This window comes from Legionella beliardensis, from assembly GCF_900452395.1.
GTDB lineage: Bacteria > Pseudomonadota > Gammaproteobacteria > Legionellales > Legionellaceae > Legionella_C > Legionella_C beliardensis.
Map to the genome: position 1 here is coordinate 57,672 of NZ_UGNV01000001.1, position 115,343 is coordinate 173,014.

Here is a 115,343-nt window from a genome sequence, read left to right on the forward strand (position 1 = left end):
AGCAAAGACTAAAAACGAGCCTATAAATTCTCGTGACATAGTCCATAATTGCAGACCAAAATCATAAAGATGTCGGGTATCTGGAACAAAGAAGACCTCAAAGAAAGAAAATTTTAATGCGGTTAAGATTCTCGGTTTACTCATAAAAATACCGACGTGATCTTGTACCGTATACATTAAGTTAAACCGCATAAATAAATAAGAAATAAGCACGGAACAAAGAATGGGAATAAGTAGGCGAAAATAACGAAATTGGGCCATGCTTATTAAGGCGTTATAATCATAGTTTTTAAAGAAATTAAAACTTAATACAAAGCCGCTTAATAAAAAAAACAAGATAACGGCGCTCGGGCCATCAGTAAATAACTTAAGAGGAGTATGATAAAATAACTGACTAAGAGGAGAGTCACTTGGTGGATATAACCAGCATGGGTAAAGGTGACCAATAAGAACAACAAAAGCTGCCCATCCTCTAAGGCCATCTAAAAATTCGATACGCTGATTAGCATTACTCATCTTAATTATTGTTTCCTTTCCATGAAATAGATTTAAGAAATGCATAGTTTATATAAAAATTAGCAATTATTCTATTGTATCTAGTAAGCCAGTTAAATACCTCGTTAGGGCCGTTTAAATTTATTTTAAACACTTATTAAAATTTCAATGCTGATGCCTGTGTTGGTCTAGATTCTGCTTCTATTTCTACGACATCAATAGCTAAGGGGCTTATTATTTCATTTATGGGTTTAGATTTTGATTCTACCATGCTACTTGCTGCTTGCTGTTTCTGCACAATGCTTAACAAGCTGGCAAATGATTGCTCAAATAATTGACGTTGGAATTCTATGGAACCGCCTTTATCTATAATCGCTGCGGTAATTCCATAGGCCATGTGCTCAATTGCACTATTAAATAAAGTTTGGGGGGAAATTGTTGCTGACTCTTGCCGTTCTTGAGTGCCGCCATGGCTAAAAAATTTGTATCGGTTTTCCCCAAGGCTTAATTCCTCAAATTTTTTTAATGTAGCTTCAACTTCGCTTATAACGAGCCGATTACTAATTTCTTCAAGACTTTTATTAGTTGCTATGTCTTTTTGTCGGTTATTATCAGTAGTAGTTAGTTTAGGCGGCTCAATAGCCTTTCTGCAAAAAGAGACTTGTAGCCAGTTGGCAACCAAGTTAAGATCAAGGTCTTCTGGGAAGCTACAGCGAGGATCTTCTCTGTTTTTATCAAAATAAGCTTTGGCCACTTCAAACGGCTTGCGTATTTGTCCTGGGTAAACAATAAAGTTGTAATTTAGAGCTGCCGCTAACCACATGATGGCTGGTGTTTCTTCTTCTAAGTAGCCTTTAGAGCGTGCTTTCCATAATCCCTCCTTGTCGCCCTCTTGTTGATGTCGGCCGGCAAAAATATCTGCTTCTGCTGCTATACTTGCCTTAAGCTCTGGTTCTGATTGGCATAATGAGTTTAAGCCTGGCTCTCTTTCTTGATACTGAGGGTGAGCTACCCATTGGCTCCAGGTTACAACTTCAAAACCTAAGGACATATCTTTTGCCAATTGATTTAAGACTGAAATTTTTTCTAATGTATTTAAGTCAGGGTAATTGTTCTTAAATTTCTCAACAGATAGCCCCAATGGCTTTAAAAAATAGTGTAAATGCTCCTCAAAATAGGCTGCACCTAATTGTCGCGCTTCTTTTTTTAAAGTAGCCTTATGATCATCAGTAAGATATTCTTCAGATTTTAAGTTATGCCAGTGAAGTTCGTCAGCAATAAGAAAAGTCACTAATTGATGTGGCTCGGTAACTGCTTGTTCAATAATAGCCCCTAAAAAATCACCTCTACAATACTCCTGGCCAACTATACTAAGCAGGACTAAGCTTTTTGTTGTTGCTAAAGATAGGCTGTCTGAATTTTTAAATAGGCTTTTTGCTTTACCATTAAAATTTGCTTGCAGTTTGCCATCTTTTGGGCCTTTAATTTTCATTTTTTCCTCAGCTAGTATAATTTGACCTTCAATTCCCCCTAAAACTAGCTCGAACATATTTCTCACAATCCATGTAATTTATTGATCATTGTGATAAAATAATGAATTTTTATCATTGATTATCTAGAGCTAGCTAATTAGCCATATTAGTTAAGGCTAGAAATTGGTGACTATAATATGATATTATTGTACAATTATCAATACTTTTGTTCAAATTGCTGCATTTAAGAGCAGAAATTACTTTTTAGTAAAGTTTTTTAAATTTTAATATCTAAATGTAAATGTTGCTAATCAAATAGGTTTAATAATGGATGCTGATACTGTAACCGATTTTAAAAAATGGCTTGAAGAAAAAGAATTAGAAATTAAAAAGCTACAGTCTTACTTGGAATCAGAGCGTAAACGATTCCAAGATAATCTTAAAGAAGCTCAAGAGTATTATGAAAGCATTTTAGCATTGATGCCTGGGCATGTTTATTGGCTGGATAGAGATAATGTTTTTTTAGGTTGTAATGATTTGCAAGCTAAGAGTGCGCGTCTCGCGTCACGAAAAGAAATAGTAGGTAAAACCAATTATGATATGCCTTGGAAAGATCAAGCTGATGAATTAAATCGGCTAAATAATCTAGTCATGGAAAGCGGTGTACCTCACACAGCCGAGGAATATGCTGTTATGGCCGATGGCATGAGCATTCATTTATCAAATAAAACCCCGCTACGTGATAAACATGATCAAATTATAGGTGTGTTAGGTGTATCTATTGATATAACAGAACGTAAGAAGTTAGAAGTTACTTTAAAGCGTGCAAAGGAAAAGGCAGAACTTGCTAATCGCGCGAAAACAGAGCTTATAACCAATATAAGTCATGATATTTGTGCCTCATTAAATGGCATTAACGGACTATCGACACATTTAGAAGCTCAGTTAGTACAATTAGAAGAGAAACAACAAGCGCGTTTAATAAAAGAAAGCAGTACCCAATTACTACAGATAATTAAAGAGATATCGGATAGCTTAACTCATTGTCCGTTGACTGATAATGAGATAGTCCAAGAACCTACTGACTTAAATAAAGTCATTGCCGATATTACTCAATTGTACTACCCAGCCATTAAAATGAAAAACCTTGAGTTTAATGTTGATGTGGCGAATTCTATACCGCCTATTTTAATGGATAAGGTAAAATTACACCGGGTTTTGATGAATCTCATCACAAACTCCCTTTACTATACAGAATCAGGCTCTATTACCATTAAAGTAGAGAAGGTTGCTACTGATAATATCTATCTACAATTGCGATTTAGTATTATTGATACAGGTAGAGAGATTCCTCATGACTTACAAGATCAATTAGCCCATCCTGATTTTTCCTCAGATGATGAAAGCCATTACCTTAGTCAAGACTTACATATTGCGCAAAAATATGTTGGACTGCTTGGAGGTGAGCTTAAATTAATATCGGAGCCTAATTGTGGTTCCAAAGTATATTTTGTCCTTTCATTGAAAATATTAACTGACTAACTTTCTACGTGCCGCGGCTTGTGTATAGTTAAGATACGTAGGTAGTAAGTAAAATATCAACAGACCCTAGTTATTAATTAAACCTGGAACAGAGAAGCATTGCTTATCTTGTAGGCGAAGGGCGGTAAGGCGCCCGCCCCATAGGCAACCGGTGTCTAAGGCGTAAATACGGGGATGAGGGCATTTTCCTTGTAAGGCAGCCCAATGGCCAAAAATAATATCAGCGTCAATTTCCTTGCGCTTTGGCACAGAAAACCAAGGGATAAAATCGGGTGGTGCCTGTTTAATTGTGCCTTTATAATCTAACAATAACTCACCTTGATTGCCGCAAAAACGCATACGAGTCAAATAATTAGTAATAATTCGCCATCTGGCAAAGCCAGTCAGTTCAAGAGACCATTGATTGGGTAAATTTCCATACATATTACTTAAGTATTCTTGATAATTCTCACCATGTAACACGGCTTCAAGCTCTTTTGCGCAGGCTTTAGCAGTCTCTAAATCCCATACTGGTGCTATGCCAGCATGGGTCATCACGATATTAAAGTTGCTGTCATAGTAAAGAAAGCGTTGTTTACGTAACCAATGACCTAATTCATCGCGATCGTCGGCTAGCAAAATAGGTTGTAAGGTATCGTCTTTATTTTTCCGCTCAGCTTGGCCAAAGAGCCTATTTAATAAATGCAAATCATGATTACCAAGAGTAATATAAGGTTCAATAGGTAAATTTTTAACAAAGCGTAGCACTTCTAAAGATTGTGGGCCTCGATTAACTAAATCGCCTACCAGCCAAAGCCTATCTTCCCGCTCATTAAAATGTAGACTATCTAATAAGCGTAATAAGGGTTCATAACAGCCTTGTATATCGCCAACGACATAATCAGCCATTATTAGTCATACCAGGGTTTAAATTAGGATTTAGGTTTGGGTCTTTCTTTTGCCATTGACCGGTAGCATTTAATACTTCAAGCGAATTTGTTGTCGTTTTTTGGTGGGGTGGCGTTAAATGGCTAGAAAAATGAGCTAAGTGGATAAGTTCTATATCTGATATTGTATCTGACTTGCCAGTTTTAGGATTATGCAATTGGACGGTAGTAGGCAGGGCTATTGCATAGTTACCAAATACGACACCACTATGCATTTGTTGAGTATTGCTTTGCTCAAAGCGCGAAATCACATTACCATCTGAGCCTACTTGATGTAACTTTAAAGACAAAAAGCCATTTTGTACTGCTTGCCAATTTTTATATTCAGGGTGTTCGCGGACAAACCATTTAAAAATTTCAGGCGACATCAATAAACCGCCTGGAACCGTAAATAAAGGCGCTTTATTGATCATAATAATGCGTGATTCTAATGATTTAGTAAGCCACTGAATAAACTGAATGCCCATTTGCTGTTCTATATCGTTAACGGATTCTGGCACGGTGCCTGTAAACGTGCTTGCTCGCCCATAGCGATTTGTCTTTGTGTTAGCAAATTTTAAGTTTAATTGATTAAGGTAGCGCTGAATGGCAATGGCATCGGCACGAATTAATATAGCGCCTAATGTTCCTGCGGTATGTGGATCTTCATTAAGTAAGGCAAGCCAAACAGCTAAAACTTGCGCATCGGAGACAATCCATGTAAAGCCACTCGTAGGCATTAAAGAACGCGCTAAGAGAATATTTAAACGCCGCCGTAGATCAATATCTGTTTCTTTTTGAAAACTATAACTATAATGGCTGCCTACTGATACGAGGCTTTCTAATAAAGGATTCCATAATTTTAAAAACTGGCCATTATTGTCATAAAGCTCAACTAAATAATCAATTTGTAATTTACCAATACCTTGTAATAGAGCAGCTGAAAACAAGGCATATTGCCAAAGTCTTTGTTCTTCTGAGTAATCTGAGTTTTCTTCGAGCAAAACAAATTTTTTAAATAAATTTAAAGCCGTTTCTGTACGATTGAGGGCATAATCCAGTAAACCACCAGCTTGTGAATAATAACTATTTGAGGTTTCAGGTAAGGTTTGTACATGATTAATGAGATTATGAATAATACTTAAACATAGACTATCAAAGCGTGCTTTTTCTAGAGAGCATGCTATACGTAGTTCCTGCAGAAGGACGGCTCTTTTTTCTTCAGCCAGAATATCCTCAGCAGGCAAGATTCGTGTTAAATCCTTTAACGGCTTTGATTGTCCTTTGCCTTTTTTACTATATCTATGAAACAAGTTAATCTCCAAAAAGCTAGCCATAATTTATATTAATACCTTTATTAGTTTAATTTTATTCCATTTGATAAGAAATTGGCTATTTTAATATAGTCTATTAGTTTAATTTGCTCTGGGCGGTGAGCCGCATTAATCGCCAAATCAGCTAACTCTTGGGCGCTAATAAGTGGCTTTAAATTATTAGCAAGTGTTTTACGGCGCATTGAAAATGCTAATGCAACTAAATCTTGTAGTAGTTTAAGATTAACAGGCGGATAAGGAGAAACAGCATAAGGCGTTAACCTTACGACAGCCGAGTCAACCTTAGGCTTAGGATAAAAAGCATCCGGTGGAACATTAAATAAATGGGTTACTTCACAATGATATTGAATCATTATACTTAAGCGGCCATAATCCTTGCTTCCCGGTTGTGCAGCTAAACGCTCAACCACTTCCTTCTGCAGCATAAAATGCATGTCTTTAATACTATTAACAAATGATAGTAGATGAAGGATTAGTGGTGTGGAAATATTGTAGGGTAAATTCCCCACTACACGTAAATTATTTCCCCAATTATGGTAGTTAATTGTGAGCGCATCAGCACCTATAATTTGTAGCCGGGAAGATGAGTTAAATGCATTTGCCAAAAATGCCTGTAAATCTCTATCGATTTCAATTACAGTTAGTTTATTTAAATACGTTAAAAGTAAGCGGGTTAGAGCTCCTTTTCCTGGCCCAATTTCTACTACATTATCTTCAGGAGCTAAGCAAAGCGCATCAATGATGTGCCCAATAACACCTTGATCTTGAAGAAAATTCTGACCGAAACGTTTACGTGGTTTATGATTCAATTCTCACCTCAAAAACACGGGGGGATTATATAGAAAAATTAAATAGTCTGCATTAAAAGTTTAATAAGCATACTGTATTATGGCTATACATTTTAACATTTTTTATAATAATTTTTATCAAAAACGTATTAATTTTTGTAAGACAGGCTTAATAAATACCTAAAAAGAGTGCTACTTTTTATAAAGATAAGGAATACTCATACCCTCTAAATGATTAGTTTTTTTACGCCCTGATTTTTAAAGCTAAGTTAGTTTAAAAACTGAGTAATAGCTAAGCCTATGACGCGGAATTTAAACGGTAGCAAGTTTAAAAAGCGATAGCAACAATCTAGTTCTTTCAGTAGCGAGAGGTATATGTTAATTTAAAAGTTTAATTTACCGGCCCTTGTATGTTACGTCACCTAATAGAATTAAGGCAACGTGCCTTGCTAGTGATGATGGTATTTTTAAGCTTTTTTTTATTATTTTTCTACTTTGCTAAACCATTATTTTATTGGTTAGTAAAGCCATTATTATCCATTTTACCGCCTGATAATTTTATTATTGTGACTCATATTACAGCACCTGTCTTAGCGCCCATTAATTTAGCGGCTAATGCGGCTTTACTTTGTACCTCGCCCATAGCGCTTTATCATATTTGGCGTTTTGTTATGCCAGGGCTTTATCGTAGTGAGCGTCAGAAATTAGGTCATACTATTTTATTAAGTTTATTCCTGTTTGTACTAGGCGTGCTCTTTTGCTTTTGCATTGTGTTGCCGTTTATGTTTCAATTTTTTACTCAGGCTGTGCCTGATCACGTTAAAATGCTGCCCGATATGGCAAGCACCTTAGATTTTATTACACGGATGTTATTGTTATTTGGTTTTTGTTTTCAGGTACCTTTGGTCTGTTTAACGCTTGTTCGCTTAAACCTACTAAGCATTGCTACTTTACGGCAAATTAGACCTTATGTGATTGTCGGTGCTTTCATTGTAGGGATGTTATTAACGCCGCCTGATGTTTTATCGCAGGTTATGCTTGCTGTCCCTTTATGCTTTCTCTATGAGTTAGGTATTATTTTAGCTTGCTGTAGTAATGGCGTGCTTGTAAAAAAAGCCTAAACTCAGTTTCCTTTTGCGAGATCCTTGGGTGAAAACAGTGAATTTTGAGCAAACTATTTTTAATCTTGTATAAATTCTTGGCATTTTACTGAGTAACGCTCATGTAAGTCGAATTCACGTTAAGTTCTTATTTAACCAACCGATAAAACAATTGTTCTACCTTTAAATTAAAGGAGGATAATATGCATAAAGTAGCTAAATTTAATATTGGTGACTGCGTTATACATCAACGTCATGGTTATCGTGCTGTAATTATTGATATTGATCCTCTTTTTCAAGCGTCTGGGCGCCCTAATCCACAAGCGAGTAAGCGAGATTTCGCAACTCGTAATCCTTGGTATCGTTTATTGGTTGATAATAGTAGTCAAATGACTTATGTAGAAGAATGCCATTTGTCGTTAGATCATTTTGATAATAAAATTGATAATCCTAATCTTTGCTTTTATCTTAAAGAGCAAAAAGGCCGTTATTATAGTCAAGTTAGTAAACACTAAGCGTCTTTTAAGGCTTAGCGCATGGCGCAAGAAATCGGTTAAGTATTTCTGACCATCAAGATTAATAAACCCACAAATGCAATTAAGATAAGCGCTAAAATACCCATTGTGGAAAAACTTTTACTTAAATTTTCTCGACTAAATAGATCCGGTCGATTCTTAATACTACGATACATAAACCAAATAATAAGGCCTGCACCAATAAGCCCTAGGATTTGATAAAAAGTTTCCATTATAGTTACTCCTTTTTTTCTTCAAAGCTAAATGCATCAGAATACATATTATTGGCAGATATTCCCTTGCTAACTAGTGCATCGCGCGTTTCATACACCATATCAAATGGGCCGCCAATGACAATTTCATAATGATTTAAATCGTGTGTGTGTTGATTAAATACATAATCTGCAATTTTATCCTTTAAATTAGCATCAGATAACAAAGGAAAATAGCGAAAATGATTAACATGCGCTTGCCATTGCTTAACTTTATCGTCCATATACAAATCACTTTGGGAGCGCGCACTCCAGTAAAGCTCAAATGGTCTCGGATCACCTGTTGCTAGTAATTGCTCAATCATGGCTTTAATAGGCGCAAAACCAGTGCCACCTGCAATAAATAGAATAGGCGCGCCTGATTTTAATCTATTTAAATGACAATCACCAAATGGCAGGCTAATATTAACCGCGCCGCGTTGTCTTATTTCAGCAAATAATTTTTGATTATAAGGATTTTGCTGAACATGCCGAATATGAAGCTCATATTTATGTGCCCCTAATGGGGCATTGGCAATGGAGTAGCTTAAAGAGTCATCTGCTGAAAGGATTTGTAAGTATTGTCCTGCTTGATAGTCAATATAATTACTCGGCGCCAGTATTATTTTGAGAATTCTATCTGTTAGTGGAAAGATATGCTCAACTTGAGCACTAATTACGGCGCTAGTCACAATGTTAACCCTAATTGCTGCCAATAAGCATTGACTGTTTGTAAAATATCATCATCCATCGTTATTGGTTTTCCCCATTCACGTTGTGTTTCGCCTGGCCATTTGTTGGTTGCATCTAAGCCCATTTTTGAACCTAATCCGGAAACGGGAGATGCGAAATCTAAGTAATCAATCGGCGTATTATCAATCATAACTGTATCACGTAATGGATCCATACGCGTAGTCATTGCCCAAATGACATCTTGCCAATTACGCGCATCAATATCATCATCACAAACAATAACAAATTTGGTATACATAAATTGTCTTAAAAAAGACCAAACAGCCATCATAATTCGTTTAGCATGGCCTGGGTATTGTTTTTTAATCGTAACCACAGCCAATCGATAAGAACAGCCCTCTGGAGGTAAGTAAAAATCGATAATTTCAGGAAATTGCTTTTGTAAAAGCGGTATAAATACTTCATTTAAAGCAACCCCAAGAATGGCAGGTTCATCCGGTGGGCGGCCGGTGTAAGTACTATGATAAATGGGCTCAGGACGATGGGTTATGCGCTCGACTGTAAACACAGGAAAAAGTTGTACTTCATTATAATAGCCAGTATGGTCACCGTAAGGTCCCTCTGGTGCTTCAACACCAGGTTCTAGATAACCTTCCAACACTATTTCAGCTGTTGCCGGTACATGCAAGTCATTGCCGATGCACCGAGTTAATTGGGTTCGTTGCCCTCGCAAAAGGCCTGCAAAAGCGTACTCAGATAAGGTATCCGGTATGGGTGTCACTGCGGCTAGAATAGTCGCAGGATCAGCCCCTAAAGTGACAGCAATTGGAAAACGCTCACCTGGGTATGCTTTTTGCCAAGCTTGAAAATCTAAAGCACCCCCTCGATGCGAGAGCCAGCGCATGATAAGCTTATTTTTACTTACTAATTGCTGTCGATAAATGCCCATATTTTCACGTGTCTGATCTGGGCCTTTGGTTGTCACTAGTCCCCAAGTAATTAAAGGAGCTGCATCATCTGGCCAACAAGTTTGTATTGGTAAACGCGTTAAATCAACTTCCTCTTTTTCCCAAACATGCGTTTGACATTCGGCACGATTTACATATTTGGGGGCCATAGTTAAAGCGTGCTTTAAAAGAGGTAATTTATTAAATGCATCCTTAAAGCCCTTTGGTGGCTCTGGTTCTTTGAGCGCTGCTAATAATTTACCCACTTCACGTAAGGCAGTTATGGTTTCTTCTCCCATGCCTAAGGCTACCCGTTCTACAGTGCCAAAAAGATTAGTCAACACGGGCATAGAAGCTTGTTTAGGTTGGGTAAAAAGAAGGGCAGGCCCCTTTGCACGCAGCACTCTATCGCTTACCACAGTCATTTCTAGATAGGGAGAAACGGGATAATCAATACGCTTTAATAAATTACGTGCTTCAAGTTGCTCAATAAAGTCCCGTAAGTCAGAATACTTCATATAGCTATATCAAAAAATCATTAAGCCATAAATTATGTCATAGTTGCTCTCATAAAAAATAGTTTTTATTTTATTTAACAAACTAGTCAGTTTTTGCAACTTGCCACAACGATTAAAAATGGTATAGTGCGGCAAGATATGTTTTAATTTTAACCACGAGCTTTTTGAGTTTTAAATTTTGATGCTTTTTTTAAACCATAGGTTAATTCGCTTAGTCCTGTATGGGGCTATTATGATAGGTTGGGGGTTGCCTGCTTTAGATGCTGCGACACCTACTGTGACGGGTGCACGCCACTCATTATATGGACAAGAAAGTGCAGCGCAAGAAAGCTTAGGTAGCCAAGCAAGTCAACGGCTAGCAGCAGCCATTGCTAATCCTGAATACATGCTTAATCACTGGGTTGAATTACCCACAGCGCCGAAAGTAGGAAATAAAAAAATACAGCGGTTAAGTTTAAGAGAAGCAATCTTGCTTGCGCTGCGTTATAACCCAAACATTCAAAATGCTGAGCTTGACAGAATTATTCAGCGTTACCAACTACGTCTGGCCAATAATGAGTTTGAAATGCAGTATGCGCTAGCGGGTACAGCAGCAGCTACCAATAGCCGGTTTAGCGGCATAGGTCACAGTTTTAATAAATCGTTTTTAGCCACACCTGAGGTTTCATTAAGAAATAAACTAGGTACTCAATTAAATTTAGGGATAGATAATAATGTTTCTAATTACAATACCTATATGCCAGTGCTGAACCTCTCTTTTACGCAGCCGCTACTACGTGGCTTTGGCCGCGCTGCTAATGAGGCAGGGCTACTTGATGCTCAAGATGCCGAATTTTTAAATAAAATTAATTTAAAACAATCGGTTATGGATCAAATTACCGAAGTGATTACCGCTTATCGTAATTTAATTTTAAGTGGAAATAATTTAGAGAATCAACGCCGCCAATTAAAAGAGGCGCGTTTAACTTTTGAAATTAATGAAAAGAAAATTGCTGCCGGCCAATTAGAGCCTACCGGGAATATTCAACAATCATATCAAATTGAGTCTTTAAACTTGATGGTTGAGCAAGCAGAAAATGATTTTAAAACAGCTGCCCAAGATTTATTACAGACCATAGGACTTGATCCTGAAATGCGTTTGGCTGTGCCCAATGATGTGACACTAGATAAAATTAAAATACCTAAACTGCAACAATCAATTGATATTGCTCTTGAGCATAATAGTCAATATTTAGCGCAAAAAATGATGTTAAGGGCTGATGAGAGAGCTTATGCGGTAGCTAAAAATCAGCAGTTATGGCAACTTGATTTAAGTGGGGGCATTCAATCTGGGGCTGTATCGGATGTAACAGGTTTAAGCAATGGCTTGCGTAGTATTTATAATGGCCACAATTTAAGTGAAACAGCGCAATTAAGACTTACTATCCCTATTAATGACATTAATCGACGCAGCCAATTAGTGAGTGCGAAAGTAAAACTTGAAAAAGATAAGCTAAATTTAATTGCCTTAAGACGTTCGTTAATCACTACAATCACTAACACAATTAATGCCATTCAAAGTCTGGCCAAACGTTATCAATTAGCAGAAAAACAAGTACAGTTAGCCAGGCAATCTTATGAATTAGAAAAGAAAAAGCTACAAGCAGGCATTGCGACAGCATTAGATGTTAGCAATACTCAAAACCAACTTATTCAAGCTCAAGCAGGCCTAATTGGTGCTAAAATAGCTTACCTTAATCAGCTCTCAGCTCTGCAGCGCTTATTAGGTACAACGTTAGATGAATGGCAGATTAATCTTAGGTATGGACAATGAAAATTAGTTTGACAATAGCGATGGTACTATTAACATGTTTGCTCACCAGTTGTGGTAGCTCACCTGAGTCTGCGGCAAGTAAACAGCAAACCTATGTTGTTAAGTCAGAGCCAGTCCACAAAAGTTTATACTTCACAGGCACTATTGGGCCGCTGCATGAAAGTGCAATTACTTGTCCCATGGACGCTGTTATTGAGAAGATGAATTATAACTATGGGCAGGCTGTTAAAGAAAATGAAGTTGTAATTACTTTAAACTCTACTGAATTACAAAAACAATATAATGATATTTTAACTGACTACCTAAAAGCTAAGGATAATTTCACAGTTGCTAAGGCTAAATTTACCGGCACTGAAGATCTATGGAAAGCAGGTTTAATTGCAAAAAATAATTATTTAAGTGAAAAATCAAGCTTAGATACGGCGCGTATTGCCCTGATGCAATCAACCCGTAAGCTCACAGAAATGCTAGATAAAGTTGATGATAACGAAGTGCAACATTTATCTGAATTAAATATTGCAGAATTTGATAAAGTGAAGCAAGCACTGACTAAAAATCATAACCTTATTCATTTAAAAGCGCCGGCTCAAGGCATCTTACTATCTCCCCCTAAATCTAATGAAGACAAGGCAGATCATTTAAAAGTAGGTTCATCAGTCAAAGCAGGCCAGGTGATTGCTTTAATTGGGGATTTAAGGGGTATAAGTGTTCAAATTGATGTGCCTGAAATTGATATTGATAAAATTAAACCAGGTATGAAAGCTATGATAACTGGGGTTGCATTAGGCAAAGAAGTTTTGCAGGGTGAATTAGTCGCTGTGAATGCGCAGGCATCAAATGCCGGCAATAATGGCTTACCTTCCTTTAATGCGACAGTTTCAGTTAGAAAATTAACACCGAAACAACAAGCCTTAGTTAAAGTAGGCATGAGTGCTGCGATTGAATTGTCACTTAACGAGAACCAGCAGCTGGTTATTCCTATTGCCGCAATAAAGCAGGAAAAAGGTGCAAGTGTCGTGCATGTCCTAAATAAGGGTAAAGTAACAACACGACAAATTGCTACAGGCCCAGCCCTTGCTGATAAAGTAATCATTGAATCAGGTTTACAAATGGGCGATACGGTGGTGTATGATGGGTAAACCGCTGATACAAATTAGGGAATTAATTAAAAATTACTCGATAGCAGGTAGCAGTAACCAAGTATTAAAAAAAATTTCTTTAACAGTTGCTGCAGGGGAATTACTAGCTATCGTTGGCGCATCTGGCTCAGGTAAATCAACGTTAATGAATATTATTGGTTTACTGGATAAAGGTGATAGCGGGGATTATTTTCTAAATCAACGGTCTGTTGCATCCCTTAATCAAGATGAGTTAGCCATTTTACGTAATCAACAAATTGGCTTTGTCTTTCAACAATTTAATTTATTATCACGATTCAATGCCAAGCAAAATGTCGCGTTACCACTTATTTATCGCAATAACATCAGTCCTGTTGAAATAGAGGAGCGTGTTATGCAAGCGCTAGCGCGCGTAGGTATGGAATCATTTGCTCATCATCGTCCGACGCAGTTATCAGGGGGGCAGCAACAGCGGGTTGCTATTGCCAGAGCTTTGGTAGGAGAACCACAAGTTATTCTTGCTGACGAGCCTACTGGTGCGCTTGATTCTAAGACAGGAACAGATGTTTTAAATTTATTTCTAACCCTTCATGCTGAAGGGCGAACGATCATCATGGTTACTCATGATAACCAGGTTGCTGCGCGTTGTAATCGACGTATTACCTTGGTCGATGGTCAGGTTGTTGCTGAGAGTAGTCAATGAATTTATTAAGCCATTGTCAACAAGCCTTTATTAATTTAAATGCTGCGAAATTGCGATCATTTTTAGCTGTATTGGGTATCTTAGTTGGTACTGCTGCCGTCGTTGCTTTAATTAGTTGTGGTCAATTAGCCACAGAAAAAGCCTTGGCTCAATTTAAAGCGTTAGGAACTGATTTATTAGCTGTTTCTTTGTTTCAACAAGAGCAAAAACAAGCATCCCAAAGTGGCGGCAGTGAGGTGTCGCTTGCTGTGTGGCGGAAAATGCCTGACCGGATTGCAGCAATAAAAGCAATAGCACCTTATGCGACAGCTTATCAAACCATTAGCTTTCAAGGATTTCCTCTAAAAGGTGCAATTGTTGGTGCTGATGATGCCTTGGCACGTATTATCCATATTGATATGGCGCAAGGTCATTTTGTTTCTTTTGTTGAATCCTTTGAGCACTATTGCGTTATTGGCAGCGGGCTTGCACAGCAATTGCAGCAAATTACGTTGGATAATCCTATTGGTAAGCAGTTACGTATCGGGCAAGCCATGTATACCATCATTGGTATTGCAAAGCCTTGGCAAGAGAGTGGTTTTTTTAATGAGGATATTAATCAATCGGTGATTATCCCTATTGCTGGAATGGCATTAATCAGTAAAGATAGCAAAATCAATAATGCAATTATGCTTTTAAAGCCAACAAGCCCCATTGATGATGTAATTGCTGAACTTAAGCATTATATTAGTACTTACGCCCCTAAGCTTACAGTTTTCCCACGCAGTGCGAAGCAAATTATTGCCAGTATGGAAAGCCAGGGGCGGATTTTTACGCTACTTTTAGCGGTAATTGGTAGTATTTCTTTGCTAGTAGGTGGCATTGGTGTGATGAATGTCATGTTAGTTTCTGTGAGTGAACGTAAAAAGGAAATTGGTATTCGCAAAGCAGTCGGCGCTCGTAATCGAGAAATTCAAGCCTTATTTCTAGTAGAGTCGGTTATTTTATCGCTGCTAGGTGGCATTTTAGGTGTTATTTTAGGTTTGTTATTTACAGCCGGTGTTGCCTATTTTAGTGGCTGGGCATTTATGATTTATTTGCTACCCCCTATCGCAGGATTTGCTGTATCTGTTGCCACAGGGATCTTCTTTGGCTTTTACCCCGCAAAGCGAGCAGCTAAGCTTGAGCCCATCGTGTCATTGCGCAGCGAATAGCGCAATTGTTAGAAAATTTCTCATTAAATTTTAAATCTAGACCTTGAATTTTACTAATTAATTACTATTTATTAGTCATATAATTATTAACCACGGAGGAATTAGTGATGAGTAATTTAAAACGTGATTTTCCATTATTGTATAGAGATTTTGGTTCATTATGGGATAACTTCCTACGGGGCCAACAAGAAGATTCATCCTTTGTAACTACCAGTACCTGGGCGCCATCTGTTGATATAAAAGAAGAAAAGCATCAGTTTGTAGTCATTGCAGATATACCTGGTGTTAATAAAGAAGATATTCATATTTCACTTGAAAATAATTTATTAACTATTCAAGGGGAAAGGCATTTTGACAGAACGGAAGAAAAGAATGGCTATACCCGTGTAGAACGCGCACAAGGGCAATTCTATCGCCGATTTAGCCTACCTCAAACTGCGGATGATGGTAAAATAAGTGCTAAATATAGACAAGGTGTGCTTGAAGTTATAATTCCCAAAAAGAAAGCAGCCCTTGAAAAGAAAATTGATATTAAAGTTGAAGAGTAAAAATAGTAAATGTAGCCTGGGTGCAGGTCCATAGGACCGGAACCCAGGTTTCCCTTTGTTTCACCCAGACTACTTGTTAAGAACTATTTTACACTGAAACAGCTGGTGTTTGGTGAGCCTGATTTTCTTCATTATTGGTAGTAAATGTAGCCTGGGTGCAGGCCCAAAGGGCCGGAACCCGGGTTTCAATTCGTTTCGCTCAGGCTACTTGTTAAGAACTATTTCACATTGAAACGGCCGGTGTTTGGTGAGCTTGATTCTCTTCATTATCGGTAGTTCTATCCTGATTAACTGGCGTTGTAGTAGGTTGCGAGTTTCTTTGCATAGTCCTCTGGAGATATGTCGTAATTTCGCTTCTTCCCCAGCCTAGCGATAAAATCGTAATGTAAGATATTTCTAAGAGAAAGGCGGTACGGCAAATTGGATTGGAATCATTTTCCTCGCAAATCAGATCTTCAAAAAGCATATCAACAGCTAAGCCTAATTGGGCACCAGCAATTAAGGCCAGTAGGGCATGTTGTAATCGTTCACTGCCTTCAACATCTGCTCGGCATGCTGTATAAAAACCAATAATTGTTTGGGCGAGTTTCTGGGGAATTTGTGCGGCAGGTGTTAGATTATCTGCAAGATTTGAAACAAGATTACCAATTATTTGAGTAAAAGCAGCTGATTTTTGAGCATTAACGCCTGGCTCTGTAGGGATATAAGGTTGTATTCCAAAACGATTAAAAAAATCTGATAAAAATTTTGGCATGTAAGTCTGTCCTATTTGATTATTCCTTAAAGCACTGAACTATACCATACGCATTAAGTCTTGAGTAAATAGTTAACATAGTAGATTACCTTGTTAGTTAAGCGTGGCTGCTATCGCCATGCATCCTTTACCTGCGTGTAAACCAATAGCTATAGAAACAGGTTCAATAAATAAAGGTTCTTTTTTAAATGCTTCTGTCGTCATTAAGGCGAATTCTTGCGCTTTTTGGGGCACACCCGCATGAATAATACAATAGTTATCTAATCCGGCATCATTTATGAGTGCACTAACATTGGTGACTAGTTTGCTTAATGCTTTTACCTCATTAAACGCTTTATCGACAACAATTAATTGACCTTTTCTATCTAAAGAAATAATAGGCTTTAAGCCCGTGTACTGTGCAAGTTTTCCTTTAAGCCTACTCACTCGGCCTGAACGAATTAAGTAATCAAAGTGATTAACCATAATAAACAGGTAAGTTTTAGCAATCTTTTCTAATAAGGCTTCTTTAATTTCTAAAATCGAGTAATTTTTATTGATTAACTGAGCTGCATAATTAAGTAATAAGCCTTGGCTGCCTGAGACATGGCATGAATCAATAACGTGTACATTGGAGTAATGCTTTGCCGCATTTAACATCGCGTTATATGTTCCACTAAGTGCCTGCGCAACACTGATAATTAGAACATGGTCATAGTGCTTTGCTAGAAAACTAATTTTTTCATTAATTAAAGCAAGTGTCGGTGAGGACGTAGTAGGATATGTTTTTAGCGAATCTAAGATAGTGAAGATACGATGATTATCAAAGCAATATTTATCTAATAAATGATGACCATCTAATTCAACATTAAAAGGGATTAAGTGAGCCTGGTGCTCATCAAATAACTGTTGCGGAATGTTAATACTCGAATCAGTGACCAAAGCAATTGAGTGTTTTTTTTCATGAATGACTTGGTATTGGCGCAACATATCATCGACTTTAGAGTATTGTATTTTGCCTATATTAAACAACGTTGTAAAAACATCAGGTGGCCTATTGCTATGAATATGAACCCGACATAAGTTTTGGTTTGCAGTAATAACCATGCTATTGCCTAGCGGTTGTAGCGCGTTAGTTACACTTAATTTGTTAAGCGCATCGTTAGATAATAAAGCTTCTGTACAATAGCGGGTTGTGGGCAAGGTAGTATGACTGGGAAATTCGTGAGCATCTTGCTCAAAAATAAATTCAGAATTAATTCTTTCTTGAGTTGGGTGCTCTAAAAATTCACGAAACCCTTTAATAAAAAAACTAAAACCTAAAGCGCCAGCATCTACTACCTGAGACTCTTTAAGTAACTTAAGGGTATTCATGGTGGATGTGAGCGCTATATCGACAGCATCAGTCGTGCTGGATAAAAGTAAATTAAAACAAGTAATTTGAGGTGCTTTTTCTGCCAAGCTATTAGCCCAAGCATCCATGACCGTTATTATAGTCCCCTCAACAGGATTAATAATTGCTGCTCGTACACTTTCACAGGCTGTTTTAATGAGCTTGGCAAAATCAATGGTATTGAAGGTTTCCGGCAGAGATATTTCTAAAAAGCCATTAAAAAACTGTGAAAAAATCATGCCTGAATTACCACGAGCGCCTAGAATTCCAGCATTAGCTAAAGATTGACATGTTTCAGTAAGCGTAGATTTAAGTGCTGCATGATTAATGATGGCTTGTGCTGTGGCTGCCATGTTGTTACCCGTATCACCGTCTGCAACTGGAAATACATTAATCGCATTTAATGCGTCACGTTGTTCAATAACACAATGGCAGGCATTGATGATAGCAGAATAAAATAATCCGACATCAAGTTGCAGTAATGCCATAGTTAACTTTGATTAATTAGGGTAAATTTAATAATAGACTGAGTTTGCAAGCTCTGCAGCTTAATTTTCTTCATTAGGTTACATTCTTTAATATATCTACTTTGCATATTGGGTTTTCATAATTTTATAATTAATTAAAATACTTGCTAACGTAGTAATTACGGGGACGATAATAACCAATAACCAGGGTATATGAAAAGTTAAACCAAGAATTACGGTATTAAGGTAATAATTAATAAATAAAGCTAAAATAATAGCAAGTAATCCTGCATAAAAACCAATAATAAAAGACTCACTGCTTCTAATCCAAAAGAGTGATTTTTTCTGCATGCCTAATAGCTTGAGTACATACGTTTCTTTCTGCTTGATATCATCAAATGACAGCATGGATAAAATAGCAATAATAATTCCTATTAGTAAACTAAACAGGGTAATAAGCGTAATTGCTTTACTGACATTGCTTAGAATGTCTTGCACTTTTTTTATCGTGCGTGCAATGTCAATAATAGTGATATTAGGAAATTGTCTTGCTAAGTCTAGTAATTTATTTTGCTCAGTTTCGGGCAGATAAAAGCTAGTTAGATAAGTTTGGGGTAAATTAGCTAATAGCGTGGGGTTAAATAAAATAAAAAAATTAGGTTTGAAATTTGTCCAATTGACCTGGCGAATACTTGTAATGGGCGCCGTAATAATTTGCTCACCGATACGGAAACCTAATTCATCACCAATGGTCACCCCTAGCTGCCTGGCAAGCCCGTCTTCGATAGAAATCCATGTTGGTTTAGGAGTAAGCCAGCTGCCTGCTATTATTTTATTTTCTTCGGGTAACTGTGTTGACCAAGAAAAATTTAATTCCCGTTGCAGCGCATTAATTTCTTTCGCTTTATCGCCTAATTTCTTAGTAGCAGATAAGCTGTTTATAGTAGTTAAACGACCTCTTACTATTGGATATAACGTTGGTTTTTTTACCTGATTCTTATGTAAGAAATTAATGAGCTCGCTTGTTTGCGAAGGTTGAATATTAATGACAAAGAAATTAGGTGCATCTGCAGGCAATTGCTCTTGCCAATGCTCAACTAAATTCATTTTAAACAAATTTAAAGTTAAAAATGCGGCTAATGCTAAACCTATTCCTATTAATTGCAGTAAGCTATTTGTTAAGTTACGCTCAATGTGAGTAAAGCCAAAGCGCCAGATAAAAGAAATTTTATATTTAATAAGGTTAATTACAAGAATACTCAGCATGAGCATTCCTAAAGCAAGTATTACAAAATAAATTAATCCAATAAAGACAACAGAAATGAGCTGCCAAGAGTGCGTATATAAGTAAGCGAGCCCTAATAATAATAAAAAAGACAGGGTATAGCTTAAAAGATTGTTGCTATTTAAATTCTGTTGTTGTTTAAAGAGAGTAATGGCTGTAATTTGCCGCAAGGTTAAAAGATGAGTGAGAGTAAAGGCGACTAGCACCAAGACGCCGGTAATAAAGCTTAAAAGCGCTGGTTTAAAATTAAATACATTATTAAAGTGAGGTAATAATCCTCTTAACCAATAAACAAGAAAAGGCTGAAAAAGATAGCCAAGCAATACGCCAATTAAAGAGGCCAAACAGCCTAGTAGCAAAATATTACCTAAATAGACAATCAGAATGTCTCGTTCTGATGCGCCAAAACACCGCAAAATTGCTACATGCTGTTGGTGTCTTTGGCTGTAGCGGTGAGTCGCCATGCTAATAGCAATTCCTGCTAACGTTAAACTCATGAGGGTACCTAAGTTTAAATAAGTAATGGTACGTTCAATCGCTTTAACAAGGGCAGGATTCGTTGTTCTATCTACCCACCGTTGCTGTTCAGTAAGGGGCGGGGTTAATGATTTTTTTAACTGTTCTAATTGTCTATCTGGCCCTACTAATAACCATTGATAACTCACCCGGCTACCAGGTTGTATGACCTGTGTTTTAGCAAGATCAGCTTGATTCATGAGAATGCGGGGTGAGATATTAAACCAATCGCCAGTTTGTCCTGGTTCTTCAATGATGAGGCCATTGATTATAAATGATGCAGCGCCAATCGTAATTGGATCGCCAACGTTAACTGCTAGAAGTGGTAATAGCCTTGCTTCAACCCAAACTTGCCCTAAAGCGGGCGCTTGATTGACTGATGTAGGCGAGCTAGAAGTATGTGAGGCAATTTTTGTATAACCTTTTAAAGGGTATGGGGTGGCAATAGCACTTATTTGGGCGAGCTGTAAGTTATCATTAGAAGCTGTCACCATACTAAGAAAGGAAATTGTTTTTCCTTGAGATAAAGTAAGCGCTTTTGCTTTATCTTCCCAGTTTGTGGGAATAGGCGCGTTACTGGTAACAATGACATCAGCGCCCAACATCTGTGTGGCTTGTTGATTTAATAAGCTATTTACCAAAAAAGAAAAATTATTTAAGGCACTAATACAGGTAACGGCCACAATCAATGCCAGTGCTAATAACGTTAACTCTCCGTTTTGCCAGTCACGCCTAAAAGCGCGTAAGATTAAAGGAAAATTTAGCATTGCAACGTCCCATTAAGAAGAGGCCATTGTAATTGGCAGTGCTCTGCTAAGGCATCATCATGCGTGACAATGACTAGTGTGGATTTATGTTCTTCATTTAATGCAAATAGCAAATCAATGATGGCGTGTCCTGTTTTTTTATCTAAGTTACCCGTAGGTTCATCAGCAAATAGGACAGCTGGCGTTAAAGCAAATGCGCGAGCTATAGCAACTCGCTGTTGTTCACCGCCTGACAATTGAGTTGGGTAGTGTTTTGCTCGTTTACTTAGCCCTACTTGCTCAATCCAATGGCGAGCCTTAGTGTGAGCATCTTTATACTGATTAATTTCTAAAGGTAACATGACATTTTCAAGCGCGGTAAGATTGGGTAGCAAATGAAAAAATTGAAAAATAAAGCCAATGCGTTTTGCGCGCAGCTTAGCGCGCTTATCTTCATCAAGGTGGCTGATTTCTTGTGAACCATAATAAATCTGGCCCGAAGTAGGCTTTTCTAAACCAGCCATGATATTAAGTAATGTTGTTTTACCCGAGCCAGAAACACCGGTAATGGCAATGGTTGCCCCTGCTGGAATGCTTAAGTTAATCGCTTTAAGGATAGGTAAATACTCATTATCAGCTCTGATGCTATAATTAACATCGATTAGTTTAATTACATCAGAGTTCATCATGATTCGAAAATTCCTCTATATTTTAAGTTTTATTTTTATGATAACACCCCTGCAAGCAAAGACCATCCTTGTTTTAGGTGATAGTTTAAGTGCAGCTTATGGTATAGAAGAAAATCAAGGCTGGGTCAGTTTATTAAAAGAGCGACTAAAAGAAGAATCATTGCCTTATCAAGTCGTTAATTATAGTACCAGTGGTGATACAACCCGTAACGGACTTGCTAAATTACCAGAAGCTTTATCTAAACATAAACCGGATATTGTGATTATTGAGCTTGGTGCGAATGACGGTTTACGTGGGTTATCTATTCCTGAATTAAAACGTAATTTGGAAAAACTAATCGTTCAATCGCAAGATAGATCAGCAAAAGTACTGCTGTTAGCAACGCTACTGCCGCCAAATTATGGCGCTAGCTATCTGGCTAAGTACAAGCAAGTTTATGTTGATTTATCACAGCAATATCAAACACTTTTAATTCCCATGTTCCTAGAAGGTGTTGCTGGTAATCCAACCTGGATGCAATCAGACGGTTTACACCCTAATCAAAAAGCACAAGTAAAAATACTAAATAATATATGGCCTGTTTTAAAGCAAATGCTTTAGAGCTGGTAAGAAATTGTACTATAATGGGCTTCGTTAAATTCGCTTGGGTAAGCATCGCACAGCAATGATGATTTTCTTAAGGCTTAAGTGACTCAAAAATTGTGTATGCAAATTTAAAAAATTAAGGCATAAATCCTGCATAGCTGTTTTGTGACATGATAAAAGTGTTGTCTTATAGCCATAGACCATTTGTTTAAATAAAAATTGTGTTTTTTTAAAATGTTAAAGCAATAATGGCTAATCTGAACAAGAATGATTGGTTTAAGTCTGCGCTAAGTTTAAGAAGGTATATAAGTTTACCCAATTAATTGAAGAGGGAAAAAAATGAAAAAGTTGAAATTTAACTTATTGCCATGGTTGCTGCTTTGCTTTTCACCATTTGCAATGGCGAGTCAAAATTGGAATCAATGGGTCGCTGGTGTAAGACAAGAAGCAATTAAACAGGGGATCTCAGCTGAATTATTTGATGAGGCATTTGCTGACATTCGTGAACCAAGCCGACAAGTAAAAAGTTTAGCCCGCTCACAGCCTGAGCACCGCCTAACTTACAGCAAATATTTACATACTCGCGCTGATAGTTACCGAATTGCTATGGGGCGCAAGCATTATGCTAATAACAAAGCCCTGCTTGAGGAAGTAGGACAGCACTTTGGTGTGGATCCTTGTTTTATTGTTTCTTTCTGGGGAATGGAAACAAGCTATGGTTCTTATATGGGAAATTTTCCTGTAATAAAATCATTAGCAACTTTAGCTTATGAATCATCAAGGCCTGATTTTTTCCGTAAAGAGTTATTTATTGCCCTACGTATCGTTAATGACGGCCATGTTACGTTAGATCGGTTTAAAGGCGAATGGGCAGGTGCATCTGGCCAACCTCAGTTTCTACCTTCTAGCTGGGTTCAATTTGCAGTAGATTATGATGGTGACGGCCGTAAAGACATATGGCAGAGTAAGCCTGACGTCTTTGCTTCAATTGCTAATTATATGAAGAAAAACGGCTGGCAAACTGGCCAACCTTGGGCTATTCACGTTAAGCTGCCTAAAAATTTTGATACTAACCTAGAAGGGAAAGCTATCGTTAAAAAAGTCAGCGAATGGAATGCCTTGGGCGTGCGCACCTTAGAAGGCCAACCATTACCTAATTCAGAGTTAGAGGCGAGCATTGTGCAACCTAATGGTGGCCCTGTTTTCTTAGCTTATCCTAACTATAAAATGATTTTACGCTATAATAATTCTATCTATTATGCTGGGGCTATTGGCTACATGGCTGATAAAATTTGTAATCGTGTTAAATAACGTGAGTTCGCCATAATAGCTATGCAATAGCTTTTATGGCGCTAAACGAACGTTATCCTGTAAAATGCAGAGCATTTATACGGGATCCAGTTTAAACAATTCGCTAATCGCTAGATAGCGATTAGCTTATAAATATTTGTGCGAGGTGTAAGATGAGTAGTATGTATTTAGATAAAACAGCAAGTCTTACACCTCTAGCAAAACGTATCATTTGCGATAAAGCAACAGAATATCCTCATACCGGCATTTATAATCACCTAGCAGGCAAAGGAACTTACCTTTGTCGGCGCTGCGGTTTGGCTTTGTTTAGAGGGGAGAGCCAGTTTCATTCCGGTTGTGGTTGGCCAAGCTTTGATGAAAATATCATTCAAGCCGTTAAACAAGTACCTGATAAAGACGGAATAAGAACAGAAATCCTTTGCCAACGTTGTAACGCCCATTTAGGCCATATTTTTGTTGGTGAGCACTTAACGAAGAACAATGCACGCCACTGTGTTAATTCAGCTGCAATTGATTTTGTTGTGGATTCAACAGTATTAGATACTGAAGAGGCAATTGTTGCCGGTGGCTGCTTTTGGGGGGTGGAACATTTTTTAAAACTTATTCCTGGCGTGTTAAAAGTAGACGTAGGCTATCTAGGCGGCCATTTACAAGATCCTAGTTATGAACAAGTATGCAGTGGTACCACAGGTCACTATGAAGCTGCACGCGTCGTGTTTGACTGCTCTAAAGTAGATTATTATTCGATAATAAAACGCTTTTTTGAGATTCATGACCCTACTCAACGCTCAGGACAGGGCCCGGATATAGGCCAGCAATATCAAAGTGCTATTTTTTGTTATAATGACGAGCAATTTAATGATGCCAATGAACTTATTCAACGTTTACAAGAACGTGGCTACCAGGTTGTGACTAAATTATTGGAAGTCACCCCGTTTTGGCCAGCCGAAGAGTATCATCAAGCCTATTATAGTAAGCACCAAAAAGCGCCTTATTGCCATCGGCCTGAATTGCGTTTTGGTTCTTAAAGATTATTTAAGACAAGCTAATAGAAATTCTTTAGCTCTCTGTTGAATAGCAGGCGCATTATTGTTTAACCAAAACGAAAAATGAGAACCTCCCTCTATCCATAAGTGTTCAGCATGAGGAATCTTTGCGGCACTATATACACTGTCATAAAATAAAACGACTGCATCTGCTGTGGCATGGATAATTAAAGCAGGGCAGATTATTTGCTCTAAATGTAAAGGGTTAAGGTAGTGACCTTGTTCAATATCATTTTCAACTCCAGTTTTGCGGCTATTATCATAATTTAAAATTGACCTGCAAAGACGGATGATATACTTAAATTTATCTGTTGTTGCTGTGATCTGCGCTGCTTCTGCTTGTATTTGTTCTTTATTTAGCAGGCTATTTGTACGTAACAGCAAAGACGTTGCAGTTTTTGGTGCTAATTTTAATAAATTATTCAATACCCAAGTAAATGGTTCGCTAAAGACAATTTGACTAATAATTGGTGCTGATTTTCTTAATTGGTATTTCATTGAAATGCAATTAATGGCAATAAGTGCTTTCACGCGGCTAGGGTGTCTTATTGCAAGCTGGTAAAGAGAAGGGCCTGCAGCACTTAAACCTATAACAACAACAGCGTCTAAAGCTAAAACATCAAGTAAAGCGGCTATTAAATCAGCCTGTTGTTCTGCCGTTTTATTTTCTAGTAAAGGCGTATTGCCATAGCCAGGACGAGAAATAGCCAGCAAATTACAACCTAGGCCAAAAAAAGGTTCAAAGAGCATGACTGCTTGATCTTGTCCGCCCATTCCGCCATGAATCATTAAAAGAGTAGGTGCTCTGCTTTTTGCCTGTATGTTAGAAATAGGAACTTTATTGCTGTCGCGGTAATTAATCTCAATAGGGCCAAGTTGTGTCTGAATTAATTGGCTGCCAGCAACGAGCTTATCAATTTCTCTTTCTTCTTGCTCGATGAATTCTTTTAGTGGAAGATTTACTGCAGCCATTTATTACCCTAAGTAATCAGTTATAACTCTAAAGAAATTAAGCCTTAGTTAACTTTATCCTTATAGAGCGAGTCTGCTTTTTCAGCTTTTTGTTGATTTTCACGTAATTGTTGTTCATTAAGTTGTGTTTGCCAAAATTGAGTTGCTTGGGCTCTTAAATGATTTAGTTGGCGAATAAGTTTACCTAAATGTTCGGCAAGCATAGGAAGCTTATTGGGGCCAAAAGCAACAATAGCGACCATAATAATGATTAATAACTCACTACTGTTCATGATTTTTTCTCATCATTGTCTTCATTTAAAGCCTTGCGGAAGCTTTTAATCGCACTGCCTAAGTCTGAGCCTAGATTTTTTAATTTGTTAGTACCAAATAACGCAATAACAATTAATAAAATCAGTAATAATGACAACGGGCTAATGCCACTTAATCCCATATCAACTCCTGTTATTGTTTATACCTTTCGCTATGTCTAAGGCTAGATTTTACTACTGCTTTTACGTTTATAAAATTCAGCCCTCAGGAGCGAGGGGTATAATTATTTAAATAAAATAAACCACCAATTAATGCGACAGTTAAGGCAGTAAAGGTTAATGTATCTGAATTTATTAAGTTTAGATAGCTCAATAAACTTGTAGCTAACATGGTTATAAAAATACCAAAACCTAAGCCTTTAAACCAATTGTTGCGCGCTAAGTTTGACGATTGCTGATTGGCCAGAGCATTTAATGATTGTATTTTTTCTTCTTTACTAAGAACAAGTACTTCTTGTAACAGCCGTGGCATATGGGGTAATTGCTCTACAAAAAAAGGAACATTTTCCCGTAATCGCTTAATAAAGGCTTTGGGCCCTAGCTGCTCTTTTAACCAATTTTGTAAAAAGGGTTTCGCCGTTGCCCATAAATCGAGCTCTGGATAGAGTTGACGACCTAGCCCCTCAATTGCTAATAATGTTTTTTGCAAGAGGATTAGCTGTGGTTGAACCTCCATATTAAAGCGTCTTGCTACCTGAAAGAGCCTCAATACGACTTGAGCAAAGGAAATGTCTTTTAATGGTTTTTCGAAAATAGGTTCACATACTGTACGGATAGCGCTTTCAAATTCTTCAATGCGGGTATTTCGGGCAACCCATCCAGATTCCACATGCAATTCTGCTACGCGCCGATAATCGCGATTAAAAAAAGCATAGAAATTCTCAGCTAAGTAGCGTTTATCATTGTCATTTAATGTACCAATAATGCCAAAATCAATACAAATATATTGTGGCTCTTCTGGATGCTCATAAGAAACAAAAATATTGCCTGGGTGCATATCAGCATGGAAAAAACAGTGTTTAAAAACTTGTGTAAAAAAGATTTCTACACCGCGTTCAGCTAATTTTCTAATATTAATACCATGGGTTTTTAACGCTGCAATATCACTAATAGGGATGCCATGAATTCGTTCCATAACCATCACATTTTCACGGGTATAATCCCAAAAAACTTCCGGTATGTATAATAAAGGTGATTGGTTAAAATTGCGTCGTAATTGGCCTGCGTTACCTGCCTCTCGTTGTAAGTCTAATTCGTCTATTAGATTATGCTCAAACTCTTGCACAATTTCTCGAGGCTTAAGACGCTTACTTTCACGCCAGTAGCGCTCAGCGAGAGTTGCGATTGTATACATAATACTAATATCTTGTTCGATAATGTTGCGCATATTAGGCCGCAAAATTTTCACCACGACGTCTTCGCCAGTTTTTAATTTAGCTGCATGTACTTGCGCCATAGATGCTGAGGCTAATGGTTCTGGGTCAAATTGGGCAAACACATCAAACGCAGAGCGCCCGAAAGCCGCTTCAATAATCGCTAACGCCTGTTCACTTGGGAAAGGGGGAACATTATCTTGTAGCTTACATAGCTCAAGTGCTATGTCTGCAGGCATGATGTCTGGACGTGTTGAAAGGGCTTGTCCAAATTTAACAAAAATAGGGCCTAAGTCTTCGAGCGTTTTGCGCAGCGCCTCACCGCGAGTTAACTGAACTTTACGAAACCAGTTCCATGGATTTAAATAAACTATAAAGCGTAGGGGCGCAAAAAGCCGAATGGAGACAATCACTTGATCGAGGCCATTGCGCGCTAAAATAGTATTAATGTGGATTAAACGTATTAATTGTTTAACAGATTTCATTGTTTATCCAATAGATTAACTAGGGCATGTAAGCGTTCAACATCTAGCACTAATTGATCAACATCTGAGAAAAAATTTTCTATTTCTTCCCGACTAGGGAATAAGCGAAGCTCATCTTGAATGTAATCCGTCATATTAGTTTGCAGCGACATGCTAAGTTGACGCTTAAAGTCTAAGCCGCGCCTAACCATAGAGCCTAACTGATGGGCAACGACATCACCGGTAAAATAGGCTAAGTGGCCTTCCCAATCAATATCCATTTCATCAAATAACTTCTTTACAGCAAGGCCTAACTCAATATCGCCTGATAGACGCATTTTATCATTAAATAATGAGCGTGCTTTAGATGCCGGCAGGAAGCTTAGACGAATTAGCCCAAGAGGATTGCTATGAATAACTGTATCAGGGGTGTCTGAGAAGCAATCTAATAACTTCAGTTGACTCTCATTAAAAGTAATAAAAAAATTAACATTGAGGGGCGTAATGATAATTTCAATCACTTTACCATGTAGCGCTTTAATCTTTGTAGGCATACTTTCATCTAATAAAAGTGCTTGATTAATGGCTGTTTGCAATGCTTTTAAAGAATATTTTTTAATCATATCGGTCTCAATATTTATAGGCGATATGTAAAGCGACAATACCACCACTTAAATTTAAATACTGACAATCTTCAAACCCCGCTTGCTCAATCATTTTTTTTAAATTTTCTTGATTTGGATGCATACGAATTGATTCAGCAAGGTATTTATAGCTGTCAGCATCATGAGCAATAAATTTGCCTAGTTTAGGTAAAATATTAAAAGAATACCAATCATAAATTGACTTTAATCCTGGGACATTAGGCATAGAAAATTCTAAAATTAGTAACTTGCCTCCCGGTTTACAAACTCGAAACATAGCGCGTAATGCTTCTTCTTTGTTTGTAACATTGCGCAGACCAAAGCCCATGGTAATACAATGAAAACTATTGGCAGCAAAGGGCAATGATTCAGCATTGGCTTGAGCATAGGTAACATTATTAATGATGCCTTCATTAATTAATCTATCTCGGCCAACGTTTAGCATGGCAGCATTAATATCGGCAAGAATCACTTGGCCTTTATCACCTACCTTATGACTGAGCATTCGTGTTAAATCACCGCTACCACCCGCTAAGTCAAGAACCACTTGTCCAGGTCTAACTTGGCTTAATTCAATAGTAAATCGCTTCCAAAGTCTGTGGATGCCTAAAGACATCAAATCATTCATTATGTCATAATTTTTCGCAACGGACTGAAAAACAGCACGAACTTTTTCCTCTTTTTCATTCCAGGCGACTGAGGTAAAGCCAAAGTGGGTGGTTTTTTCTTGCTTACTCATAGATTTAAATTTCTAAATTTTAGTCCTATCTTACCTGATTCTGGCTAAACAATAGTAGTTATAAATTCAAGGTGCCTAGAATTTAAGAAAATAGGGGATGATTAAGCAGCAGATTTTATATAAATGCCATCTAATTTTAAGCAAATGACGCGTATTTTAATTGCTTGGGTTAGTCATTATTGCCTCAGTTGTATCATTGCCCATATCTAAGGTGCCGTCGCCTCCTTCATCTTCATCTAAAATACCATCATTGTCGGTATCGATTGACGTTGTATTGGTTGCGTCATTTGCTGTGCCACTGTCGTTATTTAATGTTGCTGGTGTAGGGGTCGTGGGGGTGTTATTAAAATTAGTATTGATATCAGTTTCATCATCACTAGGTGAATTGTAAGTATCTTCAAGAGGCTTAGATGTGGTAGCGTCACTTGGCGTAGAATTTAAGTTAGTATTAATATCTGTATCGCTCGTTGTACTTCCGCTGCCATCCGTTGTATTGGGGACTGTTATGTCACTATTAGTTGTATCAGGCGTAGTCACGCTCGATGTTAATTGCGAAGGCGCAGATGTATTAGGCTGTATATGGATAGTTTGATCAGGATCTTCGGTAATAATGGGTGTAACTGCTTGAGATTCAAGGCCACTTAACGTCATAGTAGGCAGGCTATTGATATTAGCGAATGTCGACGTTGAAAATAAAATTGATATAATAGTAATTATTTTATTCATAGTCGTCTCTCCATTAAACCTCTTTTCAAAAAGAGGTTAGCCTTGGCTTAAATCATATTGTGGTAGCTGTAGGTTTCACCTTTCCTTTTTGAAAAATTTCAATCAATTAGTAGCGCCTTATGCTATTTAGTTAAGATAAAATAATTAATCACTACTTTCTGTAACTATAGCCTTTTATTTAAAAAATTAACAATAAGCATGATACCCATATACCTATAACCTATTAAATACTGTGGTAAGGGAGCAGGAAGGTATGGTTGGTTTACCTCATAAATGTGACAATGCCGTGAGGTATGCTGCCTCATCGGGAAGAATTTGATTGCGCTGTGCATGCCAAAGACATTCAGCCAAACAATCCATCATCTTATGTTCAACTGTTAGGGGATCACCATAGCGATTTAGCAAATCTTGAAAACATTTTTTTATGCCAAAAGGCCTATTAGTTGCAACTTGTTCTCGAATCGCTAAATGTAGGCCCAAATGCAGAAAGGGATTGGTTTGGCCTAACTCAGGAAAGTACTCCTGCTTGAGATAAAAATCTTCTTGCTCTAGGAGAGCATGATATTCAGGGTGGGCAGTAATCACCTCAACAAGCTGTTGCTCTAGCGGACTTAATGCTTCTTTCAGGCGATATTTTCGCCAACTGGAAAAAAAAAGCGCCCTGGTATCTTGTACATTATCACCAAAAAACATACTTACCTCGGATACCAATAGTCATAAAATTATAATAATTTTAGCGTATTGAATTGCTCAAAGTATATAAATTTACCTTTATTTTGCCTTGTTTATTGGTTAATTGGGATGATTGTTGACAAATTCTTAGCGATTATGCGATATTATTAATGCGAGGTTGGACTTGCTATGTGTCATTCCACTGGGTCAATTGGCGACACACTGATTGGCCCTTTCTATTTCTCTTCTAATTATTATTTAATCTCTTCAAAACAATTTTTTACAAATTGCAAAAAAAATTAAATTATGTTAAACCACCAAAGAGAGTCAATGGATGGAGTAGTTAATTATGTTTGGAATGCTTTTTCAAAATCCCGCAGAGCCTGTTCAATTAAATTTACCTAGAGAAACTTTTAATTATAAGAATCCGGCACATTTAGAATTAATTGAGAAGCAAATTAATCGTTTTAATGAAGCAGCAGGGGCATTAAAATCGCTTGATTATAATATTTTTCTTGGCGCCGCTATTGGTAGTGCATGTTACTTTGGTTCCTATATACTTCCTTTAGTGACTATATCTATAGTTGGTTTTAGCTTAGCTGCTCATGCTCATGCAAAACGCCCCCCTGTTTATGAACGATATCGAAAAGCGCTAGAAGATTTAATCAGTGTTTATAATTGGTCTATGGGTAAAGATACTGGTGATCATTGGTATAAGCTTGGAAAAAAGACCGTGCAGGATTTAATTTTAACCTTAGGACCTTGTGTGGCGCCTGAAGTGATTCACACTTGGAGGGCAGAAGATTTAAGGCCTAATACCCTAAATCCAAGAAATTTCTTTAGCACGCGACGTGATGATATTCCAGAAGAATTTGAGAAACAATTAGCAAAATTTGCCGCCGGTATCCAAGTCTCAGAATTAACTTATCGCATTTATGGCCAACATGGCCTTGATGATTTATGGCAAACCTTAAAAGCAACTGTTGCAAACCAAGTGAGTGATACAGCAGTTAAACTTTTTAATTACCAACCAAGAAATTAATTTAATAGCTTGTTCGCCTTAAGCCAATTAGTAGGAGTTTAAGTGCTAGAAATTATCTTTCTAAGCTGCTTGGCTAGGCGAACCATTCATAGAACATCTTCTTTAAATTAATAAAAAAAATGGGTAAGTGCTAATTTTAAGCCTAAAATCATCATCAAAACACCACTCGCAAACTCAAGGCGCCGCCAAATAGTTTGCTGAGTTAATAGGTTAGAAAAAAACTGAGTGAGCAGGGTTAATAAGGTAAACCATAAAAAACTTGAGGTAATCACCCCCATTAAAAAGGCGTGTTGATGGCCAGGGAACTGGCTGCTATTACCGCCAATAATAATTAATGTGTCAATAATAGCATGGGGGTTAAGTAAGCTGAAACCTAAAGATAGCAAGATGATTTGTAAGCGATTAGACGTGCCATTTAATTGTATAGATTCATTTGGTAATTGTTTAATCGCTCTTCTTAAAGCTAAAAAACCATAATAAAATAAAAAAAGCGCGCCTGCGCAAGTTATCCACGTTTTTAATGTTGGATGCACGGTTAAGAGTTGGTGTAAACCGGTTACACTGGCTGAGACTAATATAATGTCACACACAAAACAAACAGCTGCTGATAAAACGGCATATTGGCGTAGAGCGCCTTGGCGAATTAAGAAAACATTTTGCGGGCCCAGGGCTGTAACTAGTGATAAGCCTAATGCTAAGCCACTAAAATAAACAAACATTGTCTAGCCCTCCCTTAAAAAAATGAGGTTCAATTATCGCTTACTTTTATTTATAATTAAAATTAATAATTTTGATAATTGATAAATTTTATTTATGAAAATAGATTATCGTGCTCTGTATGCCTTAGATGCAGTTATTCAAAATCAAAGTTTTGCCCTTGCAGCCAAGCAACTATTTGTAACGCAGCCGGCTGTAAGTCAGCGCATAAAACAGCTTGAAAATTACGTTGGTCAACCTCTACTAATTCGTACCTTACCTTATGCAGCGACACCTCTAGGTGAGAAATTATTAAGCTTATTGCGGCGTACCAGGTTAATTGAAGAGCATTTCTTGCAAGAATTAGAACATGACGTACCTAGTCGATTATCGATTGCTTTAAATCGTGATAGCCTAGAAACATGGTTTATTAAAGCATTATCTAAGCTAACGAGTTTAGAAGTGTCCAATATTGATATCATTACAGACGATCAAGAATTAACAATTGATTATTTTCGTAAAGGTGCTGTTTCTGCTTGCATTACCAGTTATGCAAAGCCACTACCGGGCTGCGAATGTCAACTATTAGGCAATATGGATTATCTATTAGTAGCTTCACCAGAATTTATCGAGCGTTACTTTGAGAAGCATCTTTCTTTAAAAGAGAATATGATGGCAGCGCCTATTTTATTATTTGATAGTCGTGATAGATTACATGAATATTATTTTCAATATTTTTTTGGCAGTTCCTTTTACCCTAAACGATATCATATGGTTCCGTCTGTGGGGGGATTTAAGCAGTTTGCTTTGCAAGGCTATGGTTTTGGTTTAATTCCTAGATTAGATATTCATGATGAATTAAAGCAAGGTGCCTTAATAGAAATTAATCAGGGTAAGCGCTGGCTTATGCCACTCTATTGGCATTACTGGCAGTTACCTGCACGACAGTATCAGCAATTTATTCAACAAGTAGCCAGCGAAGCCAAACAATACCTACTTTAATAACGCACGTTCAACAGACATTTTTAAGCGCGATTTTAATAATTATCAGTCAACCATACATTTAAAATAAATGAGATCAACTCAATTTATTTAATAATCATTCAACAGAAATCAAATAAAATAAAATTCCAATGCTAACTAGATTGCAAGTTATAGCTTGAGGAGTATAAAATGCCTGATTATTTTTGGCATTTTTAAAGCCTGTAGTATGTTGATTAAGGAGGGAGCGTGCGCTCTTCGTTGAAAAATAAGGCAATATTGCTTTTTTTGTTTAGTATAACCCATGTGTTTAATGGATATGCTGTTACAGCTAATAAGGAAACTAAAGCGGATACAGCCAACACAGTTAACGTAAATAATACAGCTAATACGCCTAATACTACTAATGCAAATAATGCAAATAATGCAAATAATGCAAATAATGCAAATAATGCAAATAATGCAAATAATGCAAATAATGCAAATAATGCAAATGCCGCGGATCCAAAAAACGTATCTGCACCTAATATGGCTAATACGAGCAATGCTGCTACTAATACAACGAATGCTAATGGCCAAGCTACGCAAGCCATTCCTAAGAAGCCTGAACCGTATCTTATGGACGTTTACCCAACTTATCCGCCAACTAAGGCTGCAACAGGTGAGCAAGCAGTTTTAATTAAGCGAGGTGAGTATTTATCTAAAATGGGTGACTGTATTTCTTGCCACACGGATGTTAAAGGTGGAACACCAGCTTATGCAGGTGGCTTACCTATCAATACCCCTTTTGGTACTTTTTATAGCCCTAATATTACCCCCGATAAAGAAACAGGTATTGGTAACTGGACAGAAGCTGATTTTATTCGCGCATTAAAAGAGGGACGCAATCCACAAGGTAAAAATCTGTTTCCTGTGTTTCCTTATGTTTATTTTTCCAAAATTACTGATGATGATGCACGTGCGCTATATGCTTATTTCATGAATATTCCTCCTGTTAAGCAGAAAAATAAAGCGCTACCCTTTCCTTTTAATGTGCCAGGTGCACGATTTGCGCTGTGGGGATGGAATTTATTATTCTTCTTCCCAGAAGAAAATGAATTTGTCTATGAGGAAGACAAGTCGGCTGCTTGGAATCGAGGCAAGTACATTGTAGATACGCTTGGCCATTGCAGTATGTGTCATACACCCCTTAATGTATTTGGCGCACCTAAAGATCGCTACTATTTAACTGGCGGCTTTGTAGATGGCTACTGGGCGCCTAATATCACTCAAGCGGGTTTACATTCAGCAAGCCACTATGAAGTAGCAGATGTTTTCAAGAAAGGCCAGTTAATTAATCAGGCAGGGACGGTTGCAGGGCCGATGGCTGAGGTAAATCATAATAGTCTGATGAATTTAACAGAAGAAGATAGGCTTGCGATTGCGACTTACCTAAAGACTGTAGTAAGTGAAGAGCGATTAGGCGTTACAGCTTCAGAGAAACAACCTACCTTAAAACGTGGTAAACAAGTTTATATTAATGCTTGTATTATTTGCCACCAGGACGGTAAGATGGGCGCGCCTTTAATTGGAGCTGGCGGAAATTGGTATAGTCGCTTAAAGAGCAGTGGCTTAACCGGGCTTTACCGTCACGCTATCTATGGGTATAACAGCATGCCAGTTAAAGGAGCATGTGTAACTTGTTCTGATAACGACATCATGGCTGCAACAGACTACCTTTTAAATGCCTCTCTTTCTCGCTCACAGTGGCATGATATAGAAACCAGTGGTGCAAAAAAATACCCTTCCAATGGTAAGCTTGTTTACAATGAAAACTGTAGCATGTGTCATGATAAAGGCAAACAAGGCGGCGCTCCTAAAATTGGTGATAAGGCGATATGGGCGCCTATTATTGCTAAAAATATGGATGTTTTAATAACCAATACGATTCGAGGCGAATACCATCCTAAGAATGGCGGCTGCAAAGTTTGTACAACGGATGAAATTATTGAAGCCATTAAGTACATGGTGAGTCAATCTAAAACGGAAGGTAATTATACCTTGTGGTAAAAAATAAGCTTAAAGACTATCAATTTGATTTAAACGATTAGCTATAGTCAGTGATTAAACTATAGCTCTAAATGAGGTGAGGATGAGGACGGGGATGCTAAGTAGGTTTAAAGTAAGTCAAGTACTTACTATTTTGGCTGGATTAATAATCGGCTCAAAAGCAATCGCTAGAGATGAATGGCAAATGAATATGCATAGAGGCGTCACGCCTTTAAGTAAGGATATGTTTTTTTTGCATACTACTGCCATGGTTGTTTGCGCGGTGATTGGGCTCATAGTGTTTGGTGTCATGATTTATTCACTTATTTATCATCGCAAATCACGAGGCCATGCTCCAGCAACCTTTATCCATAATAATCGTTTAGAAATTTTTTGGTCTATTATTCCTTTTCTTATTTTAGTAGGGCTAGCTGTGCCTGCAACGAGCGTTCTTTTACGTTTGGAAAGTACAGAAGACGCTGACGTTACAATAAAAATAGTAGGTTATCAGTGGAAATGGCAGTATCAATATTTAGATCAGGGTATTAGTTATTTTAGTAATCTTGCAACGCCATTTAATCAAATTGAAAATAAAGATAAAAAAGGGCAATGGTATTTATTAGAGGTCGATAAGCCACTGGTTTTACCTGTTAATAAAAAAATTCGTTTTTTAGTCACCTCTAATGATGTCATTCACTCATGGTGGGTGCCTAAGTTAGGTGTTAAGCGCGATGCTATGCCTGGATTTATGTATGAGGCTTGGGCGCGCATCGAAAAGCCCGGCGTTTATCGTGGGCAGTGTGCTGAGCTATGTGGTGTAGGGCATGCCTATATGCCAATTGTAGTAGAAGCCGTTAATGATGATCAATTTGCGAAATGGGTGAATCAGCAACCTAAAGTCACTGATCAATATTCCGGTGCAGCAGTTAATACGCAACCTCAAAAAACAATGAATCAAGATGAGCTCATGACACTTGGTAAAAATAAATATGAACAAGTATGTGTGGCTTGTCATAAAGCTGATGGAACTGGTATGCCACCCGTATTCCCACCGCTAAAAGGCAGCTCTGTTGCGGTAGGCCATCCTATCTCAAGGCATATAGAAATTGTTCTAAATGGCGTTCCTGGTACGGCCATGCAAGCCTTTAAAGATCAGCTAACGGATGAAGAAATTGCAGCAATTGTGACATACGAGCGTAATGCATGGGAAAATAATACAGGTGATGTGATTCAACCTGCTGATGTTTTAAAAGTGCGGCAGGGTGAAAGTCAAGAACCAAAAATGGTGAATAAAGCTCAAGCTGGAGGTTTTCGATGAGTGAAGTAATAACCCACGATGTTGACGATCATCATGATCATGGGCCTGAGCAGGGCAAAGGTATTTTAGGTTTTGCAAAGCGGTGGTTATTTACAACTAACCATAAAGATATTGGCACACTTTATTTATGGCTAGCTTTACTAAGTTTTTTTGTTGCTGGTGCCATGGCACTAGTTATCCGAGCTGAGTTGTTTCAACCAGGGCATCGTTTTGTTGATCCTAATTTCTTCAATCAAATGGTAACGCTGCATGGCTTAATTATGCTTTTTGGTGTCGTTATGCCTGCGTTCACCGGAATGGCTAACTGGCAAATTCCTATGATGATTGGTGCACCAGATATGGCTTTGCCGCGTTTAAATAACTGGAGCTTCTGGTTACTGCCTTTTGCGTTTGCTTTATTAGGTTCCACATTATTTCACAGTGGTGGAGGTCCTAATTTTGGCTGGACTATGTATGCACCATTATCAACAAAATTTGCGCCACCCAGCACCGATTTTATGATTTTTGCCGTACATATGATGGGTCTATCATCTATTATGGGCTCTATCAACATTATTGCTACTATTTTAAACATGCGTGCCCCAGGTCTTACCTTAATGAAAATGCCTATGTTTGTATGGACTTGGTTAATCACAGCATTTCTTCTCATTGCCATTATGCCGGTACTAGCAGGCGCGGTAACCATGATGCTTGCAGATAGACATTTTGGTACGAGTTTTTTTGAAGCCGCAGGTGGGGGCGATCCTATTCTCTTCCAGCATATATTCTGGTTCTTTGGCCATCCTGAAGTGTATGTTTTGGTGCTGCCTGCTTTTGGGGTGATATCAGAAGTAATACCTACTTTTAGTCGTAAGCCTTTATTTGGCTATCATTTTATGGTTTATGCAACAATAAGTATCGCTGGCTTGTCATTTATTGTATGGGCACACCATATGTTTACTACCGGCATTACCTTAGGCGCTGAGCTATTTTTTATGTACGCAACCATGTTAATTTCGGTGCCTACAGGGGTTAAGGTGTTTAACTGGGTTAGCACCATGTTTAAAGGGGCAATGACCTTTGAAACACCGATGCTCTTTGCCATAGCCTTCGTATTCTTATTTACGATAGGGGGGTTTACAGGCTTAATGTTGTCATTAGTGCCAGCCGACTATCAGTACCAGGATACTTATTTTGTTGTTGGCCATTTTCACTACGTTCTAGTTCCGGGTGTCATTTTTGCACTCTTATCTGCTACTTATTACTGGCTCCCAAAATGGACAGGCCATATGTATAATGAGCGCTTAGGAAAATGGCATTTTTGGTTATCGGTAATTTCAGTGAATATCGCCTTCTTTCCTATGCATTTTCTGGGTCTGGCAGGCATGCCGCGACGTATCCCTGATTATGCGTTGCAATTTACAAACTTCAATATGATTTCAACGATAGGGGCCTTTATTTTTGGTTTCTCTCAGTTACTATTTCTTTATAATGTCATTAGGACAGTGCGTCGCGGGCCACAGGTGAGTGCGCAAGTTTGGGAAGGGGCTCAAGGCTTGGAGTGGACTTTATCTTCTCCACCGCCTTACCACAGTTTTACGATCCCACCCGAGATCCATTAACTTTTTAAAAGTCTATCCATTAGCTGCTTGTACATCCTACTCTTTACAAGTAGCTAACTAGAGGAAAAATGAGTGGTAAAAAATCATACACGATTAATTGTTATTTTAAGTTTAATTACGCTCGGTATGTTCGCGTTTGGATTTGCCTTAGTACCTATTTACAATCGCTTATGCCAAACATTAGGAATTAATGGCAAGACGAATAGTGAGGCGATAGCTTATGAAGCTAGTGATAAAAATATTGATAGAAATAGAGAGATAACCGTTGAATTTGTTGCTACAAATAATGGCAGTATACAGTGGTCTTTTTATCCAAAAACCAAAAAGATTAAAGTACATCCAGGTGAAATTGCTAAATTATCTTTTTATGCCGAAAATAAAAGTAATTTTCGCATGACTGTGCAGGCTATACCGAGTGTCACGCCAGGCATAGCAGCAAAATATTTGAAAAAAACAGAATGCTTTTGTTTTACGCAACAAACATTAAATGGGCATGAAGCAATGGATATGCCTTTGTTATTTCATTTAGATACAGATTTGCCAGAAAAAGTAAAAACGATAACCTTATCTTACACTTTATTTGATGTCACAAACCGAGTGATTAATTAGTAAAGGTTGATTAAAAGAGTTAACAGGAGAATTATTTTATGGGAGCACATGGCACCTATTACATTCCCAAACCAAGCCATTGGCCTTTAGTAGGTTCTATTGGTTTGACAACAACCTTAGTTGGTGCTGCCTCTTGGTTACATCACGATTGGTATGGCCCTTATATTTTCACGCTAGGTTTTCTAATATTAATCACGATGATGGTCGGGTGGTTTGGCCAGGTGATTTATGAAAATGAGAAAGGATTATATGATGATCAGGTTGATCATTCCTTTCGTTGGGGAATGATTTGGTTTATCTTTTCAGAGGTTTGCTTTTTCGGTGCTTTTTTTGGCGCTCTATTTTATACGCGTTTCTGGGTAGTTCCTTTGCTGGGTGGTGAGGTACATTCTATTACTCATTATACGTTGTGGGCAGATTTTAAAGCGACCTGGCCTTTACTTATCAACCCTAATAATGAAATTTTTGCCGGTGCTGAGAGAGGGATGGAGGCTTGGGGCTTAGCGGCTATCAATACCTTAATCCTTTTAACCTCAGGCGCTACGATTACCTGGGCGCATTGGGCATTAAAATTAAACAAAAGAAAACAATTAGTTGTTGGAATGGCACTGACTATTGCCTTAGGTATTTTATTCTTAGCATTACAATCTTATGAATACCATGAAGCCTATACGGAAATGAGGCTAACTTTAGACGCGGGTATCTACGGCACTACCTTTTTTATGTTGACTGGTTTTCACGGTTTGCACGTGACGATTGGTACTATCATGCTAATAGTTATTCTTATTCGCTGTATAAAAGGCCACTTTACACCAGAACGCCATTTCGCCTTTGAAGCAGTTGCTTGGTATTGGCACTTTGTAGACGTAGTCTGGTTATTTTTGTTTGTGTTTGTTTACTGGCTATAAAGATTAGCTAATTTTAATCGAGGTAGCTAAGGTAGGTGAGCTAAGCACAGCGCAGCCCAACGGATTATTTGTTAGGATGCACTTCGTTTAGCCTAACCTACCACATCATATAGGCTGCGCCACCTACCGACTTTTAATTTTTTACATGAGCTACCTTTTGGCTGACATTTTTTTGTATACACTGAATAATCACTTCAATATCATTATCTAGTGGTAAAACATGAGCTGAATTAGCTAGCCAATGAATGTTTATATTGGCGTGATTGCTAAAACGCTTAGCGACTTGCTTGCTATCTACTACTTTATCATGTATCCCAAGAAATACATCCGTTGGGCAAGTTGGTATATTAAATTGAAATTGCCTAATAAGGTTTAAGATTTCTAGAATAGCTGTAAATGGAATTTGACGATAAGCGATTTCACCGCCTTTAAAATCTACTAAACTAAAGCCTGTTTTTAATGGTATCTTGCGATAGGCTGCTTGTTGCTCGGGCGTATAATAAATATTTCCAGCAGTACTACGTACTTTGTTAAAGCCAACTGCACTTAAGACTTGAATTATTTTCGCTATTTTGGTCATGTTTAAGGTCAGATCTAGCGCTGGCGCTAATAAGTATAAATGGCGTAATTTGAATTTACTGCTTAAATAACAAGCAAGAAGCCCGCCTAAGGACAATCCTAGTACATCAACATTTTTATATTGCTCAGTTAAAGATGTACAAGCTTGCTCGGCAAAGTTAAGCAGGGTTAGCGTATTTATTCGACTAAATGCTTCTATACTTTCTGCATGGCCCGGTAACGCTGGAATGATAAGGTTATCGTAGTAATCAATAATATGTGGTAATAAAAAACGAAAAACGCCCGGCGTTGAAGAAAAGCCGTGCAAAAGTAAAAGAGCATTGCCTTTTTTACCATTAGTTAATTGCACAGGCTCTATGATTGAGGCATCATGCGCGCTTAAGGTAGCGAGTTGCGTCCCCATATTAATGCAACGAAAATCTTCACGCTTCATCACAAGTCCCTTAATTGATAAAAAATTGTAAAAAAGTAACCAAACTGGTTTATAATTAACTTAGTTGCCGTAAAATCTATATAAATAGATAAGTAAGATTAAATCTTAAGTTAAAATTTATATTATTTATCGGTATTTTAATAAATATCTAATTTGTGTATTCATAAAATCTGAGCAATACTCAGACTTATTAACCGTCTCAGGTTTTATCTTACATAGAATAAGATTGTTTAATTATGGTTTATATTAAGGGTGATTGCTATGGCCGATGCATTAAATCCCAATTATACAAACGATAGTGATTTGTATAATAATTATGATAGTAGCGCTTATGATGATGACGATGATGACACTTTGCAAAATGGTGAGCCTTTAAGTGCTGACTCTGCTGAAATGACCGCATTACAGCCATTTATGTTAGACGATAGTGATGAGGATGAGGATTCTGATAAGAAGAAATCTAAATCTCAAAGTAATCCATTAGATCAGTATGATATGGATTTAGGTAGTCAAAACATGGAAATGGATCCATCACAAATCGGAGAAGTTGTGGCAGAAAATCCTGAGCTGTTGATGGCGCTCTAATTTCTTCATAAATCTCATAAGAATTGCCCTAACGTATTTAGGGCAACTCTTTTAGCTCAAATATCTTACATTAAATTTCCATAAGTTTGTGCGGTAAGCTTTCTAAGCGCCCAGCTTGAGTAACTAATACATAATTGAGTTTGCGTTGCAATTCTGAAATGGTATTAGAACCAGCATAGGTTAAACCTGAGCGCAAGCCGCCTACAATATCAGCAATAATTGCTTCTTGATTATTACGATAAGTAACTTCCGCTGCTACCCCTTCAGCTGTTTTCCATTCGTGCATTTGACCTAAAAACTCCTCTTGTGCTTCGCGCGAGGCCATACCGCGATAACGTTTAATTTGTGCACCATTTGGCTTGGTAATTACTTCTCCTGGTGTTGGCTCTGTACCAGCCAGCATGCCGCCAATCATGACAAAATCAGCTCCGAACGCTAGTGCTTTAACAATATCGCCTGAAGTGCGAATACCACCATCAGCAACGATGGAGCGGTCAGTACGAGCGCAATCTTGAATGCAGGTGAGCATAGGAATACCAAAGCCAGTTTTAATACGTGTACTACATACCGAGCCACCGCCAATACCGGCTTTAATGATATCAGCGCCACAAGAAGCTAAATAATCGGCACCAGCATAGGTTGCGACATTGCCAGCCATAATACAACGGGTGCCCAGTAATTGACGTAAATTTTTTAACGTTTTCCCAACATACTTAGCATGTGCATGGGCAACATCAACGCAAAAATAATCAGCGCCTGCATCCCGTAGCGCTTCAGCTCGTTGTAATTCCGATTCGCTACAGCCAACAGAAACAAACACGGGCCCTTTAGAGCGCTTAAATTCGGCAATATTGTCTTCAATGCTTAAAAAGCGGTGCAATGCACCAATACCGCCTTTAGCGTGCATGAAATTAGCCATCTTACTTTCGGTAATTGTATCCATATTAGAGCTAATTACGGGTAATTGTAAGCTGAGCTTGCCTAAGCGATCAGTCATGCTAATATCCACAACTCGTCTAGACTCATGATGATTATAGGCAGGAATTAATAATACATCATCAAAGGTGATGGCATGATTGTTCATTTGTTATCCTCTTATAAAGCGCGTACTATAAATGTTCAGCTGCGTAATAGGCAAGTCTTGATCGTTCGCCGCGTAATAAAGTCATGTGTGCACTATGCTCCCAATGCTTAAATCGGTCGACGGCAAAAGTAAGACCTGAGGTCGTTTCAGTTAAATAAGGTGTATCTATCTGTTTAATATCGCCTAAACACACTACTTTTGTGCCAGGGCCTGCTCGAGTTACTAGTGTTTTAATTTGTTTAGGCGTCAGGTTTTGTGCCTCGTCAATAATAATGAAGCGATTTAAAAACGTCCGGCCCCGCATGTAATTTAAAGAACGAATTTTAATTTTATTTTGTAAAAGATCTTGTGTCGCATTACGGCCAAAGCTGCCTCCCTCTTGCGAGCTATGTAAAACTTCCAAATTATCCATTAAAGCGCCCATCCAAGGCGTCATTTTTTCTTCTTCTGTGCCAGGTAGAAAACCAATGTCTTCGCCAACAGGAATAGTGACCCGAGTCATTATAATTTCGGCATAACGATTTTGATCTAATACTTGCGTTAAGCCTGCGGCAATCGTAAGCAAGGTTTTTCCTGTACCAGCAGAGCCTTGTAATGTGACAAAGTCAATTTCTGGATCAAGTAATAAATTTAGAGAAAAATTTTGTTCTCTATTACGAGCATTAATGCCCCAGACGGTATGCTTTGGTTGTGTATAATCGCGAGCAATTTGAATAATAGCTTGTTCAGCTTCAGTTTTTTTTACAATAGCCTGAAATTGGTTATCTTCGGTGCTTATGCAATCATTAGCATTCCAATGATTAATTAAGGAGCCACTAATTTTATAGAATGTTCTCCCGTTTTCTTGCCAAGCATTCATGTCTTTAACATGGGTATCCCAAAAATTATTATCTAAAATATGCAAGCCATTATGTAATAAGGTGACGTCATCTAGAACCTGATCATTATAGTAATCTTCAGCTCGAATACCTAGAATACCGGCCTTAATACGTAAATTGATGTCTTTAGAAATAATAATGATTTGCCTTTCAGGATATTTTATCTGTAATCCTAAGGCAGTTGCTAGTAAGGTATTATCAGCTTTATGTCCGGGCAGTGAACTTGTTCTAATTTGCTCAAAGTCATCTGTTTGAAAAAATAAACGCCCCGTATTTTTATTATTATCGTGATGGGCAAAACTTGGAATGGGCAGTCCCTCAACAATTTGTTTATGAGTGGCGCCGCTCATCAATTCAACTAACATTCGGTTTGTTTGGCGAACGTTACGAGCCACGTCAGAAAGCCCTGTTTTATGGCTATCAAGCTCCTCTAACACCACCATTGGCAAGTAAATATCATGCTCATCAAAGCGATAAATTGCTGTTGGATCACTCATCATGATGTTTGTATCGAGCACAAACAGTTTATTGCTATTTCCTTTGTTATCCATAAACCACCCCATCAGCCAAATCATCCATTGTGATAACCTGTTTTATCGTCGTCAAGGACTATTTAATCTGTTTTTAGCAGTCTTATGCAATTAAAAACCTAATGTGTATTTTCTCCGAGATGACTTGTGTCATTTTTCTGTAGTTTTTTTAATGTAGCTAATACATCATCAACATGATTAGGGACACTTACTTTACGCCATTGGTGCACTAATTTTCCTTGCGGATTAATGATAAACGTACTACGCTCTATACCACGTACTTGTTTACCATACATAGTTTTCATTTTAATAACCTCAAATAACTCACATAAATTTTCGCTGCTATCGCTAATAAGCTCAAATGGGAAAGTTTGTTTGCATTTAAAATTTTCATGAGACTTAATGCTGTCTCGCGAAATGCCAAATACACTAGCATTTAGTTCTTGAAATTTTAAATAAGAATCACGGAAGTCTTGGCCTTGTGTGGTACAGCCTGGTGTTGCATCTTTAGGATAAAAATAAAGGATAATCCATTGGCCGTGATAGTCAGCTAGATTAGCGTTAATACCGTTAGTCGCTGTGAATTGAAAGTTAGGCACTACATCACCAAGTTTCATTATTTCTCCTTAAGAAAAAGCATGTATTTTTTCATTTTATATTTTTAAATTACGATCAACAAATTAAATTAAACTTAACTATATGGCTTAATAAGTCCGTCTCGGCGAAGGCTTCTCTTCATAGGTTTTATTGCTTCTCCAATTTTAAAAGCAGGTGTTATACTTGGCTTTTTATAAATCTTTGTTAGGCAATAAATGAGTAGTAAAAATCACGATTCCTCAATAGCTTTAAATAAAAAAGCACGCTTTGATTATTTTATTGAGGATGAATATGAAGCAGGTTTAGTACTTGAAGGCTGGGAAGTAAAAAGCCTACGCGCTGGTAAGATAAATTTATCAGATGCGCATGTGATTATTAAACATAATGAGGCCTTTCTCTTAGGTGCACAGATACAGCCATTACCTACTGCTGCCAAGCATCTATTCCCTGATCCTATTCGTACGCGTAAGCTTTTATTAAATAGACAAGAGCTCAATAAACTAATTGGCAGTGTAGAAAGGCAAGGCTATACGTTAATCCCTTTATCGTTATACTGGCGAAAAAATCGAGTCAAGATGAAATTAGCGCTGGCAAAAGGTAAAAAGACGCATGATAAGCGTGACTCTATTAAAGAACGAGATTGGAACCGTGACAGGGCTCGCTTATTGAAGAAAAATAATTGATTTTACAGACAGGCAACAATTTATTGTATTGGGTAAAAATAAGCATTTGATTTACATGCTCAATTTATTTCAGGTTGTTTTAATTAAAAATAAAATAAAAAAAGCCAAGTGACAAACAGATTGACAATAAAGAGACATCAGTCTTTAATCTAAAAGTATCTCTACTATCAACAATGAGCATTATACACACTTTAAAGTGATCAAGTGTCATGCTATTTGAGTAAAAAGTAAATAGAAAAGGATTTTCTAAACCTAAGGAGGGGATTATGTCATATTGCACAAAGTTGTGCAGATTGTTAGGGGTAGTAGCATTGTTTTTACCCATGATGGTAAGGGCAGAAGTGCCTGTTAAATCCATGGTCATATTTGGCGATAGCCTATCTGACACAGGAAACACAACCCATCTTCTAAGAAGTCTAAGAAAAGAAGAAAGCCCTGCTTACCTTGTTTATCCCGTAAAAGTATTTGTGATTAATAAAATGACTGAGTTTGCGGAAGAATATTATGTACCACAAATTCTTTTAGATACAGGCATAGACATGGTCACGGATTTTTTTGATACAGGTGTTGGACCGATGCTTGCTTCTCTCATTTCCAAAGTTAAGAAAGCACCACTCTTGCCTGGCGAACCTTATTGGCAAGATCATTTTTCTAATGGCCGCGTTTGGGATGAGTATTTAGCGCCTATGTTAGCAGTTGATAGGGAAGATAAACGTCATTTTGAGAATAAGGCATTTGGTGGTAGCTGGGCTGTTACTTACGACTACCAATTAACAGTATGGAATTTAATTCGCCACCCTTTATTAACTGTTAAGAATTTAATTGTTGGTAAATTAATCCCACCCAGTATAGGTTTAACAGTACAAGCTTATCTGTTAGTCAATGAAAAATTAAATGAAGAGACTGTTTATTTCGTCTTTATTGGCGGAAATGATTACCTCAATATTTTAAGATTTGGCGATAATTATGATTCTACTAAGATGAGCGCCTATATAGATAATGTAATTAATGGCTTAAGCTCTTCAGTAGAAAAGTTAGTTAACGCTGGTGCTAAGCATTTGGTTATTTTAGGAGTTCCTGCTGTAGGTTTTGCACCTAAATTTGTTAATACCGCAGACCGAGAATTACTAAATATAGCTAGCGGTGTCCACAATCAACGCTTAGCAGAAAAAGTGCTAGAGTGGCAAAGCGCTAAGCCTGATGTCGATTTTCTCTTTATTGATATTGAGCCAATTTTGTATAAAGCAATAGAAAAACCAGAGCTATTTGGTTTTAAAAATGTGACGGATGCATGTATTGATGTGAAGTTTCCTATGTTTAATTTGTTAGCGGATTCGCCATTTAAAGGCAATTACGTCTTAGAATATGCGCAAGCGCTACAATATCGTGATGCAAATTTTGCACCTAATGAAAGAAATTATCGTATGTGTGATAACCCTGATGATTATTTATTTTGGGATGAAATTCACCCAACAACGAAAGCACATTTATTTCTTGCAAATGAAATTTGTTTAGCTATGAAAGCACATGGATACAAAACAACTTGTGCACAGCTTGTAAATAGATAATTATTTAAATAAGAGGGATCGTTATGGCATACTGCCTGCTTTTTTAAGTTTTAAGTATCGCGTTACCCACTAAGCTTTATACTTTGTTGCAAGCTTACTTGCACGTTGTCTAAGATTTAGTGGGTGACGCTATTAGTATGCCAACACGATTGACAATTAATGTGAGGAGTCATATGACATGTGTGGAATTATAGGTGCGATATCTCAGCGTGATATTAGTCAGATTTTGTTAACAGGATTACGGCGCCTTGAATATCGCGGTTATGATTCTGCTGGTATTGCAGTTATTGACACTGCGGGCATGCTAAAACGTGTGCGAATCCAAGGCAAAGTGCAAGCTTTAGCAGACGCAATGCAAGAAACAGCAATTAAAGGTAACTTAGGAATTGCTCACACACGCTGGGCTACCCATGGTAAGCCTTGCGAAGAAAATGCTCATCCTCATCTTTCAAATGGACAAATTGCCATCGTCCACAATGGTATTATTGAAAATCATGATGCATTGCGCCAGAAGCTAGAAGAAGAAAAGTATGAATTTTCTTCTGAGACTGATACTGAAGTCGCAGCTCACTTAGTGCATTATTATTATCAACAGCATGAAAACTTACTACAGGCGGTACAAGAAGCTGCAAAATTAATGCATGGTGCATTTGCACTAGGTGTTATTCATGAGCAGCGTCCCAATGAGCTAATTGCTATTCGTAAAGGTAGTCCCTTAGTGGTTGGTTTAGGTATTAGTGAACAGTTTATTGCCTCTGATGCATTAGCATTAGGCTCATTTGCCCAGCAGGTGATTTATTTAGAAGAGGGAGACAGTGCCCACCTTCATGACGGAAAAGTTGATATTTACGATGCACAAGGCCAATTGGTAAAACGACAATTGCATTCTCTTAATGATAATAACCAAACCATTAGTAAAGGCCAATATCGTCATTTTATGCTGAAAGAAATTTACGAGCAAACGAAAGTGCTCGCAGATACATTAGAAGGTCGTATTGCTTCTCAAGAAGTGCTTAGAGCAAGTTTTGGCGCAGAGAGTGGTGATTTATTTAATCAGATTAAGCAAATACATATTATTGCGTGCGGTACAAGCTACCATGCAGGCCTTGTGGCGCGCTATTGGTTAGAATCTCTAACGGGTATTTCTACGCAAGTTGAAATAGCCAGTGAGTACCGTTATCGTGATGTTGTTGTAGCTAAGGATACTCTTTTTATTGCTGTCTCTCAGTCTGGTGAAACGGCAGATACATTAGCCGCGTTACATAAAGCAAAGTCTTTAGGTTATCTGGCAACCTTGGCAATTTGTAATGTGCCAACGAGTACCTTAGTGCGAGAGGCAAATTATGTTTTTTTAACTCGTGCTGGCGTCGAAATAGGCGTTGCATCAACGAAAGCGTTTACCACGCAGCTAGCAGCCTTTTTAATGTTAGCTGCGGCGCTGTGTAAAAATGAATTAAGTGCAGAAATATTGCAGCAACTTAAGGAGTTACCTGTTTGTTGTGAGCGCGCTTTAAATATGAATAATCGTATAGAAGCGTTATCACAATTATTTGTGAATAAGGCACATGTCCTGTTTTTAGGTCGAGGCGTACAGTATCCAGTCGCTTTAGAAGGTGCGTTAAAGCTTAAGGAAATTTCCTATATTCATGCCGAAGCTTATCCTGCAGGCGAATTAAAGCACGGGCCGCTTGCCTTGGTTGATAATGAAATGCCAGTCATTGCGATAGCACCTAATGATGAATTATTGGATAAATTAAAATCCAATCTTCATGAAGTGAGTGCACGTGGCGGGCAACTTATTGTTTTTGTAGACGATTCGCAGGCTTGGCAACCTAATGGGGCACAACTCATTCCAGTTCCTTACTGTGGTTCCTGGATTGCACCGATAGTGTATACTATTCCGCTACAATTGTTGGCGTATCATGTTGCAGTAGCAAAAGGCACAGACGTTGATCAACCTCGTAATCTAGCAAAATCAGTGACGGTAGAATAGCTTAACAAGCTACCTGTTTTGACAAACACAGTATCGCCTACTTCTGTCTTAGCTAAGGCTTAGTGGGTGGTGCTATCGTTTATGAGTCTCTTTTTGAAAATGCTTCTGTTAAAATTCGCAAAACAAGTGATAATCGTTATATAATACTAAGGTTTTAATTAATGTTTTGCGAGGATGTGTGAATGGCTCAAGAAATGATGTCAGCTGCAGAGATTATAGCGCAGGAACTTAAAGTTAAGATCTCACAGGTAGAGGTGGCAATTCGTTTACTTGATGAAGGTGCAACAGTTCCTTTTATTGCGCGTTATCGAAAAGAAGCAACGGACGGGCTTAGTGATACGCAATTAAGAGGTCTGGCTGAGCGTTTGCACTATATTCGAGAGTTAGACGAGCGACGTGGGGTTATTTTACAATCAATCCGCGAGCAAGATAAATTAACGCCTGAATTAGAGCAATTAATTTTATCTGCAGTTACTAAAACTCGTCTAGAGGATCTCTATTTACCTTATCGACCAAAGCGTCGTACCAAAGCACAGATAGCTAGAGAAGCGGGTCTTGAACCATTAGCTGATAGCCTATTAAATGATCCTTCACAAAAGCCATTATTACTTGCGGAGCAATACCTTAATAAGGACGCTGGAGTAATTGATAGTGAGGCAGCCCTAGAAGGCGCTCGTCAAATCTTAATGGAACGCTTTGCAGAAAGCCCTGAGCTAATTACAGAACTACGAGAATACTTATGGCAGCATATTGTGCTTAAATCCTCCTTAGCAAATGAGGATAAAAAAACAAATGCTGCAAAATATAGCGATTATTTTGACTATGCCGAGCCCATTAAAAAAATTCCTTCTCATCGCGCTTTGGCTTTATTTCGTGGCCGCAGAGAGAGTGTTTTACAATTTACATTAGAGCTGCCTAATAACAGTGACTATGGTCAACAACGCATTGCTTCTTATTTTAATATTAGTGATCAAGGCAGAGAGGCAGATGGTTGGTTATTAGAAACAGTGCGCATGGCTTGGAAAATAAAGCTATTCACAAAACTTGAGCTTGAATTGCTCGCCCGATTGCGTGAATTAGCTGATGAAGAGGCAATTAATGTATTTACACGTAATCTGCGTGATTTACTATTAGCAGCCCCTGCAGGTTCGCAAATTACAATAGGATTAGATCCCGGAATAAGAACCGGCGTTAAAGTGGTTGTAGTTGATATTACTGGCCGAGTATTAGATTACACCACGGTATTTCCTTTTGCTCCTCAAAATGAATGGCACCAAGCCATTGGCGAATTGGCTAAATTAGCAGCTAAACACAATGTTAATTTAATCAGTATTGGTAATGGGACTGGCTCGCGAGAAACGGAACGTTTAGTGAGTGATATGATTAAAATGTATCCGGATCTTAAATTAACTAAAGTGATGGTTAGTGAGGCTGGCGCGTCTGTTTATTCCGCGTCTGAGTTAGCATCTTTAGAGTTGCCAGACTTAGATGTTAGTATTCGCGGGGCTGTTTCCATTGCAAGACGCTTGCAAGATCCCCTAGCAGAATTAGTTAAAATTGAACCGAAAGCGATAGGGGTTGGCCAATACCAACACGATGTGAATCAAAATCGCTTGGCGCGCAGCTTAGAAGGGGTTGTAGAAGATTGCGTTAATTTAGTTGGTGTCGATGTCAATACAGCATCGGCAGCGCTATTAACTCGTGTTTCAGGCCTTAATGAATCTCTCGCCAATAATTTAGTACAGTATCGCAATGAGCATGGCCAGTTTACCAATCGTGAGCAATTGAAAAAAATCCCCCGTATGGGTGATAAAACGTTCCAGCAATGTGCAGGGTTTTTACGTATTCAAAAAGGTGATAACCCACTCGATGCTTCGGCTGTTCATCCAGAAGCTTATCCACTTGTGGAGAAAATATTATCTCAGCAAAAGGTTTCTTTAAATGAAGTCATTGGCAACCATAAATTTTTACATAGTGTAAATGCTGCAGAGTATGTCGATGATCAATTTGGGTTACCAACGATACAGGATGTTTTAAAAGAACTTGAAAAACCAGGTCGTGATCCGCGCCCAGAGTTTAAAACTGCTAGTTTCAAGGAAGGTATAGAAGATATTGCTCATCTTGAAGAGGGTATGATTCTTGAAGGTGTGGTCAGCAATGTTACTAATTTTGGTGCTTTTGTTGATATTGGCGTACATCAAGATGGCCTTGTTCACATATCAGCCATGACTAATAAATTTATCAGTGATCCACACACCATTGTTAAAGCGGGTGATATAATTAAAGTTAAAGTAGTTGAAGTGGATAAAGAGCGTAGACGTATTGGTTTAAGCATGAAGTTAAATGATGAGAAGGCTGCTGTAAACCATAAAAAAGTTGGCAAGCCTGAGCAAAAAGCGTTACCTGTAAAGAAAAAAGTAGCAGTAAAGAAATCGGAGCAAAACAAGAAAAGCACTATTCCAGCTAAGAAGGGTATATTTAATACTGCTATGGCAGATGCCTTAGCGAAATTAAAGCGTGGTTCATAAGATGGCGAATAATCCTCAAGGTGAAATTACGATACAAACACTTGCTATGCCCGCTGATACTAATGCAAACGGTGATATTTTTGGCGGCTGGTTAGTCTCTCAGATGGACTTAGCTGCAGGTGTGCTTGCTAAAAAGATATCGCATGGGCGAGCTGTTACTGTGGCTATTAATTCAATGACTTTCCTTAAGCCTGTGCAAGTAGGTTATGTCGTTTCTTGTTATGTGAGATTAACTAAATTGGGTAAAACTTCTATGACCATAGGAGTTGAAGTATGGGCTGAGCCTGCGACTGCCGTGGGCAAATATCAAGTGACTGAAGGGACATTTGTTTTCGTTGCGGTTGATGAGCACGGCCAGCCCCGAGAGGTACCTAAAAATACATGAGTACTCACTTTGAAAGCTTAAAGAATTGGATTGCCGAGATGGCCGATCTGATTGGAGATAATTCGGATCCAGATCCGCAGTACTTTAAACCTTTTCTTCATGAACCTATTTTAGCCTTACAACTTGTTGATTTAATTGCTTCCTTAAATGAAGAGGCTGCTAACCAAGAAAATCCATATTATTCTGCTTGTATTTTTGCCATTGATATTTGTGTTGCGCAATTGCAATCAGCGCAAGAAACTGGCAATAAATTGGCTATGAAAACCTTGAATCAATTAATGGAGCATATGGCTAATGCCATTCGAACAAGTAATCATTCACTTGGATTTTGGCTGCCAATCTTAAATGCTTTTTATGATGTCCATATAGAATTATCGCCTAAATTGCGTGATGCTTATCTTGCACTCGCCGAAGTTGATGATGATAGCAGTGATAGTAATGATGATATTCATCATCTAGATGCTATTCGAGATATGATAGATGAGCTGTCCAATTTTTCCGCCTTTGATATTGCAGAGAATTTTTTTGCGCAAAGTCATGCTATGCCTGCTGATTTTTTTGTGGATTTAGTGATTGATCTTTATAGTATTGAAGAGGGGCATGAAATTGCTCTTTTAACTTTATTACATCCTAAGCCTACAGTACGAGAAATTGTTATTGCCACCTTTGAGCACTTAATCCATCGAATTGCTTTAAGTCCGACTTCCTTATCTCGCCTACAAACAATTAAAAACTGGTATCCGGCAGCGTATCATGAGCAATTTAATCGTTGGATTAAATTACAAAGAAAACAAGGCGTAATTTTTGATACGGATAGAAGCTTGTCTATTGTCGGCATTAAAGCCAGTGAAGTTGATGGCAGTGGTGCACAAGGTGTATTTATTCATATCAAGCACGGGAGAACAAATCGACTTTGTGGGTTATTATATAAATATGGCTTAGGCATTAAAGATGCTTGGTTAACCCCACCTATTACCCTAAAAGATGTAAAAAAATACTATGATGAAACCTTTGACGATAGTATTGTCTTGCGGGACATAGATACGACGTACTTACAAGCTATTACAGAGCATTTTTTAGCCCTGACCATTGAACAAGGGGGCATGCCTGATCTACATTTATTAGAAATTCAAGAATTATTAGGAATAAATTTTTACCCGCATGCTTTAGATATACCAGCTCTTATCGAAGAATTAAGTATTCAAATTACTCCCTTTACACCAGATAAAATGCAATCATCCCTTAAACGCTCTAAGAACTGGCTTGAAACTAAGCCATTTACAGAATCTTGGTACGTAGAAAATGCAAATGTTGATAAGCTAGTTAATCGCTGCAGTAACTTTGTAGATGGCGTAAAATTTTGTAATATTGAAGATGCTGTTACAGCGGTTTTAGAGCAAGAAATGGAAGTAAATCGAGAGAAATGGCTTTTTCATTTCTTATGGATTACTTTATGGCTTAAAGCTAAAACGCGCAAAAATGAAAAAACATGGCAAGATAGCTTTTTTATTGCCTATGCAATTTATGAAGATATTCCTTTATCATTTATTCCCTTAATGCATGAAATCAGTCGGCAGACAGTCATTAATAGTATTGAAACTATGCATGATCGACGTACTTATCTCAATAAAGAATAATTTTATTTAAATCAATGTTAGTTAAATTATACCTTCATCTTTAAGTTGGTTAAATCTGTGGATAATTTTGTGATTAAATTTCTCAAGAAAGTAATATTAAGAAGTATTTTTTTATTAAGTTTTTGAAAAATAATTAAATTTAATAAAATTTATATTTTAATAAAAAATCTGCTATGTGGATAACTATGTTGATAGTCAATTGAATACCTGCAAAAACCTTAAGTTACATAACGTCTTTCTTAGATTAACTCAGTGATCTCTGCACAGTAAGTGTTAACCTGATAGTATATACTGTTAGAACGATGGATTGTGTTTAAAGAATTAAGCTAGTCTAATACATGGGTTTTACTCTAAATTTATTCATAATTATTGCCGATCAGCTCATGCTGTTTATAATAAACCTGCTTGTCGCAAGGCATGCTGGTGATGTTTTGTTCGGTGATTATACCGTTGCGACAAACGCCCTAATGCTTCTTGGAACCATGTTTACTTTAGGTATGGATTCAATCATTGCTTATTATGTACCTAAGTACTATATCCAAAATAAATACAGTAACATCGTCACGTTAACGCAAGAAATAATTAATTTTTTGAAGCCTCTTTATGTATGGGTCGTTGTTTTAGGTAGTTTATGTACCATTACTCTTATTTCTTTAACCTTAGCACTTCGTAATATAGCGCTATTTGATGTAAGTCACCCCTTATACTTATTCCTTTGGGGGACAGTCGCGCTATCATTGTATGCTATTTGTAAGCAATATTTTCGTGCAATCAACTACATGCGTACAGCTGTTATTTTAAGCTTACTACAAACTATCGTTTATTTTATTTTAAGCTTAATCATTTATTTTTACCTCTATCCAGCTCTTTTTAATGATAATAAACATTACTTTCCCCATATCATGCTGATAGGATTTATCGCTAGTTATACGTTGATTATAGGGGTTGCTTTTTTTCTTTATAAAAGAACAGAATTATCTACTATTGAGGTAAAGTCAGCTCATGCTATCGCTTGGAAAGATAAAATATATGGCTACACGATTCAAAATTTAAATCGTTATATTTTTACGGCAATTCCATTAATGATGATTGAATGGCTAGGCCGCAATGAACATTCGGTCGGGTTATTTGCTGCTATTATTTCTATTATCTCACTCGCTTTGATTGCTATCGCGCCGATTGGTATTTTAATTGGGCCTGATATTTCAGCAGCCTTTGCTCAAAGCCGTGACGCATTAAAGCGAGTTATGCAAAAGTATTTAATGATTTGTGTGAGTATTGCGTTAATTACTATATTGATAATTGGTATTTTTGCTAAACAAATTTTACTACTTTATCAATCTAATTTTACTGATGCTCTACCCTATTTGTATGTATGCCTTATTAATATTTTGACTTTTTCAATTACCATGCCTTTAGCAAGAATGGTTCGATACTCGCACCGTGGTAGTGAGATAGGAGCCAAATTGACCTTAAGTTTATTATTATTTCAATTAATAGCATGCATTATTCTCATTAATTGGTTAGGTCTTCTTGGTGCTATCATTTGCTATGTAGGCATTAATATTGTTTATATTTTAGTTATATTAGTCATCAGTTTAAGAATATACAAAACAGCGCCGTTTGACGAAATGAAAAATTAAAGCAATAGTCAGCGATTCATTAGCCATAAAATGATCATAATAATTAAACTGATAATGATGGATGTAGTAAGTGGGAAGTAAAAAGTGAAATTACCTTTCTTGATAAGCAAATCACCGGGTAAATGCCCTAAACCAGATTTTTTAATGAGAGGCCAAAGCAATCCCACTAAGATTAACAGGATGCCTAAGCCAATAATAATCCTTTGCATAAAATCCCCTTTTGTATTTAGCTTATAACCTCGCCTTCATGGCTATTTAATAGCAATTCTCTAGCATGATTGCGTGTTTGCTCAGTAATCGTTAGTCCGCCTAACATGCGCGCAATTTCGTCAACTTTTTCTTCTTCACGAAGCGCTATAATTTGCGAATAAGTTTGGTAATTATCGCTAGATTTTTCAACGACAAAATGATGGTGGGCAGCTGAAGCCACTTGCGGTTGATGAGTGACACAAAATACTTGTAAACGCTCGCCTAATTTACGTAATAATTGGCCTACTAATGCTGCTGTTGCACCACCGATCCCTACATCTACCTCATCAAAAATGAGGGTCGGTGTGGCACCACGTTGAGCTGTGATCATTTGGATTGCTAAACTGATACGGGAAAGCTCACCGCCCGAGGCTATTTTATTTAAAGAGTCTGGAGCCATGCCAGGATTAGTACAGACTTTATATTCTACCTTATCTAATCCATGCGGCTGCATCTTATCTAAGCTGCTTATTTCAATACTTACCTGTCCTTTAGGCATGCCAAGTTGCTTTATAATTCTACTGATTTCTTTGGCAAGCTTATCCGCAGAAGTCTGCCTTGAGTGACGCAGTTTAAGAGCCACTTGCTCATAGTCTTGAACTTTACCTTGATAATCGTGCTGCAGATGCTGAATTTTCTCTTTAGCTTCTTGATAATCTTGCAATTCTTTTTGTAAGCGTTCTAGGTGACTAAGCAACTGCTCTGGCGTTACATGGTATTTACGGGCTATATGATGAATGGTACTTAGCCTTGCTTCTATTTCTTGTAAGCGCTGTGGATCTAGTTGTATGCGCTCGCCAAAATTTTGAATTTCATCTAAGGCTTCTTCACATTGTATTAAAGCACTATTAATTAATTCAGCTGCATTTTTTACAGCCACTTGTTCTTGGGGTAAGTCTTGCAGTAATTGTAAAATGAGATTCAATTGTTGAGAGATACACGGTTCATTATCGGCATTTAATAGTTCCGTAATTTGCTGCGTATAATGAATATAATCTTGAGCACGATGCAGGAGCTGATGCTCTTGGTTTAATTGGCTTATTTCGTCTTCGTGTAAAGCAAGGTTATTTAATTCATCGATTTGAAATTGTAATAGTTCAATGCGGTCGCGAAAATTATCTTGATCCTTTAGAGCCTCAATCTCATTTTTTATTTTTTGACACTGTTTATATAAGGCGTGTACATTTTCTATAAGCCCATCATGATTAGCAAAGCAGTCCAGTTGCTCACGGTGTGTTTGATGGTGCATCAAGGTTTGATGCTGGTGTTGCCCATGAATATGAACCAACATTTCACTTAATTCTTTTACTTTTTGTAACGGAAAGGGTTGCCCATTAATATAAGAGCGTGAGCGCCCCTCACTGTAAATGACTCGCCGCAAAATAACTTCACTGTCGCTGCAGTCAAGATCATGCGCGCTTAGCCAATGGGCAGGCTCACTCGGTTCATCAATTTTAAATGTCGCATGAATTTCACATTTTTCTTCACCATGGCGGACAGCTGAGGCATCAGCGCGCCCGCCTAAGGCTAAGAGCAGGGCATCAATCATAATAGATTTTCCTGCCCCTGTTTCACCAGTAAAAGCACTCATGCCGCGGGTAAAATCAAGTTCAAGCAATTTAACGATAGCGAAGTTTTCAATACGTAAGGCAGTGAGCATGTCTTATCCTTGATTTTTGGATTCCCAGCCGAGTTTGATTCTTAGCGTATCATAATAGTGATAATCACAAGGATGCAATAAGCAGAGCTTCTGCTTAGTTTGTTCGACACAAACTTGTTGTCCAGGTTTAACCATCCTTGATTCATGTCCATCACAGCTAACCCGTAAGTCAATTTCATTGTTTTTACTAATAACTAAATCAATCACAGAGTTAGCATCAATAACTAGAGGTCGTGAACTTAAACTGTGCGAAAACATAGGTACTAATACAATGGCATTTAATTGCGGGTGCATGATTGGCCCCCCAGCAGATAAAGCATACGCGGTAGAGCCTGTAGGGGTCGCGAGAATCATGCCATCTGCGCGGTAATGGCTTACAAATTGTTTGTCAATATAAACATCAAACTCAATGAGATGTGTTTCACGGCCGCGTCCTAACACCACATCATTTAAAGCATCACCACGAAAATAAGTTTCTTTCTGTTCATGAATTCTAGCCATCAATAAAAAGCGTTTTTCTTCGATGTATTGACCAGCCAAAACAGCCCCTAACTGCTGTTCAATATCACTAGGAGAAATATCGGTTAGAAACCCTAACCGGCCGCGGTTAATCCCAATAACAGGTACATCAACTTGAATGGCCATGCGGGCTGCGGAAAGTAGGCTGCCATCACCACCTACAACCACGATTAAATCCTTTTTTTGCCCCATCTGGCTGCGGGGCAGGCTTGGTAGACCAGTCGTAAAATTAGCGGCAGTATCAATATCAACCAGTACTTCAATTTGCTGCTTTTCTAAAAAATGAGTAAGTCGCTGTAAGCTTTCATTTACGCCTTGATTGGCTCGGTGATGCCGTGCATAAAGAATAACGCGCTCAAATTTCATTTTCATAATGGTTTCAATGTGTTAGTTATCCGCCGTATTTGCTCGAGAAGTACGCTTCCTATCTGTTTCTTTTAATTCTTTTTTACGTAGACGAATTGTTTGTGGTGTTACTTCAACCAATTCATCATCATCTATAAACTCTAAGGCTTGTTCTAAGGATAGTTTAATTGGCGGCGTAAGGAGAATATTTTCATCACTACCGGAGGCCCGTATATTAGTTAATTGTTTTTCTTTAGTTACGTTAACCACTAAATCATTGTCACGTGCATGAATACCAACAACCATGCCTTCATAACACATAGTTTGTGGCTCAATAAATAAACGGCCGCGCTCTTGTAAATTAAATAAAGCAAATGCACGTGCCATGCCTTGGCAGTTGGCAATTAAAACACCATTATTACGTTTGCCCAGTCTACCTTTAAACGCAGGCCCATAATGATCATAAACATGATACATTAAGCCTGTGCCTGAGGTGCTTGAAAGAAACTCAGTATGAAAGCCAATTAAACCCCGTGTCGGGATGACGTAATCTAGTCGAACTCGCCCTTTCCCATCTGGCAGCATGTTTTGCAAATCACCACGCCGTTCACCTAATTTCTCCATCATAGTGCCTTGGTGCGCTTCTTCAACATCAATCGTTAGGCGTTCATAAGGTTCTAGCTGTTCACCATTTTCTTCACGCATAATGACTTCAGGTTTAGAAATAGCTAATTCATACCCTTCACGGCGCATTGTTTCTATTAAAATAGATAAATGTAACTCGCCTCGGCCAGATACTCTAAATTTATCGGGATCACTGGTATCTTCAACTTGTAGAGCAACGTTATGCAATAACTCGGTTGCTAAGCGTTCTCTAATTTTACGACTGGTGACGAATTTGCCTTCTTGACCAGCAAAAGGAGAATCATTGACCTGAAAAGTCATGCTAATAGTAGGCTCATCAACCAATAAAGGCGGCAGTGCTTCTACTTGATTAGGATCACACAAGGTATCGGAAATATTGAGTTGCTCAACGCCTGTGATAGCGATAATATCACCCGCACTAGCTTCTTCTATTTCAATACGTTCTAGGCCTTTAAAACCTAAGAGTTGCAGCAAGCGGCCACTGCGAATAGCACCATCTTTATCAATAATTTTAATCGGTGATTTAGCTTTAATTTTGCCGCGAGTAACCCGACCAATGCCAATTGTGCCCACATAGGATGAGTAATCTAATGAACTAATTTGCATTTGAAATGGGCCATTTTCATCCACATCAGGTGCTTTTACTTTATCAATAATTGTTTGTAGTAAAGCCGACATATCAGTTGCATCATCATCTAAGTTGAGCTTGGCATAGCCGTTTAAGGCTGAGGTATAAACGACTGGAAAATCAAGTTGTGCATCAGTAGCACCTAGATTATCAAATAAATCAAACACTTGATCCATAACCCAATGTGGCCGTGCACCAGGCCTATCAATTTTATTAATAACGACAATTGGATTTAAGCCACGAGCAAAGGCCTTTTGAGTCACAAAACGAGTTTGTGGCATGGGGCCGTCAACCGCATCAACTAAAAGTAATACGCTATCTACCATCGATAAAATACGTTCTACTTCACCGCCAAAGTCAGCATGTCCTGGGGTATCCACAATATTAATTTGGTGATTTTGCCAATGGACGCAAGTATTTTTAGCTAAAATAGTAATACCGCGTTCTTTCTCCAACGCATTAGAGTCCATTATCCGCTCAACGCGTGGTGCTCTCTCATTAAGGGTACCCGTTTGTTGTAATAATTTATCAACAAGTGTTGTTTTGCCATGATCCACGTGGGCAATGATGGCGATATTACGAATCATTTCAATCATACATGACCTTGTATTTAACAGTAATGCGCTACTATGCCTAACGAAAATCAAATCGCTTGAAGACGTTTAATTAGAAGTAAATAGCATAGATGGGGTAAAAAAAATGCAATAAGTAATTAATTGCTCATTAATTTGTCCATTATAACATAATTATGGCAATGAATACTATTTAGAAGACTTACTATAATTTAAGTAACACGCTAACTAGTTAATTTTTTAGCCTTTATTTAGGGAAACAGACGCTACTTTCTCTAAATCTTCACTATCGGCATTAACACTAGGGGTCTCAGTCGTACTTACTAAGTCCTCTTCATCAAGCTCAAACTCATCATCTATTGAGTCTTCATCCATTGGTTTTAAGGTGCTTAGTTCTATATCACCGTCTGGATCTTCAGTGTTGCTTTTACTTAAAGCATCTTTGATATCGCTAGCCGTGCTTTTAATGCCATCTACAGCTTTATTGCCAAGGTCTGCTATACCATTAACGGCTGCAGTACCAAGTTTTTGCACACCATCAAGGGCTGCATCACCAATCTTTGAATAAAGAGGGTTGATTAGCTCTTGTTTAACAACAATGACAAAATTACTTAATTCTTTTGCAAAAGCGGTATAAGGGTCATCTCCTTTACCAACTTCTTGACTAAGCCAGTGATCTTTAGGATCTTTTTTTTCTGGTTTAGGCTTTGCCTGTGGAGCAGTGGTAATGTTCTGCATATCAGGGTTATCATCTGGTTCTGGTTTATCGCCTAAGTCATCATCTAATGGTGCAGCGATTATTTGGGAATTATTAGGTGCATCTTGATCATTTAATGGGGTAGATGTTGGTTTTGGATTAGGCGTTGTTTTTTTAACATCGTCTGCATTAGTACTCATGGTTAAATCCTAAAAAGAATAATAATAGAACTTTAATAAATCATAGCATAATTTATATTACCATATTGTTAAATGTTTAAACTTCCAAATTTCTAAGCTTTATAATTTTTTTACGATTTAAATGATTTGCAAAAACCATAAATTATTTCCAACACTAATATATAAGACTTTGCTGGAGCAATGCGTGCCAAATTTGAAACCTAAGACATTTTATTTACAGGAGGCTTGCTCGCCTACGGATTACAATTTAAGTGTTCATTTAAAAGAAATAGGATGGAAAAAAAGTTATTGGCGGGGTTGGTCTCATTTTAGTATTGATAATTTAAAATTTAATGAACAAGCCGGCCTGTGTCTTGAGTATAAGCATTTATTAGCTTGTTTAGTGCAACAGCAATGCCCGGGTGCGATGCCGCTTACTTATTGCATAAATGATGACAATTGGCCGCTAGTACTTAATCAACTTACCCAGCAATTTTACTTAAAAAATAACCAGTTAAGCAATGAGCTTGCTGGTTTAATTTGGATCTTAAAGCCTGCGTTATTAAATAATGGGCAGGATATTAAACTGTTTAAACGATTAAGTGATTTAGAGCAGCATTTTTTAAGTGCCAATCGCTTAGGCGGTGAGCATGTATTACAGTATTATATTCCTAACCCTCATTTACTGCGTGACCAACGTAAATACAGTATCCGTCAATTTGTTGTTTTAACTAATTATGTAGGCGCTTATCTTTATCATGTTGGTTATTTTAATGTAGCCCGGCAGCCATTTAGTTTAACTATCTCTGATTTAAGGCCTCATTTAACGAACGAACACTTACATGGCCAAGAGCCTAACGTGATTCAAATTCCAACCGATCAATTTAATTTTTTTAAAAGCCTATATCCTGCTATTAAAATTATTTTAGAGGAGGTATTAGTTGGATTAAAAAAAGCTTATCCCGAGGCATTTAAAATTCAGAAAAAAGCTACTCTTGCTTTATTTGGCTTCGATTTTATGGTTGACAGTCAAAATAAGGTTTGGCTACTGGAAGCCAATCATGGCCCTTGTTTCCCTACAACCGACGATCATCCTCTGCAAAATTACTTATATAAACCCTTTTGGCAAGCTTTAATTAGTAACTTTGTTATACCCATAGCTAACCAAGATTTAGCCAAGCTGCCAGATAACAAGTTATTTGCTAGCTTATTGCTGTAAAATTTAGAGAAAGCTGTCAATATTGCTAAATTCAAAGCTAATTAGCCCATTATTTTGCTCAAATGCACTCACATTGGTACGTTATTTGCTAAACTGTTTATAAGAAGTATAAAAGGAGCTAGTCATGGAGAAATTGATCCTGCATCCTACTGAAACAAGCCAATGGCATGCTTTAGTGAATGAAGCGCAAGCCTCAACTCGGCTGATTCTTAATGAAAACACGGAAAGTTACTTAGTCTTTTTACTGATGCGCTTTTCCCAAGGTCCTAAATTAATTGAATCAGTAATTGCATTAGATTTTTTAGAATCTATGCAAACTAGGGGCCGCCGGCAAGTGGATTTATTGCGCGATGTTGGTGATAAAAGCTTGCTTTTTTGTGGTTTATTTCCTGGCATTGCAGAGCGACGTAAACTTAGCTTAAAGTATTTTTTTAATATGGGGCAGACTGCTTATTTATGTGTTGGTGAATTACAGACAACAGAAACAGCGGAATTATTTTTTCAATTAAGCGCCCAGTTTTCTACATTGCAGCAAATATTACAAGCCATGCGCGGCAAATATCTTCAATTTAGCCAAGTTGATCCTGGCATTATTTCAGCAACGAAGCTAACGATGCAGTAGAATTAAGGCAAGACTATGTTATTTCTTGTGAAATAACATAGTAATATCAATGGGGTCAAAGGCATAATGCTGGTTACAAAAATCGCAAGTCACCTCAACGTGGCCTTTTTCTGCAAGTAATTCTTTAATGTCTTTCTCACCTAAAATGGTTAAGACTTGTTTCATTTTTTCAGGCGTACAACGACATTGAAACGAAACTGGCTCACTATCAAAAACTCTCAAATCCGTTTCATGATACAGTCGATATAGTAGGGTTTCGTTATCTAAATTGAGCAACTCATTTTCGCTAATTGTTTCCCCTATGTGAACTGCGTATTCCCAAAATTGCTCGCGCTGCTGCGTATCCTGACCAGGCATTAATTGCAGTAACATGCCGGCAACTTTTGTATCATCACCAGCCAGCCAGATTCGGCTTGGTATTTGCTCAGATTGGGCATAATAGTGCATGAGATTCTCAGCCATCGAGGTGCTTTGAATGGGTAAAACGCTTTGATAGGATTGGGTATGGCTATGTGGGCTTATCGTAAGCACCATTTTCCCTTCTAAAAAAGCACCAGCGTACTCTTCAGTGGTTAAATCCGGTTGAAATTTTGCAAAAGCACGTAAATGACGCTGGTGATCGCATTGAACCAATAACAAAGGTAAGCGTTTATCACCTTGAAATTGTAAGCTTAGTTCGCCCTTAAATTTGACACTACCCATCATTAGTAGACAAGACACTAAGGCTTCCCCTAATAGGTTTTTTACCATAGGCGGATAAGCGCGCTGGTTAATAATTGTTATATAAGTTTGATCTAAATGGGCAATTTCACCACGAATACTAGCGTGTTCAAACATAAAGCGTTGCAAGGTATCCAATTTTATTCCCCATTGAAGTGACTTCATTAAAATACTTATTCTAACACATGCATTATTTAATGCTGAATGTGTATAATTTATTATTTTTTTAACGGGTATGAATCATTTAAGGTAGGTGTATGGAAAAAATGAATGCTTAACCCTCATCAAATGGCCGCTGTCAAATACATTGAAGGCCCACTCTTGGTAATCGCTGGTGCTGGTAGTGGTAAAACACGGGTAATCACGCAAAAAATTGCCTACTTAATTGAGGAATGCGGTTACAGTGCCTCATCCATTTATGCCATTACTTTTACGAATAAAGCGGCTGAGGAAATGCGCAGTCGAATTGCCACAACAATCGGCTCACCTAAGCGGCGTGGATTAACCATAGCGACTTTTCATACTCTAGGTTTGCAAATCATTAAAAAACATTTACAGCATTGTAATTTACGGCCAGGCTTTTCCATTTTTGACAGTGAAGATAGCCAACAATTAATAAAAAACTATTTGCCCATTGGTAAAGCAAACGACAGAGATTATCTCAAGCAATTGCAACAACAAATCTCACGCTGGAAAAATAATTTACTAAATCCAGAAGATTGTTTTAAAGAACCTAAGAATAATCCTATTTTTGATGAGGCGTTAGCTGTTTATAGCCAATATCAGGAGTCACTAATCGCTTACAATGCGGTTGATTTTGATGATTTAATAAAAATTCCTGTATACCTATTAAGTCATCATCCGCGAATCCTTGATTATTGGCAAAATAAAATTCGCCACTTACTCATTGATGAATATCAAGACTCTAACACCAGCCAGTATTTATTGATTAAGTACTTAGCAGGCATACGTGCACGTTTTACTGTGGTTGGAGATGATGATCAATCTATTTATGCTTGGCGTGGCGCGAGACCTGAGAATCTGGCCCAATTGCAGCAAGATTATCCGCAGTTAAAAGTCATTAAATTAGAGCAAAATTATCGCTCAACAAGTCGTATCTTGCAGGTAGCTAATACCTTAATTGCTAATAATCAGCACTTGTTTGAAAAAAAATTGTGGAGTCAATTAGGCCAGGGTGATCTACTTAAGGTTTTATATTGTAAAGATGAGCAAGACGAGGCTGAACAAGTGGTGACGGATATCATCAGCCATAAATTGCGTTTCGGCAAAAAATATGGTGATTACGCCATTTTATATCGCGGTAATCATCAATCGCGTGTTTTTGAAAAGGTTTTGCGGCATCACAGTATTGCTTATAAAATTAGTGGCGGTCAATCCTGGTTTGCTCGCGCGGAAGTAAAGGATATTTTTGCTTATCTGCGCTTGTTATGTAATGAAGCAGATGATGCTGGCTTTCTAAGAGCAGTGAACACACCGAAACGTGGGATTGGTGATGCGAGCCTCGGTGCATTAGGCAAATATGCTCAATCGCGACAGCAAAGCCTATTTCAATGTGCTGATAATTTAGCGTTAACAGAATTCATCACTGACAAACCCCGTTTAGCCTTAGAGTCATTTAAACGCTGGCTCTTAGATATAAAACAACGCTTAGTCAGTCATTCACCTATGGATGTATTACGTGAGATGGTCGATGAAAGTGGTTATGAGGCCCATATTTATGAGCAATGTAATGCCCCGGCTAAAGCGCAAAAGTGCATGGAAAATGTCTGGGAATTGCTTGATTGGGTAGGGCGTTTATTAGATAAAAACCCTGAACAAACGTTAAGTGACGTCATTAATAAATTAATTTTAATCGACATTTTGGAGCAATCTGGCGAAGCGGATGGCGATAGCGTGCAATTAATGACCTTGCATGCCTCAAAGGGGTTAGAATTTCCTTTTGTCTATTTAGTGGGTATGGAAGAAGAATTATTACCCCATCGGGTGAGCATTGATGATGATCAGATTGAAGAAGAGCGGCGCTTGGCTTACGTAGGCATTACACGTGCTCAAAAAGGGCTTTGTTTAACATTAGCCAAACAACGTCGTCGTGGTGGCGAGTTACAAGAATGTCAACCTAGCCGCTTTTTAGATGAGTTACCGCAAGATAGTTTAGAATGGTATGGAAAAGGGGAGCGTAATGAAGAGCGCTCTAAAGCGTTGGCTAAATCGCATTTAGCTAGCTTAAAAAGCTTACTGACCTAATTTAAAATTTAAACGGGATTTCAGATAGGGCTGCGCTTTAGAGTCCATTCGTTTAACGACATAAAAGCTATTTTCTAGCTTTTATGTCGAAATCAAATGGCTGCTTGATTTTTTCTTGGCTCGCCTTAAGCAGCTGGAGCGGCTGGTGAGTCAATTCTATCAGCAAGTTTTTCTAAAAACTCTGAGGTTTCGGTTCTAGCTGATGTATCAAAGAAACGATGCTGGGTAAAAGTAGGGTTACTAGCCGCAATTTTAACACGCTGTGCTAACCTAAAGTCAGGACCAGCTGTTTTTAATTCAGCTTGTAAATCATTTAGCCCTGTTTCTTTCTCTTGAGCAATGTCTGTATTGATTAAGACCTTTCTCAAGTGGGTATTTTTGAAACGCTCGATGTGATAATTTGCCTGCTCAACTTGCCAATCTTGCGATACTTGTGGCTCTTCGTTGGTTAATTCAACAGTCTCAATTAGTTTTTGGCCGGTTTGTTTATGCCAAGCGTCGGTAAAGCTTAGAGCTCTACGCGAGCTTTCTGCGTTTTTACGACTGCTGTTTCCATGGCTTGCTGCATAATCCCAGAGTGTTGCAAGTAGATAGAGAGGCGCAAAAATAGCTTTAAGTGCTTTCGTTGGTAAGTCAGCTTCATGGCTGTGCCCTTCCTCATGTTGCAGCTGCTCTTTTAGTAGTTCTTTAGTATGTTCATAGTTATCATCATGGCTGTGTTTATGGTGATGATGGTCATGTCCTTGCTCAAAGAAATAGTGTGCGTCTTCAAAGCCTTCACTAATAATACCTAAAATGGCAGAAGCTATCTCAGGAATACCAGGCACTCTATCTGAAGTTACACCAATACTAATTAAATGGCCTAAGAATAGGACAATTCTTAACGGAGTAATGGTTAATTTAAGAAGAATTCTTGCAGGGTTAAGAATTTGTAGCCAATTCTCACGCTCTCTTAATTTCTCAAAGCTTTCTTGAATAGAATGGGCTGCTTTCTTAAAAATATTGCCTTTAGTACGAGTTAAGTTATCAATCATTTCTAATGATTCACTCGTATTTTGTAGATTGAAAATGAGTGCTGAAACCCCGGTAATTATCGGGTTAATTATGCCCATAACAAAGGCTGGAATTTTACTCATCCAGTTAAATAATGGACGGGCATTTTTAGCGACTGTCCACCAAGTGCCTGCGGTGCAAAGTGTCAATGCCACAGCAAGTCCTAGCAAAGCAACAGCCGTAATAACTAGAAAAACGTTACGAACGATATGCTTAGACGCATTTTCTTTGGTAAAATTATCGCGAAGCTTAGTATACCATTTACGTAATGTATCATTATTAATCATATCCGTTACAGCATTGTAAGTAAGAAATGCGTAAGCAGCGCCGGCAACAATGGCCATAGGGACAATGGCAAAGGGTAGGGTGGCTGCAGGAATAGTTGCTAAAAGAGGAATAGTAGCAAACCCCTCAACAAGCAGGTAAGTTGTACCAAATCCCATAAAAAGACCCGACAATACACTAAATAATTTTACACCATTAAAAACATGAGCGCGTGTCGCTAATTTTGCGATTGCATCTTGTTGCTTATGGCTGGCAAGCCATTGCTGTAAAGCTGCCTGATATTGGCTATAAGAAGAATTATCGTCTACATCAGTTGGCTTTTTATATAATTGCAGCGTAAACCATTTGCGCATATCCTTCATTGTTTTTTCAATTTTTCCTTTACGCGCTAAACTCTCTTTATCTAAATTTTTATGATTAAATTTATTTAATAAATTTAATTGAATTTCATAGTCTTTAAAAAATTGTGGGCAATCTTCATCCGCTGTGTTAGGAAAATTATGAAGTAAATAATCGTCTGCGATATAACGCTCTAAATAATCGCTTTTAAACAATTTTTTAAAGGCACCTTTTATATTTTGTAAATAAATTTCACCTTCATAAGCGACCGATAGACCAAAGGAGGCAAATGCTAGAGGCAATAAAGGCATTAAAGCATACATACCACCGAAACTTAAAAAGCCTAAAATTAGACTTGCTCCTACCGTTAAAAGCGTTAGAAGTAGATAATATGGAATCTTTTTTGTTTTCATTGTTCACCAAATGGACAGTTGCGGGAGTGTAACTTTATAACAAATGAAAATGATTATCAATAGTATTTATGGAAAAGTAAGTGCTACCCTTATAGAGCAAAATAAAACGAGTTAAAATTTGTTATTTTTGATTAAATAAAGAAATTTTTGATTAACATATGTATATAAAAACCCTTCTTATTAGAATAACTTAAAAATAAATTTCTATCTTTTTAAGCATGATGTACCATCAAAAAGAATTTTTTTACTACCTAAAGGAGAGAAAATGCGTTTTTATCCAAGGATGACCCTGCTTACAGCAGGATTTTTATTGGCTACTAGCCCCGTCATGGCAGAAACAGACGTTAAGATGGAGCAATTACAAGTTCCTCAATGTTTAGCTGCCCATTTATCCTCAGATTATGCAGTAATAGCTGAGAATAAAAGTTTTAAAATAATAGACGTGCCCACAGAAAAATTAGAGCAAATTATTCATGTTGCTGATGAGGTAAATTGTGGACGTTTTATTAACGTCACTCATCTTATAGATAATACTAATCTATCAGTCCGCCAAAAATTAGCACAGCAATTACTTGTTAAACCCAGTAAAAAGCTTGCCTCAACAGATGACACTGCTTATCCGATTGAGCACCAGGCAGAAGTTTTAGCAGCAATCCAGCAGGTTAAAGTTACCAATATTATGGCGACTTTAAACCGTTTAACGACTTACGAAAATCGTTCCGCTACTAAAACGACTGGAGTTGAAGCAGCTAATTGGTTAAAAAGCTCTTTTGATACCATAGTTGCAAGAAAAAAACGTACTGATACCACGAGTTTTTTTGTTAAAACGGGTAACAATTACAAGCAACCATCTTTGGTAACCGTCCTTGGCAAGGATATTAAGGCACCTGCTATTGTGATTGGGGCGCATATGGATACGTTAGATGGTAGGATGCCTGGCGCTGGCGATGATGCGAGTGGCTCATCTAGCCTCATGGAAGTTGCTCGTATTTTAATTGAGTCATCGTATGAATTTAAGAACCCTATCTATTTCGTGTGGTATGCTGCTGAGGAGCGCGGATTAGTTGGTTCACAATACGTAGTGAAGCACTTTTTAGATAAATCTATTCCGGTTAAAGCAGTCATGCAGTTGGATATGACAGGTTTCCGTAATAATCGTACTGACCCAACCATGTGGGTTTTTAGAGATTACACTGACCGTCCCTTAACTGATTTTGTGGTTGACTTAATTAAGACCTATATTGCAGTTCCTGTCGGTGAGTCTCGCTGTGGTTATGGTTGTAGTGATCATGCGTCTTGGACTAAAGCAGGTTTTGCTGCTACGTTTCCTTGCGAAACAAGTTTTGAGCGTCACAATCCTTACATCCATACCTCTAAGGACACAGTCGATCGCTTAACGCCAGAGCATATGGTTAATTTTAGTAAATTAGGGTTAGCTTTTGCACTTGAATTAGCACTTGATTAATTAGAAGAGCTTGCGAAGTCATTCTCGTGTGAGAATGACTTCTTTATTTTTACTCTGCAAAACTTATTTTTGCTTATCTGCTGTGTCTAATACTGATAACACATGAGCTTTTACTGTTTCCCAATCAACAATACCCCTATCATCAGCATAAATAATGGGATCAATACAATTTAATTTTATAAATGCCGCAATGCGCTGTATGGAAGAGGCTGATTTGTAGTCTGAAATACCATCAGTATTCGGTTTATAAGATGTAATAGTCCGTTTATAAATTTCCTTAAAGTCTAAATTTAATTGCTTACACGCTTTAATACCGTCTTGTAAAATACCCCCTTTATCGGCATTTAAATAAGGCATGTAGGGGGCCACTTTTTCAGCGTGCCAATTACCCAATTGGAATGCTTGATAGTCAGCATCAATAAATTCAGGGCGACAATCTGGATAAACAGCATGATCGCCTGCATGGATACCTAGTGCTACATGTACGGTCGTGTTGTTTTCTATTGCGCAAGAAAGGGCTGCTGCCTGTAGGATAGATATAAAGATTTTATTGCGATTTGGCACCACGGTAGCTGCCATATTTTCACCACTATAGAGGCCTTCAGGTACCGTATTTCCACCTTCAACAAGGGCTGAAAATAATAAATTGCTTAAGCCATTTAGATGAATAATATGATGCTTAATAGCAAAGCCTTTCAAATTTAAATATTGTATTAAGTCTTGGGCTCGTTCGATTTCAATATTATGTTTTTGGCCATATAAAAATGAGATTGCTGTAACTTGATAACCCCTTGCTAATAAATGTAGTAATAAAGTCGTTGAATCTAATCCGCCACTGAGTGATAAATAAGCAAATTTAGTTGAGTCTTGCACCATATTTCCTATTTAATTAAATTAAAATATGAAGTTAAAATAAATAAAATTAGCATGCTAAAAAAAGCTTATTTTAGCGTGCTGAATGTTAAATTAAAAGGCATTGAGACTTTAATGTTATCACGATTTGCAATTTGTATTTGTTCTTTTTAAAATAAAAATTAAAAAAAAATTAATGACTTTCCAGTTGATTTATAGTAAAAAATAGAAAGCCTTTGTAGGCATTGTTCAAATTTTAAAAATATGAATATATTTGAATCATTTTGTTAATAACTATGAAAGAGGAATGTAATGGCTCTCATATCGAAAGCACGCTTTAATCAGAAAGAAAAAGTAAAAGTAGAATTAAGCAGCGAAGTTTTAAGGAAAATTGAAGCTTATTGTCAGTGGTCACAAATTGATGATATTAGCTTTTTTATTGAAGAGGCAGCTTGTTATGTTTTTGCAAAAGATAAAGAATGGAAAGCATATCAAAAACAAGCAAAAAAAACTGAAAATACTGAACGATAATTACTTATTTTAATCATGTCATACTCATGTTTAAGGCTTTAAATTAAAGCCTTAAAAACAGTAGCTTATATCTGCTATTAATCTTAATTTTAGTTGCTTCAAAGGTCTTATTTTTGGACTTAACATGGTATGACTTTAAAGTTTAAGGTTTCTTATGAAAAAATTTATTATTTTAATGTGTTTATTCCCTTTAGCTTCTTTTGCAACAACTACTAAAGAAAATACAACGCTAGCAGCTTATCAAGAATTATGCGCTAAAGAGCATGATCCTATAAAAAGGCAAAATTATTGCGTCTTATTTGAAAAAAATGGTCAAGTCCATCCAGCGTCTAATATTTTCAGAAAAGACACAGCAATAGTTTAAATCTAGTTATCATTTTATTGCTTAATTATCACTGAGTATTAACTTGTTAGGCTCATACTCCATATAATTGTAAGGGCTGAATACAGTTGAAAATCATCATAGAGCAATTTTTCGCGATCATTTGTTAATGGCGTAATAATTTTTGAATTATTTTTTTCATTTTCTAAATGCTTGCTTAAATTGATTTCATTAAAGCTTAATATTTTTTTATTTTCAGCAGCTTTAGCAATAGAAATTTCCTCAACTTGGATATCAGGAGCAATCCCTGTAGCCTGAATTGATGTACCAGCTGGCGTATAATAAAGCGCTGTTGTTAGCTTAATGGCGTGTTTCTCATCCAAGGGTAATACCGTTTGTACTGAGCCCTTACCAAAACTTTTTGTCCCAACAATAACGGCTCGCTTATGATCTTTTAAAGCACCCGCTACAATTTCGGAAGCCGAAGCAGAGCCATTATTAATAAGTACAATTAAAGGCGCATTATTTAGGATGTCTCCTGGGGTTGCCAATGCTGTAAATTTACTCTCAGGCAACCTACCTTCGGTATAAACGATGGTACTTTTATCGCCTTTTTTATTATCGATAAATGCATCGGCAACTTCTATGGCGCTATCTAATAAACCACCAGGATTATTACGTAAATCAAGTATTAAACCTTTTAATTTACCTTGCGTTTGCTCTTTTAATTTATTAATGGCACTGCGCATATCGCTACCGGTCATCTCTTGAAATTGAGATAGGCGAATGTAACCAAACTGTTGATCAAGTAACTTACTCTGCACACTTTTTATCTGTATATTTTGGCGCATCATTGAAAAAGTAAGTGGTTTATTTACGCCCTTACGGAGAATAACTAAGCTAACAGGGGTTCCTGCTTCACCACGCATCAAATTTACCGCCTCAGTTAAGCTTAAGCCTTGAGTTGGTTTTGATCCTAATTTAACAATGTAATCACCCGCTTTAATGCCAGCCTTATAAGCAGGTGTGTCAATGAGGGGTGTTACAACTTTTAGCAAGCCTTGCTCTTGAGTAATTTCGATACCAATACCCGCAAAATTGCCACTTGTACTCATTTTTAATTCGTTAAATTCATTTTCATCTAAATAGGCAGAATGCGGATCAAGGCCGCTTAGCATGCCGCGAATTGCATTATCAAATAAATCAACGTCTTTCACAGACTTTACATAATTTTGTTTTATTTGATAAAGTGCCTGGGAAAAACGTTGTACCTCTTCTTCGGCAATTTGCAAAGAATCGTTCTTAGCGGCAAATAATGGTAGGGAAAAAAGAATCTGAATCAGTAAAACCTGCTGAATACGGCTACAAAACCGTCTCTTCAACATAGCTTCTCCTTATTTAATCCATTTTTCAAAAAATAATGTCCATAGAGAAGTGATTGAATGCAATATAGATGCCAGGACTTAAAAGGGTCAATATTGTGGTAGAGTAGACAGCTATTCTATTTTGAAGAGCTTTCTAGAAAAGATATTTAGCGCAAAAATATTTGAGAGTTTTTAAATAGTTGAACTATTTTTTAATGGTGAACCGCTTTAGTTAATAGTTTCTTAAGAAAATTTCTTTACAATAAAAAGCCTATACTTAGTAATTCTTTTTTTAGAATTAAATTTAATAAATTATCTCAAAAATATACCTAAAATAATTAAAAATTAAGTTTTGTGATAGTCATAAACTAAATGAGACTTAAATGCAAAATAAAATTGAAACGTGTGGGAATGGTGGAAGTAAAGTTAAAATTGAAATGTGTTATAGCTTTTCTCATGAAAATAAGGCGCTTTTTATCGCTTGTTCGCATACACCTACTGGTGTAAGAAGTATCGTTACTAATGCTCGAGCTAAGGGAGGTTTATTTTCTAATCGTGAGCTAAACTATAATGATCATGAAGGATTAAAAAACTGGCTAGAGGCTCACTTAATACATATAACAAATCGCCCTGAATACGAACAAGTAGAATTTATTTTAGTTGCTGCAGATGTTAACTTAGCAAGCTCAGGTAAAAGAGATTTACCATTATTTTTAAGAGATAATTCTATTAAAAACTGTTTAACGCAAGGTGATAATGTAGTTATTAAAAAAATACTTTTTTCTACATCTGCGGATGTTATAGAGTTAGCTAACCAAGAATACGGTACAGAAGGTATTACTTACATTTTGACTGATGGCGTACGTAAGGCTATAGAAAAAACTATAACTGATATGGCTGGTATTAGCCCTTCTAGTGATCCGCGCCTTTTTAGAAGAAATAGCGATGCTATTACAGCTCCCTCAGCGGAAGCTGCTAGTGAAGATTCGCCTACTTTAAATTATAAAGATTTATCTTAAATATCTCAAATTTTAAATGGTTTATTAGAAAATTAAAAGAGGTATGAAACGTAATTAAAATATGATTAGAATCATACCTCTTAAATTAGAAGAATTTGAACCTAATGCTGCTAAATTTAGATAATTTTCCAGAAAAATTACCTAATAATATTTCTTATTACTTAGAAATATTAACATATTCACGAGCTTTAGATATTAACATGCGCCCTTAGCCTAATTGAAATTCTAGATAACAACAAAAAATCATACCACCTGAAAGCTGAGGTATTTCAACTTAGTGAATTTAATTCAATTGTTAATATAAATACCTATTTTCCTAATCTAGGCATGTCGCTTAAGCACTATGATACAGGGTTAATTTTTTACAACCAATTAATTTTAAAATAAATTTAATTTAAAACAATAAGATTTCTTAATTTATTAAATGTACCAGGAGTTAAATATGCCTAAAAATCAAAATAATTACCCCAGTGAGATCATTTATTTTGGGCAAAAAATTGTTAGCTATATTTCACTCAAATCTAATTATAAAATCGAAAGAAAAGCAATGCGTTTTTTTGGTCGCTCGTGATTCAACCGATCCTGATATTAAATACCTTAACAGCAAGGACACTCAGAATTATTTGGTAGATATTAAAGAAAATAATTTTAGTCTTAAAGGCGCCGTGCTGCACGGAGAGTATCTTTTTGTCTTAACTTGTGAAAATCCACCAAAATTACTCTGTGATAAGCCTACCCATCATTCTTATCTGGCTAATGGTAAGAAAGTTTTAGCAGCAGGTACATTAATTTTTGATAGAGGAGCTCTACTTAAGTTAACAAATAACAGTGGCCATTATCAGCCAACAGACAGTGAAATGTTGCCAGCGATTAAAGCATTGTATATGGCTAGTGGGAAAATGCTAGAAATCTATGAAAGCTTCTCTTCTTCGCCACCCAGAGCTTATTTAGTTAAGGAGCTTATTAATTCTGCAAATTTTGCTGAAGCGATATTTCAAAGTGGTACAAGCGAAACTGATCCTGACGAACAAAGGTATGGCAGGGAATTAAAAAAAGACCTTGTAGAATTTTATGCCAATATAGTGAGCTATCCACTCTTTTTTCAATCTAAACCAGCAAGCCAGAATCATTCATAGGCTATGAAACACTAAGCTCTCTTATAGGGTAGTTTTAGTTGTGTGAGGGTAAACTAAAGAAATGAATTAGCCATGCGTCCTAAAACAAACAAAAAGTCAGTTAGATACATTAAATGATAGTTAAGGCAGCAGCTTAAGGTCATTTCGTGTGAGTGGAAATGGTGTTTTAACTATAACAAAATTAGGTCTCAGTAAGATTATTGCAAAGATATAAGGTTTGTTTCCATAGTATGCCTACTGTGTTTTATAATTGTTATATTACTTCATGGGAATTAGAAAGCGATGAAACGTAATTGGGATATGATTAGAGCCATCCTTCTTAAGGTCGAAGAACTTGAGCCTAATGCGCTGCTAAATTTAGATAATTTTCCCGAAAAATTGCATAATGATGTTTCTTATCACTTAGAAATATTACAAGAAGCTGGCATATTGGCTGGAAAAATTCACAAAACGCCGGGCGGTTCTCCACACGGATTTCATTTAATTCGGCTTACATGGCTTGGCCATGACCTATTAGAATCTATCCGCTCTGAAGCTAAATGGACAGAAATAAAAGAGTATATTGAGGCTAAACAGCTGGGGATAAATTTAGAAAATATTATGTTTATTGCCCAGCTGCTTACTAAAAAATCATTATCTTAAAAACCATTCTTTAGACCCTCTGCTCTTTATCGAGTGTCTTCTTCTTAGGTGCCCACATAATTCCTGCACGACTTCACAGTCGTTCGCTCGACTGCTGTTGTAGCTTATGGGCACTATCTGCATTGAGTCAAGCTCTAACACCAGATGGCCTTTCTTCCATTGATTTGACTTATGGCATAAAGCCGATTGCCCGTGATTTCTCTGATGATAACCACTGGTTGAATAAACGTTCACGTCGGTGCTATCAGAGGCTAACGCCATGCCAGAAGTTGTCCTCTTTTTACTAAATACTTGTTATCATCTTGCCAGTTGCGAATTTTTTTCTTGAGTGCCGCCATAAAATTTCCTTGGTCGGGGTTTTTCGGCTACTTTAAACTCATTTTTTAAATTCGCAACGCCTTTTTTCTTCTAATTTGCCCTTCTACGTAACAATGCCATGCGGAGATGACAATAAGAAGAAATAATGTTTAGCTTTCTAAAAATTGCTGCAGAGATTTTGTAAGACGCATGACCAGTTCATCAATTTCTTGTTCATTAATAATCAAGGGTGGTAATAAGCGAATAACATTCTCAGCGGTAACATTAAATACAATACCATGCTCAAGGCCAATCATTCTGGCATTAGCTGCAGGCCTATCAAGCTCAATACCAAGCATTAAACCCCGTCCTCGAATTGCACAGACACTCTCACCTAGTTTTTGCATGAGCTTTTCTTTAATGAGGTTGCCATGGTGTTTAGCTTGCTTACATAAATTGTCACGCTCAATAACTTCTAAGACAGTAAGTGCCGTAGCACAAGCGAGCGGGTTACCGCCAAATGTTGACCCATGATTACCAGGTTTAAACAGATTGCATGCATTTCCCCGCATGAGGCACACACTGATAGGCATGCCATTTCCTAAACCCTTAGCCGTCGTTAATATGTCAGGTTGAATGGAAGTATGCATATAAGCAAATAATTCACCTGTACGACCATTGCCTGTTTGTATTTCATCTAAAATAAGTAACCAGTCATGTTGGTTACACAATTCCCTCACTGCGCGCAAATAAGAATCGTCGGCGACATAGATTCCTCCTTCACCTTGAATCGGCTCAAGCATAATAGCGACGACATCATCCCGATTTTGAGCAATTGTTTTTAATGCTTCGATGTCATTAAAAGGGGCTCGAATAAAACCTGGAACTAAGGGTTCAAAGCCTGCTTGAACTTTGCGACTGCCTGACGCAGTTAAGGTCGCCATCGTACGGCCATGAAATGCTTTGTCCATCACGATAATAGAAGGTGTTTCTATGCCTTTCTTATGACCGTAAAGGCGAGTCAATTTAATTGCTGCCTCATTCGCTTCAGCACCAGAATTAGCAAAAAAAGCTTGCTCCATATTGGTAAGCGACGTCAGTTTCTCGGCAAGTAATTGTTGCTCTTTAATCTGAAAGATGTTGGATGTATGTAGTAGCTTAGCTGCTTGTTGTTGAATAGTGCGAGTAACATCGGGATGAGCATGGCCTAACCCACACACTGCAATGCCGCTTAAACCATCCAAATAGGCTTTTCCTTGTTCATCATACAGCCAAACACCTTCACCATGTGTGAAGGTAATTGGAAGCGGACTATAACTCGTAATTAATGTCATTACATTTCCTTTATTTAAAAGGCCGCTATTTTATTTTTAAGTAGAATTAAACGGCACATCAGTTTAATAGTTTAACGAAGATTACTTGCTACAAAGTCCCAATTTACCAGTGACCAGAAGGCATTGACATAATCAGGTCGTGCATTACGGTAATCAATATAATAAGCATGTTCCCAGACATCGCAAGTTAGCAATGCTTTTTTGCCTTTTGCCATAGGGGTATCTGCATTACTTGTACTAATAATTTGTAGCTCGCCAGCATCATCTTGCGCAAGCCATGCCCAGCCAGAGCCAAATGTAGTAATGGCAGCTTGGGTAAATTTTTCTTTAAAAGCATCAAAAGAACCAAACGCTTTAACGATTGCATCTGCCAGTTGGTCCTTAGGTTCACCACCACCATTTGGGCTTAAGCAATGCCAATAAAAAGTATGATTCCACGTCTGTGCTGCGTTATTAAAAATACCACCTGTTGACTGCTTAATTATTTCTTCTAAGCTTAAATCAGCAAATTCTGTATCTGCAATTAACTTATTTAAGTTAGTTACATAAGCATTATGATGCTTACCATAGTGGTATTCTAACGTTTCTCGGGAAATATGAGGTGCAAGAGCATCCATTGCATAAGGCAAAGGAGGAAGGGTAAACGCCATAAAAATCTCCATTGAAGGTTAAAGTATTAAGTTTAGCAGGATGTTTAACATATTCAATGCAGATGTTTTCTTTGCCAGGTTAAATTCAATCATTAATGAGCTAAACTTAATATATGCGACTTATATACCTATTTAACTTAAAGGGACTTGTGGCTTCACAACTTGATTTTTGTGTCTATTTAACTTAAAAAAGCCTTATTAATTTCCAACGAGTTGGCTTGCCTTAGCTGGCAATCTTTAGTTGCGAATTGTTCGCATTTTCGCCATAATTATAACCATTTAATGATAGAGGTAATCTCAATGGCAGTGGATACAACAGAAACACTTAATAAAATTAAACAGCAAATTGCTGAAAATGCAATATTACTTTACATGAAAGGCACACCTAAAATGCCTCAGTGTGGGTTTTCTGCTCGCGCAGTTCAATGTATTGATGCGTGTGGTGTAGACTTTGCCTATGTTGACATACTTGCTAATCCAGAAATCAGACAAACTTTACCTCAATACGCAGACTGGCCTACTTTTCCCCAATTATATGTTAAAGGAAAATTAATTGGTGGCTCTGATATTATTACTGAGCTTTATCAGCAAGGTGAATTAGAACTGCTATTACGTGAAGCAGTTGCTCTTTGAGAGACTATTTAATTTTATTAAACTTCACATGCAGAACGAAAGTTAGAACTGTAGATAAAGGTTATTGACTAAATTTGAGTTAATTATACCTTCTTTAAGTAGCAAAGCGCTAAGAGCGCTTAACCAAGGAGATTGAGATGACCGTATTGGTTGGCCGAAAAGCCCCTGATTTTACTGTGCCTGCCGTATTAGAAAATGGCGAGATAACTGATAAATTTAATTTGCACAATGCGCTGCAGAATAAATATGGTCTTATTTTCTTTTACCCATTAGATTTTACGTTCGTTTGTCCCTCAGAATTAATTGCACTGAATCGTCGTATGGATGAATTGAAGAAACGCAATGTTGAGGTAGTAGCGGTTTCTATTGACTCGCAATTTACTCATAATGCCTATCGCAATACCGAAGTTAGCAAAGGTGGTATTGGCCATGTAAGTTTTACCTTGGCAGCAGATATTACGCATAGCATTTGCCAATCTTATGGTGTTGAGCATCCTGTGGCAGGTGTGGCGTTTCGTGGTGCTTTCGTCATCGATAACAAGGGTATTGTGCGGTCACAAATTGTTAATGATTTGCCAATTGGCCGAAATATTGATGAGTTAATCCGAATTATTGATGCCGTGCAATTTTTTGAAGAAAATGGTGAAGTTTGCCCGGCTGGTTGGGAAAAAGGAAAAGCAGGCATGAAAGCGTCACCTACGGGTGTTGCTGAATATTTAGCTGCTTATTCTGAAGAGTTGTAATTAGCGCTATAGCGCCAGCCTGAAGAGACTGCTTGACTGCGGTCTCTTCAGAAATAGCTTATAGATTAGCGCTCTTTTCCTGGTTTAAACTTTTTTGCTCCCAACGATTTAACATCACACAAAATAAATCAGCAGTTTTCTCTGCATCATAAATAGCTGAGTGCGCTTCGCGTTTATCGAAAGAAATACCTGCTGCTTCTACTGCTTTTGCTAATACAGTTTGCCCATACATTAAGCCTGCGAGTGTTGCTGTATCAAAGCAGGTAAATGCATGAAAGGGGGATTTTAGTTGATTGCGTTTTATGGCCTCTTTTAGAAAAAGTAAATCAAACCAAGCATTATGGCCGACTAAAACGGCGCGTTGGCACCGGCTTTTTTTTAACGCTTGTTCAATAGGCACAAATAATTTTTTTAATGCTTCTTTTTCACTAATGGCAAAACGCAAAGGTTGAAATGGATCAACTTGAATAAAGGCTAATGATTTTTCATCTAGTTCTGCTCCCTCAAAAGGAATAATATGCTCAAAATAGGTTGCTTCCCGATAGAATAATCCTTCATTATTTTTGTTAATTAAAACAATACACATTTCAAGAAGCGCATTTTTTGTAGGCTCAATGCCCGCTGTTTCAATATCGACAACAACGGGTAGAAAACCTCTAAAACGCTCTTTTAAAGAAGGGTCATTCTTATTCTTCATGCAATACGCTCCAAGGTAAGCTGCTACCAGCTGCAATAGGCACAACATATTCATTACCTAAGGGAAGTAATTCTGGCACGTGTTGCATTTGTTTAATAAGAGTAATTTCTTTTTGATTAACAGGCATATGATAGAAATTGGCACCGAAATGACTCATAAAATGATTAAGTCGATTGAGCTGATTAAGTTCATCAAAAAGTTGTGTATAAAGCGCTAAGGCATAGGGTGCTGAGTAAATACCGGCACAGCCACATGCGTTTTCTTTCGTTTGTTGGCTGTGAGGTGCGCTATCTGTGCCGGCGAAAAATTTAGGGTTGCCGCTTACGGCTGCTTGTTGTAATGCATGTTGATCTTTTTCATGCTTTAGGATGGGTAAACAATAATAATGTGGCTTAATGCCGCCTGCTAATAATTGATTGCGATTATATAAAAGATGATGAGGTGTTATTGTTGCTGCAACATAGTCTGACGTGCTTTTAATAAAATCAACGGCCGCTTGGGTAGAAATATGCTCAAGAACAATACGTAGTTTAGGAAAGTTACTAATGATAGGTTGCAATTGTTCAGTAATAAACACACTTTCCCGATCGAAAATGTCACCATGTGTTACTTCTCCATGGATTTGCAAAACAAGGTCCTGTTGCTGCATGATATCCAGCAATGGGTAAAGGTTTTTTAATGAACGTGCGCCTTGCTCTGAATTAGTGGTAGCCCCTGCCGGATAGAGCTTAGCGCCCATAATAAAAGGATAAGCTTTACTGCTAATAAGATCGTCAGGTGTCACTTGCTCGTTTAAATAAAAAGTCAGCAATGGATTAAAAGAAGACGTCTTAGGTAAGTTTGATAAAATTTGCTCTCTATAAGTTAATAAGCTAGAAAGCGTCATTAAGGCAGGCTTAAGATTAGGCATAATTAAGGCCCGCTCAAAGTCTCTTGCTGTAGCCACGACTGTATGTTTTAAAGCATCACCATCTCGTAAATGAACATGCCAATCATCAGGGCGAGTAATAATCATTTGCAACATAAAATCCTAAAATGAAGTTACTAAATTTGTTAAGCTTATATCAAAAATTTAAATTTTCCTGAAAGATTTTGTCTTTAAAGCTATGAGAGGAAAAATTTCTATTTACTAATAGCCATTAATATTTTATAAATCTTAATTAAGTATAAAAATATATTTTAATAAAAAGTTCAACAACTTGTATTTTAATTAAATTAAAATAAATGTTATCCTGTAAAATACGCAGCACTTATATGGGGTCTCTATTAGATTTAAAGATAAGTTCGATATAAAAATATTTTTAATCGCACTTACGTTAAATAAGTTTTTTATTGTCATTATTATTTGGGTATTTAAGGATTACTGTTTAGTTTATCTTAAATTTTAAAAATGATAAGCAATTAATAATTATGAACATAAAAAAAACATATATAAGCTTAGGATCTCTAATTAATTAAAATTATCATGAAAATCAAGCGAAATAGTGTTGACTTTGAGAAAGTAGCGTTTGATAATTTGCCCATGTACGTTCTCGGTTAGAGCGATGATTGCGTACTGCGGTCAACACCATGTTTTGGTTTGGCAATAAAAACCGGAAATTAATAATAAAAAAGTGGAGATGAAGCATGTTAAATCTGAAAAAAACAGCAGTAGCTGTCCTTGCTTTAGGTAGCAGTGCAGTATTTGCTGGAACCATGGGTCCCGTATGTACCCCTGGCAGTGTTACTGTTCCTTGCGAAAGAATTGCTTGGGATTTTGGTGTGCAAGCCCTGTACCTCCAACCTGTTGTTGATCACTATGCAGGTTATTATATTGATACTTTAGGTAGATACCACTACAACGCAGTTGAGCCAGATTGGGATTGGGGCTTCAAATTAGAAGGTTCTTATCACTTCGGAACTGGTAATGATCTTAATGTGAACTGGTATCACTACCGTAGCGATAATAACAACCACCATTTCTTAATTTTCTATCCTGGCGACGACGTATTACCAACAGGTACTTACCGTCATAACTTCAGCGTTGAGCCACAATGGGATGCAGTTAACGTTGAACTCGGCCAGCATGTTGACTTTGGTGAGTTTAAAGATATTCGTTTCCATGGTGGTGTTCAATACGCACGTATTAAGCATGAATTCCGCTCTAATATTGTTGCTGGTCCTGCTGACTTTTTCCCAGTTACTGGCCGTCGTGATGCCTATACCGAATTTAACGGTTTCGGTCCTCGCATCGGTGCAGACATGACTTTCAACCTTGGCAATGGTTTAGGAATCTACGGTAAAGGCGCTACTGCTCTCTTAATCGGCGAAACAGAATTCCGTGATGGTACTAACGTACTAGCTGGTGATTTTGCATTCGGTCGTGGTGACAGAGATGCTATGGTTCCTGAGTTAGATGCTAGATTAGGTGCAACATACACTTATGCAATGCCACAAGGTGACGTTACTTTAGACGTGGGTTACCTCTGGGTTAACTACTTCGATACTCAACATTTCGGTTTAACTCGATCTGATTTTGCAATCCATGGCCCATATGCTGGCTTGAAGTGGGTTGGCAGCATCTAATTTGATCTAGTAAACGCCTTATTAACCCATCACTTGTTGATGGGTTTTTTTTTACCAATGGAGTAAAAATGGTGAAGAAAATAACTTTAATGATACTAGGCTTGTCGGTCAGTGGATTTTCCGCAGCTGGTATGTATTCTACTCCACCAGTTCCAACTTGCGTACCAGGTGATGTGACAGTGCCCTGTGAAGCTAGACTATGGGATATTGGGGTTCAAGCTTTATATTTACAGCCTATTTATAATGGCGGTCATGCTTATTTAACTGCAGAAACGGGTGGTTTAAGAGCGATTGAGCCGGATTTTGGCTGGGGTTACCGCGTAGAAGGGTCTTACCATTTTAAGACCGGCAATGACGTGACGATGAATTGGCTTCATTATGACGTAGATGATCATTTAGGAAATTTCAGCGGTCAGTATCCACAGCTTCTACCGACTGGTACAGTTACCCTAATTCCAACTACATTTAGAGCGTTTGTTTCTAATAAATTTGACCAAGTTAATCTGATTGTAGGCCAGCATGTAGATATGGGATTACTAAAAAATGCTCGTTTCTATGCAGGTGGTCAATATGCAAATATTCGGGTTGATTCGGTATTGTTTTACAATGTTAGACCCCCATTTTTAAACTCTATTGGTGGTGCTAGAGGGCCTAACAATATAGATTTTAATGGCTTTGGACCTACTATAGGTATTAATTATTCCTATGCATTGCCTTATGGATTGAGCTTGACTGCAAATACTGCAAGTTCTATTTTATATGGCTCATCCCGATTTGAAGCAATGACTATTTACAACAATGGGTTAGTTGTGAGACCCATGTATGCTAGTAAGAAACAAATAGTACCTAGTTTTGAAGTTAAGTTAGGCGCTAATTATGCTTATCCACTTGCCCAAGGTTTATTGAGCATTGAAGGTGGTTATCAGGCATTGAATTATTTTAATGCTCTACAGGCACCTAGTTCTTTTGCATCAACTGTTCTTAGCAGCAGTAACTTTGGTCTATATGGCCCTTACTTTGGCGTTAAATGGTTAGGTGCTGCCTAAGCGTTTTGATTGAGTGCAAGATTTAGCTAAACCTGGCTAATGTCACTCAATCAAATTTAAAAAAGCTCTATTTAGCTTCTTTCAGCCATCCGTTTTTTCTATTTACTTAAAAATAAATTTTAAAATCTTCGATTAAAACTCGCACAATCGTTAATTACAGGTATATAATTTACGGGCGTTAAATTTGTTGAAAATTTGTTTAATTGAACAAAAATATGTATAAACCATGTTTTTTAAAAGCAAGTAATTGGCAAGCGCACAGACGAAAGAAGTAGAAAAAATAAGTCAGGAGTAGAGCGCGTGAAACCTAAAGCAATTATTTTGGCCTTAGCCACAATCCCTTTATCCACACCACTTATTGCTAGCCAGGATCAACTACAAGAAAGGATTCAACAGTTACAAGAGCAAACCAATGCTTTGCAAAAGGAATTAGTAACATTAAAAAAACAAATGGCAAAAAAGTCGGTTAAGTCAGAGCCTCCAGTCAGTAAGAGGCAAAATAGTGTGCCAGCGAAAAAGCCACCAAAACTAGCAGCCTTATCAGTTAATTCTGTTACTCCGGCCCCTAAAGCGCCACCTAATATACAATCTGGCCGCGTGGTGAATTTTCATGAGAGCCACCTTGTAGTTCATACAGTAGAATCTCATCCTGAATCAATTAGCTTTTATCCAACAGCCTTGGTTGCAGATAATCAGATCATTACTTATATTGCTGGCACCCCTGTTGTAACCTCTCCCTACTTAGGTGATAGGCCTGCTTTTGATGGTTCAGATTATATTGTAAATATTTCTAGTATTAACCGTGATATTCGCCTAATGCAACAAAGACGCCGTTTGTTTCGTGCTTATGAAGGCATAGGCTATCCGGCACCCAATGTACCTATTCTTGCTATTAGCGGTAAAACGGAGCCAGTAGCAGTCTTTAATAGGCCGCAAATGGGTAATTCACAAGGTGATTTTAATTTAGGATCCAGCGAATTAGATGTGGCTGCTATCTTAAATCGGGATGTAGAGGCATTTATTTCTATTGCTTATGATGAATCGCCGCCACTCGTTGGCCCTAGAGTCTCTAATTCTGTGTTTAATTTAAACTTAGGTTTTGTCAATATTGGTGACTTGGATAAATCGCCATTTTACTTGACCGCAGGTCAGCTTTTCGCACCTTATGGACGTTTTGCAAGTTCAATGATTAGCGCGCCATTGACCATGACTTTAGCACGTATTAAAACTAGACCAGTCATTTTAGGCTATAAGTCCCAAAATGATCCTGGGCCTTATGCAGCAGTTTATGGCTTTGTAACCGATACAACGCTAGGCCATGATGGTGTCGGTGGGGTTAATCTAGGCTATGTTTTTGGTAGTGGTGATATTATAGGAGATATTGGAGGTGGTTTAGTGGGATCTCTTGCCGATTCCCAAGGCATGCAAAATAATGGTTCACCACCACTGACTACCTTTGGTGGCTTTGGTTCTCCAACAAATGGTACAGAGCAAGTTAGAAAAATACCCGGTATCAATTTACATGGTAACGTAAGTTTTGATCGCTATAGTTTAACTGCCGAATGGGTAGGTGCTAGCCGTGCTTTTAGAGCGCAAGATTTAAGCTTTAATGGTAAAGGCGCAAAACCACAAGCCATTCAACTTGAAGGCGGAATGACATTTAGAGCATTTGATAAACCTGCCTCATTGGCAGCTGGTTATCAATGGTCAAATGATGCGCTTGCATTAAATTTACCCAAGCATCGTGTGAGCGGTGTGTTTAATATTTCTATCTGGAAAGATACTGTTGAGAGCCTTGAATACCGTCATGATATTGATTATGGTGCTAATACCTATGCAAATGGTGCGGCTCCACCAGGTATAATTAATGCTAATACATTAGGAACGGGTCGATCGTCTGACACGGTGGTTGCTCAAATTGGTGTTTATTTCTAAGCGTATAGAGACGGCCTAAATTAATTTAGAACTATGTAATTAGCCACAGATGCTTTACAATAAAAGTTGCTTTAGTTTAGGCCTAATTCAGTACCCTAGCTAGGAAATAGTCATCAATAATCAGTCAACTGTCTAATTGGCAATTTTTATATTAATTATGTAAGTGGAGTGGATATGTCAATTAAATCTGATCGCTGGATAGAAAAAATGGCTCAAGAACATGGGATGATCTCGCCATTTCAATCTGGTCAAGTGCGAGAAAATGATCGCGGTCGCATTATTTCCTATGGGGTTTCCAGTTATGGTTATGATGTACGTTGTGCTGACGAGTTTAAGATTTTTACTAACATTAATTCAGCTGTTGTTGATCCAAAAGCATTTGATGCGAATAGTTTTGTAGATATTAAATCAGATGTTTGTATTATCCCTCCTAATTCTTTTGCGCTAGCACGTACAATTGAATATTTTCGTATTCCTCGTAATGTATTAACCATTTGCTTAGGTAAATCTACTTATGCACGCTGTGGCATTATTGTCAATGTAACACCGCTAGAGCCTGAATGGGAAGGGCATGTTACCTTAGAATTTTCTAATACCACCCCGTTGCCTGCTAAAATTTATGCTTACGAAGGAGTAGCGCAAATGCTATTTCTAGAATCAGACGAAGTTTGTGCTGTTTCTTACCGCGATCGCGGCGGCAAGTATCAAGGCCAAACGGGCGTTACTTTACCTAGAACCTAGAGATTTGTTGACTTTGAGCCTTGGTAAATTTTGATTTGAGTTCATTAGCCCTAGTTTGGGGTGTTTAGCCCGTGTTTACTTGTCTTTAAGGCCTTTTCCAAACACGCAATACACATCCATGTTGCTCGATGAAGGGCATCCATGCCCTTCAACAGTTTGGAAAAGGCCATAAAGACAAGCAAACACTAGTTTCATAAAATATAAAAACTCTGAAATGGAGTTTCAGCGTGTAGCCTGGGTGAAACGAGGTGCAACTCGTGTCTTAGTTTCCTTTGGGCTTGCAGCTGTCTTTGACTCCCTACGGAAATTAGGTTCTCTGTTGCCATCACTTAAGTGCCACGTTGCTGGATACCGCGGTCAAGTGCGGTAATTCGTTTTTTCTTTGGTTTCTTCCATTCTCTCGAAATACCGTGGCTTGACCACGGTATCCATTAGCCTGAGTGCAAATCCAAGTTCCATTTTTGTTGACCTGTCACTTAAAATATGATCAAGAGGCAGGAGGGGCTTGCATCTAGGCTAAGCTTACTAAAAAAAATAAATACGCTTAGATTTTCCTGCTTTGTTTCGCCTATACGAGTAATGTAGGGGTAGGGTTAACCTACTTCTTTGAAAGATGGCGTTATGCTAGAGGGCTAATGACTGCGTCTCTTAAAGAATAACATTCGTTTAGCGACACCAACACTTACATAGCGTTTATGCCGCTCTTACGTTAATTATTCTTCTTTTTCTATAGGAACCTTATCGCGCGACGCATCTACGCGTTCACGTAATTCCTTGCCAGGCTTAAAGTGTGGGCTATATTTAGCTTCCGTTATTACTTTTTCGCCTGTTTTAGGGTTATGAGCATTACGTGGAGGCCTATAATGCAAAGAAAAGCTACCAAATCCCCGAATTTCAATTCGTTGACCTGTAACTAGAGCATCACTCATTAATTCAAGGATGCGGTTAATACTCTCCGTGACTTGCTTTTCAGGAAGATGTGTCATTTTGGAAGCAAGGCTTGCTATGAGTTCAGATTTAATCATACCCACCTCGGTTAGCCGCGTTTTCATAGTGCTATCTCCTAAGACACAGCAGTAGATAGCAGTGTTAATATCTTTAGTATAGACGCAGAAAAAAATTATTCAATTTATCAATTAACTGTATCAATATTTTACTTGATATTGCAATATAATCTAAGTAAATATCACAAGTTAGAGCTAAAAAATAGTTTATAAGCGTTATATCACGTATAAATACCCCTGTTTGGTAAGCGCTCCTGAATATAAGCATTGACTATTCCCCAGCTCATTTTGACAGGCATCACTTTTTTTATAATAAATTGCTTAGATGTTAGCGCTTTACTGGTAGTAATTACTAAGGTGGCTGGTTTAACTTGCTCAATGTGTCTACTTAGTTTTTCCCAGAGCTCAGCAATAAAAGTAGTGGCATTTATAAAAATAATTGTACCATCTACCATAGATTCTTCAAGAAAGTTGCCTTGTCTTAAGATAATTTTTCTAGCTTTGTCTTGATAACCTTTTATTAAAGCGAGTTTTTGTTGTTGTTTGGTGGCGCATTGATGCAAAGGCGTAAATAATTCGATGCCATAGATTTTATCAATATCAAATACCATAGCACAAGCAATTACGGCTTTCCCTGTGCCGCTGCCTAAGTCATAAAAAACTGTATTTGCTTGAGGATGACAAGATGTTAATAAAGCAATAAATGATTCAAATTCAATTTCACCATAGGTATATTCAATGGCATCATGGTTGCATCTTGCAAGCTTTGAAAGAGCAAAGCCATTAACTTGGGCATAAAGGCGATTAAAAATCGGCTGATGGAGATTAAGTTGTAAGGCTCGCTGCCATTTCTTAATTTTTCTAGTGGTTCTATTGCTCGTATAAATAATAATAGCAAGCCCTATTAGCATTAAAACAATGATACCAGTTAACATATTAGCTCTTTTGCTGGATATAGCCTGTTAATATTTTATCTTTTTCTTGATGAGAGAGCTGTGGCCAAATTTTCATTAACGCTCGACCGGCTTGTCGCTCATTTAAAGCATGTTGGTGGCTTTCCCAGGGAGTTTCACTGCTAACATATAAGCTAATTGCAAAGGCTGTTAAAAAAGTAGTCACTAAAGCCAGCGCAATAGAGCGCCATTGAAACGCTTTTAATAAATTAGCACTTTTACGCATCGTTACAGTAGCAACTTTTTCAACCTGCATACAGCTTTCGCTAGCAACCCTGCGAAAGTGATCGACATCATAGTCTGCTAGTTGATTATTAATTCGCGTCAGCGCTTGTACTGTGTATTGTTCCATATGATTTAAGCCTGCTGCTATTATTTTATTCACTTCTTGCTGCTGGATTTGTATATCATTTAATATAGTTTGCCCAGTTTTTTGTAACAGCGCTATATGCTCTTCGCCATCTTTTAAGGCTTGTTCAAGGCTAAGCCTTAATCGTGCTATGCCAGCTTGAGTTAAGACTTCTTGTAACGCCTCAAGTTCTTGCTGTAAATTTTGCAATTGATGGTTTATTTTTTTTTCTTGAATTTGAGAATGTGTTTCCAATTCTTGCCGCCAGGCAATCATTTTGGACTCAGCGACTTCAAAATAAGCAATAAATTCACCAGCATGGCGTAATAGTTCTTTTAATTTTATTAAATCAGAATCATGAAGCTGTTCCATAATTCTTCTCCTACGCTTTAATTAAATGAACACTAGCTTCTATTACCAGGCCAATTTGCCTTGGTATGATTGGACTTCTCTTGTTGTATGCCAATTAGTAATCTATTTTAAAGAAAGGATCTCACTATCTGTAGCGCACAATTTAGGCAGCTCCTTAACTGAGACTATACAATGATTAAACAATTATTTCTTGTTAGTGTGATTTCTGTCTTAATCATGCTGGTAATAATGTATTTTTTTCAGCGTCACTTAATCTATTTTCCAGCAAAACTAATGCCAACTCGTCAATTGTTTGCTGCCAATGACATGCAAGAAGTTTCCTTAACAACTGAAGACAAGCTACATTTGCTAGCATGGTATAAACCAGCTCATGTAGGTATGCCAACCCTTATTTATTATCATGGAAATGCAGGACACATTGGTTATCGTATGCCGTTTGCTCGCTATTTTTTAAAAGAAGGTTATGGGGTTTTATTAGTCGAATATCGGGGCTATGGCGGTAATCAAGGCCGTATTAATGAACAAGGTCTTTATTTAGATGGCAAAGCTGCAATTAAGTTTATGCAGGCGCAAGGTGTACCAACCAAAGACTTAATTTTGTATGGTGAATCGTTGGGCACGGGGGTGGCAACCAAAATAAGCTCACAATATCAGGTTTGTGCTTTAATACTGCAATCTCCTTATACAAGTTTAACCGCCCTTTCTAAAACACATTACCCCTGGCTGCCAATCGGCCCTTGGGATAAATTTGATTCATTAAGCAGAATGAAGGAAATTAAAATACCTTTATTAATTTTACATGGTAAACAAGATAGGATTGTACCTTATCAACAGGGGCTGACTCTTTACCAGCATGCTAATCAACCTAAAGAACTCATCGATTTTGTAGCTAAAGGCCATAACGATTTATGGGACAGGCAATTTTTTGGTATTATTAATAATTTTATACGCACCTATTGTAATTTTAAAACTTCTTAACTATAAATTAAGAGCTAGCCTAATAAATTTATTCATAAATTATACTTAATGATTAAAATTTAATTAGTTTCTGTAAAGTTTTAATTAATAATTTCTTAATTATTATTAGGTAAAATAGGATCATATAATTTATAAAAGAGCAGGTTAAGCTTATGGGAAATACATTTTTCGCGCATGCGAAACAATTGTTACCTAAGAAGGCAACGTGGAATATAAAACTCAAAACCAAGCCTACTAGTATTATTGATGTTGGTGGGGCAGGTGATTGTGGTTTCCGCGCTGTTGCAGCTGCCATTATTGATAACATAGCAGTTCGCCCGCAAACAAATCGCCATTTACTGGTTAAAATTTTGCAGCGTCATCATCAATATTTTCCGCTACCACCTGCTGCAGGCTTATTAACGCCAGCAGACCGGTTGTTGCAAAGTATTGATAATAAGCCAGGCAAAATGGGAGAATTTTTACCTGAACTTGCTTATACGTTAAGACAGATTGCTGTTGATCAAATCCGTGAACATCCAGCGCGTTATCGAAATGCTATTGTGAACGGTTATGGCGGGCTGTCACCTGCAGAAATGCGCAAGCAAACGACGTGGATTGATATAGCTGCCATTGCAGCCCTTGCAGATGCATTAAACCTTAATGTTAAAGTCAGTGCCGTTTTACCTAACAAAAAATTACCACTAGATTTAGAGTATGGCCCTCCCAAGCAAGTTAAAGGGGTAGCAGGCGTAGTTAGTCCATTTTTTCAAGGTAAACAAGACCCTAGCTCTAAAGAAGAAATCCAGCCAGATCCAATTCAAATTAGCCTAGAAGGCAAGCATTATAAACCTTACGTAAAAAAACCAGAGCGTTTTCAACTTACTTCGTATAAGTCAGTCGTTCAGCCAGTCAATGAACCTGTTTTTAACGATCCTCCTCTAGAAACACTGCTTAAGCGAATTGAGGAAGATGATAAGCGTTTAGTTGATGTGTTTAATGATAATGTGACTCGTTTAACCTATTTAGTTGCTGATAATAAGTTAACTAAAGATGAGCTGATAGCCATTTACACCAAAGGATTAAAAGACAGCGATTATTTGCGCAGCTGTAATGATTATCTAAATCTTGAGTACGGCAGCCAGGCCTTTTTTGAAGGCGCGAGTGCTAATTCTAAGCGGCCCATGAAGGATGTTGTTATCCTTGAAGACAACTTTGAGGCGCAAGTAATAGGCGAGCTCATTTATGCATTAGCGCGCGCCATTACCATTGGTCAGTTAGATGAAAATCTTGTCTTTGAAGCACAAGTGCAAGATGATGAAGAACACAGCAAGGCATATTGTTCTCTATCTTAATGATTAAGAAATAGAAAAGCCTTCTGTTTCCATCCAAGTATCACTAACGAATTTGGACATGTAATTACGAATCGAATCAGGCAAAATCACTAAGCATTTTTGATTGGTGCTTAGTGTTTTAGCTGCTTGTAAAGCACCCCACATAGCCGCGCCGCTTGAACCGCCAATAAGCAATCCTTCTTCACGAATTAACCGCCTGGCAATCATGAAAGAGTCAGCGTCATTAACTTTGATATACTCATTAATCAACGTATTATCAAGTACATCAGGAAAGAAATCATAACCTATGCCTTCTACATGATAAGGTTTAATTTCATCGCCACCACCAAGAATAGAGCCAATGGGGTCAATGCCAATAATTTTAATTTGAGGATTATATTCTTTAAGGCGTTTAGCAATACCGGTAATGGTACCGCCCGTGCCAACACCAGCCACTACCATATGGAGATCTTGACCAAAGTCATCAATAATTTCTTGCGCAGTTCCGTAATAATGAGCTTGTGGATTATTAGGGTTAGCATATTGATCAAGGATATGAGAGTTTGGAATCTCTTGCTGTAATTTTTTTGCTAATGAAATATGACTTTCCGGATCATTCCAGGCCGCTTCAGTTGGGGTGCGATAAATCGTTGCCCCTAACCGCTCTAAAACAAATTGTTTTTCTTGGCTCATTTTATTAGGCATCGTAATAATGACTTGATAACCTAAAACAGCACCAGCTAGCGCAATACCTATTCCTGTGTTTCCTGAAGTAGGTTCAATTAAAGTATCCCCAGGCTTAATATGGCCATCACGTGCAGCTTGTTTTACCATTTCATAACCAATACGGTCTTTTACAGATCCACCAGGATTAAAAAACTCACATTTTGCATAAAGCTCACAAGCAAGCCCTTCGTTTAAATGATTAATTTTAACGACTGGGGTTTTACCAATTGTTTCAAGGATATTTGGATAAATCATGGCTAATCAATACCTAATGAATGTAAAAACAGTATAACTACCAATAATGATAGTGCCTAATAAAATTATTGATTATTATCGTCGATAAGGGGTTGCTTATCATTTTTCACGTAAGCATCGACGTCAGGTTTGACTTTCCTACCATGCCTTGTGACATACATTTTAGTTAATTCCGCACCTATAAAGAGAATTTGTGATGAATAATAAACCCAGATAAGAATCACGATAAGTGAACCAGCCGGGCCAAACGCATTAGCAACATGACTTTGGCCAAGGTAAAAACCTAATAATGTTTTACCAATGGTAAATAAAACCGCCGTCCAAAAAGCGCCCCAAATTACATCTCGTAACGTTAGCTCTATGTCAGGAAGAATTTTAAAAATCATAGCGAATAAAATCGTAATAACTGCAAGTGAGATAGCAAAGTTTAAGCTCCAGGCAATGAGTTCACCGCCAGGAAGTAGGCGGCTTAGGTAGGAGCTCATCATCGTAATCACGACACTGAGCAGTAGCGATACTAACAGTAAAAAGGCGACACCTAATACAATAGTAAACGATAAAAATCTATCTTTGATAATCCCCCATATGCCACGTCCTGGCTTAGGCTCTACACCCCAAATATTGTTTAAACCCATTTGTATTTGGCTAAATACGCCTGAAGTAGCCAGAATTAATAAAATAATACTAATAACTTGGGCCGTAATCCCTGAGCTCGGTTTACTTGCACTGATAATCATTGTTTGAATCAAATCAGCACTTTCTTTACCTACCATTGCTTGAATCTGTTCAAGAACTTGCCCTTGCGCTGCATCTTGACCAAAAGCCAAACCAACGACAGAGGTACAAATAATTAGAAAAGGAGCCAGTGCAAAAGCCGTATAATAAGCCAATGCTGCAGCAAAAATAGCAATCCTATCTTCACTCCAATGAGCATAAAGCTTTTTTAAGAAATCAAGGTATTTATGAGATGACATAGAGCATCCTTGCAAGTAAATAGTTTCTATTATAGTAAAATTAGCTGGCGCTTTTAAATGAGTTGTGGCTAATTAATTATTTATTAAATTGTTTTATACTTTTTAAGTAGGATAACCTATTTAATTTTACATCTACTCATACTAGGACTAAACTTTAAAATTAGATAACAACAAGGATGGAACTATGAAAAAAACAAACATCTTTATAGGGACTTTTTATGCCGCTATCTTTGGCGCACCGCTCTTATTAGTAGGCTGTGACGCATTACCAAACTTATGGGGCAGCAATAATAACCAGCCTTATTATTCTAATTCTAAGAAGCCTTACAATAATCCCAATTATAATAAAAGAACGTCCAAAGCTGAGGTAAATTCATCTAAAGCTAAGGCAAGCAATACGACAGCAACTCGCGCAACTTATGCGGCTGATAATGCGAGTAATTCTAGCAGTTCTAGTAGCAGCTCCAATAGCTCAAGCGCTAGCTCGTCAGTCGCGCCAAAAGCAAGCTCTGCTGCTAGCAATGCGATAGATTCACCCATTGTACCAACTACTACGCCTGCTGTGGAATAGAGTTAATTTAACGCTTAAGATGAACTAACAACAAGGAATGTTGTAGCTATAAATCTTGCGTTTTAGTGGCTAACTATAAAATTGCCAGTATAATACCCTCATACATAAAAAGGGTATTAGGCTGGCATACCATAGCTATAAAGCGATTGCTAAGCAGTTTAATATTAATAACTAAAGCAGTGAATAATGGTTGCTTAGAGCAAAATAGTTTCTGTTAGTAGAGAAGTCATCATGAGTGAATTAAAACAAAAAGCAGCTTATGCCGCCTTAGAGTATATCGATGATAATATTGTGTTAGGTGTAGGTACAGGCTCAACCGTTAATTATTTCATTGATGAGCTTGCTAAAATTAAGCAGCGCATTGATGCCTGTGTTGCGAGTTCAAAAGCAACAGAAACCCGCCTTAAAGCCATTGGTCTTCCCGTCATTGACTTAAACGTAGCAGGCGAATTGCCGCTTTATATTGATGGCGCTGATGAAGTGACTAAAGCGCGAGAATCAATTAAAGGAGGCGGTGGCGCTTTAACACGTGAGAAAGTGCTGGCAACAGCAGCAGATCAATTCATATGCATTGTTGATGAATCAAAAGTTGTGACTCACTTGGGTAATTTTCCAGTTGCTGTAGAAGTATTACCGCTAGCACGTAGTTTTGTGGCGCGAGAAATTGTAAAATTAGGTGGCGATCCCGTTTATCGCGAAGGCTTTATTACGGATAATGGCAATATCATCTTAGATGTTTATAACCTCAATATTAGTCAGCCCCTCGCCTTAGAAAAGACTATCAAATTAATTCCCGGCGTGGTTGAAAACGGCTTATTTGCTCAACGTTTGGCGGATAGGGTGATTGTTAGTAATGCCAGCGGGATTGTAACTTTTTAATTCTATTATTATTTCACAGTTTATTTAGCTTTATTCATTAAAAACATAAATTGTTTTAAATTAAATCAATTTAATAAATCCTTAATCATGACGGCATATAATTATTAAATTAACTGTCATTTTATGAGTAATCTATGCCCCGCCCCATACAAGAAATACAAAAAGCCTATGAAGAGTTGTTTTTATACTATGTTGAAAGTCCAGAGAGATTAAAGGAATGTTTTGCGAAGGCGCAACCAAGTCGCTTTCCGGAGAGTAATGGTACGACTTTGGATGCTTTCTTAGCCGATTATTTTCATCCATCTGATAGAAGATTTCTAGGTAAAGATTTAAGGAGCCAACTAGGTGTTATTTTATTAGATGAGCGTTATAAGGATCTTGCTGATGCAGATCTTTTTTTATTAGATTTAGTTCACCAGCAAGTGCTTGCAGAGTTAGAAAACGACCTAATAGAATTACAGACACAAATGCAGGACAAGCCAGGGCAGGCAGGGCTCTTTGCAGCAAGCCCTACGTTAAAAAAGTTAGCCCCAGAGTTTCCTTTATTTGAATGTGAACTGGTCTGGGCAGGCCGTGATACTTTCTTTAATAAGGAGCAGTGGGCGCGTTTGGTCGCAATGGAAAATCCAGAAGATGACGCTTATCGAGATGAATCTAGATTTAACGCGCTTAGTAAAAGTAACTTAACTCAGGTAATCGACTCGGGATTTTACATAGGGCTTGGTGCTAGCGTAGGTGCGTGTATCGGCGCTGCTGTAGGTTCTGTTGTTCCTATTATAGGCACATCCATTGGGGCTCTTATTGGCTCCTTAATCGGTGCAGGGGCTGGTTCTACTAAAACGGGCTTATATGATTTATCGCAAACACATCACGTGGCAAGCTCCACCTTAACTACCTTAGGTAGTGCGGGAGTTGGTGCGGGAATTGGTGCCCTTTTAGGTACGCTTATTCCTATTCCTGGACTTGGCACCTTTGTTGGTATGGCAATTGGTGCAGGCATTGGGGCAGCTATTGCGGTTACGGGAGGGCTAATTACAGCCGGTGTACAGGCTTATAGAAGGTCAAAAGCTAAGCAGGCAGCAGCTTCTCAAGAACATATAATTATTGAAACTCCTGATGAGCAAAAGCACCCTTCAAATTATATAAGCACTTTTGCTTCAGAAATGGATGATACAAACTTTGAACGCTATTTAGTACAAAATGGTGAACAGAAGCCTAGAAGGGGAGCCAAGGAAACTCAAGAACGTAAATTGCACTTAGTTTCATCTGACGCCCAAGCTTCGGATAGAAACGCACCAAACCCAAAAGGAAAAGTTTCTGCATTGGGCATCTATAGTGGCTCTGCACAAGCTCAAGTGACTCCAGAAGATTCTACAAAGAAAAATATTTTCGGTATAGGCATAAACGGATAATAGCTTATCAATACTAAAGAGTTAGTGCTAATGCACTAACTTTTTTAACTGAGCAAGTGTTGTAAATATAAATTTTGCTCTAACTAATTCTTAATAAACCCTAACTTTCCTAATGAATACCTAAAATATCTACCAATGCACGTGATTTATTAATTATTTCATGCTGTTTAGCTAGACACTTAATCATACTACTAATTCTTTATTCGCTATAAAACTAGTATAAATTATAACTGTATCAACTTAAGTTTGTCTTAATAAATATGTGTTAAAATTAATCAATTAGATTTCTATTTAAACTATTGCGAGTTACTTATGCCCTCGACTGCCCATATTCGCTATGCTTTAAGCAGTAATAATGAATTGTTTATCAGTTGTTATCATGAGCCACTTGCTTGTGTAGGTAGCTATAGTGAATTAGCTCGTCAGCATAATCTACCTAAGGGAGGAACTTATGTAACAGCAAAGGTAGATAATAATGAGGATGAAGAGGAAATAAAGAAGATTATTATTAATAAATTAAAAGAAATAAAAAATCCCATAGAAGCCAAGACTATTATTTCCAAAATCACGTTAACTGCTGATGTTAATTTGTGTACTAAATCCAGAGATGTATTAGCTTATTTTCTAATCGATGATTCACTTACTGATTTTTATGGGAATAAACAAATTGTGCGCCAATTAGAATCAGGTACAGGTAAAGTAGTGGAAGAAGCCATTAAGTATTATAAAGCGAATTCATTTCGTCTACCTATCGTCCTTAAAACAAAAAGTATAACTCCCCCCAAGGATAAACAGTATTACTCCTCAAGCACAGGAGATGCTGCCAGTACGAAGAGAAAGGACTTAGAAGAAACGGCTACACCACCTGAAAATAGTCTTATCTCTAAAGGTTTAAAAAAAGACAAGGAAGTAATAAAGAAAGGAACAGCGCCAGAAGTTGAAGAAGCAGGGCGCGGAAAAAGGAAGAAAATAGAGCATAGTGCAATACCCGAAAAAGATAATGTAATTGTTAGCCCTTTAATAAATTCTGCCACAATAGAGCACAGCCAACTCCTTGATGAGATTGTGCGTCCCATTCCCTCCTTTAAGGACAACAAACTACAGTCAGCAAGAGAAGCTGAGCAACAAGATGAAAAAGTAATAAGACCCGACTTAGCTGTCTGAGAGCTTTCATTTTTTACCGATATATTACTTATTAATCTAATTGATTAAATGTAGAAATCAAAACTTCAAAGAATAAGAAAAATTAAAATTTCTTAAGCTTCCCTTAAGGTTTGGTAAGTATACTCTTAGCAGTAATAAAAAGGAGTTCTCATGCGAGTATTAATTGTTGAAGACAGTACATTCAATGCATTTTGCTTAACTCGCTTACTACAAGTAGTTTGTCAAACCATTCACGTTACTGTAGTTAACGATAGTCTACAAGCCTTAGCTTATTTAGAAAAAAATAGACCAACGCTTATCATTTTAGACGGTGATTTGAAGGCTCTAGATGGTTTAGGTTGTAATGGGCCTGCGTTAGCGCATACTATTTGGGCAAAGCATGCTGATCTTCCTATTATTGCTTGGACAAACTCCGACCTAATGCGTCAAGCCTTTGCTGACGTTTTTCGACAATATGGTAAATCTTTCTGTGAACATACTTGTTGGAATAAGATCGTAAGCCCTGAGCGTATTGTACAATCGTTATCTTATCTAGTTAGCCAAGACATCAATCCTAGAGAACGCGCTAACATTAAACAACTTTATGTTTAGGATAATTAAACAGCTCAACTCTTAGCACTGTGCAGTTGTATTTAGTTTAATATGATAATCTTTAGCATCATTTATAGCGTGAATATAAATATAGCTGGTTGCTAAAGTTTACTATCCTTAAGCGCGTACTTAAAAAAATTATAATTAATGTGCCTCATCCCAGTTTTTACCTACACCAATAGACACTTGTAAAGGAACGACGAGTTCTACTGCATTTTCCATTAGTTGGTGAATTTCTTTGGTGGCCCAATCTATTGCTTCTTGCTTAATTTCAAACACTAATTCATCATGCACTTGCATAATCATGCGCACGACAGGTTTAGATAAAGATTCTTGCCATTTAAACACTGCAATCATTGCTTTTTTGATAATATCTGCTGCTGTCCCTTGCATAGGCGCATTAATCGCCATGCGTTCAGCCGCGCGTTGGCGTCCTAAGTTACGCGCATTAATATCTGGTAGATACAAACGACGACCAAATAGCGTTTCCACATAGCCTTGTTCATGGGCTTGTTTGCGCGTACGCTCCATGTAATCTAATACGCCTGGGTAGCGTTGAAAGTAGCAATCCATGTAAAGTTGCGCATCTTGGCGATCGATACCCAGTTGTTTTGCAAGTCCAAAAGCAGACATTCCGTAAATTAGGCCAAAGTTTACTGCTTTAGCACGGCGTCGTTGCTCATGGCTGACTTCATTGAGACTCACCTGAAAGATTTCACTGGCAGTTGCTGTATGAATATCCCACCCACTAGCAAATGCCTTAAGAAGATTAGGGTCAGCAGATAAATGCGCCATAATACGTAGCTCAATTTGTGAATAATCCGCAGCCAATAAAACATGATCTGGAGGCGCTATAAATGCTGTACGAATAAGGCGACCTTCTTCACTACGAATAGGGATATTTTGTAAATTAGGCTCACTGGATGAAAGGCGCCCTGTAACTGTAATGGCCTGATTATAACAGGTGTGCACGCGCCTCGTTTCATGTTGCACCCGTTTAGGTAGCGCATCAATATAGGTTGAAACTAATTTACTTAAACTACGGTATTCTAAAATAACAGCGGGTAACTGATATTGATAGGCCAGTTCTTGTAGCACTGCTTCAGCGGTAGACGGCTGACCTGTTGGGGTTTTCGCAAGAATAGGTAATTGTAATTTATCAAAAAGAATTTCTTGTAATTGCTTAGGCGAATTTAAGTTAAACGATTGACCCGCAAGCTCTGTTGCCTCTTGCTCTAACATCGATAAACGGGCTTTAAGCCGCTGCCCATGTTTTTCTAGCGTAGGAATATCAATAAATACACCTTGTCTTTCCATTTCTGCAAGAACTTGCAGCAGCGGCATTTCAATCTCTTGATAAATAACTTTTAATGAGCCTTGTAATAAAGAATTAAATTTATGATAGAGTGCTAAAATCGCAGAAACCTGGCTAATTGCATAAGGTGCTGCTCTGGCAAGGGTGATGTGGCTTAATGGCTGTTGTTTGGCGCCTTTTCCCACAACCTCTTCATAACTAATCACACTGCGGCCTAAATATTTTAAAGCTAGAGCTGCTAGATCATGTTGAGCCGTGCTGTCTAAAATATAGGATGCCAGCATCGTGTCACAGACAATACCTTTTAGGTAGATGCCATGGTTTTTTAATAGGTTATAGTCATACTTTAAATTGTAACCAATTTTATTTATCTTCTCATTTTCAAGAATGGGTTTTAAGGCATTAAGCGTACTAGCCCGTTCTAATTGAGTTTCATCTCTATGCAGAAAAGGAAGATAAGCGCTTAGATTTTCATCCACAGCCAGAGATAAACCTACTATTTCAGCATGAATAGAGGTTGGATCAGTGGTTTCTGTTTTTAAGCAAAGGTGTGAAGAGTCGTTTATGGCTTGTAAGAAACTATCTAACTGTGCTTGAGTAGTAATAACTATGAGTTCGCCTTGAGAATGGGAATGGTCTGTTGGTGAGGATTGGTTTTGCTGGTCTAATAATTCTTTTAACCAGGATTTAAATTCTAATTCCTGCACTAAGGCGACTAGTTTTTCCTTGTCTTCTTGTCTTGTCTTTAAATCTGTTAGCGTCAAAGGAAGTTCGACGTCTGTTTTAATGGTTACTAGCCGTTTTGATAACGGCAAATACTTAAGACTTGCACGTAGATAATCACCAATTTTACCACTTATCTTATCCACATTGGCACATAAATTGTCGAGGTTTTCGTATTGCTCAAGCCATTTTAAAGCTGTTTTAGGGCCGCATTTGGTAACGCCAGGAATGTTGTCAACGCTGTCGCCTACTAAGGTTAAGTAATCAATAAATTGAGCCGGGGTGATGCCATACTTCTCTTTAACAGCTTGGCTATCCATGACTTGATTAGTCATGGTATTGATAATGGTAACATGCTCATTTACCAGCTGGAGCATGTCTTTATCGCTAGTCGAGATAATCACCGGCTGGCCTTGCTCAGTTGCTAAACGTGCTAATGTTCCAATCACATCATCTGCCTCCACCCCTTCAACAATTAACAGTGGTAAACCCATCGCTGTTAATACCTCAATTAGGGGCGGAAATTGTTTATGAAGATCGGGAGGAGTTGCACTGCGATGTGCTTTGTATTCCGGGTACCATTCATCACGAAATGTTTTACCCTGCGCATCAAAAACAATAGCTAATTGCTCACATTGATGATCTTTAATAAGCCGCCTAATCATACTTACTACGCCATAGATAGCACCTGTAGGCTGGCCTTTAGAGTTAGTTAATGGCGGAAGCGCGTGAAAAGCCCGAAAAAAATAAGAAGAACCATCTACTAAAATCAAAGGCTTAAGCATTATTCACTCGCCTCATATTGCGCTAGACGCACACTAAGTTCATTAACTTTGTCATTAAGTAGCCTTAAATTTTTGCGCATAATAGCAATACGGGTTACGCCTAATTCTTGTTCAAGCGCCTTGTCTTTTGGCCGAGCTGGATTGCCTAAATAGATATTTCCTGCTTTAAGGTGTTTTTTAGGTGGTACGCCCGCGCGAGCCCCTAAGATGACCCCGTCATCAATACGAACATGATCGCTTACGCCAACGTTAGCTGCAAAGATAACCTGATTACCACTGGTTGTACTACCAGCAATACCTGTAAATGCACACAAAATATTATTTTTGCCTAATTTAACTGAGTGAGCAACCTGAACTAAATTATCAATTTTAGTACCTGCTCCAATATGGGTAGCGCCTAACGTTGCGCGATCAATGACGGTATTTGCGCCAATTTCAACATGATCATCAATAATAACTTTACCTTTATGAGGCACTTTTAAATGTTGGCCATCAATAAAGGTATAACCAAACCCATCCGAGCCTATAACACTTGAGGCGTGAATACAGACGTTTGCGCCAATTTGACTATCATCATAAATCGTCACATGAGGATGAATGATAGTCGCTTGTCCAATAGTTACATTTTTACCAATACTAATGTGGCTTTTTAAAATGCAACCATCATGAATAGTCGTACCTGATTCAATACTAACATAAGGGCCAATAAATACGCCTTGTCCTAGCTTAACATCCGGGGCAATAGCTGCACTTGGGTGAATTCCTGTTATTGGTTTCTCAACTGGATAAAAAACATCTAGCAATTGAATAAAGGCTTTAAAAGGATGAGCTGTTTGAATGATAGACTTAGTCGAGTGAGTGACATGTTGGCTGGTAAGAATTGCTGCAGCGTCAGACTGCTCAGCTGCCTGTAAGTTTTCAGGCCCATCAGCAAAAACAAGAGAATCAGCTGCTATATTTTCAATAGGTGATAAAGACGATACAATGATATCATCATTACCAATAACTACCCCTTGCACTATCTTAGCTATTTCATGTAAGGAAATACTCATTAATTAACCTTCTCTCAGTTTGCGCAAATAGATCGATTATACCGCGATGCGTGATTACTTGCGAACCATGTTTTGAGATTTTTTATTTATAGACCTCTTGCATAACCGCCATCTTTAGCAAAATCTATAGGTTATGCAGGAAGTCCTATCTCAAACAGGCCTTCGTAATAATAAAGCGACATTAGCGCCACCAAAAGCAAAATGATTGGATAGCGCAATATTAATTAATTGCCGCCTTGTATGATTAGCAACATAATCTAGGTCACAGGCAGGATCGGGTTCATTTAAATTAATGGTTGGTAGCAAGGTGTCATGTTGCAAGCTAAGTGCTGTTGCAATAATTTCCATAGCGCCTGCTGCTCCAATTGCATGACCAGTCATCGATTTTTGCGCAGAAATGGGTATTTCATACGCTCTTTTTCCAAAAATTGCTTTTATCGTTTCTGTTTCTGTTAAATCATTCAACTGTGTTCCTGTACCATGTGCATTGATATATTGCACATCGTTAGGAGATAATTTGGCATCATCTAGCGCTGCTTGAATGGCTCTAATTTGGCCTTGACTACTAGGTGCTGTCACATGGTAAGCATCGCAACTGGCACCAAAACCAATAATTTCAGCATAAATTTTAGCGCCGCGGGCTTTAGCATGGTTTAATTCTTCTAATATTAAAATGCCAGCGCCGTCAGCCATAACCATCCCACTGCGGTTTTTAGAAAAAGGACAACAAGCACGCTCAGGATATTCATTTTGAGCGGACATCACCCGTAATTTACACCAGGCTGCCATAATGCCTTCCCACAATAGTGATTCTGTTCCGCCACAGATAGCAATTGGAATACGGCCTTGGGCAATGTGTTGATAAGCGCTGCCTATTGCTTCAGCTGAAGATACGCACGCATTGGATATGGTGGAATTAGGGCCGCCTAAATTAAATGCAATAGCAATATGGTTGGCAACTGAGTTAGGCATGCCACGTAAAACACTTAATGCGGGAATTTTTTTCCAGGTTTGATTAAAAAAAATGTCATAAGCACCTGATTCTACTTCAGGGGTACCGCCTAAGCTTGTTCCTATAAACGTTCCTGCTTTTTCACGATCTGCTTGAGTTAAGCTTGCATGTTCAAGCGCATGATGCGCACAAAAGAGTGCATATTGAATAGCGCGTGGATAACGTTTGTATTTTTCTAAGGTGGCTATTTGTTCTAAAGAAAAGTCCGTAATTTCTCCGGCAATCTGCGTCGGATAGGGGCTGGGATCGTATTTCTGTATCCGTTTTATCCCTGATTTTCCTTCAATGGCTGCCTGCCAGAATGCTTGAAGACCACTACCTATGGAAGAGACAATCTCCATGCCTGTAATTACAACCCTTTTTTTCATTCCTTAACCCTTAAGCTATTCTTGCCAGACAGAGGTTAGTCCATTTAGACATAAGCAAGCGCTAAAGCTATATTTCATGCTTTAAATTATTTATTTATCTAAAACTATTTAGGATTAAATACCGTTTAATTTCAATAAATTAAGCTCGACATGAAAATTATCATAGCTTTTATGCGCTAAACGAACATTAAGTAAAGTTTATTAATACTTAATAAAAATTAAATTATGTACTTGCTAGATTTTGAAAGCAAGTCTCAGTCTAAGTAATTACTATGAATTTAATACACTTCTTGCGAAACCGGGATTAGCGACAAATCTTATGCCAAAAAAACTGTCAACCTGCGCAAACACTTCCTGTATGTCCTGCTTTTGCCGCCTGTTCATTTAAAGCTGATAATTAAGATTTTAAGACGTCTCTTAAGTTCTCAACGAAGATGAGTAACGCGTACTAATAGCGAATTATTGGTAACATAGCTTGTAATTTGTCTATTTGAATCGACCAATAGTCTTGTTTATTTTTTACTTTAAAACCATATTTTTGATAAAGATTTAATGCTCTTTGGTTACTCGCTTCAACATTTAAGTCAATGATCATTCTACCCATGCTGAGCGCCTCATTAATACAATGCGCCAATAGCTCACTGCCTAAGCCTTTTCTTTGAAAAGACGGAAGAATAGCAATATCCGAAAAATGAGCGCTATCTGGTTTCCATTGAATATGTGCTTTTCCCATAGGAATTTGATCGTTTAGCGCAAGTAATACGGTATAGCTATTATCATTTAATAAATAAGCAAAACGTTCAACCATGTTTTGATGGACTGAAAAACAGGCTGCATCAATATTACATAGAGAGGATAAATCAGCTAAAGTTGCTTTACGCAAGGACAATAAAGGATTGCCAATTAACAGCGGCTCATAGCTTTGTCTCATCATATAATACTCACTATGATGGTAGACAAACGCCATTTCTTCTAACCATTGATTAGGGGTTAAGGATGAGTTTGAAAGAATGATTTCTTTCATCTCTCGCATGTTAAGAAGTGGCATAATGCGAGTAAAAATTTGACTGGCTATCCCTTTATAGCGAAACTCAGGCGCAATTAATAAATTGGCTTCACAGGCATGCTCATAGAAAAAATATAAGCTTAAGAAACCAATTAGGGTTTCCTGTTGATATAACAAGATATTGCTTTCAGTATCTCGTTTTTGCTGCAGAAGATCATAATAAATAGTCTGCGAACCACCATCCTTAGCTGCGCAGGTTTGAGTTAATTGACTTAAATCTTCTAGTTGGGTCGTATTTAATTGTCGATTTTGTATAAGCATAATAATTCTTAAGTTAAATAATTGGCCAAATTTTAATTACATCTATCAAATTTTATTAATTTTAATTTAGTTTTTAGGCGCATGCCATAAACTTTGTAAGCGTTCATAATAACCACATTGATAAAGATAATACCTATAACGAAAAGGGTGTTTTTGATAAAAAGATTGATGCGTATCATCAGCAGCGTAAAATTGGGTTGAGGGACGAACTGCAGTGTAAATCCTAGAAAAGCGTTTTTCTATAGCTTGTTTACTCTCTAAAGCAATCTCTTTTTGGCTCTGATTAAGGTAAAAAATAGCCGTACGGTATTGTGGGCCTGAGTCACAAAATTGGTTACTATCAGATGTTGGATCAATATGGCGCCAAAAGTAATCGACAATTTGTTGATAAGTAATTTGATATGGATCATAAATGATATGAATTGCTTCTAAATAATCAGATTGGCCTGAGCAGACTTGATTATAGGTGGGATTTTGACTATTGCCGCCATCAAAGCCGACAACTGTATCTAATACACCCTGTATTTTATTAAATTCTGCTTGCATTCGCCAAAAATTACCACCAGCAAAAATAGCTTCAGCAGTTTTTGCATTGGCCTCGCTTATGAAAGCAAATAAAATAATAAACACTAAATTAACCATGGGTGTCCTGTCTATTGTAATTTAAAGAATCAGTTAGGTTAATTAATTGCAAATTCTTATACTCAAAGAGTAGGGGAAGATAGTTATAATTTCCAGGAAAATACGGGAATATATTAAAAATGAAAATTAAGGACTGCGAAAATAATTTCAATTGTAATAAGTACGATAATAACAATTTCTAAATTGTGTGAATGGCGGTTTTCTAAATAACTGTTAAACATTTCAAAGATTTCATTTAGTGTATCTAAGCGATGATTAATCGCATTAACACGGCGTTGAATATGTAGATAACGCTCAAGCATGGTGTAATATTCTTCTAAGGTAGGATGCTGCCAAAAGTATTTAGGATGATAAAGGAAATTACTAATTAAATTCATTTCACTTTTAGCGCCTAAAATTTCACCAATAATTTGCCGAATTTGCATGCGCGTTATTTGCATCTGTCCTGTACTTGATAATGTCTGAATGACAGGTGTGTATTTTTCTATTAATGCTTCAATAATTGTTTCGAAATATTGTAATTTTACCGACTGTGAAAACCCATACGACAAACTTAATTTAAGATCATTTCCATCCATATCACGCTCAAGCGAGATACAATCTACTTCAAAAAAATCATGAGGCTCAATAGAAGTTTTGTCACCTATGCGATAGGTAAACTCATCCCTTACTAAAACCGAAATAGGTTTAATAGTAAATTGGCGAATTTTATCTAAGTAAGGATCAACTTGGTAACGTTTTATCCCCCAAGTGACGACGCTGCCATTTTTAAACGCAAAAATAGTCGCATGGGGCTGGCTAATAGGCGAAATTTTTAACACATCTCGCGATCGCGCAGTATGGTAAATTCCTGTAGTTGATTTTAGATCATTATCTAAACGTGTTAAATCAATAGAATGAGCGATGCAATAGCTTAAGCACTCCATGATTGCAAGAACCTTCGAAGTTAGGGTACTCCTAATAGTTACTTATTAGGAGTCATTTAAACTATCAAGATTATAGCTGAATTTGGAGTTAACTACACGTTTTCTTCTTCTTCTTTTGCAGAAAAGGCTTTCTTTCTATCTGTTGTACCACCTAACCATTGAGGACATACTTCTAGAACTTCAGCAATTTTATATAATTGATCAGAGGAAGGTAAAATTTGTCCAAAAATCATGCCATTAGCTAAGTGGCGGGTAACACCAAATACCTTAGCGACAGCTTTTGTCTTTTCTGTTATGTCATCTGGAAAACCTAATAAAGATAATTCCCGATTAAATCTCTGCGAAAATACTTTCGTATTCATTATTTCACTCCATGAAAATAGTTAATTTGTGATTATTTCACAACGCTTAACCGCCAATCCTTGACGCACGTAAATCTGTTATAACTTATTTTTTTTTTTTAGAAAAGGCTTTTTACCCAGAATAAAGAAATAGTTTCTTTTAGTAACTAGGAAGACTTACTATAACAGGATTTAATCATTAATTCTTTGGCTAGGAGGTCAAAAATAAGCCTCCTAACCAAAGGTATAAATTATTCTTGTGCTTTATGCTCAGAATAACTGAAATAATTGAGATCAAGTTCTCGTGCCGCTTTAACATCATCGAGGCGCTTGACCGGTAACTTACTAGGGGCTTGCTTTAAAAGTTCTGGTTGGTTTTGTGCTTCAGTACGAATTGTGCGCATCGCTGCAATGAATCCATCTAACTCTTCTTTAGATTCTGTTTCCGTAGGCTCAATGAGTAAGCATTCAGGCACAAGCAAGGGAAAATAAGTGGTTGGGGCATGGAAGCCATAATCTAATAGCCGTTTCGCTAAATCCATAGCAGTAATACTGTAGTGCTTTTTTTCTTGATTTAGTGTTAATACAAACTCATGGCTAGCTCGCCTAGTAGGATAAGCAGGGTTAAATCCTACTTGAGTTAGTGCAGCCAATAAATAATTAGCATTTAACGTGGCAAATTCCGAGACTCGTAATAACCCTTCTTGGCCTAAAAGACGAATATAAAAATAAGCACGCAGTAATATTCCGGCATTACCCATAAAACAAGATAGACGGCCAATACTTTGTGGGTAATCTGCTTTGGTTGCAAAGCGATAGGTTTCATCTTCTTTAAGCACGACAGGTAGGGGTAGGTAAGGCAGTAAACGTTTACCCACTGCAACGGGGCCCGCACCTGGCCCACCACTGCCATGGGGCGTGGCAAACGTTTTATGCAGATTTAAATGCATCACATCAAATCCCATATCACCTGGGCGAACACGGCCTAAAATCGCATTTAAATTAGCCCCATCATAATACAGTAAGCCACCAGCTTGGTGTATAATCGCGGCAATGTCAGTAATTTGCTTCATAAACAAACCTAACGTTGATGGATTAGTCAACATAATCCCCGCTGTTTTAGGCCCCACCTTTTGCTTTAATTGTTCTAAATCAAGTTCCCCATCTTTAGCAGTAGGAATTTCTACAATTTTAAAACCACACATAACAGCAGAGGCAGGATTTGTACCATGCGCTGCATCAGGGATAATCATTTCAGTTCGCTCTGTATCACCTCGTGATTGGTGATAAGCTTTAATCATGGCAACGCCTGCAAACTCGCCTTGTGAACCTGCCATAGGTGTGAGCGAGATACCGCTCATGCCAGTAATTTCAAGTAAGTATGACTGCAATTGATAAATAGCTTGTAAATACCCTTGGCTGTATTTTTCAGGTGTTAAGGGATGCCGATTTACAAATCCTGCAATCGATGCGGCCTTATGAACGCCACGCGGGTTATATTTCATCGTGCAAGAACCCAGCGGGATAAAGTTTGTATCAATCGCATAGTTTTGCTGGGACAGCCTCGTGTAATGGCGTACTACTTGCAATTCCGAGCAACTGGGCAAGCGAGGAGGGCTTTTACGTAAAAAGTGATCAGGTATGTTTAAGGAATTGGTATCTGATTGGGGCCCTTGAGCAGTTGCTTGACGCCCAATTTGAGAACGCTCAAATATTAACATAATTTGCCCTCCGTTTCTTGAATAAGCGCTTTTAAGGCGTCGCAATGCATCACTGGTGTAAATTCTATGAACTCGTAATCAGCAATTTCTGCTAAATAATAAGGATCTTTCTTAAAAACAGACTCAAGGTAGGCTTTATTATTAGTTGCCGCAATAATAATACCGCCTATACGGGGTTTCATTGGCCCTGAGGCGACTAATAATCCTTGCTTATAATAGTAATCAAGATATTCCCGATGAGCTTGTAAATATTTATCAACTTCAGTTAATGAAGTTTTATAGGTTAATTGAATAATAAACATACAACCTCACTTCATAATATCAGTTAATACATTGGCATAAAACTCAATGTCTTGAGGCGTGCGCATTTCAGTAGCGCAGATAAGCAAGCTATTAGCAAGCCCGGGATAATGCGTTTGCACAGGGTAACCCCCATCAATTCCGCGTGCCTTTAATTCGTTTAAAATAGGTTCTATGGGCTGCTCAAATTGTAGTAATGCTTCATGGAAATAAGGTGCGGTAAATACTTGCCTAATACCTGGAATCGCCGTTAGCTTGCTTACTAATGATACGGTATTTTTATGGCATTGTTCAGCTATCAATTGTAAACCTTGTGGCCCAATTAAGCTCATATGAATAGTTGCTGCGGTAACGAGTAATCCTTGATTGGTACAAATATTTGATGTGGCTTTAGCTCGTCGTATATGCTGCTCTCTAGCTTGTAGCGTTAAGGTAAAACCGGTTTTATTTTCCTTATCTACCGTGCGGCCAATTAAACGCCCAGGCATTTGCCTTACATGTTCAAGACGCGTGCTAAAGAAACCAAAATAAGGCCCACCTGAGGCCATTGGTGCTCCTAAAGGTTGCCCTTCACCACATACAATATCAACGCCCTTTAATCCCCACTCGCCGGGGGGCTTTAGAAGGCCTAATGAAATAGGATTAACACAAGCAATAACAATAGTATTATTAGCTGCACCCCAATTAGTTAATTCATCAACAGGTTCAAGGCAGCCAAAAAAATTGGGCTGTACAATGACTAAAGCCGTGATGTCTTGGCCGGTATATTTTTCAAGCTCAGCGAGCGTTGTGGTTCCTTCGTGCTGGTTAAAAGGCAGATTGATGATTTCGATATGTTGATTACGAGCCACCGTTTCAATGGTTTCACGATAAAAAGGATGCAAAGTACCGGCGATTAAAACGCGATTTGTTTTGCTGTGCCGATTAAGACGAATAGCCATTAAAATAGCTTCCGCTGCTGCGGTTGCGCCATCATAAAGCGAGGCATTGGCTACATCCATCCCAGTCAATTCAGCAATCATGGTTTGAAATTCATAAAGTAACTGCAAAGTCCCTTGGCTTGCTTCTGCTTGATAAGGTGTATAGGCTGTTAAAAATTCACCTCGTGACGCAATGTCCCATACTGCTGCTGGAATATGATGATCATAAGCGCCGGCACCAATAAAACAAAGGCCATTTTGATTATTATTGGCTAATTGAGCGGCTTCTTTTAGCATCATCATTTCATTCATGCCAGCCGGAATTTGTTTAAATCCTTGAAAGTGGAGTTGTGCTGGAATTTCATCAAATAAATCATTTGTGCGAGCAACGCCAATCGTTTCTAGCATTGCTTTAACATCTTCTTCAGTATGGGGCACGTAAGGCATAGCTATTCTTCCTCAGCAATCTCATGTTCATATTGATCGGCATCCATTAAATCACTTAAGTCACTCGCGTCAGTTAAACGAAGTTTTACTAACCATCCAGCGCTATAGGGATCTGTATTTACTAAAGCAGGATTGTCAATAACCGCCTGATTAACTTCCATAACGATACCACTGATTGGTGAGTAGAAATCAGATGCGGCTTTGACTGATTCTACAACACCTAACTCATCGCCAGCAGTGACTTCTTCGCCTTCCTTAGGGAGTTCAACAAAGACTAAATCACCTAAAAGTTGTTGTGCGTGATCCGTGATACCAACTAAGGCTTCTTCACCATCAACTTGTATCCATTCATGAGTGCGTGTAAATTTTAAATCTGACATTGATATCTCCTCTTCATCGCATAAATTTAATTATTAATTTTTATTTTATAGAGGTTTTCCATTGCGGATAAATCTTGGTTTTGTTACGTATGCGGAAATAAGTTTACCTCGAATATCAACTAAGACTTCATCACCTGCTTCTGCCGGTACTCGAGCAAGGGCAATCGACTTTGCTAGAGTAGGGGAATAAGTACCACTGGTGATAATACCTTCATGTTGTGAATTAGGAATAACGACGCGTTGGCCTGTGCGCATTATAGCTTTTTCATCCATGATCAAGCCAACAAACTTGCGCTTAATACCTTGTTGTTTTTGAAATAACAGAGCACCCATGCCGATAAAGTCTCGGTCTTCAGGCTGCCATTTAACAGTCCAGCCTAAACCGGATTCTAATGGTGTGGTTGATTCATCCATATCTTGGCCATATAAAAGCATGCCTGCTTCCAGTCGAAGCGTATCGCGAGCACCAAGTCCACACGGCTTAACGTTGGCTGCTAATAAATTAGACCAAAGTTGATTAATCTCGTTTGCAGGAGCAACGATTTCTAAGCCATCTTCACCCGTATAGCCTGTGCGGGCAAAAAAATAGTTATCTACATCAACGCATTCAAAATAGGTTAAGGTAGAAATAGCATCGCTTTGGGCTGGCGTAAGCACACTCATGGTCTTAGCTAATGCGTCAGGCCCTTGCACCGCAACCATAGCCAATTCAGTCCGCTCTTGCAAGCCGACTGCAAAACCCTCACTCTTTTTGCGAATCCAGGCAAGATCCTGCTCGCGAGTTGCAGAATTTAATACAATACGATAATTATCAGGCGCACGCTGATAAGCAATAAGATCATCAATAATTCCGCCGTGCTCATTGCACATACAGCTATATAATGCGCGGCCGCTGTGTTGTAATTGATCAACATCATTAGTAAGGAGTTTACGTAAAAATTGCCTACCGCCTGCGCCTAAAATATCAACGATAGTCATGTGAGATACGTCAAACATCCCAGCAGAGGAACGAACAGTATGGTGTTCTTCAAGTTGAGAGCCATAATGCAGTGGCATTTCCCAGCCGTGAAAATTAACCAATCTAGCGCCCATGGCGGCGTGACTAGCATGCAATGGTGTCTTCGCAATCATTTGCTTCCTCGTTTTATGCACTCTGGGACATAATTATACCTTGATAAGTGTTTACTACAAGAGCAATACTCGACTTATATTAACTCGTCATAAGGTCTTAACTTTTAATATTTATTTTTAAGTAAAGCTTCAGGAGTGCTAGTGTAAATCCAGTACTTTCAAGCTGAAGGGGTATATTATGGCTTATACTTTATAAAAAGCTATCTATTGAAGCAGTGAGGAAAAATTTCCTTTAGATGCTAAGGCTAATTGACGGGAGTAGGCCCATATGCAAGAGGTAACGGTAAAGTCTTGGGGCAGCCGCCTAAAGGACGCCTTTGCTGGTATTTTATTTGGCTTTGTACTTATTGGTGTTGCGATTTATCTTATCTTTTGGAATGAGCGTCATGGTTTTAATATGGCTCAGTCTTTAGCTGAAGTAAAAAAAACACTAATTAGTGTTCCTGCGAGCCCCATTGATAATAAAAATAATCTACGTGTGGTTTATTTAACTGGCTTGGCAACGACGACTGAGCAACTTAAAGACTCGTTGTTAGATATTCAGTTAACAGCCATTGCCTTAATTAGAACAGTAGAAATGTATCAATGGCAAGAAGAAGAAAAAACGAGGACTGAAAAGCAATTAGGTGGTTCAGAGCGCACTGTTAAAACATACACCTATAAAAAAATTTGGTCAGAAAATTTAATTAATAGCTCACAATTTAAAGAAACCACGTATCAAAATCCCACAACAATGCCGGCAAAGTCACAACATCAAATGTCTTCGCACGTCACCTTAGGCGATTTTACTTTGCCACCTAGTTTAATAGAAAAAATTACACTAACTACACCTGTGGATTTGTCTAAAATCAATGTAGATAAGCTAGGGGCACAATTTAACAAGCCTGTTAAATTAACTAATGATGAATTATATATAGGACAGAATAGTCAAACGCCTCAGGTAGGCGATTTAAAAATTTCTGTAGCAGCAGTATTGCCACAGCAAGTCAGTATTATCGCACAGCAAACAGGGACAACGTTGCAGCCTTATCAGGCTGCAGCAGGCGAAGAGGTATTGCTATTATCGCCAGGGCAAGAGTCAACGGATAGCATGATTAAAAAAGCCCAAGATGAAAATCGCATGATTACTTGGGTTTTACGATTTGTAACATTACTTATGATGATTAGTGGCTTTGCATTGTTGATGCGACCTTTAAGTGTTTTAGCCGATGTCTTGCCTTTCTTAGGCACATTAGTTGGGTTTGGTACAGGCTTAATTGCTGCAGTTATTGGCTTTTGTTTATGGACTATCTTTCTTGCCATTGCTTGGTTCGCTACGAGGCCTTTGTTTGCCCTCGGGCTATTGGTGATTGTAGCATTAGTGATTTATTTATTCTGGAAGTCAAGGCCAGAAAAAGTAGATAATAACGCAGATAGAGTGTAAAAAAGCCAGTTTGGCGTATTTAGCCCGTATTTACTTGCCTGTAAGGCCTTTTCCAAACGCGCTTTCACATCCATGTGGCTCGATGAAGGGCATCCATGCCCTTCAACGGTTTGGAAAAGGCCTTACAGGCAAGCAAATACTAGTTTCGTGAAATATAAAAACTCTGCAGCAGGGTTAAAAAGAAACTAAAGTAATTATAAAAAAAGCGCTTTAAATTTAATCTACACTTATAGATATTATTTTAAAATAGGATGGTTTGTGTTAAGTGAGTTTCTTTCCTGGCAAAATATTGCTGATATGGCTTGGCTATTATTATTACTATTGCTCCTTAAGCATTTTTGGCAAGATAGGCAAAACCTATTAAAGGCACACGCCTGGTTTTTAACCAAAGGGCGAATTACCCGTTTTCTATGGACTAAAGATGGTTACCATTTATGGCCTAAAATAGAATACACATATCAAGTATATGATCGAGATTTTCTTGGGGAGTACTTCTTTTTAGATACCTCGCATAATAATCCTAATAGTAAATATTCTCGCAGAGTCGCTTATCGTGCAGCGATGGCGTTTGAAAAGAACGAAGACATTGATGTTTTTTATAATCCTAGTGATCCACGCCAAGCTGTATTAGATGTGCGGATCCCAACTAAGCTTAATTTTATTATTTTTTTATTAGTTTGTCTTATTGTGGTGCATTTAGGGGTGGTTCTGTACCGGTTTCTTTAGAGGGTTTGCATTCGCATGGTGGCTCAATAACCTTTGCTTTTAAAGAGTTAATAGCCAGCCCTCGCACGCCCTGGCCGCTAGGTGCTTGATTAAAATTAATAGTCACTTCTAGGGTTTGCTTTTGTTGATATTGAGGATTTTTATAAACAACCAGCACAGGCATTGTTGCTTGCCATTGGCCTTGGCCTAGGCTTTTTACGGCTGGCGGCATGGTCGCCACAGCGCTAACAAAATAATTATTTTTCATAATAGCTTCTGGAAGTTTTGATGCATTAAGGGCATTGCTATAAGCAGTCCACCCTTGCGCTGTGAAATAACGGGCGATATCGCGCTGACGTTGTATAAAATTAGAATAGCTATACGTATAAGTAGCTACAATTGCTTCATTAGCCCAAACAGCTAGCTGCGTGTCGTCTGCATAGCTTAGTAAAGGGCAGACAAGTAATAAAACTTGAGTTAACTTAATGAGTTGACGCATGACTTAATCCTTGTTTTTAATATAAACTGCGTTAGTCAACATGATTATACTACAAATCATTTCTAAGCTATTTGTTGATAACTGATTAATTGTGATATTCTGCGCAAAAGTAGGCAGAAAGTAAAATTATTATTCTTGGTCAAATAAGTAAAGAAAACGATTACCGCGGTACCTAACAATGTGAAGCAAATGTTATGGATACCGTGGTCAAGCCACGGTATTTCGGAGCTGAAGTAGGTAAGAGAAAAACCGAATGACCGCGGTATCCATCGGAATGGTAAGAAGTGTAGCCTGGGTGCAGGTCCGAAGGGCCGGAACCCGGGTTTCACTGCGTTTCGCCTGGGCTACTTTGCGGTAAGTGTAGGTACGAGAAAAAACGAATTACCGCGGCTTGAACGCGGTATCCATGGTTGGCTTTCCTAAATACTGTGACTCGCTGTAGGTACTTCCCAAAAATGCATCAAAGTAGTAGCTTTCCAAACCGTCTTTACTTGAAGACAAACTGCAAGTTGCGCGATGTCTTGCGCCTATTAGTTTATCATTTAGTTTTATTTGGATATTGAGCACTGTAAGAATTTAAGAATTAAATCTTGGGCTAAGGTATGTCTTATTGCTAAGCCTAATTCGTTGCGGAACAGCGTTTGACTAAGAGTAATTTTTATTACCTAATAATTAATAAGGAGGAAAAGGTTGGCACGCAAGAATAGTCCTTTTTATTTTGCTAACCGTGAAAATGTTAGCCGCTTTCTCAATCGTTGGGATCTTTTATTATTGATTTTAGTCCTAACCATTTTAGGCTTACTAGGTTGGACGGGTCAACAGATGGCTGTTCCTTACCAGTTGGGCGATCCATTACCTATTTCACTTGATCCATCTAAATTGCCCTTTTATGCAGCACGTACGGTGTTGCGGATGTTTATTGCTTTAATTTTATCTATTTTATTTACATTTATTGTAGGAACGCTAGCAAGTAAGAATCGGCGTGCTGAGCAAATTATTATTCCTGCGATTGATATTTTGCAATCAGTGCCGGTGTTAAGCTTCTTATCAATCACCGTCACAGGATTTATTCATTTATTTCCCAATAGTTTATTAGGGCCAGAATGTGCTTCTATTTTCGCTATTTTTACAGCGCAAGTTTGGAATATTACCTTTGGTTTTTATCAATCGTTAAAAACCTTACCGGAAGACTTAAAAGAAGCCGCGTCCATGTTTCAATTATCAGCTTGGCAACGTTTTTGGAAAGTTGAAGTGCCGTTTTCCATGTCAAGCCTGCTGTGGAATATGATGATTTCTATGTCGGCTAGCTGGTTTTTTGTTGTACTTTCTGAAGCCATTGTTGTTGCCCATCAGCATATTCGCCTACCTGGGGTAGGTTCTTATATTGCTGTAGCTATCGAGCAGCATAATTTAGCGGCGGTGGGTTATGCTATTTTAACCATGATTATCGTTATTTTTCTTTATGATCAAATTCTTTTTAGACCATTAATTGCTTGGTCTGAAAAATTCAAAATGGAACAATCTCCCGATGAACAGGAATATCAGTCTTGGTTAATTGATTTAATTCGTGGCAGTCAATTAATGAAGCGCCTACGCAATAATGCTGCCATTGTTAAAGAAAAATTTATTAATGCTCGTTGGCTTAGTAAAGGGCCGCCAGCTAGTAAGGAAATTGATATTCGTCATCAAAAACGTATCGATTGGATTTGGAATAGTATTGTATTAATTGGTATTGCAAGCGGGGGTTGGTTTTTATTAGAATTTATTCTAGCTAAATTAAAAATTAGCGATATCTTATATGTTTTCGCGCTAGGGGCCGCAACAGGTACGCGCGTTATTATTTTAATTATTTTAAGTTCTCTCATTTGGATTCCAGTTGGTGTTTGGATTGGCTTAAGGCCACGGGTTGCTCAAAAGATACAACCTATTATCCAATTTGTTGCAGCATTTCCGGCAAATTTATTTTATCCTCTAATTGTCATTGCCATCGTTCGCTTTAATTTGAGTGTAGAAATTTGGGTCACGCCTTTAATGATTCTGGGTACACAATGGTATATTTTATTTAATGTGATTGCTGGTGCATCAACCATTCCGCGTGATCTTTATCTGGCTGCAGATAACTTTGGTTTGTCGGGCTGGCTGTGGTGGAAGCGCCTTGCGCTACCTGGTATTTTTCCATTTTATATAACAGGTGCTATTACGGCTGCGGGTGGTGCTTGGAACGCGAGCATTGTTGCTGAATGGGTTAGCTGGGGTAATACCACCCTAAAGGCGACTGGCCTTGGTGAATATATCCAAGCAAGTACGTTAGCAGGTGATTTTCCTAGAATTGCTTTAGGCACCGGCATGATGTGTTTATATGTGCTAGCCTTTAATCATCTCTTATGGCGTCCTTTGTATCGTCTAGCACATGAGCGTTTTAATTTTAATTGAGGTTTCTATAGGCTTATGCCCAATACAATTATTGAATTAGAAAATTGTCGAAAATC

General features: G+C 37.8%; 108 protein-coding genes (2 of these 108 cut by a window edge). 52 read left to right on the forward strand and 56 right to left on the reverse strand.

Annotation, left to right across the window (positions count from 1 at the left end; translation table 11 throughout):
- Nucleotides 1-516, reverse strand: partial view of an acyltransferase family protein gene (locus DYE47_RS00235; RefSeq protein ID WP_160149811.1) — the 5' portion only. The gene continues 696 nt to the left of window position 1, outside the view; the window shows 516 of its 1,212 coding nt (coding positions 1-516); its start codon is at nt 514-516; its stop codon lies beyond the left edge, outside the window.
- 136 nt (nt 517-652) lie between these two features.
- Nucleotides 653-2,044 carry a hypothetical protein gene (locus tag DYE47_RS00240; protein WP_115301346.1) on the reverse strand — a complete coding sequence of 464 codons (1,392 nt, stop codon included), beginning with the start codon at nt 2,042-2,044 and terminating at the stop codon, nt 653-655.
- A 250-nt stretch (nt 2,045-2,294) separates the two neighbouring features.
- Between DYE47_RS00240 and DYE47_RS00245 the strand changes: the two genes are divergently transcribed.
- Complete coding sequence (locus DYE47_RS00245) at nt 2,295-3,509, forward strand: PAS domain-containing sensor histidine kinase (protein WP_115301347.1); 1,215 nt, start codon at nt 2,295-2,297, stop codon at nt 3,507-3,509.
- Between the two features lie 66 nt (nt 3,510-3,575).
- Here DYE47_RS00245 and DYE47_RS00250 read toward each other — a convergent pair whose 3' ends face one another.
- Genes DYE47_RS00250 through rsmA form a run of 3 tightly spaced genes read right to left on the reverse strand, consistent with a single transcriptional unit; the run spans nt 3,576 to nt 6,557 of the window.
- Complete coding sequence (locus DYE47_RS00250) at nt 3,576-4,397, reverse strand: symmetrical bis(5'-nucleosyl)-tetraphosphatase (RefSeq protein ID WP_115301348.1); 822 nt, start codon at nt 4,395-4,397, stop codon at nt 3,576-3,578.
- Nucleotides 4,390-5,727 carry a conjugal transfer nickase/helicase domain-containing protein gene (locus DYE47_RS00255; RefSeq protein ID WP_423202363.1) on the reverse strand — a complete coding sequence of 446 codons (1,338 nt, stop codon included), beginning with the start codon at nt 5,725-5,727 and terminating at the stop codon, nt 4,390-4,392. Before DYE47_RS00255 ends, DYE47_RS00250 begins: the two co-directional genes overlap by 8 nt.
- 44 nt (nt 5,728-5,771) lie before the next feature.
- Entirely contained in the window at nt 5,772-6,557 is a 786-nt protein-coding gene (gene rsmA / locus DYE47_RS00260; protein ID WP_115301350.1) for a 16S rRNA (adenine(1518)-N(6)/adenine(1519)-N(6))-dimethyltransferase RsmA, read from the reverse strand.
- A gap of 389 nt (nt 6,558-6,946) precedes the next feature.
- Here rsmA and tatC point away from each other — a divergent pair, with 389 nt between their 5' ends.
- Both tatC and hspQ read left to right on the forward strand, forming a co-directional pair.
- A complete protein-coding gene (gene tatC, locus DYE47_RS00265; protein WP_115301351.1) occupies nt 6,947-7,657 on the forward strand; it encodes a twin-arginine translocase subunit TatC in 711 nt (236 codons plus the stop codon).
- Nucleotides 7,658-7,839: 182 nt separating this feature from the next.
- Entirely contained in the window at nt 7,840-8,151 is a 312-nt protein-coding gene (hspQ, locus tag DYE47_RS00270; RefSeq protein WP_115301352.1) for a heat shock protein HspQ, read from the forward strand.
- A gap of 38 nt (nt 8,152-8,189) precedes the next feature.
- Here the strand turns inward: hspQ and DYE47_RS00275 are convergent, their stop codons facing one another.
- From DYE47_RS00275 to ubiD, 3 genes are read right to left on the reverse strand one after another with little or no spacing between them, the layout of a single operon-like run.
- Entirely contained in the window at nt 8,190-8,384 is a 195-nt protein-coding gene (locus DYE47_RS00275) for a hypothetical protein (protein ID WP_115301353.1), read from the reverse strand.
- A 5-nt stretch (nt 8,385-8,389) separates the two neighbouring features.
- Complete coding sequence (locus tag DYE47_RS00280; RefSeq protein ID WP_115301354.1) at nt 8,390-9,094, reverse strand: NAD(P)H-flavin reductase; 705 nt, start codon at nt 9,092-9,094, stop codon at nt 8,390-8,392.
- Complete coding sequence (gene ubiD, locus DYE47_RS00285) at nt 9,091-10,560, reverse strand: 4-hydroxy-3-polyprenylbenzoate decarboxylase (protein WP_115301355.1); 1,470 nt, start codon at nt 10,558-10,560, stop codon at nt 9,091-9,093. Before ubiD ends, DYE47_RS00280 begins: the two co-directional genes overlap by 4 nt.
- Before the next feature lie 232 nt (nt 10,561-10,792).
- Between ubiD and DYE47_RS00290 the strand changes: the two genes are divergently transcribed.
- The 5 genes from DYE47_RS00290 (at nt 10,793) to DYE47_RS00310 (ending at nt 15,935) form a co-directional block, all read left to right on the forward strand.
- Complete coding sequence (locus DYE47_RS00290; RefSeq protein WP_242604210.1) at nt 10,793-12,373, forward strand: TolC family protein; 1,581 nt, start codon at nt 10,793-10,795, stop codon at nt 12,371-12,373.
- Nucleotides 12,370-13,512, forward strand: a complete 1,143-nt coding sequence (locus tag DYE47_RS00295; protein WP_115301357.1) for an efflux RND transporter periplasmic adaptor subunit — start codon at nt 12,370-12,372, stop codon at nt 13,510-13,512. The genes DYE47_RS00290 and DYE47_RS00295 overlap by 4 nt, the downstream gene beginning before the upstream one ends.
- Nucleotides 13,502-14,194, forward strand: coding sequence for an ABC transporter ATP-binding protein (locus DYE47_RS00300; protein WP_115301358.1), 693 nt, complete (start codon nt 13,502-13,504; stop codon nt 14,192-14,194). The genes DYE47_RS00295 and DYE47_RS00300 overlap by 11 nt, the downstream gene beginning before the upstream one ends.
- The gene (locus DYE47_RS00305; RefSeq protein ID WP_115301359.1) at nt 14,191-15,387 is read left to right on the forward strand and encodes an ABC transporter permease; all 1,197 of its coding nucleotides are present in this window, start codon (nt 14,191-14,193) and stop codon (nt 15,385-15,387) included. Before DYE47_RS00300 ends, DYE47_RS00305 begins: the two co-directional genes overlap by 4 nt.
- Before the next feature lie 107 nt (nt 15,388-15,494).
- Nucleotides 15,495-15,935, forward strand: a complete 441-nt coding sequence (locus tag DYE47_RS00310; RefSeq protein WP_115301360.1) for an Hsp20/alpha crystallin family protein — start codon at nt 15,495-15,497, stop codon at nt 15,933-15,935.
- 223 nt (nt 15,936-16,158) lie between these two features.
- On the opposite strand, the gene DYE47_RS00315 is transcribed toward DYE47_RS00310, so the two are convergent.
- From DYE47_RS00315 to DYE47_RS00330, 4 genes are all read right to left on the reverse strand, one after another.
- Nucleotides 16,159-16,689: a hypothetical protein gene (locus DYE47_RS00315; protein WP_115301361.1), complete on the reverse strand. Its 531-nt coding sequence runs from the start codon at nt 16,687-16,689 to the stop codon at nt 16,159-16,161.
- Between the two features lie 93 nt (nt 16,690-16,782).
- Nucleotides 16,783-18,549, reverse strand: coding sequence for a DegV family protein (locus DYE47_RS00320; RefSeq protein ID WP_115301362.1), 1,767 nt, complete (start codon nt 18,547-18,549; stop codon nt 16,783-16,785).
- A 96-nt stretch (nt 18,550-18,645) separates the two neighbouring features.
- A complete protein-coding gene (locus tag DYE47_RS00325) occupies nt 18,646-21,096 on the reverse strand; it encodes an ABC transporter permease (RefSeq protein ID WP_115301363.1) in 2,451 nt (816 codons plus the stop codon).
- Nucleotides 21,090-21,764 carry an ABC transporter ATP-binding protein gene (locus tag DYE47_RS00330; protein WP_242604211.1) on the reverse strand — a complete coding sequence of 225 codons (675 nt, stop codon included), beginning with the start codon at nt 21,762-21,764 and terminating at the stop codon, nt 21,090-21,092. The genes DYE47_RS00325 and DYE47_RS00330 overlap by 7 nt, the downstream gene beginning before the upstream one ends.
- Here DYE47_RS00330 and DYE47_RS00335 point away from each other — a divergent pair.
- The 3 genes from DYE47_RS00335 (at nt 21,763) to DYE47_RS00345 (ending at nt 24,689) form a co-directional block, all read left to right on the forward strand.
- On the forward strand, nt 21,763-22,365 hold the full coding sequence (locus DYE47_RS00335) for an arylesterase (RefSeq protein ID WP_115301364.1): 603 nt from the start codon (nt 21,763-21,765) through the stop codon (nt 22,363-22,365). The two genes, DYE47_RS00330 and DYE47_RS00335, sit on opposite strands and share 2 nt — an antisense overlap.
- A 324-nt stretch (nt 22,366-22,689) precedes the next feature.
- A complete protein-coding gene (locus DYE47_RS00340) occupies nt 22,690-23,661 on the forward strand; it encodes a lytic murein transglycosylase (RefSeq protein ID WP_115301365.1) in 972 nt (323 codons plus the stop codon).
- Between the two features lie 152 nt (nt 23,662-23,813).
- Complete coding sequence (locus tag DYE47_RS00345) at nt 23,814-24,689, forward strand: bifunctional methionine sulfoxide reductase B/A protein (RefSeq protein ID WP_115301366.1); 876 nt, start codon at nt 23,814-23,816, stop codon at nt 24,687-24,689.
- A 3-nt stretch (nt 24,690-24,692) separates the two neighbouring features.
- Here DYE47_RS00345 and DYE47_RS00350 read toward each other — a convergent pair whose 3' ends face one another.
- From DYE47_RS00350 to DYE47_RS00385, 8 genes are all read right to left on the reverse strand, one after another.
- Nucleotides 24,693-25,679, reverse strand: coding sequence for an alpha/beta fold hydrolase (locus tag DYE47_RS00350; RefSeq protein WP_115301367.1), 987 nt, complete (start codon nt 25,677-25,679; stop codon nt 24,693-24,695).
- 44 nt (nt 25,680-25,723) lie between these two features.
- Nucleotides 25,724-25,951, reverse strand: coding sequence for a Sec-independent protein translocase subunit TatA/TatB (locus DYE47_RS00355; RefSeq protein WP_115301368.1), 228 nt, complete (start codon nt 25,949-25,951; stop codon nt 25,724-25,726).
- The gene (gene tatA, locus DYE47_RS00360) at nt 25,948-26,112 is read right to left on the reverse strand and encodes a twin-arginine translocase TatA/TatE family subunit (RefSeq protein ID WP_115301369.1); all 165 of its coding nucleotides are present in this window, start codon (nt 26,110-26,112) and stop codon (nt 25,948-25,950) included. The genes DYE47_RS00355 and tatA overlap by 4 nt, the downstream gene beginning before the upstream one ends.
- An 83-nt stretch (nt 26,113-26,195) precedes the next feature.
- A complete protein-coding gene (gene ubiB, locus DYE47_RS00365) occupies nt 26,196-27,848 on the reverse strand; it encodes a ubiquinone biosynthesis regulatory protein kinase UbiB (RefSeq protein ID WP_115301370.1) in 1,653 nt (550 codons plus the stop codon).
- Nucleotides 27,845-28,450, reverse strand: coding sequence for a ubiquinone biosynthesis accessory factor UbiJ (locus tag DYE47_RS00370; protein ID WP_115301371.1), 606 nt, complete (start codon nt 28,448-28,450; stop codon nt 27,845-27,847). Before DYE47_RS00370 ends, ubiB begins: the two co-directional genes overlap by 4 nt.
- A 7-nt stretch (nt 28,451-28,457) precedes the next feature.
- On the reverse strand, nt 28,458-29,210 hold the full coding sequence (ubiE, locus tag DYE47_RS00375; protein ID WP_115301372.1) for a bifunctional demethylmenaquinone methyltransferase/2-methoxy-6-polyprenyl-1,4-benzoquinol methylase UbiE: 753 nt from the start codon (nt 29,208-29,210) through the stop codon (nt 28,458-28,460).
- A 156-nt stretch (nt 29,211-29,366) separates the two neighbouring features.
- Nucleotides 29,367-29,936: a hypothetical protein gene (locus DYE47_RS00380; RefSeq protein ID WP_115301373.1), complete on the reverse strand. Its 570-nt coding sequence runs from the start codon at nt 29,934-29,936 to the stop codon at nt 29,367-29,369.
- A 267-nt stretch (nt 29,937-30,203) separates the two neighbouring features.
- The gene (locus tag DYE47_RS00385; protein WP_115301374.1) at nt 30,204-30,629 is read right to left on the reverse strand and encodes a DUF1841 family protein; all 426 of its coding nucleotides are present in this window, start codon (nt 30,627-30,629) and stop codon (nt 30,204-30,206) included.
- A 328-nt stretch (nt 30,630-30,957) separates the two neighbouring features.
- On the opposite strand from DYE47_RS00385, the gene DYE47_RS00390 reads away from it, so the two are divergent.
- Nucleotides 30,958-31,650: a hypothetical protein gene (locus tag DYE47_RS00390; RefSeq protein WP_115301375.1), complete on the forward strand. Its 693-nt coding sequence runs from the start codon at nt 30,958-30,960 to the stop codon at nt 31,648-31,650.
- 107 nt (nt 31,651-31,757) lie between these two features.
- Here DYE47_RS00390 and DYE47_RS00395 read toward each other — a convergent pair whose 3' ends face one another.
- Entirely contained in the window at nt 31,758-32,369 is a 612-nt protein-coding gene (locus DYE47_RS00395; RefSeq protein ID WP_115301376.1) for a LysE/ArgO family amino acid transporter, read from the reverse strand.
- Between the two features lie 94 nt (nt 32,370-32,463).
- Here DYE47_RS00395 and DYE47_RS00400 point away from each other — a divergent pair, with 94 nt between their 5' ends.
- From DYE47_RS00400 to DYE47_RS00425, 6 genes are all read left to right on the forward strand, one after another.
- Nucleotides 32,464-33,348 (forward strand): ArgP/LysG family DNA-binding transcriptional regulator, encoded by an 885-nt coding sequence (locus DYE47_RS00400; protein WP_115301377.1) that lies wholly within the window; start codon nt 32,464-32,466, stop codon nt 33,346-33,348.
- A 597-nt stretch (nt 33,349-33,945) separates the two neighbouring features.
- Nucleotides 33,946-35,376: a c-type cytochrome gene (locus tag DYE47_RS00405; protein ID WP_242604214.1), complete on the forward strand. Its 1,431-nt coding sequence runs from the start codon at nt 33,946-33,948 to the stop codon at nt 35,374-35,376.
- Between the two features lie 94 nt (nt 35,377-35,470).
- On the forward strand, nt 35,471-36,673 hold the full coding sequence (gene coxB / locus DYE47_RS00410; RefSeq protein WP_115301378.1) for a cytochrome c oxidase subunit II: 1,203 nt from the start codon (nt 35,471-35,473) through the stop codon (nt 36,671-36,673).
- On the forward strand, nt 36,670-38,274 hold the full coding sequence (gene ctaD / locus DYE47_RS00415; RefSeq protein ID WP_115301379.1) for a cytochrome c oxidase subunit I: 1,605 nt from the start codon (nt 36,670-36,672) through the stop codon (nt 38,272-38,274). The genes coxB and ctaD overlap by 4 nt, the downstream gene beginning before the upstream one ends.
- A gap of 72 nt (nt 38,275-38,346) precedes the next feature.
- Nucleotides 38,347-38,883 (forward strand): cytochrome c oxidase assembly protein, encoded by a 537-nt coding sequence (locus DYE47_RS00420; protein ID WP_115301380.1) that lies wholly within the window; start codon nt 38,347-38,349, stop codon nt 38,881-38,883.
- 38 nt (nt 38,884-38,921) lie between these two features.
- On the forward strand, nt 38,922-39,791 hold the full coding sequence (locus DYE47_RS00425; RefSeq protein WP_115301381.1) for a cytochrome c oxidase subunit 3: 870 nt from the start codon (nt 38,922-38,924) through the stop codon (nt 39,789-39,791).
- A 133-nt stretch (nt 39,792-39,924) separates the two neighbouring features.
- Here DYE47_RS00425 and DYE47_RS00430 read toward each other — a convergent pair whose 3' ends face one another.
- The gene (locus DYE47_RS00430) at nt 39,925-40,803 is read right to left on the reverse strand and encodes an alpha/beta hydrolase (RefSeq protein ID WP_115301382.1); all 879 of its coding nucleotides are present in this window, start codon (nt 40,801-40,803) and stop codon (nt 39,925-39,927) included.
- A gap of 252 nt (nt 40,804-41,055) precedes the next feature.
- Between DYE47_RS00430 and DYE47_RS00435 the strand changes: the two genes are divergently transcribed.
- Entirely contained in the window at nt 41,056-41,388 is a 333-nt protein-coding gene (locus tag DYE47_RS00435; RefSeq protein ID WP_131750080.1) for a hypothetical protein, read from the forward strand.
- A gap of 70 nt (nt 41,389-41,458) precedes the next feature.
- Here DYE47_RS00435 and DYE47_RS00440 read toward each other — a convergent pair whose 3' ends face one another.
- The 3 genes from DYE47_RS00440 to DYE47_RS00450 all read right to left on the reverse strand — a co-directional run bounded on the left by DYE47_RS00440 (nt 41,459) and on the right by DYE47_RS00450 (nt 44,497).
- On the reverse strand, nt 41,459-42,472 hold the full coding sequence (locus tag DYE47_RS00440) for a guanosine monophosphate reductase (RefSeq protein WP_115301384.1): 1,014 nt from the start codon (nt 42,470-42,472) through the stop codon (nt 41,459-41,461).
- A gap of 25 nt (nt 42,473-42,497) precedes the next feature.
- On the reverse strand, nt 42,498-43,901 hold the full coding sequence (locus DYE47_RS00445; protein WP_115303969.1) for a PhoH family protein: 1,404 nt from the start codon (nt 43,899-43,901) through the stop codon (nt 42,498-42,500).
- A 98-nt stretch (nt 43,902-43,999) separates the two neighbouring features.
- Nucleotides 44,000-44,497, reverse strand: a complete 498-nt coding sequence (locus tag DYE47_RS00450) for a peroxiredoxin (RefSeq protein ID WP_115301385.1) — start codon at nt 44,495-44,497, stop codon at nt 44,000-44,002.
- 195 nt (nt 44,498-44,692) lie between these two features.
- On the opposite strand from DYE47_RS00450, the gene smpB reads away from it, so the two are divergent.
- The 7 genes from smpB (at nt 44,693) to DYE47_RS00485 (ending at nt 54,914) form a co-directional block, all read left to right on the forward strand.
- Nucleotides 44,693-45,160 carry an SsrA-binding protein SmpB gene (gene smpB, locus DYE47_RS00455; protein ID WP_115301386.1) on the forward strand — a complete coding sequence of 156 codons (468 nt, stop codon included), beginning with the start codon at nt 44,693-44,695 and terminating at the stop codon, nt 45,158-45,160.
- Nucleotides 45,161-45,426: 266 nt separating this feature from the next.
- A complete protein-coding gene (gene plaC, locus DYE47_RS00460; RefSeq protein WP_115301387.1) occupies nt 45,427-46,728 on the forward strand; it encodes a lysophospholipase/glycerophospholipid:cholesterol acyltransferase PlaC in 1,302 nt (433 codons plus the stop codon).
- A 178-nt stretch (nt 46,729-46,906) separates the two neighbouring features.
- Nucleotides 46,907-48,721, forward strand: coding sequence for a glutamine--fructose-6-phosphate transaminase (isomerizing) (glmS, locus tag DYE47_RS00465; protein ID WP_115301388.1), 1,815 nt, complete (start codon nt 46,907-46,909; stop codon nt 48,719-48,721).
- 182 nt (nt 48,722-48,903) lie between these two features.
- On the forward strand, nt 48,904-51,249 hold the full coding sequence (locus DYE47_RS00470; protein ID WP_115301389.1) for a Tex family protein: 2,346 nt from the start codon (nt 48,904-48,906) through the stop codon (nt 51,247-51,249).
- 1 nt (nt 51,250) lies between these two features.
- Nucleotides 51,251-51,634 (forward strand): acyl-CoA thioester hydrolase YciA, encoded by a 384-nt coding sequence (gene yciA / locus DYE47_RS00475; protein ID WP_115301390.1) that lies wholly within the window; start codon nt 51,251-51,253, stop codon nt 51,632-51,634.
- A complete protein-coding gene (locus DYE47_RS00480) occupies nt 51,631-53,271 on the forward strand; it encodes a hypothetical protein (protein WP_115301391.1) in 1,641 nt (546 codons plus the stop codon). Before yciA ends, DYE47_RS00480 begins: the two co-directional genes overlap by 4 nt.
- A gap of 338 nt (nt 53,272-53,609) precedes the next feature.
- Nucleotides 53,610-54,914, forward strand: coding sequence for an oligosaccharide flippase family protein (locus DYE47_RS00485; RefSeq protein ID WP_115301392.1), 1,305 nt, complete (start codon nt 53,610-53,612; stop codon nt 54,912-54,914).
- Between the two features lie 8 nt (nt 54,915-54,922).
- On the opposite strand, the gene DYE47_RS00490 is transcribed toward DYE47_RS00485, so the two are convergent.
- The 5 genes from DYE47_RS00490 to DYE47_RS00510 form a co-directional block, all read right to left on the reverse strand.
- Nucleotides 54,923-55,123 carry a DUF2905 domain-containing protein gene (locus tag DYE47_RS00490; protein WP_115301393.1) on the reverse strand — a complete coding sequence of 67 codons (201 nt, stop codon included), beginning with the start codon at nt 55,121-55,123 and terminating at the stop codon, nt 54,923-54,925.
- 17 nt (nt 55,124-55,140) lie between these two features.
- Entirely contained in the window at nt 55,141-56,823 is a 1,683-nt protein-coding gene (gene recN, locus DYE47_RS00495; protein ID WP_115301394.1) for a DNA repair protein RecN, read from the reverse strand.
- A gap of 3 nt (nt 56,824-56,826) precedes the next feature.
- Complete coding sequence (locus DYE47_RS00500; RefSeq protein ID WP_115301395.1) at nt 56,827-57,714, reverse strand: NAD(+) kinase; 888 nt, start codon at nt 57,712-57,714, stop codon at nt 56,827-56,829.
- A 15-nt stretch (nt 57,715-57,729) separates the two neighbouring features.
- Nucleotides 57,730-59,556, reverse strand: coding sequence for a translational GTPase TypA (gene typA, locus DYE47_RS00505; protein ID WP_115301396.1), 1,827 nt, complete (start codon nt 59,554-59,556; stop codon nt 57,730-57,732).
- A 216-nt stretch (nt 59,557-59,772) separates the two neighbouring features.
- Complete coding sequence (locus DYE47_RS00510) at nt 59,773-60,429, reverse strand: hypothetical protein (RefSeq protein WP_115301397.1); 657 nt, start codon at nt 60,427-60,429, stop codon at nt 59,773-59,775.
- A gap of 184 nt (nt 60,430-60,613) precedes the next feature.
- On the opposite strand from DYE47_RS00510, the gene DYE47_RS00515 reads away from it, so the two are divergent.
- Entirely contained in the window at nt 60,614-61,627 is a 1,014-nt protein-coding gene (locus tag DYE47_RS00515) for an ATP-grasp domain-containing protein (RefSeq protein ID WP_160149813.1), read from the forward strand.
- Between the two features lie 124 nt (nt 61,628-61,751).
- Nucleotides 61,752-62,249, forward strand: a complete 498-nt coding sequence (locus tag DYE47_RS00520; RefSeq protein WP_115301399.1) for a hypothetical protein — start codon at nt 61,752-61,754, stop codon at nt 62,247-62,249.
- Between the two features lie 18 nt (nt 62,250-62,267).
- Here the strand turns inward: DYE47_RS00520 and hslO are convergent, their stop codons facing one another.
- Nucleotides 62,268-63,134 (reverse strand): Hsp33 family molecular chaperone HslO, encoded by an 867-nt coding sequence (hslO, locus tag DYE47_RS00525; protein ID WP_115301400.1) that lies wholly within the window; start codon nt 63,132-63,134, stop codon nt 62,268-62,270.
- A gap of 105 nt (nt 63,135-63,239) precedes the next feature.
- Here hslO and DYE47_RS00530 point away from each other — a divergent pair, with 105 nt between their 5' ends.
- Complete coding sequence (locus DYE47_RS00530) at nt 63,240-65,234, forward strand: UvrD-helicase domain-containing protein (RefSeq protein WP_115301401.1); 1,995 nt, start codon at nt 63,240-63,242, stop codon at nt 65,232-65,234.
- A gap of 125 nt (nt 65,235-65,359) precedes the next feature.
- Here DYE47_RS00530 and DYE47_RS00535 read toward each other — a convergent pair whose 3' ends face one another.
- A complete protein-coding gene (locus tag DYE47_RS00535) occupies nt 65,360-67,324 on the reverse strand; it encodes a hypothetical protein (protein WP_115301402.1) in 1,965 nt (654 codons plus the stop codon).
- A 265-nt stretch (nt 67,325-67,589) separates the two neighbouring features.
- Between DYE47_RS00535 and lapA the strand changes: the two genes are divergently transcribed.
- Nucleotides 67,590-68,789, forward strand: coding sequence for an aminopeptidase LapA (gene lapA, locus DYE47_RS00540; protein ID WP_115301403.1), 1,200 nt, complete (start codon nt 67,590-67,592; stop codon nt 68,787-68,789).
- 63 nt (nt 68,790-68,852) lie between these two features.
- On the opposite strand, the gene DYE47_RS00545 is transcribed toward lapA, so the two are convergent.
- A complete protein-coding gene (locus tag DYE47_RS00545) occupies nt 68,853-69,665 on the reverse strand; it encodes a 7-cyano-7-deazaguanine synthase (RefSeq protein ID WP_115301404.1) in 813 nt (270 codons plus the stop codon).
- A gap of 288 nt (nt 69,666-69,953) precedes the next feature.
- Between DYE47_RS00545 and DYE47_RS00550 the strand changes: the two genes are divergently transcribed.
- Nucleotides 69,954-70,172 (forward strand): hypothetical protein, encoded by a 219-nt coding sequence (locus DYE47_RS00550; RefSeq protein WP_115301405.1) that lies wholly within the window; start codon nt 69,954-69,956, stop codon nt 70,170-70,172.
- 154 nt (nt 70,173-70,326) lie between these two features.
- Nucleotides 70,327-70,536, forward strand: coding sequence for a hypothetical protein (locus DYE47_RS00555; protein ID WP_115301406.1), 210 nt, complete (start codon nt 70,327-70,329; stop codon nt 70,534-70,536).
- A gap of 38 nt (nt 70,537-70,574) precedes the next feature.
- Here DYE47_RS00555 and DYE47_RS00560 read toward each other — a convergent pair whose 3' ends face one another.
- Nucleotides 70,575-71,879 (reverse strand): S41 family peptidase, encoded by a 1,305-nt coding sequence (locus DYE47_RS00560; protein WP_115301407.1) that lies wholly within the window; start codon nt 71,877-71,879, stop codon nt 70,575-70,577.
- A gap of 362 nt (nt 71,880-72,241) precedes the next feature.
- Between DYE47_RS00560 and DYE47_RS00565 the strand changes: the two genes are divergently transcribed.
- From DYE47_RS00565 to DYE47_RS00575, 3 genes are all read left to right on the forward strand, one after another.
- Nucleotides 72,242-72,877: a hypothetical protein gene (locus tag DYE47_RS00565; protein ID WP_115301408.1), complete on the forward strand. Its 636-nt coding sequence runs from the start codon at nt 72,242-72,244 to the stop codon at nt 72,875-72,877.
- 557 nt (nt 72,878-73,434) lie between these two features.
- Nucleotides 73,435-74,013 (forward strand): hypothetical protein, encoded by a 579-nt coding sequence (locus DYE47_RS00570; protein WP_131750081.1) that lies wholly within the window; start codon nt 73,435-73,437, stop codon nt 74,011-74,013.
- A gap of 282 nt (nt 74,014-74,295) precedes the next feature.
- Nucleotides 74,296-74,655: a DUF2513 domain-containing protein gene (locus DYE47_RS00575; RefSeq protein ID WP_115301410.1), complete on the forward strand. Its 360-nt coding sequence runs from the start codon at nt 74,296-74,298 to the stop codon at nt 74,653-74,655.
- 467 nt (nt 74,656-75,122) lie between these two features.
- Here DYE47_RS00575 and DYE47_RS00580 read toward each other — a convergent pair whose 3' ends face one another.
- Both DYE47_RS00580 and DYE47_RS00585 read right to left on the reverse strand, forming a co-directional pair.
- On the reverse strand, nt 75,123-76,286 hold the full coding sequence (locus DYE47_RS00580) for an aspartate aminotransferase family protein (protein ID WP_115301411.1): 1,164 nt from the start codon (nt 76,284-76,286) through the stop codon (nt 75,123-75,125).
- 71 nt (nt 76,287-76,357) lie between these two features.
- Complete coding sequence (locus tag DYE47_RS00585) at nt 76,358-76,936, reverse strand: superoxide dismutase (protein WP_115301412.1); 579 nt, start codon at nt 76,934-76,936, stop codon at nt 76,358-76,360.
- A 300-nt stretch (nt 76,937-77,236) separates the two neighbouring features.
- Between DYE47_RS00585 and grxD the strand changes: the two genes are divergently transcribed.
- Together grxD and DYE47_RS00595 are read left to right on the forward strand one after the other, a co-directional pair.
- Entirely contained in the window at nt 77,237-77,569 is a 333-nt protein-coding gene (grxD, locus tag DYE47_RS00590; protein ID WP_115301413.1) for a Grx4 family monothiol glutaredoxin, read from the forward strand.
- Nucleotides 77,570-77,706: 137 nt separating this feature from the next.
- The gene (locus DYE47_RS00595) at nt 77,707-78,312 is read left to right on the forward strand and encodes a peroxiredoxin (protein ID WP_115301414.1); all 606 of its coding nucleotides are present in this window, start codon (nt 77,707-77,709) and stop codon (nt 78,310-78,312) included.
- 58 nt (nt 78,313-78,370) lie between these two features.
- On the opposite strand, the gene rnt is transcribed toward DYE47_RS00595, so the two are convergent.
- Both rnt and pyrC read right to left on the reverse strand, forming a co-directional pair.
- Nucleotides 78,371-79,009, reverse strand: coding sequence for a ribonuclease T (gene rnt / locus DYE47_RS00600; RefSeq protein WP_115301415.1), 639 nt, complete (start codon nt 79,007-79,009; stop codon nt 78,371-78,373).
- Nucleotides 78,999-80,033 (reverse strand): dihydroorotase, encoded by a 1,035-nt coding sequence (gene pyrC / locus DYE47_RS00605; protein WP_115301416.1) that lies wholly within the window; start codon nt 80,031-80,033, stop codon nt 78,999-79,001. Before pyrC ends, rnt begins: the two co-directional genes overlap by 11 nt.
- Nucleotides 80,034-80,635: 602 nt before the next feature.
- Here pyrC and DYE47_RS00610 point away from each other — a divergent pair.
- From DYE47_RS00610 to dcd, 4 genes are all read left to right on the forward strand, one after another.
- Nucleotides 80,636-81,574, forward strand: a complete 939-nt coding sequence (locus DYE47_RS00610; protein WP_115301417.1) for an Lpg1974 family pore-forming outer membrane protein — start codon at nt 80,636-80,638, stop codon at nt 81,572-81,574.
- 68 nt (nt 81,575-81,642) lie between these two features.
- Nucleotides 81,643-82,620 (forward strand): Lpg1974 family pore-forming outer membrane protein, encoded by a 978-nt coding sequence (locus DYE47_RS00615; RefSeq protein WP_115301418.1) that lies wholly within the window; start codon nt 81,643-81,645, stop codon nt 82,618-82,620.
- A 300-nt stretch (nt 82,621-82,920) separates the two neighbouring features.
- Nucleotides 82,921-84,555, forward strand: a complete 1,635-nt coding sequence (locus tag DYE47_RS00620) for an LbtU family siderophore porin (RefSeq protein WP_115301419.1) — start codon at nt 82,921-82,923, stop codon at nt 84,553-84,555.
- A 174-nt stretch (nt 84,556-84,729) separates the two neighbouring features.
- Nucleotides 84,730-85,296 (forward strand): dCTP deaminase, encoded by a 567-nt coding sequence (gene dcd / locus DYE47_RS00625; RefSeq protein ID WP_115301420.1) that lies wholly within the window; start codon nt 84,730-84,732, stop codon nt 85,294-85,296.
- 713 nt (nt 85,297-86,009) lie between these two features.
- Here dcd and DYE47_RS00630 read toward each other — a convergent pair.
- From DYE47_RS00630 to DYE47_RS00640, 3 genes are all read right to left on the reverse strand, one after another.
- A complete protein-coding gene (locus tag DYE47_RS00630; RefSeq protein WP_160149814.1) occupies nt 86,010-86,348 on the reverse strand; it encodes an integration host factor subunit beta in 339 nt (112 codons plus the stop codon).
- Nucleotides 86,349-86,521: 173 nt separating this feature from the next.
- The gene (locus DYE47_RS00635; RefSeq protein WP_115301421.1) at nt 86,522-87,235 is read right to left on the reverse strand and encodes a class I SAM-dependent methyltransferase; all 714 of its coding nucleotides are present in this window, start codon (nt 87,233-87,235) and stop codon (nt 86,522-86,524) included.
- A 1-nt stretch (nt 87,236) separates the two neighbouring features.
- Entirely contained in the window at nt 87,237-87,974 is a 738-nt protein-coding gene (locus DYE47_RS00640; protein WP_115301422.1) for a hypothetical protein, read from the reverse strand.
- Between the two features lie 171 nt (nt 87,975-88,145).
- Between DYE47_RS00640 and DYE47_RS00645 the strand changes: the two genes are divergently transcribed.
- Nucleotides 88,146-88,952, forward strand: coding sequence for an alpha/beta hydrolase (locus DYE47_RS00645; RefSeq protein ID WP_115301423.1), 807 nt, complete (start codon nt 88,146-88,148; stop codon nt 88,950-88,952).
- Between the two features lie 152 nt (nt 88,953-89,104).
- Nucleotides 89,105-90,286, forward strand: a complete 1,182-nt coding sequence (locus DYE47_RS00650; protein ID WP_115301424.1) for an OTU domain-containing protein — start codon at nt 89,105-89,107, stop codon at nt 90,284-90,286.
- A 3-nt stretch (nt 90,287-90,289) separates the two neighbouring features.
- On the opposite strand, the gene DYE47_RS00655 is transcribed toward DYE47_RS00650, so the two are convergent.
- On the reverse strand, nt 90,290-91,246 hold the full coding sequence (locus tag DYE47_RS00655; protein ID WP_115301425.1) for a pyridoxal-phosphate dependent enzyme: 957 nt from the start codon (nt 91,244-91,246) through the stop codon (nt 90,290-90,292).
- A gap of 65 nt (nt 91,247-91,311) precedes the next feature.
- Nucleotides 91,312-92,220 carry a YihY/virulence factor BrkB family protein gene (locus DYE47_RS00660; protein ID WP_115301426.1) on the reverse strand — a complete coding sequence of 303 codons (909 nt, stop codon included), beginning with the start codon at nt 92,218-92,220 and terminating at the stop codon, nt 91,312-91,314.
- A 184-nt stretch (nt 92,221-92,404) separates the two neighbouring features.
- Here DYE47_RS00660 and DYE47_RS00665 point away from each other — a divergent pair, with 184 nt between their 5' ends.
- The 5 genes from DYE47_RS00665 to DYE47_RS00685 all read left to right on the forward strand — a co-directional run bounded on the left by DYE47_RS00665 (nt 92,405) and on the right by DYE47_RS00685 (nt 96,837).
- The gene (locus DYE47_RS00665; protein WP_115301427.1) at nt 92,405-92,791 is read left to right on the forward strand and encodes a hypothetical protein; all 387 of its coding nucleotides are present in this window, start codon (nt 92,405-92,407) and stop codon (nt 92,789-92,791) included.
- A gap of 231 nt (nt 92,792-93,022) precedes the next feature.
- The gene (gene rpiA, locus DYE47_RS00670; RefSeq protein WP_115301428.1) at nt 93,023-93,670 is read left to right on the forward strand and encodes a ribose-5-phosphate isomerase RpiA; all 648 of its coding nucleotides are present in this window, start codon (nt 93,023-93,025) and stop codon (nt 93,668-93,670) included.
- A 134-nt stretch (nt 93,671-93,804) separates the two neighbouring features.
- Nucleotides 93,805-95,082 carry a hypothetical protein gene (locus tag DYE47_RS00675; RefSeq protein WP_115301429.1) on the forward strand — a complete coding sequence of 426 codons (1,278 nt, stop codon included), beginning with the start codon at nt 93,805-93,807 and terminating at the stop codon, nt 95,080-95,082.
- Between the two features lie 312 nt (nt 95,083-95,394).
- Nucleotides 95,395-96,246 carry a hypothetical protein gene (locus DYE47_RS00680; RefSeq protein WP_115301430.1) on the forward strand — a complete coding sequence of 284 codons (852 nt, stop codon included), beginning with the start codon at nt 95,395-95,397 and terminating at the stop codon, nt 96,244-96,246.
- Between the two features lie 150 nt (nt 96,247-96,396).
- Nucleotides 96,397-96,837: a response regulator gene (locus DYE47_RS00685; protein WP_115301431.1), complete on the forward strand. Its 441-nt coding sequence runs from the start codon at nt 96,397-96,399 to the stop codon at nt 96,835-96,837.
- Between the two features lie 144 nt (nt 96,838-96,981).
- Here the strand turns inward: DYE47_RS00685 and polA are convergent, their stop codons facing one another.
- The 12 genes from polA to gcvT all read right to left on the reverse strand — a co-directional run bounded on the left by polA (nt 96,982) and on the right by gcvT (nt 110,227).
- Nucleotides 96,982-99,660 carry a DNA polymerase I gene (polA, locus tag DYE47_RS00690; RefSeq protein ID WP_115301432.1) on the reverse strand — a complete coding sequence of 893 codons (2,679 nt, stop codon included), beginning with the start codon at nt 99,658-99,660 and terminating at the stop codon, nt 96,982-96,984.
- The gene (gene lpxD, locus DYE47_RS00695) at nt 99,660-100,712 is read right to left on the reverse strand and encodes a UDP-3-O-(3-hydroxymyristoyl)glucosamine N-acyltransferase (RefSeq protein WP_115301433.1); all 1,053 of its coding nucleotides are present in this window, start codon (nt 100,710-100,712) and stop codon (nt 99,660-99,662) included. Before lpxD ends, polA begins: the two co-directional genes overlap by 1 nt.
- 150 nt (nt 100,713-100,862) lie before the next feature.
- Nucleotides 100,863-102,092 carry a beta-ketoacyl-[acyl-carrier-protein] synthase family protein gene (locus DYE47_RS00700; RefSeq protein ID WP_115301434.1) on the reverse strand — a complete coding sequence of 410 codons (1,230 nt, stop codon included), beginning with the start codon at nt 102,090-102,092 and terminating at the stop codon, nt 100,863-100,865.
- A gap of 448 nt (nt 102,093-102,540) precedes the next feature.
- The gene (locus tag DYE47_RS00705) at nt 102,541-103,419 is read right to left on the reverse strand and encodes a GNAT family N-acetyltransferase (RefSeq protein ID WP_115301435.1); all 879 of its coding nucleotides are present in this window, start codon (nt 103,417-103,419) and stop codon (nt 102,541-102,543) included.
- A 66-nt stretch (nt 103,420-103,485) separates the two neighbouring features.
- A complete protein-coding gene (msrA, locus tag DYE47_RS00710) occupies nt 103,486-104,061 on the reverse strand; it encodes a peptide-methionine (S)-S-oxide reductase MsrA (protein WP_115301436.1) in 576 nt (191 codons plus the stop codon).
- A gap of 113 nt (nt 104,062-104,174) precedes the next feature.
- A complete protein-coding gene (locus tag DYE47_RS00715) occupies nt 104,175-104,987 on the reverse strand; it encodes an RMD1 family protein (RefSeq protein ID WP_115301437.1) in 813 nt (270 codons plus the stop codon).
- A 92-nt stretch (nt 104,988-105,079) separates the two neighbouring features.
- Complete coding sequence (locus DYE47_RS00720) at nt 105,080-105,349, reverse strand: hypothetical protein (protein ID WP_115301438.1); 270 nt, start codon at nt 105,347-105,349, stop codon at nt 105,080-105,082.
- 230 nt (nt 105,350-105,579) lie between these two features.
- Nucleotides 105,580-107,049 carry an aminomethyl-transferring glycine dehydrogenase subunit GcvPB gene (gcvPB, locus tag DYE47_RS00725; protein ID WP_115301439.1) on the reverse strand — a complete coding sequence of 490 codons (1,470 nt, stop codon included), beginning with the start codon at nt 107,047-107,049 and terminating at the stop codon, nt 105,580-105,582.
- Complete coding sequence (locus DYE47_RS00730; RefSeq protein ID WP_115301440.1) at nt 107,043-107,351, reverse strand: YciI family protein; 309 nt, start codon at nt 107,349-107,351, stop codon at nt 107,043-107,045. Before DYE47_RS00730 ends, gcvPB begins: the two co-directional genes overlap by 7 nt.
- Before the next feature lie 6 nt (nt 107,352-107,357).
- Nucleotides 107,358-108,716 carry an aminomethyl-transferring glycine dehydrogenase subunit GcvPA gene (gene gcvPA, locus DYE47_RS00735; protein ID WP_115301441.1) on the reverse strand — a complete coding sequence of 453 codons (1,359 nt, stop codon included), beginning with the start codon at nt 108,714-108,716 and terminating at the stop codon, nt 107,358-107,360.
- A gap of 2 nt (nt 108,717-108,718) precedes the next feature.
- The gene (gcvH, locus tag DYE47_RS00740) at nt 108,719-109,096 is read right to left on the reverse strand and encodes a glycine cleavage system protein GcvH (RefSeq protein WP_115301442.1); all 378 of its coding nucleotides are present in this window, start codon (nt 109,094-109,096) and stop codon (nt 108,719-108,721) included.
- 45 nt (nt 109,097-109,141) lie between these two features.
- Complete coding sequence (gene gcvT / locus DYE47_RS00745) at nt 109,142-110,227, reverse strand: glycine cleavage system aminomethyltransferase GcvT (RefSeq protein ID WP_115301443.1); 1,086 nt, start codon at nt 110,225-110,227, stop codon at nt 109,142-109,144.
- Nucleotides 110,228-110,495: 268 nt separating this feature from the next.
- On the opposite strand from gcvT, the gene DYE47_RS00750 reads away from it, so the two are divergent.
- Nucleotides 110,496-111,650: a TMEM43 family protein gene (locus DYE47_RS00750; protein WP_115301444.1), complete on the forward strand. Its 1,155-nt coding sequence runs from the start codon at nt 110,496-110,498 to the stop codon at nt 111,648-111,650.
- Between the two features lie 258 nt (nt 111,651-111,908).
- A complete protein-coding gene (locus tag DYE47_RS00755) occupies nt 111,909-112,376 on the forward strand; it encodes a DUF3592 domain-containing protein (protein ID WP_341273388.1) in 468 nt (155 codons plus the stop codon).
- On the opposite strand, the gene DYE47_RS00760 is transcribed toward DYE47_RS00755, so the two are convergent.
- Nucleotides 112,333-112,854 carry a DotI/IcmL family type IV secretion protein gene (locus DYE47_RS00760; RefSeq protein ID WP_115301445.1) on the reverse strand — a complete coding sequence of 174 codons (522 nt, stop codon included), beginning with the start codon at nt 112,852-112,854 and terminating at the stop codon, nt 112,333-112,335. The genes DYE47_RS00755 and DYE47_RS00760 overlap by 44 nt on opposite strands.
- 822 nt (nt 112,855-113,676) lie before the next feature.
- Here DYE47_RS00760 and DYE47_RS00765 point away from each other — a divergent pair.
- The gene (locus DYE47_RS00765; RefSeq protein WP_242604216.1) at nt 113,677-115,287 is read left to right on the forward strand and encodes an ABC transporter permease; all 1,611 of its coding nucleotides are present in this window, start codon (nt 113,677-113,679) and stop codon (nt 115,285-115,287) included.
- Nucleotides 115,288-115,302: 15 nt separating this feature from the next.
- Nucleotides 115,303-115,343 carry the 5' portion of an ABC transporter ATP-binding protein gene (locus DYE47_RS00770; RefSeq protein ID WP_115301447.1) on the forward strand. It continues 1,282 nt past the right edge of the window, so the window shows 41 of its 1,323 coding nt (coding positions 1-41); the start codon lies at nt 115,303-115,305; its stop codon lies beyond the right edge, outside the window.

Bases quoted from the DNA above. Each gene is read 5' to 3' on its own strand.
- DYE47_RS00350 (WP_115301367.1), bottom strand. From the start codon at position 25,679: ATGGCTGCAGTAAATCTTCCACTAAAAGAATTCATCGAGCAAGAAGAA.
- gcvPB (WP_115301439.1), bottom strand. From the start codon at position 107,049: ATGTTAATATTTGAGCGTTCTCAAATTGGGCGTCAAGCAACTGCTCAA.
- gcvPA (WP_115301441.1), bottom strand. From the start codon at position 108,716: ATGCCTTACGTGCCCCATACTGAAGAAGATGTTAAAGCAATGCTAGAA.
- recN (WP_115301394.1), bottom strand. From the start codon at position 56,823: ATGCTCACTGCCTTACGTATTGAAAACTTCGCTATCGTTAAATTGCTT.
- DYE47_RS00380 (WP_115301373.1), bottom strand. From the start codon at position 29,936: ATGAATAAAATAATTACTATTATATCAATTTTATTTTCAACGTCGACA.
- DYE47_RS00490 (WP_115301393.1), bottom strand. From the start codon at position 55,123: ATGCAAAGGATTATTATTGGCTTAGGCATCCTGTTAATCTTAGTGGGA.
- DYE47_RS00395 (WP_115301376.1), bottom strand. From the start codon at position 32,369: ATGTTTGTTTATTTTAGTGGCTTAGCATTAGGCTTATCACTAGTTACA.
- DYE47_RS00370 (WP_115301371.1), bottom strand. From the start codon at position 28,450: ATGATTAAAAAATATTCTTTAAAAGCATTGCAAACAGCCATTAATCAA.
- DYE47_RS00555 (WP_115301406.1), top strand. From the start codon at position 70,327: ATGAAAAAATTTATTATTTTAATGTGTTTATTCCCTTTAGCTTCTTTT.
- DYE47_RS00485 (WP_115301392.1), top strand. From the start codon at position 53,610: ATGGGTTTTACTCTAAATTTATTCATAATTATTGCCGATCAGCTCATG.
- DYE47_RS00405 (WP_242604214.1), top strand. From the start codon at position 33,946: ATGGACGTTTACCCAACTTATCCGCCAACTAAGGCTGCAACAGGTGAG.
- DYE47_RS00660 (WP_115301426.1), bottom strand. From the start codon at position 92,220: ATGTCATCTCATAAATACCTTGATTTCTTAAAAAAGCTTTATGCTCAT.
- typA (WP_115301396.1), bottom strand. From the start codon at position 59,556: ATGATTGAAATGATTCGTAATATCGCCATCATTGCCCACGTGGATCAT.
- DYE47_RS00310 (WP_115301360.1), top strand. From the start codon at position 15,495: ATGAGTAATTTAAAACGTGATTTTCCATTATTGTATAGAGATTTTGGT.
- lpxD (WP_115301433.1), bottom strand. From the start codon at position 100,712: ATGAGTATTTCCTTACATGAAATAGCTAAGATAGTGCAAGGGGTAGTT.
- gcvH (WP_115301442.1), bottom strand. From the start codon at position 109,096: ATGTCAGATTTAAAATTTACACGCACTCATGAATGGATACAAGTTGAT.
- DYE47_RS00305 (WP_115301359.1), top strand. From the start codon at position 14,191: ATGAATTTATTAAGCCATTGTCAACAAGCCTTTATTAATTTAAATGCT.
- DYE47_RS00645 (WP_115301423.1), top strand. From the start codon at position 88,146: ATGATTAAACAATTATTTCTTGTTAGTGTGATTTCTGTCTTAATCATG.
- DYE47_RS00355 (WP_115301368.1), bottom strand. From the start codon at position 25,951: ATGAACAGTAGTGAGTTATTAATCATTATTATGGTCGCTATTGTTGCT.
- coxB (WP_115301378.1), top strand. From the start codon at position 35,471: ATGCTAAGTAGGTTTAAAGTAAGTCAAGTACTTACTATTTTGGCTGGA.
- DYE47_RS00680 (WP_115301430.1), top strand. From the start codon at position 95,395: ATGCCCTCGACTGCCCATATTCGCTATGCTTTAAGCAGTAATAATGAA.
- msrA (WP_115301436.1), bottom strand. From the start codon at position 104,061: ATGGTTAATTTAGTGTTTATTATTTTATTTGCTTTCATAAGCGAGGCC.
- DYE47_RS00665 (WP_115301427.1), top strand. From the start codon at position 92,405: ATGAAAAAAACAAACATCTTTATAGGGACTTTTTATGCCGCTATCTTT.
- tatA (WP_115301369.1), bottom strand. From the start codon at position 26,112: ATGGGATTAAGTGGCATTAGCCCGTTGTCATTATTACTGATTTTATTA.
- smpB (WP_115301386.1), top strand. From the start codon at position 44,693: ATGAGTAGTAAAAATCACGATTCCTCAATAGCTTTAAATAAAAAAGCA.
- DYE47_RS00315 (WP_115301361.1), bottom strand. From the start codon at position 16,689: ATGCCAAAATTTTTATCAGATTTTTTTAATCGTTTTGGAATACAACCT.
- DYE47_RS00440 (WP_115301384.1), bottom strand. From the start codon at position 42,472: ATGAACAATCATGCCATCACCTTTGATGATGTATTATTAATTCCTGCC.
- yciA (WP_115301390.1), top strand. From the start codon at position 51,251: ATGGCGAATAATCCTCAAGGTGAAATTACGATACAAACACTTGCTATG.
- DYE47_RS00575 (WP_115301410.1), top strand. From the start codon at position 74,296: ATGAAACGTAATTGGGATATGATTAGAGCCATCCTTCTTAAGGTCGAA.
- ubiB (WP_115301370.1), bottom strand. From the start codon at position 27,848: ATGAAATCTGTTAAACAATTAATACGTTTAATCCACATTAATACTATT.
- DYE47_RS00390 (WP_115301375.1), top strand. From the start codon at position 30,958: ATGTTTGGAATGCTTTTTCAAAATCCCGCAGAGCCTGTTCAATTAAAT.
- DYE47_RS00760 (WP_115301445.1), bottom strand. From the start codon at position 112,854: ATGCGTCAACTCATTAAGTTAACTCAAGTTTTATTACTTGTCTGCCCT.
- DYE47_RS00640 (WP_115301422.1), bottom strand. From the start codon at position 87,974: ATGGAACAGCTTCATGATTCTGATTTAATAAAATTAAAAGAACTATTA.
- DYE47_RS00765 (WP_242604216.1), top strand. From the start codon at position 113,677: ATGGCTGTTCCTTACCAGTTGGGCGATCCATTACCTATTTCACTTGAT.
- DYE47_RS00240 (WP_115301346.1), bottom strand. From the start codon at position 2,044: ATGTTCGAGCTAGTTTTAGGGGGAATTGAAGGTCAAATTATACTAGCT.
- DYE47_RS00330 (WP_242604211.1), bottom strand. From the start codon at position 21,764: ATGATGAACTCTGATGTAATTAAACTAATCGATGTTAATTATAGCATC.
- DYE47_RS00335 (WP_115301364.1), top strand. From the start codon at position 21,763: ATGATTCGAAAATTCCTCTATATTTTAAGTTTTATTTTTATGATAACA.
- DYE47_RS00700 (WP_115301434.1), bottom strand. From the start codon at position 102,092: ATGAAAAAAAGGGTTGTAATTACAGGCATGGAGATTGTCTCTTCCATA.
- DYE47_RS00500 (WP_115301395.1), bottom strand. From the start codon at position 57,714: ATGAAAATGAAATTTGAGCGCGTTATTCTTTATGCACGGCATCACCGA.
- DYE47_RS00655 (WP_115301425.1), bottom strand. From the start codon at position 91,246: ATGATTTATCCAAATATCCTTGAAACAATTGGTAAAACCCCAGTCGTT.
- DYE47_RS00585 (WP_115301412.1), bottom strand. From the start codon at position 76,936: ATGGCGTTTACCCTTCCTCCTTTGCCTTATGCAATGGATGCTCTTGCA.
- DYE47_RS00295 (WP_115301357.1), top strand. From the start codon at position 12,370: ATGAAAATTAGTTTGACAATAGCGATGGTACTATTAACATGTTTGCTC.
- DYE47_RS00635 (WP_115301421.1), bottom strand. From the start codon at position 87,235: ATGTTAACTGGTATCATTGTTTTAATGCTAATAGGGCTTGCTATTATT.
- DYE47_RS00400 (WP_115301377.1), top strand. From the start codon at position 32,464: ATGAAAATAGATTATCGTGCTCTGTATGCCTTAGATGCAGTTATTCAA.
- DYE47_RS00730 (WP_115301440.1), bottom strand. From the start codon at position 107,351: ATGTTTATTATTCAATTAACCTATAAAACTTCATTAACTGAAGTTGAT.
- DYE47_RS00685 (WP_115301431.1), top strand. From the start codon at position 96,397: ATGCGAGTATTAATTGTTGAAGACAGTACATTCAATGCATTTTGCTTA.
- DYE47_RS00250 (WP_115301348.1), bottom strand. From the start codon at position 4,397: ATGGCTGATTATGTCGTTGGCGATATACAAGGCTGTTATGAACCCTTA.
- DYE47_RS00450 (WP_115301385.1), bottom strand. From the start codon at position 44,497: ATGAAACTTGGTGATGTAGTGCCTAACTTTCAATTCACAGCGACTAAC.
- DYE47_RS00750 (WP_115301444.1), top strand. From the start codon at position 110,496: ATGCAAGAGGTAACGGTAAAGTCTTGGGGCAGCCGCCTAAAGGACGCC.
- DYE47_RS00470 (WP_115301389.1), top strand. From the start codon at position 48,904: ATGGCTCAAGAAATGATGTCAGCTGCAGAGATTATAGCGCAGGAACTT.
- polA (WP_115301432.1), bottom strand. From the start codon at position 99,660: ATGCTTAAGCCTTTGATTTTAGTAGATGGTTCTTCTTATTTTTTTCGG.
- DYE47_RS00430 (WP_115301382.1), bottom strand. From the start codon at position 40,803: ATGAAGCGTGAAGATTTTCGTTGCATTAATATGGGGACGCAACTCGCT.
- rnt (WP_115301415.1), bottom strand. From the start codon at position 79,009: ATGAAGAATAAGAATGACCCTTCTTTAAAAGAGCGTTTTAGAGGTTTT.
- DYE47_RS00385 (WP_115301374.1), bottom strand. From the start codon at position 30,629: ATGTTTTTTGGTGATAATGTACAAGATACCAGGGCGCTTTTTTTTTCC.
- DYE47_RS00545 (WP_115301404.1), bottom strand. From the start codon at position 69,665: ATGGTGCAAGACTCAACTAAATTTGCTTATTTATCACTCAGTGGCGGA.
- DYE47_RS00720 (WP_115301438.1), bottom strand. From the start codon at position 105,349: ATGAATACGAAAGTATTTTCGCAGAGATTTAATCGGGAATTATCTTTA.
- dcd (WP_115301420.1), top strand. From the start codon at position 84,730: ATGTCAATTAAATCTGATCGCTGGATAGAAAAAATGGCTCAAGAACAT.
- hslO (WP_115301400.1), bottom strand. From the start codon at position 63,134: ATGAAGTCACTTCAATGGGGAATAAAATTGGATACCTTGCAACGCTTT.
- ubiE (WP_115301372.1), bottom strand. From the start codon at position 29,210: ATGAGTAAGCAAGAAAAAACCACCCACTTTGGCTTTACCTCAGTCGCC.
- DYE47_RS00345 (WP_115301366.1), top strand. From the start codon at position 23,814: ATGAGTAGTATGTATTTAGATAAAACAGCAAGTCTTACACCTCTAGCA.
- DYE47_RS00615 (WP_115301418.1), top strand. From the start codon at position 81,643: ATGGTGAAGAAAATAACTTTAATGATACTAGGCTTGTCGGTCAGTGGA.
- DYE47_RS00445 (WP_115303969.1), bottom strand. From the start codon at position 43,901: ATGGATAACAAAGGAAATAGCAATAAACTGTTTGTGCTCGATACAAAC.
- DYE47_RS00705 (WP_115301435.1), bottom strand. From the start codon at position 103,419: ATGCTTATACAAAATCGACAATTAAATACGACCCAACTAGAAGATTTA.
- grxD (WP_115301413.1), top strand. From the start codon at position 77,237: ATGGCAGTGGATACAACAGAAACACTTAATAAAATTAAACAGCAAATT.
- DYE47_RS00245 (WP_115301347.1), top strand. From the start codon at position 2,295: ATGGATGCTGATACTGTAACCGATTTTAAAAAATGGCTTGAAGAAAAA.
- DYE47_RS00300 (WP_115301358.1), top strand. From the start codon at position 13,502: ATGATGGGTAAACCGCTGATACAAATTAGGGAATTAATTAAAAATTAC.
- DYE47_RS00715 (WP_115301437.1), bottom strand. From the start codon at position 104,987: ATGGAGTGCTTAAGCTATTGCATCGCTCATTCTATTGATTTAACACGT.
- DYE47_RS00650 (WP_115301424.1), top strand. From the start codon at position 89,105: ATGGGAAATACATTTTTCGCGCATGCGAAACAATTGTTACCTAAGAAG.
- pyrC (WP_115301416.1), bottom strand. From the start codon at position 80,033: ATGTTGCAAATGATTATTACTCGCCCTGATGATTGGCATGTTCATTTA.
- DYE47_RS00565 (WP_115301408.1), top strand. From the start codon at position 72,242: ATGCAAAATAAAATTGAAACGTGTGGGAATGGTGGAAGTAAAGTTAAA.
- DYE47_RS00530 (WP_115301401.1), top strand. From the start codon at position 63,240: ATGCTTAACCCTCATCAAATGGCCGCTGTCAAATACATTGAAGGCCCA.
- DYE47_RS00560 (WP_115301407.1), bottom strand. From the start codon at position 71,879: ATGTTGAAGAGACGGTTTTGTAGCCGTATTCAGCAGGTTTTACTGATT.
- gcvT (WP_115301443.1), bottom strand. From the start codon at position 110,227: ATGATTGCGAAGACACCATTGCATGCTAGTCACGCCGCCATGGGCGCT.
- DYE47_RS00535 (WP_115301402.1), bottom strand. From the start codon at position 67,324: ATGAAAACAAAAAAGATTCCATATTATCTACTTCTAACGCTTTTAACG.
- DYE47_RS00320 (WP_115301362.1), bottom strand. From the start codon at position 18,549: ATGGCATTACTGCAACTTGATGTCGGATTATTTTATTCTGCTATCATC.
- DYE47_RS00510 (WP_115301397.1), bottom strand. From the start codon at position 60,429: ATGAGTACTAATGCAGACGATGTTAAAAAAACAACGCCTAATCCAAAA.
- DYE47_RS00675 (WP_115301429.1), top strand. From the start codon at position 93,805: ATGCCCCGCCCCATACAAGAAATACAAAAAGCCTATGAAGAGTTGTTT.
- hspQ (WP_115301352.1), top strand. From the start codon at position 7,840: ATGCATAAAGTAGCTAAATTTAATATTGGTGACTGCGTTATACATCAA.
- DYE47_RS00425 (WP_115301381.1), top strand. From the start codon at position 38,922: ATGGGAGCACATGGCACCTATTACATTCCCAAACCAAGCCATTGGCCT.
- DYE47_RS00480 (WP_115301391.1), top strand. From the start codon at position 51,631: ATGAGTACTCACTTTGAAAGCTTAAAGAATTGGATTGCCGAGATGGCC.
- lapA (WP_115301403.1), top strand. From the start codon at position 67,590: ATGCGTTTTTATCCAAGGATGACCCTGCTTACAGCAGGATTTTTATTG.
- rpiA (WP_115301428.1), top strand. From the start codon at position 93,023: ATGAGTGAATTAAAACAAAAAGCAGCTTATGCCGCCTTAGAGTATATC.
- plaC (WP_115301387.1), top strand. From the start codon at position 45,427: ATGTCATATTGCACAAAGTTGTGCAGATTGTTAGGGGTAGTAGCATTG.
- DYE47_RS00550 (WP_115301405.1), top strand. From the start codon at position 69,954: ATGGCTCTCATATCGAAAGCACGCTTTAATCAGAAAGAAAAAGTAAAA.
- ctaD (WP_115301379.1), top strand. From the start codon at position 36,670: ATGAGTGAAGTAATAACCCACGATGTTGACGATCATCATGATCATGGG.
- DYE47_RS00325 (WP_115301363.1), bottom strand. From the start codon at position 21,096: ATGCTAAATTTTCCTTTAATCTTACGCGCTTTTAGGCGTGACTGGCAA.
- DYE47_RS00630 (WP_160149814.1), bottom strand. From the start codon at position 86,348: ATGAAAACGCGGCTAACCGAGGTGGGTATGATTAAATCTGAACTCATA.
- DYE47_RS00610 (WP_115301417.1), top strand. From the start codon at position 80,636: ATGTTAAATCTGAAAAAAACAGCAGTAGCTGTCCTTGCTTTAGGTAGC.
- DYE47_RS00290 (WP_242604210.1), top strand. From the start codon at position 10,793: ATGATAGGTTGGGGGTTGCCTGCTTTAGATGCTGCGACACCTACTGTG.
- ubiD (WP_115301355.1), bottom strand. From the start codon at position 10,560: ATGAAGTATTCTGACTTACGGGACTTTATTGAGCAACTTGAAGCACGT.
- DYE47_RS00595 (WP_115301414.1), top strand. From the start codon at position 77,707: ATGACCGTATTGGTTGGCCGAAAAGCCCCTGATTTTACTGTGCCTGCC.
- DYE47_RS00340 (WP_115301365.1), top strand. From the start codon at position 22,690: ATGAAAAAGTTGAAATTTAACTTATTGCCATGGTTGCTGCTTTGCTTT.
- DYE47_RS00580 (WP_115301411.1), bottom strand. From the start codon at position 76,286: ATGACATTAATTACGAGTTATAGTCCGCTTCCAATTACCTTCACACAT.
- DYE47_RS00275 (WP_115301353.1), bottom strand. From the start codon at position 8,384: ATGGAAACTTTTTATCAAATCCTAGGGCTTATTGGTGCAGGCCTTATT.
- DYE47_RS00520 (WP_115301399.1), top strand. From the start codon at position 61,752: ATGGAGAAATTGATCCTGCATCCTACTGAAACAAGCCAATGGCATGCT.
- glmS (WP_115301388.1), top strand. From the start codon at position 46,907: ATGTGTGGAATTATAGGTGCGATATCTCAGCGTGATATTAGTCAGATT.
- tatC (WP_115301351.1), top strand. From the start codon at position 6,947: ATGTTACGTCACCTAATAGAATTAAGGCAACGTGCCTTGCTAGTGATG.